This window comes from Corynebacterium sp. LK14, from assembly GCF_008042215.1.
In the GTDB taxonomy this organism is placed as follows: domain Bacteria; phylum Actinomycetota; class Actinomycetes; order Mycobacteriales; family Mycobacteriaceae; genus Corynebacterium; species Corynebacterium striatum.
In genome coordinates, this window is sequence record NZ_NOVQ01000006.1 from 115,343 (window position 1) to 230,685 (window position 115,343).

General features: G+C 61.0%; 100 protein-coding genes (2 of these 100 running past the window's edge). 63 read left to right on the forward strand and 37 right to left on the reverse strand.

All coding sequences use genetic code 11. The annotated features are described in order from the left end of the window. The 3 genes from CHU71_RS01865 to CHU71_RS01875 form a co-directional block, all read right to left on the reverse strand. Positions 1-2,353: the 5' portion of a (Fe-S)-binding protein gene (locus tag CHU71_RS01865; protein WP_147759990.1), read on the reverse strand. 302 nt of this gene lie to the left of the window's left edge; the window shows 2,353 of its 2,655 coding nt (coding positions 1-2,353); the start codon lies at positions 2,351-2,353; its stop codon lies off the left edge, out of view. A 111-nt stretch (positions 2,354-2,464) separates the two neighbouring features. Continuing rightward, positions 2,465-2,716 carry a hypothetical protein gene (locus CHU71_RS12745; protein WP_187272006.1) on the reverse strand — a complete coding sequence of 84 codons (252 nt, stop codon included), beginning with the start codon at positions 2,714-2,716 and terminating at the stop codon, positions 2,465-2,467. A gap of 102 nt (positions 2,717-2,818) precedes the next feature. Next, entirely contained in the window at positions 2,819-3,241 is a 423-nt protein-coding gene (locus CHU71_RS01875; RefSeq protein WP_049151374.1) for a hypothetical protein, read from the reverse strand. Positions 3,242-3,413: 172 nt separating this feature from the next. Between CHU71_RS01875 and CHU71_RS01880 the strand changes: the two genes are divergently transcribed. From CHU71_RS01880 to CHU71_RS01895, 4 genes are read left to right on the forward strand one after another with little or no spacing between them, the layout of a single operon-like run. After that, on the forward strand, positions 3,414-4,199 hold the full coding sequence (locus tag CHU71_RS01880; RefSeq protein WP_147759991.1) for a phosphoadenylyl-sulfate reductase: 786 nt from the start codon (positions 3,414-3,416) through the stop codon (positions 4,197-4,199). Next, the gene (cysD, locus tag CHU71_RS01885; RefSeq protein ID WP_046646119.1) at positions 4,196-5,104 is read left to right on the forward strand and encodes a sulfate adenylyltransferase subunit CysD; all 909 of its coding nucleotides are present in this window, start codon (positions 4,196-4,198) and stop codon (positions 5,102-5,104) included. The genes CHU71_RS01880 and cysD overlap by 4 nt, the downstream gene beginning before the upstream one ends. Beyond that, the gene (locus tag CHU71_RS01890; protein ID WP_147759992.1) at positions 5,104-6,393 is read left to right on the forward strand and encodes a sulfate adenylyltransferase subunit 1; all 1,290 of its coding nucleotides are present in this window, start codon (positions 5,104-5,106) and stop codon (positions 6,391-6,393) included. Before cysD ends, CHU71_RS01890 begins: the two co-directional genes overlap by 1 nt. A gap of 33 nt (positions 6,394-6,426) precedes the next feature. Beyond that, positions 6,427-7,023, forward strand: a complete 597-nt coding sequence (locus CHU71_RS01895; RefSeq protein WP_147759993.1) for a nucleosidase — start codon at positions 6,427-6,429, stop codon at positions 7,021-7,023. A gap of 147 nt (positions 7,024-7,170) precedes the next feature. On the opposite strand, the gene CHU71_RS01900 is transcribed toward CHU71_RS01895, so the two are convergent. The 3 genes from CHU71_RS01900 to CHU71_RS01910 form a co-directional block, all read right to left on the reverse strand. Beyond that, on the reverse strand, positions 7,171-8,562 hold the full coding sequence (locus tag CHU71_RS01900) for an AI-2E family transporter (protein WP_255456372.1): 1,392 nt from the start codon (positions 8,560-8,562) through the stop codon (positions 7,171-7,173). A 149-nt stretch (positions 8,563-8,711) separates the two neighbouring features. Then, the gene (locus tag CHU71_RS01905) at positions 8,712-12,161 is read right to left on the reverse strand and encodes a bifunctional proline dehydrogenase/L-glutamate gamma-semialdehyde dehydrogenase (protein WP_147759995.1); all 3,450 of its coding nucleotides are present in this window, start codon (positions 12,159-12,161) and stop codon (positions 8,712-8,714) included. Between the two features lie 402 nt (positions 12,162-12,563). Then, positions 12,564-13,676 carry an ABC transporter substrate-binding protein gene (locus CHU71_RS01910; protein ID WP_147759996.1) on the reverse strand — a complete coding sequence of 371 codons (1,113 nt, stop codon included), beginning with the start codon at positions 13,674-13,676 and terminating at the stop codon, positions 12,564-12,566. A gap of 103 nt (positions 13,677-13,779) precedes the next feature. On the opposite strand from CHU71_RS01910, the gene CHU71_RS01915 reads away from it, so the two are divergent. The 9 genes from CHU71_RS01915 to CHU71_RS01955 all read left to right on the forward strand — a co-directional run bounded on the left by CHU71_RS01915 (position 13,780) and on the right by CHU71_RS01955 (position 24,336). Then, positions 13,780-14,972, forward strand: a protein-coding gene (locus CHU71_RS01915) for an IS3 family transposase (RefSeq protein WP_370450472.1) whose coding sequence is annotated in 2 segments (ribosomal slippage) — positions 13,780-14,062 and positions 14,062-14,972 — 1,194 coding nt in all. Because the reading frame shifts where the segments join, the coding sequence is not laid out codon by codon here. Positions 14,973-15,047: 75 nt separating this feature from the next. Next, positions 15,048-16,073: an iron ABC transporter permease gene (locus CHU71_RS01920; RefSeq protein ID WP_147759998.1), complete on the forward strand. Its 1,026-nt coding sequence runs from the start codon at positions 15,048-15,050 to the stop codon at positions 16,071-16,073. Between the two features lie 2 nt (positions 16,074-16,075). Continuing rightward, the gene (locus tag CHU71_RS01925) at positions 16,076-17,077 is read left to right on the forward strand and encodes an iron chelate uptake ABC transporter family permease subunit (protein WP_166683730.1); all 1,002 of its coding nucleotides are present in this window, start codon (positions 16,076-16,078) and stop codon (positions 17,075-17,077) included. A 58-nt stretch (positions 17,078-17,135) separates the two neighbouring features. After that, positions 17,136-17,876, forward strand: a complete 741-nt coding sequence (locus CHU71_RS01930) for an ABC transporter ATP-binding protein (RefSeq protein WP_168926451.1) — start codon at positions 17,136-17,138, stop codon at positions 17,874-17,876. Between the two features lie 229 nt (positions 17,877-18,105). After that, positions 18,106-19,950: a molecular chaperone DnaK gene (dnaK, locus tag CHU71_RS01935; protein WP_049147158.1), complete on the forward strand. Its 1,845-nt coding sequence runs from the start codon at positions 18,106-18,108 to the stop codon at positions 19,948-19,950. Further along, positions 19,950-20,708 carry a nucleotide exchange factor GrpE gene (gene grpE, locus CHU71_RS01940; protein WP_147760000.1) on the forward strand — a complete coding sequence of 253 codons (759 nt, stop codon included), beginning with the start codon at positions 19,950-19,952 and terminating at the stop codon, positions 20,706-20,708. The genes dnaK and grpE overlap by 1 nt, the downstream gene beginning before the upstream one ends. A 197-nt stretch (positions 20,709-20,905) precedes the next feature. After that, positions 20,906-22,135: a molecular chaperone DnaJ gene (dnaJ, locus tag CHU71_RS01945; RefSeq protein ID WP_147760001.1), complete on the forward strand. Its 1,230-nt coding sequence runs from the start codon at positions 20,906-20,908 to the stop codon at positions 22,133-22,135. Positions 22,136-22,146: 11 nt separating this feature from the next. Then, on the forward strand, positions 22,147-22,572 hold the full coding sequence (locus CHU71_RS01950; protein ID WP_147760002.1) for a heat shock protein transcriptional repressor HspR: 426 nt from the start codon (positions 22,147-22,149) through the stop codon (positions 22,570-22,572). Between the two features lie 243 nt (positions 22,573-22,815). Further along, the gene (locus tag CHU71_RS01955; RefSeq protein WP_147760003.1) at positions 22,816-24,336 is read left to right on the forward strand and encodes an aldehyde dehydrogenase family protein; all 1,521 of its coding nucleotides are present in this window, start codon (positions 22,816-22,818) and stop codon (positions 24,334-24,336) included. A 30-nt stretch (positions 24,337-24,366) separates the two neighbouring features. Here CHU71_RS01955 and CHU71_RS01960 read toward each other — a convergent pair whose 3' ends face one another. Together CHU71_RS01960 and CHU71_RS01965 are read right to left on the reverse strand one after the other, a co-directional pair. Further along, positions 24,367-25,527: an alpha/beta hydrolase gene (locus CHU71_RS01960; RefSeq protein ID WP_147760004.1), complete on the reverse strand. Its 1,161-nt coding sequence runs from the start codon at positions 25,525-25,527 to the stop codon at positions 24,367-24,369. After that, on the reverse strand, positions 25,524-25,784 hold the full coding sequence (locus tag CHU71_RS01965) for a hypothetical protein (RefSeq protein ID WP_147760005.1): 261 nt from the start codon (positions 25,782-25,784) through the stop codon (positions 25,524-25,526). Before CHU71_RS01965 ends, CHU71_RS01960 begins: the two co-directional genes overlap by 4 nt. 103 nt (positions 25,785-25,887) lie before the next feature. On the opposite strand from CHU71_RS01965, the gene CHU71_RS01970 reads away from it, so the two are divergent. Then, a complete protein-coding gene (locus CHU71_RS01970) occupies positions 25,888-26,697 on the forward strand; it encodes a carbon-nitrogen hydrolase family protein (RefSeq protein ID WP_147760006.1) in 810 nt (269 codons plus the stop codon). 15 nt (positions 26,698-26,712) lie between these two features. On the opposite strand, the gene CHU71_RS01975 is transcribed toward CHU71_RS01970, so the two are convergent. Next, entirely contained in the window at positions 26,713-27,960 is a 1,248-nt protein-coding gene (locus CHU71_RS01975; RefSeq protein WP_147760007.1) for an FAD-binding oxidoreductase, read from the reverse strand. Between the two features lie 76 nt (positions 27,961-28,036). Next, complete coding sequence (locus tag CHU71_RS01980) at positions 28,037-29,104, reverse strand: LLM class flavin-dependent oxidoreductase (protein WP_147760008.1); 1,068 nt, start codon at positions 29,102-29,104, stop codon at positions 28,037-28,039. A gap of 212 nt (positions 29,105-29,316) precedes the next feature. On the opposite strand from CHU71_RS01980, the gene CHU71_RS01985 reads away from it, so the two are divergent. The 12 genes from CHU71_RS01985 (at position 29,317) to CHU71_RS02040 (ending at position 43,279) form a co-directional block, all read left to right on the forward strand. Then, positions 29,317-30,135, forward strand: coding sequence for an ATP-binding cassette domain-containing protein (locus tag CHU71_RS01985; RefSeq protein ID WP_147760009.1), 819 nt, complete (start codon positions 29,317-29,319; stop codon positions 30,133-30,135). Then, positions 30,132-30,776, forward strand: a complete 645-nt coding sequence (locus tag CHU71_RS01990; RefSeq protein WP_147760010.1) for an ABC transporter permease — start codon at positions 30,132-30,134, stop codon at positions 30,774-30,776. Before CHU71_RS01985 ends, CHU71_RS01990 begins: the two co-directional genes overlap by 4 nt. Beyond that, positions 30,773-31,450: an ABC transporter permease gene (locus CHU71_RS01995; RefSeq protein WP_110092316.1), complete on the forward strand. Its 678-nt coding sequence runs from the start codon at positions 30,773-30,775 to the stop codon at positions 31,448-31,450. The genes CHU71_RS01990 and CHU71_RS01995 overlap by 4 nt, the downstream gene beginning before the upstream one ends. Positions 31,451-31,618: 168 nt before the next feature. After that, on the forward strand, positions 31,619-32,596 hold the full coding sequence (locus CHU71_RS02000; RefSeq protein WP_147760011.1) for an ABC transporter substrate-binding protein: 978 nt from the start codon (positions 31,619-31,621) through the stop codon (positions 32,594-32,596). Positions 32,597-33,135: 539 nt separating this feature from the next. Continuing rightward, a complete protein-coding gene (gene clpB, locus CHU71_RS02005) occupies positions 33,136-35,694 on the forward strand; it encodes an ATP-dependent chaperone ClpB (RefSeq protein ID WP_046646108.1) in 2,559 nt (852 codons plus the stop codon). A gap of 178 nt (positions 35,695-35,872) precedes the next feature. Beyond that, positions 35,873-36,721: a sulfurtransferase gene (locus tag CHU71_RS02010; RefSeq protein WP_046646107.1), complete on the forward strand. Its 849-nt coding sequence runs from the start codon at positions 35,873-35,875 to the stop codon at positions 36,719-36,721. A 54-nt stretch (positions 36,722-36,775) separates the two neighbouring features. After that, the gene (locus CHU71_RS02015; RefSeq protein ID WP_147760012.1) at positions 36,776-37,963 is read left to right on the forward strand and encodes a hypothetical protein; all 1,188 of its coding nucleotides are present in this window, start codon (positions 36,776-36,778) and stop codon (positions 37,961-37,963) included. Positions 37,964-38,034: 71 nt separating this feature from the next. After that, positions 38,035-38,580 carry an orotate phosphoribosyltransferase gene (gene pyrE / locus CHU71_RS02020; RefSeq protein WP_005529758.1) on the forward strand — a complete coding sequence of 182 codons (546 nt, stop codon included), beginning with the start codon at positions 38,035-38,037 and terminating at the stop codon, positions 38,578-38,580. Further along, positions 38,567-39,256: a TrmH family RNA methyltransferase gene (locus CHU71_RS02025; RefSeq protein WP_187271993.1), complete on the forward strand. Its 690-nt coding sequence runs from the start codon at positions 38,567-38,569 to the stop codon at positions 39,254-39,256. The genes pyrE and CHU71_RS02025 overlap by 14 nt, the downstream gene beginning before the upstream one ends. A gap of 73 nt (positions 39,257-39,329) precedes the next feature. Continuing rightward, the gene (locus CHU71_RS02030; RefSeq protein WP_049063803.1) at positions 39,330-40,526 is read left to right on the forward strand and encodes a glycoside hydrolase family 76 protein; all 1,197 of its coding nucleotides are present in this window, start codon (positions 39,330-39,332) and stop codon (positions 40,524-40,526) included. Positions 40,527-40,700: 174 nt separating this feature from the next. After that, entirely contained in the window at positions 40,701-41,735 is a 1,035-nt protein-coding gene (fbaA, locus tag CHU71_RS02035) for a class II fructose-bisphosphate aldolase (protein ID WP_147760013.1), read from the forward strand. A 335-nt stretch (positions 41,736-42,070) separates the two neighbouring features. Then, positions 42,071-43,279 (forward strand): aromatic acid exporter family protein, encoded by a 1,209-nt coding sequence (locus CHU71_RS02040; protein WP_147760014.1) that lies wholly within the window; start codon positions 42,071-42,073, stop codon positions 43,277-43,279. A 20-nt stretch (positions 43,280-43,299) separates the two neighbouring features. On the opposite strand, the gene CHU71_RS02045 is transcribed toward CHU71_RS02040, so the two are convergent. After that, a complete protein-coding gene (locus tag CHU71_RS02045) occupies positions 43,300-44,199 on the reverse strand; it encodes a hypothetical protein (protein ID WP_147760015.1) in 900 nt (299 codons plus the stop codon). 217 nt (positions 44,200-44,416) lie between these two features. Between CHU71_RS02045 and gltS the strand changes: the two genes are divergently transcribed. From gltS to purT, 4 genes are all read left to right on the forward strand, one after another. Continuing rightward, positions 44,417-45,637 (forward strand): sodium/glutamate symporter, encoded by a 1,221-nt coding sequence (gene gltS / locus CHU71_RS02050; protein ID WP_255456373.1) that lies wholly within the window; start codon positions 44,417-44,419, stop codon positions 45,635-45,637. A 182-nt stretch (positions 45,638-45,819) separates the two neighbouring features. After that, entirely contained in the window at positions 45,820-47,112 is a 1,293-nt protein-coding gene (locus CHU71_RS02055; protein ID WP_147760017.1) for an adenylosuccinate synthase, read from the forward strand. A gap of 504 nt (positions 47,113-47,616) precedes the next feature. Then, a complete protein-coding gene (locus tag CHU71_RS02060; protein ID WP_147760018.1) occupies positions 47,617-48,708 on the forward strand; it encodes a hypothetical protein in 1,092 nt (363 codons plus the stop codon). Between the two features lie 397 nt (positions 48,709-49,105). Then, positions 49,106-50,455, forward strand: a complete 1,350-nt coding sequence (gene purT, locus CHU71_RS02065) for a formate-dependent phosphoribosylglycinamide formyltransferase (RefSeq protein ID WP_147760019.1) — start codon at positions 49,106-49,108, stop codon at positions 50,453-50,455. Here the strand turns inward: purT and CHU71_RS02070 are convergent. The 3 genes from CHU71_RS02070 to CHU71_RS02080 all read right to left on the reverse strand — a co-directional run bounded on the left by CHU71_RS02070 (position 50,452) and on the right by CHU71_RS02080 (position 53,959). Then, positions 50,452-50,922: a GNAT family N-acetyltransferase gene (locus tag CHU71_RS02070; protein ID WP_147760020.1), complete on the reverse strand. Its 471-nt coding sequence runs from the start codon at positions 50,920-50,922 to the stop codon at positions 50,452-50,454. The genes purT and CHU71_RS02070 overlap by 4 nt on opposite strands. Before the next feature lie 47 nt (positions 50,923-50,969). Next, on the reverse strand, positions 50,970-51,830 hold the full coding sequence (locus tag CHU71_RS02075) for a PRD domain-containing protein (RefSeq protein WP_147760021.1): 861 nt from the start codon (positions 51,828-51,830) through the stop codon (positions 50,970-50,972). A gap of 116 nt (positions 51,831-51,946) precedes the next feature. Beyond that, a complete protein-coding gene (locus tag CHU71_RS02080; RefSeq protein WP_147760022.1) occupies positions 51,947-53,959 on the reverse strand; it encodes a glucose PTS transporter subunit IIA in 2,013 nt (670 codons plus the stop codon). A 387-nt stretch (positions 53,960-54,346) separates the two neighbouring features. Between CHU71_RS02080 and pta the strand changes: the two genes are divergently transcribed. The 3 genes from pta to CHU71_RS02095 all read left to right on the forward strand — a co-directional run bounded on the left by pta (position 54,347) and on the right by CHU71_RS02095 (position 57,905). Then, a complete protein-coding gene (pta, locus tag CHU71_RS02085) occupies positions 54,347-55,705 on the forward strand; it encodes a phosphate acetyltransferase (RefSeq protein WP_147760023.1) in 1,359 nt (452 codons plus the stop codon). Continuing rightward, entirely contained in the window at positions 55,706-56,926 is a 1,221-nt protein-coding gene (locus CHU71_RS02090) for an acetate kinase (RefSeq protein WP_147760024.1), read from the forward strand. A 226-nt stretch (positions 56,927-57,152) separates the two neighbouring features. Beyond that, positions 57,153-57,905 carry a hypothetical protein gene (locus CHU71_RS02095; protein ID WP_147760025.1) on the forward strand — a complete coding sequence of 251 codons (753 nt, stop codon included), beginning with the start codon at positions 57,153-57,155 and terminating at the stop codon, positions 57,903-57,905. 333 nt (positions 57,906-58,238) lie between these two features. Here CHU71_RS02095 and CHU71_RS02100 read toward each other — a convergent pair whose 3' ends face one another. Genes CHU71_RS02100 through CHU71_RS02110 form a run of 3 tightly spaced genes read right to left on the reverse strand, consistent with a single transcriptional unit; the run spans position 58,239 to position 63,288 of the window. Next, positions 58,239-60,743, reverse strand: a complete 2,505-nt coding sequence (locus tag CHU71_RS02100) for a tetratricopeptide repeat protein (protein ID WP_147760026.1) — start codon at positions 60,741-60,743, stop codon at positions 58,239-58,241. Continuing rightward, on the reverse strand, positions 60,740-61,807 hold the full coding sequence (locus CHU71_RS02105) for a glutamate ABC transporter substrate-binding protein (protein WP_147760027.1): 1,068 nt from the start codon (positions 61,805-61,807) through the stop codon (positions 60,740-60,742). The genes CHU71_RS02100 and CHU71_RS02105 overlap by 4 nt, the downstream gene beginning before the upstream one ends. Further along, entirely contained in the window at positions 61,807-63,288 is a 1,482-nt protein-coding gene (locus CHU71_RS02110; RefSeq protein ID WP_239298307.1) for a hypothetical protein, read from the reverse strand. Before CHU71_RS02110 ends, CHU71_RS02105 begins: the two co-directional genes overlap by 1 nt. Before the next feature lie 83 nt (positions 63,289-63,371). Between CHU71_RS02110 and CHU71_RS02115 the strand changes: the two genes are divergently transcribed. Genes CHU71_RS02115 through CHU71_RS02130 form a run of 4 tightly spaced genes read left to right on the forward strand, consistent with a single transcriptional unit; the run spans position 63,372 to position 66,816 of the window. Next, a complete protein-coding gene (locus tag CHU71_RS02115) occupies positions 63,372-63,887 on the forward strand; it encodes an NUDIX domain-containing protein (protein WP_147760028.1) in 516 nt (171 codons plus the stop codon). A gap of 30 nt (positions 63,888-63,917) precedes the next feature. Continuing rightward, positions 63,918-64,883, forward strand: a complete 966-nt coding sequence (locus CHU71_RS02120) for an ABC transporter ATP-binding protein (RefSeq protein WP_049063821.1) — start codon at positions 63,918-63,920, stop codon at positions 64,881-64,883. Next, positions 64,883-65,653 carry an ABC transporter permease gene (locus CHU71_RS02125; RefSeq protein ID WP_005529801.1) on the forward strand — a complete coding sequence of 257 codons (771 nt, stop codon included), beginning with the start codon at positions 64,883-64,885 and terminating at the stop codon, positions 65,651-65,653. Before CHU71_RS02120 ends, CHU71_RS02125 begins: the two co-directional genes overlap by 1 nt. Continuing rightward, positions 65,650-66,816, forward strand: a complete 1,167-nt coding sequence (locus CHU71_RS02130; protein ID WP_147760029.1) for a multidrug effflux MFS transporter — start codon at positions 65,650-65,652, stop codon at positions 66,814-66,816. Before CHU71_RS02125 ends, CHU71_RS02130 begins: the two co-directional genes overlap by 4 nt. A gap of 194 nt (positions 66,817-67,010) precedes the next feature. Here the strand turns inward: CHU71_RS02130 and cls are convergent, their stop codons facing one another. From cls to CHU71_RS02150, 4 genes are read right to left on the reverse strand one after another with little or no spacing between them, the layout of a single operon-like run. Further along, positions 67,011-68,480: a cardiolipin synthase gene (gene cls, locus CHU71_RS02135; protein WP_370450473.1), complete on the reverse strand. Its 1,470-nt coding sequence runs from the start codon at positions 68,478-68,480 to the stop codon at positions 67,011-67,013. Between the two features lie 15 nt (positions 68,481-68,495). Then, positions 68,496-69,305 carry an exodeoxyribonuclease III gene (locus CHU71_RS02140; RefSeq protein ID WP_147760030.1) on the reverse strand — a complete coding sequence of 270 codons (810 nt, stop codon included), beginning with the start codon at positions 69,303-69,305 and terminating at the stop codon, positions 68,496-68,498. 3 nt (positions 69,306-69,308) lie between these two features. Then, positions 69,309-70,319: a GNAT family N-acetyltransferase gene (locus CHU71_RS02145; protein WP_147760031.1), complete on the reverse strand. Its 1,011-nt coding sequence runs from the start codon at positions 70,317-70,319 to the stop codon at positions 69,309-69,311. A gap of 32 nt (positions 70,320-70,351) precedes the next feature. After that, complete coding sequence (locus tag CHU71_RS02150) at positions 70,352-70,972, reverse strand: peptide deformylase (RefSeq protein WP_147760032.1); 621 nt, start codon at positions 70,970-70,972, stop codon at positions 70,352-70,354. On the opposite strand from CHU71_RS02150, the gene CHU71_RS02155 reads away from it, so the two are divergent. The 3 genes from CHU71_RS02155 to CHU71_RS02165 all read left to right on the forward strand — a co-directional run bounded on the left by CHU71_RS02155 (position 70,971) and on the right by CHU71_RS02165 (position 73,237). Then, the gene (locus tag CHU71_RS02155; protein ID WP_172453817.1) at positions 70,971-71,252 is read left to right on the forward strand and encodes a DUF3263 domain-containing protein; all 282 of its coding nucleotides are present in this window, start codon (positions 70,971-70,973) and stop codon (positions 71,250-71,252) included. The genes CHU71_RS02150 and CHU71_RS02155 overlap by 2 nt on opposite strands. Positions 71,253-71,269: 17 nt before the next feature. Beyond that, a complete protein-coding gene (locus CHU71_RS02160) occupies positions 71,270-72,019 on the forward strand; it encodes a LytR C-terminal domain-containing protein (protein ID WP_147760033.1) in 750 nt (249 codons plus the stop codon). Positions 72,020-72,091: 72 nt separating this feature from the next. Then, entirely contained in the window at positions 72,092-73,237 is a 1,146-nt protein-coding gene (locus CHU71_RS02165; protein ID WP_147760034.1) for a glutamate--cysteine ligase, read from the forward strand. A gap of 37 nt (positions 73,238-73,274) precedes the next feature. Here the strand turns inward: CHU71_RS02165 and CHU71_RS02170 are convergent, their stop codons facing one another. From CHU71_RS02170 to CHU71_RS02205, 8 genes are all read right to left on the reverse strand, one after another. Continuing rightward, positions 73,275-74,564: a glycosyltransferase 87 family protein gene (locus tag CHU71_RS02170; protein ID WP_147760035.1), complete on the reverse strand. Its 1,290-nt coding sequence runs from the start codon at positions 74,562-74,564 to the stop codon at positions 73,275-73,277. Positions 74,565-74,570: 6 nt separating this feature from the next. After that, positions 74,571-74,960, reverse strand: coding sequence for a monovalent cation/H(+) antiporter subunit G (locus tag CHU71_RS02175; protein ID WP_005529821.1), 390 nt, complete (start codon positions 74,958-74,960; stop codon positions 74,571-74,573). After that, on the reverse strand, positions 74,957-75,232 hold the full coding sequence (locus CHU71_RS02180; protein WP_005529823.1) for a monovalent cation/H+ antiporter complex subunit F: 276 nt from the start codon (positions 75,230-75,232) through the stop codon (positions 74,957-74,959). Before CHU71_RS02180 ends, CHU71_RS02175 begins: the two co-directional genes overlap by 4 nt. Next, the gene (locus tag CHU71_RS02185; protein ID WP_147760036.1) at positions 75,232-75,750 is read right to left on the reverse strand and encodes a Na+/H+ antiporter subunit E; all 519 of its coding nucleotides are present in this window, start codon (positions 75,748-75,750) and stop codon (positions 75,232-75,234) included. The genes CHU71_RS02180 and CHU71_RS02185 overlap by 1 nt, the downstream gene beginning before the upstream one ends. Next, complete coding sequence (locus CHU71_RS02190) at positions 75,747-77,522, reverse strand: Na+/H+ antiporter subunit D (protein WP_110332875.1); 1,776 nt, start codon at positions 77,520-77,522, stop codon at positions 75,747-75,749. The genes CHU71_RS02185 and CHU71_RS02190 overlap by 4 nt, the downstream gene beginning before the upstream one ends. Then, positions 77,515-78,015: a Na(+)/H(+) antiporter subunit C gene (locus CHU71_RS02195; RefSeq protein WP_005529829.1), complete on the reverse strand. Its 501-nt coding sequence runs from the start codon at positions 78,013-78,015 to the stop codon at positions 77,515-77,517. The genes CHU71_RS02190 and CHU71_RS02195 overlap by 8 nt, the downstream gene beginning before the upstream one ends. Before the next feature lie 2 nt (positions 78,016-78,017). After that, complete coding sequence (locus tag CHU71_RS02200) at positions 78,018-81,023, reverse strand: Na+/H+ antiporter subunit A (protein WP_147760037.1); 3,006 nt, start codon at positions 81,021-81,023, stop codon at positions 78,018-78,020. A 482-nt stretch (positions 81,024-81,505) separates the two neighbouring features. Further along, positions 81,506-82,888, reverse strand: coding sequence for a dipeptidase (locus CHU71_RS02205; RefSeq protein WP_147760038.1), 1,383 nt, complete (start codon positions 82,886-82,888; stop codon positions 81,506-81,508). 123 nt (positions 82,889-83,011) lie between these two features. Here CHU71_RS02205 and CHU71_RS02210 point away from each other — a divergent pair, with 123 nt between their 5' ends. From CHU71_RS02210 to CHU71_RS02230, 6 genes are all read left to right on the forward strand, one after another. Then, positions 83,012-85,006: an OPT family oligopeptide transporter gene (locus CHU71_RS02210; protein ID WP_147760039.1), complete on the forward strand. Its 1,995-nt coding sequence runs from the start codon at positions 83,012-83,014 to the stop codon at positions 85,004-85,006. A 327-nt stretch (positions 85,007-85,333) separates the two neighbouring features. Continuing rightward, positions 85,334-86,980: a chaperonin GroEL gene (gene groL / locus CHU71_RS02215; RefSeq protein WP_147760040.1), complete on the forward strand. Its 1,647-nt coding sequence runs from the start codon at positions 85,334-85,336 to the stop codon at positions 86,978-86,980. A gap of 672 nt (positions 86,981-87,652) precedes the next feature. Further along, the gene (locus tag CHU71_RS02220; RefSeq protein ID WP_147760041.1) at positions 87,653-87,841 is read left to right on the forward strand and encodes a hypothetical protein; all 189 of its coding nucleotides are present in this window, start codon (positions 87,653-87,655) and stop codon (positions 87,839-87,841) included. Between the two features lie 72 nt (positions 87,842-87,913). Further along, positions 87,914-88,045 (forward strand): hypothetical protein, encoded by a 132-nt coding sequence (locus CHU71_RS12965; protein ID WP_255456374.1) that lies wholly within the window; start codon positions 87,914-87,916, stop codon positions 88,043-88,045. 153 nt (positions 88,046-88,198) lie between these two features. Continuing rightward, positions 88,199-89,098 (forward strand): polyphosphate kinase 2, encoded by a 900-nt coding sequence (ppk2, locus tag CHU71_RS02225; protein WP_187271994.1) that lies wholly within the window; start codon positions 88,199-88,201, stop codon positions 89,096-89,098. 5 nt (positions 89,099-89,103) lie between these two features. Then, on the forward strand, positions 89,104-89,811 hold the full coding sequence (locus tag CHU71_RS02230; protein ID WP_147760043.1) for an enoyl-CoA hydratase-related protein: 708 nt from the start codon (positions 89,104-89,106) through the stop codon (positions 89,809-89,811). 196 nt (positions 89,812-90,007) lie between these two features. Here CHU71_RS02230 and CHU71_RS02235 read toward each other — a convergent pair whose 3' ends face one another. The 5 genes from CHU71_RS02235 to CHU71_RS02255 form a co-directional block, all read right to left on the reverse strand. Continuing rightward, positions 90,008-93,958 (reverse strand): Pls/PosA family non-ribosomal peptide synthetase, encoded by a 3,951-nt coding sequence (locus CHU71_RS02235; protein WP_255456375.1) that lies wholly within the window; start codon positions 93,956-93,958, stop codon positions 90,008-90,010. Then, positions 93,959-94,411 carry a MarR family winged helix-turn-helix transcriptional regulator gene (locus CHU71_RS02240; RefSeq protein ID WP_049147090.1) on the reverse strand — a complete coding sequence of 151 codons (453 nt, stop codon included), beginning with the start codon at positions 94,409-94,411 and terminating at the stop codon, positions 93,959-93,961. A 65-nt stretch (positions 94,412-94,476) separates the two neighbouring features. Then, the gene (locus CHU71_RS02245; RefSeq protein ID WP_049191864.1) at positions 94,477-94,779 is read right to left on the reverse strand and encodes a rhodanese-like domain-containing protein; all 303 of its coding nucleotides are present in this window, start codon (positions 94,777-94,779) and stop codon (positions 94,477-94,479) included. 118 nt (positions 94,780-94,897) lie between these two features. Continuing rightward, positions 94,898-95,554, reverse strand: a complete 657-nt coding sequence (locus CHU71_RS02250; RefSeq protein ID WP_147760044.1) for a response regulator transcription factor — start codon at positions 95,552-95,554, stop codon at positions 94,898-94,900. A 9-nt stretch (positions 95,555-95,563) separates the two neighbouring features. After that, on the reverse strand, positions 95,564-96,268 hold the full coding sequence (locus CHU71_RS02255) for a sensor histidine kinase (protein ID WP_236593667.1): 705 nt from the start codon (positions 96,266-96,268) through the stop codon (positions 95,564-95,566). A gap of 110 nt (positions 96,269-96,378) precedes the next feature. Here CHU71_RS02255 and CHU71_RS02260 point away from each other — a divergent pair, with 110 nt between their 5' ends. Genes CHU71_RS02260 through CHU71_RS02270 form a run of 3 tightly spaced genes read left to right on the forward strand, consistent with a single transcriptional unit; the run spans position 96,379 to position 99,391 of the window. Then, positions 96,379-97,065 (forward strand): ABC transporter ATP-binding protein, encoded by a 687-nt coding sequence (locus CHU71_RS02260; RefSeq protein WP_147760045.1) that lies wholly within the window; start codon positions 96,379-96,381, stop codon positions 97,063-97,065. Next, a complete protein-coding gene (locus tag CHU71_RS02265; RefSeq protein ID WP_147760046.1) occupies positions 97,062-98,462 on the forward strand; it encodes an FtsX-like permease family protein in 1,401 nt (466 codons plus the stop codon). Before CHU71_RS02260 ends, CHU71_RS02265 begins: the two co-directional genes overlap by 4 nt. Then, positions 98,459-99,391 (forward strand): S41 family peptidase, encoded by a 933-nt coding sequence (locus tag CHU71_RS02270; RefSeq protein WP_147760047.1) that lies wholly within the window; start codon positions 98,459-98,461, stop codon positions 99,389-99,391. The genes CHU71_RS02265 and CHU71_RS02270 overlap by 4 nt, the downstream gene beginning before the upstream one ends. A gap of 15 nt (positions 99,392-99,406) precedes the next feature. Here CHU71_RS02270 and CHU71_RS02275 read toward each other — a convergent pair whose 3' ends face one another. Further along, positions 99,407-100,240, reverse strand: coding sequence for an endonuclease domain-containing protein (locus CHU71_RS02275; protein ID WP_147760048.1), 834 nt, complete (start codon positions 100,238-100,240; stop codon positions 99,407-99,409). Between the two features lie 195 nt (positions 100,241-100,435). After that, the gene (locus CHU71_RS02285; RefSeq protein ID WP_147760049.1) at positions 100,436-100,909 is read right to left on the reverse strand and encodes an inorganic diphosphatase; all 474 of its coding nucleotides are present in this window, start codon (positions 100,907-100,909) and stop codon (positions 100,436-100,438) included. A gap of 83 nt (positions 100,910-100,992) precedes the next feature. Between CHU71_RS02285 and dacB the strand changes: the two genes are divergently transcribed. From dacB to CHU71_RS02350, 13 genes are read left to right on the forward strand one after another with little or no spacing between them, the layout of a single operon-like run. Continuing rightward, positions 100,993-102,267, forward strand: coding sequence for a D-alanyl-D-alanine carboxypeptidase/D-alanyl-D-alanine-endopeptidase (gene dacB / locus CHU71_RS02290; RefSeq protein WP_147760050.1), 1,275 nt, complete (start codon positions 100,993-100,995; stop codon positions 102,265-102,267). Further along, positions 102,257-103,222: a tRNA lysidine(34) synthetase TilS gene (gene tilS, locus CHU71_RS02295; protein ID WP_049151418.1), complete on the forward strand. Its 966-nt coding sequence runs from the start codon at positions 102,257-102,259 to the stop codon at positions 103,220-103,222. The genes dacB and tilS overlap by 11 nt, the downstream gene beginning before the upstream one ends. Before the next feature lie 12 nt (positions 103,223-103,234). Further along, the gene (gene hpt, locus CHU71_RS02300) at positions 103,235-103,822 is read left to right on the forward strand and encodes a hypoxanthine phosphoribosyltransferase (RefSeq protein WP_005529848.1); all 588 of its coding nucleotides are present in this window, start codon (positions 103,235-103,237) and stop codon (positions 103,820-103,822) included. A 6-nt stretch (positions 103,823-103,828) separates the two neighbouring features. Further along, positions 103,829-106,081, forward strand: a complete 2,253-nt coding sequence (ftsH, locus tag CHU71_RS02305) for an ATP-dependent zinc metalloprotease FtsH (protein WP_147760051.1) — start codon at positions 103,829-103,831, stop codon at positions 106,079-106,081. Beyond that, complete coding sequence (gene folE, locus CHU71_RS02310) at positions 106,071-106,661, forward strand: GTP cyclohydrolase I FolE (protein ID WP_046646070.1); 591 nt, start codon at positions 106,071-106,073, stop codon at positions 106,659-106,661. Before ftsH ends, folE begins: the two co-directional genes overlap by 11 nt. Before the next feature lie 2 nt (positions 106,662-106,663). Further along, entirely contained in the window at positions 106,664-107,560 is an 897-nt protein-coding gene (gene folP / locus CHU71_RS02315) for a dihydropteroate synthase (RefSeq protein WP_147760052.1), read from the forward strand. Continuing rightward, the gene (gene folB / locus CHU71_RS02320) at positions 107,560-107,925 is read left to right on the forward strand and encodes a dihydroneopterin aldolase (RefSeq protein WP_147760053.1); all 366 of its coding nucleotides are present in this window, start codon (positions 107,560-107,562) and stop codon (positions 107,923-107,925) included. The genes folP and folB overlap by 1 nt, the downstream gene beginning before the upstream one ends. Next, positions 107,925-108,392 (forward strand): 2-amino-4-hydroxy-6-hydroxymethyldihydropteridine diphosphokinase, encoded by a 468-nt coding sequence (gene folK / locus CHU71_RS02325; RefSeq protein WP_046646067.1) that lies wholly within the window; start codon positions 107,925-107,927, stop codon positions 108,390-108,392. Before folB ends, folK begins: the two co-directional genes overlap by 1 nt. Further along, positions 108,389-108,853, forward strand: a complete 465-nt coding sequence (locus CHU71_RS02330) for a DUF3180 domain-containing protein (RefSeq protein ID WP_086890703.1) — start codon at positions 108,389-108,391, stop codon at positions 108,851-108,853. The genes folK and CHU71_RS02330 overlap by 4 nt, the downstream gene beginning before the upstream one ends. 37 nt (positions 108,854-108,890) lie before the next feature. Then, positions 108,891-109,808, forward strand: a complete 918-nt coding sequence (locus tag CHU71_RS02335; RefSeq protein ID WP_147760054.1) for a DUF6779 domain-containing protein — start codon at positions 108,891-108,893, stop codon at positions 109,806-109,808. After that, a complete protein-coding gene (locus CHU71_RS02340) occupies positions 109,809-110,489 on the forward strand; it encodes a hypothetical protein (protein WP_147760055.1) in 681 nt (226 codons plus the stop codon). It begins immediately after the preceding gene. Continuing rightward, complete coding sequence (locus CHU71_RS02345; RefSeq protein WP_100622374.1) at positions 110,486-111,253, forward strand: pantoate--beta-alanine ligase; 768 nt, start codon at positions 110,486-110,488, stop codon at positions 111,251-111,253. Before CHU71_RS02340 ends, CHU71_RS02345 begins: the two co-directional genes overlap by 4 nt. Before the next feature lie 10 nt (positions 111,254-111,263). Then, positions 111,264-112,184, forward strand: coding sequence for a 2-dehydropantoate 2-reductase (locus CHU71_RS02350; RefSeq protein ID WP_147760056.1), 921 nt, complete (start codon positions 111,264-111,266; stop codon positions 112,182-112,184). 344 nt (positions 112,185-112,528) lie between these two features. On the opposite strand, the gene CHU71_RS02355 is transcribed toward CHU71_RS02350, so the two are convergent. Then, positions 112,529-114,625 carry a PhoX family phosphatase gene (locus CHU71_RS02355; RefSeq protein ID WP_147760057.1) on the reverse strand — a complete coding sequence of 699 codons (2,097 nt, stop codon included), beginning with the start codon at positions 114,623-114,625 and terminating at the stop codon, positions 112,529-112,531. Positions 114,626-114,821: 196 nt separating this feature from the next. Between CHU71_RS02355 and lysS the strand changes: the two genes are divergently transcribed. Continuing rightward, positions 114,822-115,343, forward strand: the 5' portion of a protein-coding gene (gene lysS, locus CHU71_RS02360; RefSeq protein ID WP_147760058.1) for a lysine--tRNA ligase. It continues 1,056 nt past the right edge of the window; only the first 522 of its 1,578 coding nucleotides appear in the window; the start codon lies at positions 114,822-114,824; the stop codon falls past the right edge of the window.

A 115,343-nucleotide genomic window follows, 5' to 3' on the forward strand; every position in this document is an offset into this window, starting at 1 on the left:
TGGCGCCCGACGCGGCTGGCGGTGCGGGCGGAGTTGGTGCTGGCGCTGCTGGTGCTGCCGGCGGCATTGGTGCTGCTGGCGCGGCGGGAGCTGCAGGAGCCGGGGGTGCGGCCGGAGCGGGAGCGGCCGGAGCAGCAGCCTTGGTGGTAGGTGCGCTGGCGGTTGTTTCGGTCGGCGCAGCGGGGTCGGCGGTCGTTGCAGCTGAAGACGCAGGAGACGCGGGAGACGCAGGAGACACAGGAGAAGCCGGGGAGGCCGGGGCAGCTGGCTTTTCGGGCGCACGCAGGCGGGTAGGCGTGCCCAAGAAGGCCTTCGGTCGCGGCTGCGGCAAGGTGCCGTCGGCGTCGGCAATGGACGAGCGCAGCATGAGGGCGACGTCGGAGACGTTGGGGGAGGGGGCGTCGGAAAGTGCTTTAACGCCGCCGGTGAACATGACGTTGCAGAACGGGCAACCCGTGGCGATCTCCTCCGCGCCGGTGGCGATGGCCTGCTCCGCGCGGAACTCGTTGATGCGGGTGCCGAGCTTTTCCTCCATGAACATGCGCGCGCCGCCAGCGCCACAGCAGAAGGCCTCGTCGCGGTTGCGGTCCATCTCTCGGAGGGAAACGCCAGTGGCTTCCAGCAACTCACGCGGCGGGTCGAAGACCTTGTTGTGGCGGCCTAGGAAGCAAGGGTCGTGATACGTAATAGGCTTGCGGTTCTCCGGCGTACGCGGGATCGGCTTGAGCAGGCCCTCACGCACTAGGCGGTTGAGCAGCTGGGTGTGGTGGAAGACGTCGAAGTGCCCATCGAAGTCTGGGTATTCGTTACGCAGCGTGTTGAAGCAGTGCGGGCAGGTGGTGATGATCTTGCGCTGGCCTTCCGGAACGCCTTCGAAAGCGTTGTTCAGGGTCTCAACGTTTTGCTGCGCCATCATCTGGAACAGGAACTCGTTGCCGGCGCGGCGCGCGGGATCGCCGGTGCAGGTCTCACCAGTAGAAAGCACGCCGAACTTCACGCCCGCCGTGTGCAGCAGGTCCACCACGGCGCGGGTGGTCTTGCGGCCCTGTTCGTCGTAGGCACCGGCGCAGCCGACCCAGAACAGGTATTCCATGTCGGAAAAGTCCGTGGCGTCCTCGCCGATGACAGGCACCTCGATACCGTCGGCACGTGCCTCATCGATCCAGGCGCGGCGCTCAGAGTTATTGCGGCCCCACGGGTTGCCCTTGGTCTCAATGTTCTTGAACAGTCCGGTCAACTCAGAGGGGAAGTCGGATTCCGCCAAGACCTTGAAGCGGCGCAGGTCAGCGATGTGGTCGATGTGCTCGATATCGGTCGGGCACTGGTCCACGCAGGCGCCGCAGTTGGTGCAGGACCAGAGGACGGCGTCGTCAATGGCGTTTGCCAGAGCCAACACGTTGACGCCCTCGTGCGGGTTGTAGTTCTCGACCGCGGCATCGCGCATGTCCATCACGAACTTCTTCGGGCTCAGCGGCTTCTCGGTGTTCCACGCCGGGCAAAGGTCCTGGCAGCGGCCGCACTCGGTGCACGAGGTGGTATCAAGCAGCATCTTCCAGCTGCCGGGGGCGATGTCTTCTTCGAGGTCCGGGGTCGGAAGGGAGCCGAGTGCCTTGTCGCCGCTGACGTTGCGTTGGAAGAAGATGTTGAAAAACGCCATGAAGCGGTGCCACATGACGCCCCAGGTGAAGTGGCGCGAAATCAGGAAGATGAAAATCAGGCCGGTAAGCAGCTTGAACAGCGCGAAGAAGGACACCAGCGCCGGCGAGGCGGGAAGCAGCTTGGCCAGGTGGATGGAAAGGAAATCCGCCCACGGGGAGCCGTGGCCAAACGCCGCGATTTTCGACGCCTTGACCAGTAGCATTCCAAGCCCCTCCAGGAAGACTACGGCCTCGACGATGCGGGCGGGGCCTGCCTGAGAGTTGTAGAAACGGGAGCCGCGCTCGGTGTGTCCATACTTGAGGCGAACACCGATGAGGAAGCTAATGCCCACAACGGTGGCGATGCCGAGGACCTCTTCGATGAAGTGATAGACCGACCAATGCGATAGCAGCGGCCAGCCTCGCGACGGCGCGAAGGTCTGGATATAGGCTTCAAACCAGACGAGGATGCCGAAGAGGAACCCCACCATGACTGCCCAGTGTGCCGCGTTGACGAAGGGGCGGCCCTTGAAGTGCGTGTGACCGAATACTTCCACCACGACCCTCCACAGGCGCTTGCCGAGGTGGTCGAAACGCTGCAGCAGGGTTGGCCCGCCGGAGCGAATGAAAGCGAACATGCCCCATGCCCGGTACGCAAAGTAGCCCCACACGGGGATCGAAACGAGGATGGCTAGCCAACCGAAGACGGCTGTCATTTCACGGACTCCTTATAAAGTTGCGCGCAGATATAAACAGCCTAAACGGTGGGCGCGCAAAGATGGGAGTTGGTATTCATCGCGGTTTTCGAGCCGAGCGCGGCTGAGTTCTTAGCGCGGCGCTTCCATGACTAGGATTTGGTCGGCGTCCATGAGGGAGGACACACGCTGGGCGACGGCCACCATCGTGGCGTCGTCAAGCAGCGGGCTCTCGTGCAGGGCCTGACGTACGTTCGCGGCGGTGACCACGCCGAGGAGAACCGCCACGGAGACCCAGACCAACCAGGACAGTCCGGCATCCTCGCGCACCGTCATGACGATGCCGCCGGTGTGCCAGATGTAGTCAATGTCCACCTTGGCCACGCCGTTGTCGATAATGTCAGCGTTGAGCGAGAGACCAGAATGCGAATATGAAGAACATGACTAGCCGCGTACAGGTGGTATCGGCTGAATCACGTTTGGTCGCTAAAAACAGACTGGCGCAAGTTGCGCGCGGCGGGTGACGGTGGCCCAGTCTTCGGGTTGCTCGGTGGGCCGGTATAGCCCTTCCCAAGAGGTAAAGGCCACGCCGCGGGCAGCCAGTTCTAGGGGGAGAAGGCGGCGGTCGCAGTGTGCGGCCAACTGGCTGAGCTCGCGGGCGGTGATGTCTGCCTCGCGGCCTTCGCCCACGCGCACGTTGCCGAAAAGGCGCAGGCGCGGGGCGGTACCGGCGGGGCAGGGGCTGGCGGCGGCCTCATGGCGGACACCGGCTAAGCCGGCGAAGCGACGGAGCAAACCGAAGGGGGCGGGCTTGGCGCAGACGAGGTCCACACACATGCCGGCGCCGATGAGCCTTTCAGCTGTGGATAGCGCCGCCGGGCCATCGCCGACGATTGCGACACGCTGCATGGAAACCTCCTTGGTTTATTGTTTATAGACTGTTTTGTCTAATAATCTAGTCCGAGCTGTTCAGTTCTGGCAATTTTTATTCTTGCATTGCCCCAAGCTCATCGGCCTATTCGCGTGCTCAGCGCGCAACTTATGCTGCACGAATGCGCCGCCTTGCCTAAAGTGAGTCGGCATGACCCAATCGTTAAACCTGCTGGACGGCGACAAGCCCTACCGCGACCCCAGCATTAGCCCGGAAGGCACGCGCGATACCGCGCCGCTCAACCAAGATATTGCCGCGAAAAACGAGCGCCTTGTCGATGAATGGGCGGACAAGCTCTATGCAGAATCCGCCGAAAACATCATGGCGTGGGCCGCAGAGCACGCGCCGGGCCGGCTGGCAGTAACGATGTCGATGGAAAACACGGTGCTGGCGGAGCTCGCGCACCGCGCACAGCTAGACGCAGACCTGCTCTTCATCGACACTGGCTGGCACTTCCCGGAGACGCTGGCTGTCGCCAACGAGGTTGAGGAGCGCTATGCGGACCTCCCCCTAGTCCGCGTGAAACCGCTGCTGAGCCCGGAGGAACAGGACGACATCTATGGTCCGAGGCTCTACGCACGTGATACCGGTGCATATAACCGTATGCGCAAAGTAGAACCGCTGAACATGGCGATGGACCCATACGTTGGTTGGGTGACCGGTCTGCGCCGCGCGGATTCTGAACATCGCGCCACGGCCCCGGCGCTGAGCCTGGACGAGCACGGAAGGTTAAAGATTTCGCCGATGATTACCTGGGATTTGGCAGATACGGATCGCTATATCGCGGACAATGATCTGATTATCCATCCCTTGACGCTGAAAGGCTATCGCTCTATCGGCTGTGCGCCCTTGACCTTTCCGGTGGGTAAGGGCGAGGACGCTCGTTCCGGCAGGATTTTTGGAGACGGCAAGACAGAATGCGGGTTGCACGAATGACACAGAAAAACACACTTTCGCCTCACTTAAAGGACTTAGAAAATGAGTCCATCCACATCCTGCGCGAGGTAGCGGGCCAGTTCGATAAGGTCGGCCTGCTTTTCTCCGGCGGCAAGGATTCCGTGGTGGTCTTCGAATTGGCGCGCCGTGCCTTCGCACCGGCAGTGGTGCCTTTCGAGCTTTTGCACGTTGATACCGGGCATAACTTCCCGGAGGTCATCGAATTCCGTGACCGCTTGGTTGCTGAGACCGGTGCGCGCCTGCACGTGGCTAAGGTGCAAGATTGGATTGACCGCGGCGAGCTGCAGGAACGCCCTGATGGTACACGCAATCCGCTGCAGTCGGTGCCGCTGGTTGAAACCATCGCGCAGCGCCAGTACGACGCCGTGCTGGGCGGTGCCCGCCGTGACGAGGAGCGGGCACGCGCGAAGGAACGCATCTTCTCCATCCGCGATTCCTTTGGCGGCTGGGATCCGCGCCGCCAGCGCCCAGAGCTGTGGGATCTCTACAACGGCGGCAAGATGGCCGGTGAGAACGTGCGCGTTTTCCCAATCTCCAACTGGACCGAGTCCGATATCTGGGAGTACATCGGCGCACGCGAGCTGCAGCTTCCTTCCATCTATTACTCCCACGAACGCGAGCTGTTCAATCGCAATGGCATGTGGCTGTGCCCAGGCGAGTGGGATGGCCCGCGCGAGGGCGAGGAGCTTAAAAAGAAGACCGTGCGCTATCGCACCGTGGGCGATATGTCCTGCACTGGCGCCGTTGAATCCACGGCCTCGACCCCGGAGGAAATCCTGGCGGAGATTTCCGTTTCCACCCTGTCCGAGCGCGGCGCGACCCGCGCCGATGACAAACTCTCCGAGTCCGCCATGGAAGACCGCAAGAAGGAAGGCTACTTCTGATGACTAATTCTTCACTCGTCGAACGCCTCACCACCCGCGAGACGCTGCGCCTGTGCACGGCGGGTTCTGTGGACGACGGTAAGTCCACCTTCGTTGGCCGCCTTCTTTATGACACCAAGTCTGTGCTGGCGGACCAGGTAGAATCCATGGAACGCTCCTCGGCGGACCGCGGTTTCGACGGCATGGATTTGAGCTTGCTTGTCGACGGCCTGCGTGCCGAGCGCGAGCAGGGCATCACGATCGATGTGGCCTACCGCTACTTTGCGACGGACAAGCGCACCTTCATCTTGGCGGATACCCCGGGCCATGTGCAGTACACGCGCAACACAGTCACCGGCATGTCCACCTCCCAGGCAGTGGTGCTGCTTATCGACGCCCGCCACGGCGTCGTCGAGCAGACGCGTCGCCACCTCAACGTCGCGGCACTCCTGGGCGTGCGCCACGTCATCCTCGCCGTGAACAAGATCGACTTGGTCGACTATGACGAGGCGACCTTCCGCGCCATTGAGGAGGACTTCCACTCCATCGCCAATCGCCTGGGCATCACCGACTCCACTGTCGTACCCATCTCCGCGCTCAAGGGCGATAACGTTGTCGAGCCGTCCACCACTATGGACTGGTACACCGGTCCCACGGTGCTGGAGGTCCTTGAGTCCATCCCCGTCACCGGTGGCCGCGCGGAGGAGCTCGACTTCCGTTTCCCCATTCAGTACGTCATCCGCGAGCACGCCTCGGACTACCGCGGCTACGCGGGACGCATCAAGGCGGGCACGGTTGCGGTCGGTGACGAGGTGACCGCGCCGCATGGTCGGACGACAACGGTCACTCACATCGACACCACCGACGGCGAACTTGGCCCCGAGGAGCGCGCGACCGCCGGTGATTCGGTGGTGCTGCGTTTGGCCGATGAAATTGACCTAACTCGTGGCGACCTGCTGGCGGGCAGCGCCCGCCCGGCCGATGCCCGTGAGTTCGCTGCGACTGCGGTGGTGCTCACGGAAAAGGACATCACGCCGGGGCAGATGCTCAAGCTGCGCTATGGAACCTCGCTGGTCAAGGCCCGCGTGGCATCGGTAGACCGCATCCTGGACTTGGATGGTGTGGCTGACGATGAGGCGCCGGAGAAGGCGAGCCTCAACGACATCGCGTACATCACCGTGCAAACGCAGGCTGAGCTGCCTGTTGAGGACTACGCGGCGCGCGGCGCGGTGGGTAACTTCTTGCTCATCGACCAGGCCAATGGCAACACTCTGGCCGCGGGCTTCGTGGGCAAGCGCCTGCGCGGCTAGGGTTTTACTGGTGTAACGGTAGAGTTCTTTAATGTGATTGATTACAGTGCCCGCATTTTGTTTGTTGCTGCCGTCGATAAAGAAGCAGCCGCTCTTCCGGAAGGTACGCCTTTACTCGTTACGGGGATTGGTACTCTGCCTGCGGCAATTTCGCTCACTGAGTACCTCACCGTCGCGCGTGAGGAGGGTACTTTGCCGGAGCGCGTGGTCAACATCGGCACGGTGGGCGCGCTGCGCGATGACCTGGATGGGGTCTATGAGGTTGACCGCGTGGTCAAACACGATTTCCAGCTCAAAGTGCTAAGCGATATCTCCCGCTACCTGCTGCCTGAGGTAATTGAGCTTCCCACGAGTAGCAAGTTCCCGGTTCAGGGACTGGCCACTGGTGACATGTTTGTTTCCGACACTGCTACTCGTGACCGCTTGGCTGTCGACTCTGGACTTTGTGACATGGAGGGCTACGCCATCGCAGCAGTGTGTCAGCGATTTGGCGTACCAGTCACCCTGTTGAAGCAAGTATCTGACCCAGCCAACGAGTCCTCCGTTGGCGCCTGGGATGATGCGCTTCCCCGAGCTGCACATGAGCTAGCTGATGCTGTGCGGGAATTGGGCTTTCTACCGCGCTCCTAGCTCGGCGAATTTGGGGCTGGTGCTTCGATGGGCCCAAATGGTGAGGAACAAATGGTGAGGTCACGCAACATGCGTCCCAGCAGGTAACTGTAGCCGCAGGAGTTGTGGGGCGACCTCACCATTTGGAGAGCGGGTCCGCGAAGAGGGCTATGCCGAAGGGCGCGGCGCAATCATGTTGTAGAGCTCGCGGACCTTGGCGCGTGGGGAATCCGGGTCGAGTTTCTCCACGGAGCGGGCGGCGTCGAGCTCTAGGCTGTTGCCGGAAGCATCGATGTGGGCCTCGGCGTCTTCCTTCTGCTTCTGCAGGCGGGCCTTACGCTTCGGCTTCGGGGCGCCGGTGACAATCTCCGCCTCGTTCGGGTCAACCTCACCAGCGCGAATGGAGGTAACCAGTGCCTGGTAACGGAAGATGACACCAATGGTCGCCGCCACCGGCACCGCGAGGAATGCGCCGACAATGCCAGCCAGCGCAGAGCCCACCGTGACAGACAGAAGGATGACCGCAGCGTGCAGGCCCATAGCCTTGGACTGCAAGATCGGCTGTAGGACATTGCCCTCAATCTGCTGGACTGCAACGACCACGAGCAGGGCAAGCAGTGCGGTTGTCAGGCCGTGGGAAACCAGGGCCACGATAACGGCGAGGGCGCCGGCGGTAATCGCACCGACCAGCGGAATGAAGCTCGCGAAGAAAGTCACGACACCGATGACGAATGCCAGCGGTACCTGCAGGACCATGAGGCCGAGGCCGATGAGAACGGCGTCGACAAGCGCGACGGTGGCCTGAGCCTGGATGTAGCCCGAGAGCGTCTTCCAAATGCGGTTGCACAGCTCAGTCATGTGCCAACCGGCTGGGAATCCGGTGTACTTGCGCATCCACGGTAGGAACTTCTCGCCTTCCTTAATAAAGAAGAAGGTCAGGAAGAGCATGATGACGACGGTCACCACGATGGAACTGACCGTGGAGAAGCCGCTCATGACGCCGGTGGCGATGTTGGAGGCTTGGCCCTTGGCCGCGTTGGTTACATCATCGATGAGTTGCTGAACCTTGGTCTCGTCAATATCGACAGGGAGCTTCTTGCCGAGCTTGATGAGCTCATCGATGCCGCCTTGGGCCTGTTGGATTAAGTCCTGGCTCTGGCTTTTCACGGTCGGCGCCATTGCGGCGAAGATGCCGGTGACGATGGCGAAGAAGCCCAGCAGAGTCGTGGCTGCGGCCAGCGCGCCGGGGAAGTGCAACTTCGTGCGCATCCAGGCGGTCACAGGGTAGAGGACCGTGGTGACCAAGATGGCCAGGATGACTGGCAGGAGGCCGGTCCACAGGAATTTCAGCAGGTAACCAGCAATGGCCGCAGCCGCGATGATGAGGATAAGGCGGCCAGAGGCCTTTGCCAGCGTGCGGAAATCTTTTGCTAAGACCTCCGTCTTCAGGTCCTCGCGAATCGGCTTCGGCGCATCGGAGCCCACGCCCTCGGCGTCATTGCTGACGATCGGCTGCGGTAGCCGGTGCTCGGCATGTTCCGCGCCCTGTGGGACTGCCACGGGGTCTTTGGCAGATGAGGCAGATGTATCTTTGGATTTCACCTGAACTATCTTGCCATATAAATACATCCGCCCGTCTCCCAAAAGTGCAGGAGACGGGCGATTGCCACGCAGCCACGGTTGGCTGCTGGTAGCGGCTGGGCGCTGGGTTAGCGCTCGATGCCGGCTACGGAGCGGATGATGCCGAAGCGGTGCATGGTCACCGATACGGCCTGCTCCAGGAGGTACGGCAGCAGCTCCCGACGGCCGTCGGCCAGAACTGGCCGGTCAAGAATTACGGAGTTGGACTCCACGGCTGCCTCGCGAGTGGTGTCCGCGACCTCACCGAGCGTGCGTACACGGGCAGACTCGGCGCGGGAGAGCTCGGAGGCGAAGGCGGCATCGGAAAGCTGGCGCACCTCGATGCCCAGCACCGCGAGCTGCTCTGCGACGGCCGGGGTAGCGGAGTACTCCACCGTGGTTCCGGTGACTGCGGCGGCGAGCACCTGGCGGATAACGTCGCGCAGTGCGAAGCCTTCGCCGATGCGCACGTGCAGCTTGTCCAGCAGCGGCACGTAGCGGAAGATGTTCGCCTCCGAAATCAGGCCGGTGCGGTCATGGTCGCGACCAAACTCTTCCATCCAGGCCAGCTGGTCGAGCTCGGCGGCGCGCCAGAGCCATTCGACGTCGGCGTCGGAAAGCGCGGCGCGGCTTGCCAGGTTACGCAGCTCGTTGGCTACCGCCGCTGGGACGTCGACCTCGCGTGGGCGCAGCTCGCCGTCTGCCCAGGTGCCCATCTGCGGGACGTAGTTCGGGCCGCCTGCCTTGGCGCCTGGGCCCATGACGGACTTCTTCCAGCCGCCGAAGGACTGACGCTGGACAATTGCGCCGGTAATCCCGCGGTTGACGTAGACGTTGCCAACCTCGACGTTGTCGATCCAGTACTGGATCTCATCGTCGTCGAGGGAGTGGATGCCGCCGGTCAGACCGTAGCCGGTGGAGTTCTGCCACTCGATGGCTTGCTCGAGGGTCTCGGCGTGCATGATGCCGAGCACTGGGCCGAAGCACTCGTTGACATGGAACCAGGAGCCGGGGCGCACGTTATCGCGGATACCCGGGGACCACAGAGTCCCGTCCTCGTTCAGCTTCTCCGGTTTCACGAGCCACGTCTCGCCCGGCTCTAGCTGGGTCAGGCCGCGCAGAAGCTTCTCGCCTGGCGCCTCGGCCAGACCATTCATCGTGGTCGTGATCTCGTAGCCGGGGCCTGGGATGAGGGTCTTGACGGCGTCGACAAGCTGCGAACGCAGACGCTGTGATTCGCCGGCCGCGCCCACGAAGATGACCAGGGAGGACGCGGAGCACTTCTGGCCGGAGTGGCCGAAAGCGGAGAGGTACAGGTCCTGAATAGCCAGGTCTGGATCCGCGGACGGGGTAATGATGAGCGCGTTCTTGCCGGAGGTCTCCGCCATGATGTTGAGCTCCGGCTTCCAGGAGCGGAAGAGCTTGCCGGTATCGGAAGCACCCGTGAGGATGACGGCGTCGACATCGGCGTGGGAGACCAGCGCGCGGCCGGCATCGCCCTCATCGGTGAAGACAAGCTGGACCAGATCCGGGTCGAGGCCCTGTGCCTCCAAGCCGGCGCGGAAAGCCTTCACGACGAGCTTCGCGCAGTGTACGACCTGCGGCGCGGGCTTGATGATGACGGCGGAACCCGCAGCGAGAGCCGCCGCAATGCCGCCGGTGGGGATGGCCACTGGGAAGTTCCACGGCGGGGTCACCACGGTGACGCGGTAGGGCGTGAACTCGGCGGCGTAGCTATCCAGCAGGCGTGCGGACTGGGCATAGTAGGTGCAGAAGTCGATGGCCTCGGAGATTTCCGGGTCGGTCTGCGTGACGGTCTTGTTGGCCTCGTAGGCGGCGACGGAAATGAACTCGCCGCGGCGGTTCGCCAGCTCATCGGCCACGGCCTCGAGCGCGCGGGCGCGGTCTTCGGCGGGGCGGGCACCCCACTCGGCGCCGAGCTCGGCGGCTCGGGACACGTGCTTATCGACGACCCCCGCATCCGTCACCTCCTCCACCCCGTGTTCACCCGGGTCGGTGGCCAGAGCCTTGAGCGCCCATTCGCGGTTAGCTTCTAGGGCTGGGTCGGTGTCCGGTTCGTTGGCGAAGCGCCCGGTGCGCGGTGCTTGGCGGCCGGCTGCCTGCTCGGCCTCCTCCAGGCGGTTTTGGGTGCGGCGCGGGCCGGCGAAGGTATCCCAGCGCTGTGCGACGGCCTCGCGGAAGACCTCCTCTTGGTCCTTCAGTGCCTGCTCCTCCGGTGCGAAGAGGGCGTAGAGGAAGTTCTGCGGCGCAGAGTTCTCCTCCAAACGGCGCACCAGGTAGGACACAGCGACGTCGAAGTCCTCCATGTGCACCACCGGGGTGTAGAGGATTTGGCGGCCTTCGAAGGCCTTGCGGACCGCGGTCTGCTGGGCCGGGGACATGCCCTGGAGCATCTCGGAATCCATCATGCGCATGACACCGCGCTTGGTGCCCAGCTTGTAGGCAAAGGCCGCAGTGTAGAGGTTGTGCGTGGCTACACCGATGCGCACGCAGTCGGCGAACTCGGGGCGCAGGATGTAATCGAGCAGGCGGTAGTAGTTGGCATCCACCTCATCCTTGGTGGAATAGGGCGCCGCCGGCCAGCCGTGGATCTCACCTTGGACGTGCTCCATGGAAAGGTTCGCGCCCTTGACGATGCGAATCTTGATGTGGGAGCCGCCCTCGGCCACGCGCTGCTTGGCGAATTCGGCGAGGTGGGCCAGGGCGTCGAAGGTATCTGGCAGGTAGGCCTGCAGCACGATGCCGGCCTCGAGGTTGGTGAACTCCGGCTCGCTGAGCAGTTCAGTAAACAGGCGCACCGTGAGGTGGAGGTCGTGGTATTCCTCCATGTCCAGGTTGATGAAGACCCTGTCGGGGCGGCGCGCGGCGGCCTCATAGAGCGGGCGCAGGCGCTCCTTGAGGCGGACCAGGGAACCCTCGATATCCCACGGGTTGAGCTGGGCCACCATGGAGGAGGCCTTGACGGAGACGTAGGTCACGCGCGGGTTCTTGATGAGCTTGAGGGTGCGCTCGGCGCGGGAGCGTGCTTCGTCGTCGCCCAGCACCGCCTCACCGAGGAGGTTGAGGTTGAGCTGCTCGCCGGACTCGGCGGCTTTGTCCAGGGTCTTGTTCAGGGCATCGCTCTCAGCGTCGAGGACCAGGTGGCCCACCATCTGGCGCATACGCATGCGTGCCAGCGGCATGACCAGGTTGGGCAGGATGGGCCCGAAGAAACCGCCCAGACCTACGAGGGAACCGTTGATGAGGCCGAGGAAGGAGGCGTCATAGGTGGTGGTGACGGACTTCAGTGCGTGGGCGGCTACCTTGTCATCTTCGGGGCGCATGACGCGGTCGACGAAGTCCATGGTGAAGGCTACTCCGTCCGGGTTGCGCAATAAGTCGGCGAGCTGTTCTGTGGCCGGGTCCTGCTCGTCGGCGGTGGAGGCGAGCCAGGAGTGGGCCTGGGCCGCGGCGGCGTTGATCAGCGCGGCGTCGATGTCGGTGGATTCGGGCACGGGGGTGTGAGCATCGTTAGTCATGGATTACAACCTTTATGGGTCTTAAGGCGCACTGGTGCAGCCTGGCGGAAAGGTTACAAACTATCGAGTCCAGCACTCGCTCAAGTTCTGTGCGGTGCTGATTAACCTGTTCAGTCTGTGTGAAAAGAGGACCTATTTAACGTTGGCGTGCACAACTGGCGGCCGGTCGGAAGAACGACGCTGTTTAATGAAGTAAGCATTCATATGCGACCACCCTTCTTGCGTGGGGAACGGCCAGGCGGTGGCCTGGCCGGATCAGCGAAAAATAGGTGTCCTTAACATGGTCCGCCACACAGTCCAGGTAGACGTGTAACCCATCTCGCTTACATGAAAGCTAACCCCTTATGTTGGGGTGAGTCAATCCCACAGGTGTTGCTTTGAGGGTGGTCAACTACCCCCGTGTTAGTGGCTGAGATACTGTGCGAGATCAGCGGCGATCGTCTGCGCCCCCAGGGGGCCTAGGCCAAGGCCCCACGCGTCATCACTGACCTCGATGGCATGGCCATTTTTGACGGCGGGAAGCTGCTGGAACGCTTCAGTGGCAATGGCGGTGTCTTGGCCGGTAGCGGCAGGATCGCCGTAGCTGCAGTAGAAGATGTAGTCAGCGTCCGCTTGGTCAATGTTTTCCGGTGAGATTTCTGTAGCAAGCTCTTCGATGTTTTGGTTTGCTGGGCGGGCGAGGCCGGCGTCATCAAGCACGGTTCCAATGAGGGAAAGGCGGCCATACAAGCGCACTTTTCCTGGCAGGAAGCGCAGGATGGAGACGGTGGTGTCTTCGGTGGCAGGTCCTTCCTGAATGACCTTCTTTACTTCTTCGATTTTCTTGTCATAGTCGGCCATGACTTGTTCCGTGCGTTCTTCCTCACCGAGGGCTTCCCCGATCAGTCGGAAGTTTTCTTTCCACGTGTATCCGGGTCGAATCGAGAAAACAGTGGGGGCGATGGAATTGAGTTGGTCGTAGTATTTATCCATGCGCAGCTGCGAGCCAATGATGAGGTCCGGTTGTAGGGAAGCGATCTTTTCCATATTGACTTCGTTGATCGTGCCAACTGTGTCGATGCCGCTTGCTTGGTCGGCCATGTATTCAGGAATGGGGTTCTGCCCCTTAGAGGTGGTCATTCCGACGGGCTTCATGCCAAGGGCTAGGACGGAGTCGAGCTCGCCGCTTTCGAGAACGACTACCCGTTGGGGTTTCTTTTTGAGCTCGGTTGTGCCGCGAGCGTGCGTGACTGTGCGGGGGAACTGGCCGGGGGCGGCGTCGCTGCCGAAGGATCGGGTCTTCTCTCTGGCTCCGGCAAAGCCTTCGCCACCGGTTGCCACGGAGTCATTTCCTGCGGCGGAGTTGGATTTTCCTGTTTTCTTCTCTGACGGTGAGGATGCAGAGTTGGAGGCGTCAGCGTTTGAGTTGGTGTTTTCGAGGCTGGCGCAGCCGGTGAGAGCTATTGCTGCGGTAAGACCAACAGCGGTGAGTCGGAGAAGTGGGGTGCGAGGTACGATTTTCTTTCGAATATACATAAAAGGTAGTCTAACCTAAATTAGGTCGAGCGGACCTGACCCCTGTTTGGTGGACACCTGATATCCAGCCCGGTTGGGTTGGGAAGAAAGGTAATCTACCACCATGCCTAGGTACTCCGAACAGTTTAAACGTGATGCTGTGGCCCTCTACGAAAACAATGAGGACCTTTCACTTCACGCGGCTTCAACAGAGCTTGGAGTCAATCGTTCCTCGCTTTTCTCCTGGCTTCAGCAGTACGGCACCGGCAAACGTGCCCGCACGAAGGCCATGCGCGACAAGGCCCAGGCGACGACTGATTCTGAGCGAATCCGCCAGCTAGAAAAAGAAGTCTCTAAGTTGCGCGAAGAACGCGATATTCTGCGCAAGGCTGCCAAATATTTTGCCGAAGAGACACGCTGGTGATCCGCTTCCAGTTTGTCTATGACCACCGAACCGAGTACTCGGTTAAGCGGATGTGCCAGGTGTTAAAGCTCAATCGCTCCTCGTTTTATAAATGGGTCAATACCCGCGAAAATCGCAGGTTAAAGATATACTCTGATGCTCTTATTGGTGCACGAATCAAGGCCATCTTCGATGATGAGCACGGGCTTTATGGGGCTAAACGCATCGCTGCAAGCCTCAACGACGATACGGATTTCGGCCCGACCAATCATAAGAAGGTTGCACGCATCATGAAATCCATGGGGCTGAAAGGCTTTAGTAAACGGCGTCGATGCATCACCACTAGGCGCAAGCCTGGTCACCGTGTCATGCCAGATTTAGTAGGCCGTACATTCACAGCTGACAGGCCGAACCGCGTCTATGTAGGCGACATCACCTACCTGCCGTGTAAGGGCGGCAAGAACATGTACCTTGCCACGGTCATTGACGCCTATTCACGCAAGCTCGTTGGTCATGCGCTAGCCGATCACATGCGGGTATCTCTGGTTATCGAGGCTTTGTCTCATGCCAGGAAAGTCCGCGGAAGCCTTAACGGGGCAATTTTCCATTCTGATCATGGAAGTGTGTACACTTCACAGGCATTTAGGGACCACTGCACCCAACTTGGTGTACGCCAATCCATGGGCGCGGTGGGAACTAGTGCCGATAATGCCCTGGCAGAGTCATTTAACGCCACCTTAAAACGTGAAGTTCTACGTGATCGGAAAGCCTTTGATAATCCCATTATCTGCCGGCAGGAAGTATTTCGATGGTGCATGCGCTACAACACGCGCAGACGGCACTCCTGGTGCAACCTTCTAGCCCCCGATGACTTCGAAGCACTCACATCAGCTACACTGACCCAAGCAGCATAGCTAACCCCTGACGTGTCTACTTTCCGGGGGTCAGGCCCAGCTAAGGAAACGTGAGCGTGTGAAGGTATTTGGGTGGTGTTGGTGATTGAGCAGGGGGTGTACGCCGGCAAAGGAAGTGCCCGGCGTCTTGGTTGGGTAGTGGTTGCTGGCGTTGCCATTATCGGTATCGGTGTTGCGCTGTCGCTGGCGTTGGGGGCGCGTAGCATTCCTTTCAGTGACGTGTTGGCTGCCCTTCGAGGGCAGCCTGGTATCGCTTCCTCGATCGTGTGGGAGAGGCGGCTTCCCCGTACTCTCGTTGCCGTGTGTGCGGGCAGTGCTTTGGCTCTCGCTGGCGCAGTCCTGCAGATTATGACTCGCAATCCGTTGGCAGATACCGGAGTCTTCGGTATCAACGTTGGCGCTAGCTTGGCCGCGGCCATTGCTCTGGGCTGGTGGGGGTGGCAATCACCTTTTGCTTTTTCGCTCGCAGCCATCATCGGTGCGGCAGTGACCATGTTGGTGGTCACCGCGGTAGGGCGTGGCAGAGCGGGCGATGTTGATCCGCTGAGACTGATTCTTGCAGGTGTAGCCATCGGGGCGGTATGTGAGGGCCTGTCCTCCGCGCTGATCCTGATAGATCCTCACGCCTTTGCGAGAATCCGTGCTTGGGTGACGGGCTCCGTTGACGTTGCTTCGTGGACGCCAGTGGTGATTGCCTCCGGCGGGCTAGTGGTAGGCGTGGTGCTGCTGATTGTCTTTGCTCGCCACTTGCCGCCCCTTGCTCTGGGGGATGACGTTGCGGCGAGTCTCGGCATCAATCTCAAACTGACTCGTTTGGGGCTTGTCGCGGCGGTAACGGTGTTGGCTGCTACCGCTACCGCAGCAGCGGGAGTGATTGTGTTCGTTGGATTAGTCATCCCGCATGTTGTCAGGCTGTGCGGGGTATATGAAGAGCGGGCACAGCTTGTCGCCGCTGCCGTGGTGGGGCCTTTGTTTTTGTTGGGCGCCGATATTGTAGGCCGCTTCCTCACCGCGGCTGAGTTGCCGGCTGGCGTCGCGGTATCGCTCATTGGTGCCCCAGTATTGATCGCGTTGTCCCATCGCGCTGGAAGGAGGTTGTGATTGTGAGCGTGAGAAGTGCTTTGTCCTTTGCAGGCATTGTGATCGTCGCGCTAGCCATTGCTGCCTATTCGCTCTTCTCGCCTGGTGCCGGGCAGGATAGCGCAGCGTTGTGGTCCGTGGCTACGAATCCCAATAGCACTGACTTTGCGGCCACCGTCGTGTGGCAATGGCGTGCTCCGCGGGTGGTTGCCGCGATTGTCGTAGGAATGTGTTTGGGCATAGCGGGCGCCATCTTTCAGATCCTCACCCACAATCCTCTGGGCTCGCCCGACATCATCGGGTTTAATACCGGTGCCTATACCGGTGTCATCGCGGTATCCTTGGCGGGCTTTAGTTCCGCAATCAATATTGTGCTAGGCGCGTTGGTGGGTGGGACTGTCACTGCGTTACTCATCATGGGGCTTTCATTTTCCGGAAGGCTCACGGGAGCAAGGCTGATTGTGGTGGGGATTGGAGTGACGTTCTTTCTTTCAGCAATAAACAAGTGGCTGATTCTAAGCGGCGAGTTGGAGCAATCCTTAGGTGCGGCGACTTGGGCGGCTGGAACATTGAATGCTGTGTCCTGGGGCTACGTTATCCCCTTGGGGGTGCTGGGAGGCGTGGCGTGCGTCGCTGGGTTGCTGCTGCGTGGCTGGTGCGACGCGCTTGCCCTGGGGGATAGCACGGCGAGTTCGTTGGGGTTGAACGTGAATCGTGCACGTGTGGTGATGGTTCTGGTTGGCACAGTTCTTGTCGCTGTATCGACGGCGATAGCGGGCCCAATCTCATTTATCGCCCTCGCGGCCCCGCATATGGCTCGGTTGCTCTCGCGTCCAGACAGGACACCGGTGTTGCTTTCTGGAGTCCTCGGTGCTCTTTTCTTGCTCGCTGCCGACTTGGCAGGGCAGCGGCTGTTTTTCCCAATTACTCTGCCTGCCGGCCTTATTACGGTCTGCGGCGGTGGCATCTACCTGGCGGGTCTGCTGCTGTGGCAATCCCGAGCTGCTGGAATGAAAGGTCAGTAAAGTGAACCAGCTAAAAGTATGTGGCAGTGCGCCGAGCGTGCGGGCTGAGGGGTTGAGCATGTCCTATGGGAGGACTGCCCCGTTAATTCTCGACTCGGTGGATGTGTCTTTTCCAGCCGGGAGATTCTCTGCCATTATTGGTCCCAATGGTTGTGGAAAATCCACCCTGGTGAAGGTGTTGGCGCGGTTGGAAACGCCGAACGCGGGCGCGGTACGCATTGGCGAAGAAGATGCAGCCGCATTTTCGCGGCGGAGTTACGCTCGGCGCGTCGCCGTGATGTCGCAGCAATCCATAGCTCCAGAAGGGATCAATGTCAGGGAACTGGTTGCGCGCGGGCGCTTCGCCCACCAAGGATTTATGGGGTGGAGGAGTGAGGAGGACGAGCGTGCCGTTAGTCGTGCGCTAGCAAAGGTAGGCCTTGAAGAACTGGAGACGGCCGAGGTAGCGGCATTGTCTGGTGGTCAACGCCAGCGTGCTTGGCTGGCTATGGCCCTCGCTCAGGAAACGCCTGTGCTCTTCTTGGATGAGCCAACGAGCGCTCTTGACATCGGATACCAGCATTCCTTCATGCGGCTGATGCGGCAGCTGGCAGGAAGTAAAACTCTCATTGCGGTCATTCATGATTTGGCGCATGTATTGCGCTATGCGGATCACGTTGTGGCGATGAAAGATGGAACGGTGTGGGACGCGGGCGTGCCGCGCGAGGTCATTACCCCTGCCCTTATTGAGGAACTCTATGGGCTGACGGTCCGCGTTGTAGATGTGGACGGTGAGCCGGCAATTGTCCCTGTGGGGTGAGTCTCCACTAAAGCGGGTTTGTTTTCCCAGCGTGCTGGCAATAAATAAAAAAGTTGAGTCGATTGGGAACAACTTTGCGTTTGTCCGCGTTGTGTAGGTTGAGTGACCGGCGCTCAGGTTTGGATGACTTTGGGCGGTGCTTCTGTTAGAGTCACTGACTGGACGCGGCAGAAGTTGAGTCGCGCACTATCAACTTAAAACAAACCCCAACACGCAAGGAGAAATGATTATGGGACGCGCAGTAGGAATTGACCTTGGTACCACCAACTCGGTCGTATCCGTGCTGGAGGGTGGCGAGGCCACCGTTATCGCTAACTCTGAGGGTTCTCGCACCACCCCGTCCGTCGTGGCTTTTGCCAAAAACGGCGAAATCCTCGTCGGTCAGTCCGCCAAGAACCAGGCGGTCACCAACGTTGACCGCACCATCCGCTCCGTCAAGCGCCACATCGGCACTGACTGGACCATCGATATCGATGACAAGAAGTACACCCCGCAGGAGATTTCGGCCCGCACGCTCATGAAGCTGAAGCGCGACGCCGAGGCTTACCTAGGTGAGGATGTTACCGACGCCGTTATTACCGTCCCGGCTTACTTCGAGGACTCCCAGCGTCAGGCCACCAAGGAGGCTGGCCAGATTGCAGGCCTCAACGTCCTGCGTATCGTGAACGAGCCGACTGCCGCTGCGCTGGCCTACGGCCTAGAGAAGGGCGAGCAGGAGCAGACCATCCTGGTCTTCGACCTGGGTGGCGGTACCTTCGACGTCTCCCTGCTGGAGATCGGTGACGGCGTGGTCGAGGTTATGGCAACCGCTGGTGACAACCAGCTCGGCGGCGATGACTGGGATCAGCGCATCGTTGACTGGCTTGTTGAGAAGTTCAAGTCCGCTAATGGCATCGACTTGACCAAGGACAAGATGGCCCTGCAGCGTCTGCGCGAGGCTGCTGAGAAGGCAAAGATTGAGCTGTCTTCCTCCCAGTCCGCAAACATCAACCTGCCGTACATCACCGTTGACTCCGAGAAGAATCCGCTCTTCCTGGATGAGACCCTGTCCCGCACCGAGTTCCAGAAGATCACCCAGGATCTGCTGGACCGCACCAAGGCTCCGTTCAACCAGGTCATCAAGGACGCAGGCCTGTCCCTATCCGAGGTTGACCACGTCGTTCTCGTTGGTGGTTCCACCCGTATGCCGGCTGTTTCCGAGCTGGTCAAGGAAATGACCGGCCGCGAGCCGAACAAGGGTGTTAACCCGGACGAGGTCGTTGCAGTCGGCGCTGCTCTCCAGGCTGGCGTTCTGCGCGGCGAGGTCAAGGACGTGCTGCTTCTCGACGTCACCCCGCTGTCCCTCGGCATCGAGACCAAGGGCGGCGTGATGACCAAGCTCATCGAGCGCAACACCACCATTCCGACCAAGAAGTCCGAGACCTTCACCACCGCGGAAGATAACCAGCCTTCCGTTCAGATCCAGGTCTTCCAGGGCGAGCGCGAGATGGCTTCCGCTAACAAGCTGCTCGGCTCCTTCGAACTCGGCGGCATCGCTCCGGCACCGCGCGGCGTCCCACAGATCGAGGTCACCTTCGACATCGACGCCAACGGCATCGTCTCCGTTTCCGCTAAGGACAAGGGCACCGGCAAGGAAAACACCATCAAGATTCAGGATGGTTCCGGCCTGTCCCAGGAGGAGATCGACCGCATGGTCAAGGACGCTGAGGCACACGCCGAAGAGGATAAGAAGCGCCGCGAGGAGCAGGAGCTGCGCAACCAGGCAGAGTCCACCTCCTACCAGACTCGCAAGTTCCTGGATGAGAATTCCGACAAGGTTTCCGAGGACGTTAAGACCCAGGTCACCGAGGCCGCCGACGCCGTCGATGAGGCGCTGAAGGGCGACGACATCGAGGCAATCAAGTCCGCAGTGGAGAAGCTGGGCACCGTCTCCCAGGAGATGGGCAAGCAGATCTACGAGGCACAGGCTGCTGAGGCCGGTGCTGAGGGCGCCGCAGCTGGCGCCGAGTCCGACCCAAACGTTGTTGACGCAGAGGTAGTCGACGAAGACGAGACCAAGGATGGCGACAAGTAATGACTCAGGACAGCGGAATGCCGCAAAACCCAGGCGACCCGGACAACACCGATCCGGAAGCAACCTCGGCGGACCGCGCTGAGGCAGCTGCCGCAGAGGCTCAGGAGGCCCAGGCTGCGCAAGATGCGCAGGCTGACTCCGCCGAAGAGGCAGTACTCGATCCCACCTTGGACGCTGACCTTGAGGCAGCGCTTGCCGACGTCACTGAAGACGACGCCGCCGCAGAGGCTGAGGCTGATGCCACCGCCGATGCTGCGGAGGAATCCGGCAACGGCCTCGAGGCGCAGCTCGCCGAGCGAACTGAAGATTTGCAGCGTCTGAACGCGGAGTACACCAACTACCGTCGCCGCACCGAGCGCGAACGCCAAGCTGTCATCGAGACTTCCAAGGCCAAGGTCCTGGCAGAATTCCTGCCTATCCTTGATGACCTAGAACTCGCACGTCAGCACGGTGACCTCGAAGCAGGTCCTTTGAAGGCAATCGCGGACAAGCTGGTCGGCGTGCTGGATAAGAACAACCTCGTGGCCTTCGGCGCAGAGGGCGATGCCTTTGACCCAGAGATCCACGAAGCCGTTCAGGATCTGTCTAACGGTGGCGAGCAGGCAGTGGGAACTGTCCTTCGTCGCGGCTACAAGGTCGGCGAGAAGCTGGTGCGCACCGCGATGGTGATCATCGCAGATGCACCTAGCGCGACCGACGCTTCCGCGGACGGTACGGGCGGTAGCGATACCGCGAACTCGGAATCTGATTCCGAATAGGGTGAGGTGGCGTCAGGGTCTTATACCTTGGCGCCATTTCAGTCAGTAGCCCAGAAGCTGGCAGCCCCGGAGCGCGGGGCCGCACTGACTCTTGGCCGCTTTTAGAACACTTAAATAGAATTAGAACAACTTTTTTAGAAGCTCTAGCCCCCTAAAATCCACCGCAGTGGTGGTTTCAAGAAAGGAGGGGATGCCCAGTGAGCGCTAAACCCGAATGGGCAGACAAAGATTATTATGCGGATCTGGGGGTCTCCTCTTCCGCGTCAGCAGAAGAGATCAAGCGCAGCTACCGCAAGCTAGCGCGTGAGAATCACCCGGACACTAACCCCGATAACCCGGCGGCAGCAGAGAAATTTAAGCGTGTTGCCGAAGCCTATGACGTGCTTTCCGACGTCACGACGCGTAAGGAATACGACCAGTTTAAGGCCATGGTCCGCAGCGGCGGTGGGTTTGGACGGATGGGAGGCGCCGGCTTTCCCGGCGGGTTTCGATCTTCGCACATGGGCCAAGGAGCGGCGGAAGAATTCGACCTCTCCGACATCTTCGGAGGACGATCGTCTGGAGGAGCGTCTCAAGGCGGCGGTTTTGGGGATATCTTCGGTGGCGTTTTCAACCGCGGCGGTAGTGCTGGCCACACAGCTCGGCCGTCGCGGGGGGCCGACGTCGAAACGGAAATAACCCTCGAGTTCCGCGAGGCCGCAAAGGGCACCACGATTCCTCTGCAACTCACGGGTGAGGCTCCGTGCACCACCTGTCACGGTTCCGGTTCTAAGTCCGGTAAGACCTCGCAGTGCAAGAACTGCAAGGGCACCGGATTTTCCTCTGAAAACCGCGGGGCCTTCGCCTTCTCCGCGCCATGCACGGAGTGTGGTGGTACGGGCCAGAAGATCGAGGACCCCTGCACTGACTGCAACGGCTCTGGTACGGTCCATCGAACCCGTTCGATTACCGTCCGCATCCCTGCTGGCGTCATTGATGGCCAGAAGGTCCGGTTGGCGGGGCAGGGTGAGGCTGGCCCCAACGGCACACCGGCCGGCGACCTCTTCGTCGCCGTCAAAGTAAAGCCGGACAAGGTCTTCACGCGGGAGGGCGACGACCTGCACGTCACCGTGCCGGTATCCTTCGCCGAACTGGCGTTGGGCGACACCATTACCGTGCCGACCCTCGATTCCCCGGTCCGTGTCAAGGTTCCCGCGGGCACCTCAGACAGACGTACGTTGCGCGTGCGCAACCGCGGCGTCGCCAAGCGTGGCGGCAAGTCCGGTGACCTTCTAGTTACGGTCCAGGTGACCGTGCCAACGAATCTCGACGGCGCAGCAACCAGCGCTTTGCGCACTTACGCGCAGGCTGAACGGGACTCGGGCTTCGATCCGCGCGCTGGCTGGGAGGGCAACGTCTCCCACGGTAGTGCCGCGGGCAGCGCTTAAAGGAGGCAACGATGAGCAAGGAAAACCAGGCAGGCACCAAGGCGGTCTACGTGATTTCCGTTGCTGCCGAGCTCTCCGGCATGCATGCGCAAACCCTGCGCACCTATGACCGCATCGGGCTCGTTTCGCCCGCTCGTACCCAGGGCGGTGGACGCCGTTACTCGGACCGGGACATCGAGTTGCTGCGCAAGATTCAGGTCCTCTCGCATGACGAAGGCGTGAACTTGGCAGGTATCAAGTCGATTATCGAGCTCACCGAGGAGCGCGACCAGCTGGAGGCCGAGCGCGATGCTTTGCTCGCCGAGGTGCAGCAACTGCGCGAGCAGGCAGGCATGCGCCAACCGCGCGGCGAACTTGTGCACGTTCCGCGGTCCACCTCAGTTGTGATGTGGACGCCGCGGCGAAACCGTCGCCGAAGCGAAGCAGGAAACGGTTAGAACTACCCCCGCTATCTGGATTGGATATAAATCCGGGTACCGGGGGATTTTTCTATCTTCAGGAGAACCAGGATGGCGGCTCATTAACCCCGTTGTGAAGGTTTGAGGCAAGGAAACAACAACATTTTGCAAAGCTTGTTATGATGGCAGCCAGAAATTGTGGGATGTCACACATTCTCCAACAAGAGTGACGTCACGCAGTTGTATACAGCAACCCAACTTGTTGAAAAGAAAGGCTTCATCATGACCCACTACGCAAATCCCGGTACCGAAGGCGCTATCGTCAACTTCCGCGAGCGTTATGACAACTACATTGGCGGCGAATGGGTACCTCCGGTCGACGGCGAGTACATGGACAACATCACGCCGGTCACTGGTGAGGTCTTTTGTCAGGTAGCCCGTGGTAAGGAAGCTGACATCAACCTGGCTATCGACGCTGCGGAGAAGGCCTTCGAAACCTTCGGCAAGACCACTCCGGCTGAGCGCGCGCTGCTCCTGCACCGTATTGCGGATCGCATCGAGGAAAACCTCGAGAAGATCGCCGTGGCCGAGACCTGGGAGAACGGCAAGGCGGTGCGCGAGACCCTCGCGGCGGACATCCCACTCGCCGTCGATCACTTCCGCTACTTCGCTGGTGCCATTCGTGCGCAGGAAGGCCGCCTTTCGCAGATCGACCAAGACACCGTGGCTTATCACTTCCACGAGCCGCTTGGCGTCGTGGGGCAGATCATTCCGTGGAACTTCCCGCTGCTCATGGCCGCTTGGAAGATCGCGCCTGCCCTGGCCGCCGGCAATACCATCGTCATGAAGCCAGCCGAGCAGACCCCGGCGTCCATTCTTCTGCTCATCGATATCATCGGTGACCTTCTCCCCAAGGGCGTGCTCAACATTGTCAACGGCATTGGTGAGGAGGCCGGAACGGCCCTGTCCGGCTCCGATCGCATTGCCAAGATTGCGTTCACCGGCTCCACCCCAGTGGGCAAGATCATCAACAAGGCCGCAGCTGACAAGGTCATCCCCGTCACCCTCGAGCTGGGCGGCAAGTCCCCGTCCATCTTCTTCGCGGACATCATGGACGAGGATGACGCCTACCTCGAGAAGTGTGTCGAAGGCTTCGTTATGTTTGCGCTCAACCAGGGCGAGGTGTGTACCTGCCCATCGCGTGCGCTCATCCACGAAGACATCGCGGACAAGTTCCTCGAGCTGGCTGTCGAGCGCGTCAAGAAGATCAAGATCGGCCACCCGCTCGACACCGAGACCATGATGGGCGCGCAGGCCTCCCAGGAACAGATGGAAAAGATTTCCGAGTACCTGGAAATCGGCCCGAAGGAGGGCGCGGAGACCCTCGTCGGCGGCAACGTGAACAAGGTCGAAGGCCTCGAGAACGGCTACTACATCGAGCCAACCGTGTTCAAGGGCACCAACGACATGCGCATCTTCCGTGAAGAAATCTTCGGCCCGGTGCTCTCTGTGGCTACGTTCAAGACCTTCGAGGAAGCCATCCAGATTGCAAATGACACAAACTTCGGCCTCGGCGCCGGTGTCTGGTCGCGCCACCAGAACACCTGCTACCGCGCGGGCCGCGAGATTCAGGCGGGCCGCGTGTGGGTCAACCACTACCACGTCTACCCAGCGCACAGCGCGTTTGGCGGCTACAAGGAGTCCGGCATCGGCCGTGAGAACCACCTCATGATGCTGGCCCACTACCAGGAGACCAAGAACATGCTGGTGTCCTACTCCGAGGAGCACGCTGGTCTCTTCTAAGTCTCTCGTTTCGAGCAGTTGCTGCTTGGGTTAGCGCCGAGCAATCCTTCCTAGGCCCCGCAGGAATGCGGGGTCTTCGAAGTATGAGCTGTGGTCACCGGGCAGACGGTTAGCCCCTGGCAGGGGTGTGGCCCCGAAGGCCGCGGAGCTCGGGTCCGGGCCGTGGATTCCACCGCCTGGGCCTGTGGTGGTGCCGATGGGATCGTGCGCGTTTGTCGACGCCCATGTGCGCGCTCTTAGCTCGCTAGCTGTTGCGGCATCGGTGCCGGGGCTGCCGACGAAGACCACGTCATCCGCAACGTTGTCGGCGCGCACTGCCTTTCCCGCCACCACAGAACCGTAGGAATAGCCCACGATTATTCGCTGCGCGCTAGGAAAGCGCTGGCCCACGGCGCGCTGGAAGCGCTGTAAATCCTGCGCGCCGCGTGTAGCTGGTGCCTCGTGCAGTGCCCCGCTTAGGTTGCGTGGCGCGGAGTATCCCATCCACGCCACGGCTGGACCGCCGGTCGCGTGGGCGATTACCCGCGCGCGTTCGATGCCCCGCTGCCAGCCGCCGGGGTCCGAGGAACCAACGCCGCCGATAAACGTGGTGACGCTAGCGGCCGCGGTTCCCACCTTTGTCGGATCGACAAGCACCGCGACTCGGCCGGGACCTGCTTCGAGAATCTTTACGTCGGGATTGTTGGCGGCAAGGTCGGCTGCCTCCGGTGGGGCGGTGCTCAGTTGCATTTGGTGCAGGCTGTCTAAAGGCATCTCGGAGAAGTCTTCGAAGTAGTTGCCGCCCGGGGCGAGCTCCGGGGTGCATAGTGCATCGATTTGGGCGGCGCAGGCCCAGTCGAGGGCGTCAGCAAGAGCGTCAAGTGCATTCAACATTGTGCCCAGCTGATTGGACCACGGCTGGACCTCATCCATTCGGGTAAGCATGCCGATTGCCTGGGCGCGGAGTTCTTCGACGCGAGTAAGTAAGGGTTGGTAGCTCTCCAACACCAGTGCCGCGGCGCGCATGGCCTCGGCGGGAATCATGAGCTGGCCGGTGGTGGCCGAAAGCTGGCTCCGGGCGGCCTCCGCAAAGTCGCCGAAAATTGGCAGGCGTACCCAATGATCTAGCGAACCCTTAATAAATAAGTCGAGCTCAGCGCCTGAGTTGTGGAGGTGTCGTGCGCTCAGTGTGAGGCTTGCTGCACGATTCATTGCAGGCCCCCGTCCAGTGTCTGCGCCAGGTCTATGTCTAAATGCTGGGCATGGCCCAGGAATTGATCGAGGTTGTTAAGGGCGGCGTCGTGAAGCGCGGCGTTCTTGCTCAGCGTTGAATCCCACTTAGCCTGAATGCGGGCCAGCGCCGTTGCGGTGCGCGGGTACTCAGGCGGTGGGGGAGCCGTTGCGACGTGCCGGCGGGCAAGAAGGGAACTGACGGTGGAACGGGCGGAATCTGCGATAAAGAATTTCATAAACTCAGCCTTGCGGAAGATGTCAAGGGTTTTCCATACCCAAATTCTCTGCGAGGGCAGATCTGTGGATAACTCATCGCGACTTGCGCTATTTTGGGTAGTCATGTTGGTAGCTGCAGTGCAAATTCAGACCGGCGGAGACATCGAGGAGAACCTCGAGTTGGCCGTGGAGAAAATCCGTGAGGCCGCGGAAGGCGGTGCGCAGCTCATCGTGCTGCCGGAGGCTACCTCCCAAGCTTTCGGAGCGGGTCGCCTCGACAAGCAGGCACAGGGACTCGACGGCAACTTCGTGACCACCATTCGTGCGGTGGCGCAGCAGCTCGGTGTCACCGTGGTGCTGGGCATGTTCACCCCAGCGGACACCGTGGAACGCGACGGCAAGACCATCAACCGCGTCACCAACACGGCCTTGATCGCTGGCCCCGATATCTTGGGCGGTTACGAGAAGATTCACACCTACGACGCCTTCAATTACAAGGAATCCGACACGGTGCGCCCGGGTGAGGCGCTTGTGGCTTTCGACGTCGCCGGCATCACCGTGGGCGTGGCAATCTGCTACGACATCCGCTTCCCAGAGCAGTTCAAAGAGCTGGCTCGCCAAGGCGCCCAGGTCATCGTGGTGCCTACGAGCTGGGCTGATGGCCCGGGCAAGCTCGACCAGTGGCGCCTGCTCAGTGCGGCGCGCGCGTTGGATTCCACCTCGTACATCGTCGCGGCGGGTCAAGCCCGCCCGGGTGGCAAGGAAAAGGCCGGTGTGGATTCTGGCCCCACCGGCATTGGTCACTCCGTTGTCGTGGCGCCTGACGGCACCCGCGTAGTTGAAGCCGGCTACGAACCGGAGATCATCTATGCCGAAATTGATGCCGAGCTCGTGGAGAAGACGCGCAAGGCAATCCCTGTGCTCGAGTCTTAAGGCTCGCCCACCACGCTATTGCTTTGTCCACTCGGACTTTTTCCATGCGGCCCATGCGTCCCAGTCCTCCCAGCCGTCGAGATCGGCTGCGGAAGCTGCCCACTCATGTCCGCGCTGCCAGGACGTTTCTTCGATGTGCTCAGCTGGGACCCCGTGGTTGAGCAGCGCTTCGCGGGAAACCTCCACGCGGTCGGCTGGGCCAACCAGGATGAAGCGCTTGCGCTTAGCTGCCGTGCCCTCGTGCAGGAGGACAGCCCCCATAGGGTCTTCGGTGGACTCCACGCTAAAGCCCTCCGCCTGCGGCTGCGCGCCCAGCAACCACGGGTCTTGGGCGCTACGCGCGATGCAGTGCAGCGAAAGTCGCGGTGCAAGGGCTTGGACGTTGGCTTGGAAATGCGTGTCGTAGTGCTCGCCCGGGGAGGGCATCACGCTGTAGATGCTGAGTCCTGCGGGAAGGTCATTGGAGTTCAAGCAATCCAGCAGCGCTGCGCGTGCGGCCGCCCAGCCGGTTCCGAAGCTAATCAAGGCGGTACCTGCTTGGCCTGCTTGCGAAGCAGCTTTGGTACGCAGCTCAAGCGGCTCGCCGGCAGGCGCGCCCAAAGTCCACCAGTCCCCAGGTTTGGCCTTGGCCAGCATGGAGGAGGCGTCGCCAGCTAGCGCCACGTGGAAGGTCAGCTGCCCGGTCGCATCGGCGGGGTGGGCTGGAGTGAGCATGCGCCATGTGCCGGGCAGCAGCTGCGAGGTGACGGGAAAGTGCTGGCCGGTTTGGTAGTCAATGGGAGCGCCGGATTCCACCCGGATGATGGCGGTCTTGCGGTTGGGGTGCTCGACCGCCACGACCTGGGCGCTGTATGCGGGGGCGATGCCGGCGACGTCGTCAGCATGCGCTGCCTCCGCCATGGCTTGGCACACCATGTGGAGGGCGCGAGTGGCCACCTGCTGTTGGTGGCTGGTGAGTGCTAGGGCTTCGAAGCCTTTAATGAGGGAAGCTTCGAACTTGGGATAGATTTCCGGCGGGAAGCCGTGGCGGCGGTGTTCGCGGCCGAGTTGCTTGATGCGCTCGAGGGTTTCCGCAGGCACTGTGCCGTCGTCTTCGGCGGCGTCGAGTACCCAGGCCACGGCCGGGCCGAGCGCAGGGTGCGTATCGCACATGGACAGGGCGAAAATCTGGCGTGACTCCGCCACGGTGGCGAAGAAGTGCTCGTGCACCGCGTCGCGGTAATCGTCGGCGTGTCTGCGTACGTGTTCGCCCAATTCCTTCATGTCAGTCAATCCTACTTGGGACCTTGGAAGAAAGAGGACGAAGAAAGTGGATAGTCCCCCTCGGTTGAGCCTCGCTTCAGGCAATCTCGTAGCCAGTGACTGGGCCTTGGTCGTTCGGGATCCAACCGAGTTCCGGCGCTACGTGCTTGGCAAAGTTTTCCAGGATGCGCACGTTTACGTCCAAGCCCATGGTGGTGGGCACCGTGATGAGGAGCGTATCGGCGGCCATGATTGCCGGGTCAGCCTTGAGCTGTTCAATCAGCTTGTCCGGCTCGGCGGCGTAGGTGCGGCCGAAGGTGGAGGCGCCAACTTCTGGCAGGAAGCCCACCTGGTCGTGCCCGGTGGCCTGCATACCGAAGCGCTGCATATCTGCGCCATCGACGATGGGGAAGATGGAACGCGAGACGGAAACGCGCGGGGTCCAGCCGTGGCCAGCTTCCTTCCATGCGGCGCGGAAGCGGTTGATCTGGTCCACCTGAATCTCGCCGAGGGTCTCAGCGGAGGTTTCCGAAACGAGGGTGGAGGACATAAGGTTTACGCCATCCTTGGCGGCCTGCTCCGCGGTGCGGTGCGTGCCAGAACCCCAGAAGATGTTCTTGCGCAGCTCAGGGGAGTGCGGGAAGACCGGCAGCTGGGAACCCGGCTGATACATGTTGGGGTACTGGTTCTCCAGCGGGGCGGCGGTGGCCATGCCATAGCCGTCGATGGCGGCCATGAACTTTTCGAAGTTGGCGCGGGCCAAGTCCGCACCGTTGGGGGCCTCGGAATTGTAGCCGAAGGATTTCCAGCCGCGGTCGGCTACCTCGGGGGCGCCGCGGGAGACACCCAAGGCCACGCGGCCGCGTGCGATTTGGTTCAGGGAGGCTGCTTCCTCTGCCAGGTACAGCGGGTTTTCGTAGCGCATATCGATAACGCCGGTGCCCACCTCGATGTGCTTGGTGGAACCCGCCACTGCGCCCAGTAGCGGCATCGGCGCGGAGGCTTGCGGCACGAAGTGGTGGACGCGGAAGGAGGCGTTGTTGACGCCGATTTCGTCCGCGGCTTGTGCAAGGTCGAGGTGGATCTTGGCCATGTCCTCGGCTGAGGGGCCGCGCTGTCCACCGAAGGCGTAATGGCCAAAGCTCAGAAAGCCGAATGCTTTCATATCTAACTCCCTAATTTTATTGACGTAACAACAAAAGGTTAACACTTTTAGCTTGAAGCGTCGAGTGTGTGGAGAGCTTACACGGCAGCCCGCGCCGGGAGCCCGGCCTGACCGGCGCCGATGACGGCGAGGTGAAAGTGGGGCTGTGGGATACCGGCGTTCGAATTTACTCTCGCCACTGTGATACCTAGGAGGGGTAAGCTTGTTGGGCAATGATTGAATTCGACAACGTCTCGGTCCAGTATCCGGGAACCCCGACCCCCGCGGTGGAGAGCTTTTCCTACGCCCTGCAGCCGCGCAAGACCACCATTCTGGTAGGCCCTTCAGGCTGTGGGAAGACCACCCTTTTAAGGTTGGTTAACCGGATGGTGGAGCCATCCCAAGGTCGAGTGCTTATCGATGGCATTCCTGTGGCCGAACGCGATGCTGTGCATCTGCGCAGGTCAATTGGTTATGTAATGCAGAACTCCGGGCTTCTGCCGCACTTTACGGCGCTAGACAACGTGGCCGCGGTGGCCAGGCTGAATGGGGCCACTAAAAAGCAAGCGCGGGAACAGGCGGCCCAGTGGCTGGAGCGAGTCCACGTCGCCTCCGAATTCTTCGACCGCTACCCAGGTGAGCTCTCCGGTGGCCAGGCGCAACGCGTGGGCGTGGCCCGTGGCCTCGTGGCCGACCCCGACATCGTGCTCATGGACGAGCCTTTTGGCGCTGTTGATCCAGTGGTGCGCCGCGAGTTGCAGCGTGAGGTCCTGCAGCTGCAGGAGGACATAGGCAAGACCATCCTCATGGTCACCCATGACGTTGATGAGGCATTTTTGCTTGGCGACGACGTGGTGCTCCTCGGAGAGCGCGCCCACATTCGTCAGCACGGCAAAGCGGAGGAATTCATTACGAGCCCCGCCAGCACCGAGGTTGAGCACTTCGTGGGGTTGGAAGCCAAGCGCCTCCATGTTGAGACCTGCGACGGGCGCAAGGTGTTGGTGGGCGAAGACGGAACGGTGGCCGGAATATTGGCGGATGGTCCCGCATGAAGTGGGACTGGTTAAGCAGCAACTTTTCGCGCTTAGTGGAGCTGGGCATCGCGCACGCTAACTTGGCGTGGCCGCCTATCCTGCTTGCTTTGTTGGTGGCGCTGCCAATTGGCTGGGTGGCGCACCGCTACCGGCGAATTCGCGAGATCGTCGTGGGCGTGAGCAGCGCGCTCTACATCATTCCTTCGTTGGCGCTGTTTATCTTGCTGCCTTTGGCTATTGGAACTTCGGTGTTGTCGTCACTCAACGTGATCATCGCGATGACACTGTACGGGCTGGCCTTGCAAGTGCGCTCCACGGCGGATTCCTTCGACACCGTCCCAGCGGCGGTGGCTTCTGCGGCGACCGCGATGGGATACTCGCCGCTGCAGCGAGTGTTCCAGGTGGAGCTACCCCTTGTAGGACCTGGCATTATCGCCGGCCTGCGCGTGGTCTCTGCCTCGACGATTTCGCTCATCTCAGTGGGTGCACTGGTGGGCGTGCACTCTTTGGGCACGCTTTTTACCGAAGGGTTCCAGCGCAACTTTCCCACGCAGATCATCGCGGGTTTTGTAGGTACCGTGTTGCTCGCTGTGCTCTTTGACCTGCTGCTTGTCCTTATCGGGCGTGTGCTGCTGCCCTGGGCTAGGAAAGCGTCATGAACTTTCTTCTAGAGGCCTTTTCATTCATCGCTGATGGCGCGAATTGGAGCGGTGCAAACGGGTTGGGGCAGCGCCTGTTGGCACACTTGGGCTATACCCTCGCGGCAGTGACAATCGCAGCCGTCGTCGCTTTGCCCTTGGGTGTCCTGATGGGGCACATGCGTCGCGGCGTGAACGGCGTCGTTGCTGTGTCGGGCGCATTGCGCGCGTTGCCTTCTTTGGGTCTGCTGACCTGGCTGACCCTGGAGTTTAGTTTCGGGGTGCGCATGCCCGTAATTCCGGCGATTGTAACGCTCGTCATTTTGGCTATCCCGCCGATGCTGGCGGGTACGGTTACCGGCGTGACGGCCATTCCGCGCGGGGTGGTGGACTCGGCCCGAGCTGCGGGATTTAGCGAATCTGACATTGTGCGGCAGGTGGAGCTGCCGCTTGCCGCGCCTTCCATCGTGGGCGGCATACGCTCTGCGGCGGTCCAGGTGCTGGCCACCACGACCATCGTGGCTTATATCGGGTTGTCTGGGCTGGGTCGCTACCTCATTGATGGCTTGGCGCTGCGTGACTACCCGCAGATGCTTGTCGGCGCACTCATGGTGGCTCTTTTGGCATTTGCTGTCGACGGTGTCTTGGCGCTGTGCCAGCGATTGCTACGCCCGAATACGGGCATGCGGAACTAAGTCTGTGGCTGGAGGTAGCTACAAGAATTGGACTCTGAGGAGGCATATAAAGCAGTCATGACGGAATGAATCTGGGTACCGTGGAGTTAGTGCAGTTAAAACCTCAACAGTTTTGTCACTACGTCTAGATACAACGCTCCTTACTCCCTAGCCCGGAAGGTATGTCTCATGCGCTCATTTTCACTTCTTCACTCTGGCCTGCAGCGCGGTACCTTGCCTCGCGGCGTGGCCGCGGTTTGTGCAGCTGTCACCAGCGCGGCCCTTCTGGCGTCGTGCAGCTCCGCGGATCCTACGGCGGAGCCGGGGGCGTCGGAAAGCGCCGGCGATAGCAAGACCATCGTCATCGGTACCGCAAACTTCCCAGAGTCCGAGATCTTGGGCCAACTGTGGGCCGCGACCTTGGAGGATGCAGGCTTCGATGTCGAAGTGAAGTCCGGGATTGGTTCCCGCGAGATTTATATGAAGGCCCTGGAAGAGGGAACTGTGGACATTGTGCCGGAATACACCGGCAACTTGGCGCAGTTCTACAAGGCGAAACTTCCTAGCGGGGCTGATGAACAGAAGGTTTATGAGGCGCTCGAAGGCGTGCTGCCCGAAGCGCTTGCCGCTGGCGCATTCGCCCCCGCGGAATCGAAAGACGCCTATCATGTGACGCCTGAGGTAGCGAAGAAATACAAGCTGGCTTCCCTCGCTGACCTGAAGAACTTGGACGAGATTAAACTGGCGGGAAACCCGGAGCTTGCGGAGCGTCCGTATGGCCCACGCGGGCTCAGTCAAACCTATGGCGTGGACGAGGACAAGTTCACCATGCACGCAATTTCCGATGGTGGCGGCCCGCTGACTATAGCGGCGCTTTTGGAGGGTGAGGCCAACGTGGCAGATATTTACACCACCTCGCCCATCCTGGATCGTGATGGCAAAGAGGTAAAACTTGTGCGCCTGGAAGATCCCCAGAACCTGGTGGCCCCGCAGAACGTTGTACCTGTCTACCGCAGTGCGGATGTTCCGCAAAAGGCGGTGGAGGCACTCGATATGTTTGATGGAAACTTAAAGACTGAAGACCTTGTAGCGATGAACTTAAGAAATTCCGGTAATGAGAAGGCGGAGCCGGCTGCTATCGCCCGCGATTTTATTGACGCGTCTTAAAAATTCTCCCTTATTTGGAGCCGATTTTTCAATTCCTTCCTGACTTCCTGATTACCTGCACCGGCGCAAACTGGAATACCTACGCGGACTTGACCTCCGGGAGCGCGCTGAACATATTTATGATTCGCTTCCTGAGGATGCTTCCCTAATCTCGCGTACATTGGCAATGCCTGTGGCGTGTATCGACATGGCTGTTTCGCGCCCAGTGCTTCTGCCGATGTTTGTGTTTAACCTGGGAAAGGGCGGGCAGCGTGCTCGTAGTACGGCGACCTAGCTCTACTTTTGCGGTTTTCTCCTAATTTTCGGGGAAGGCCGCATTTCTTATGCATTGTGGTTGTGTAGGGTGGCTCTGCGCCCGGCATTCAAAACTTGAGTCTGCTACGCTCAGGCGGGAAAGATGGAAAAATTTGAAGTTGAGTGGAACAAACTCAACTTTATGTGCGTTGAGATAAGTAGCAGCGAAGGAAAAGTCCTTCGAGCTGTGGAAACATAACAAATCTAACTTCACAAACTCCGACTTAACTTCCAAGGAGGAAGCCATGAGTGCTTTCAACCCCACCACCAAAACCCAAGAGGCCCTGCAGCAAGCGCTGCAGACTGCCTCGTCCAATGGCAACCCGGACATCCGCCCGGCCCACCTGCTCGCTGCAATCCTTAGCCAAGAAGAGGGCATTGCGGCCCCGGTCCTGAAGGCCACTGGCGTGGATCCGGAGACCGTGCTCAAGGAAGCGCGCGGCCTTGTTGATTCCTACCCCAAGGCTGAGGGTTCCGGGATGGCGAATCCCAACTTTAACCGCGACGGGCTCAACGTCCTGACCCGCGCGCAGGAGCTCGCCGGCGAGCTCGGTGATGAGTACGTCTCCACCGAGGTGCTGCTGGCAGCTATCGCAGGGTCCAAGACGGATGCTGCTGAGCTGCTTACCTCACGCGGAGCCACTTTCGACGCCCTCAAGGGCGCTTTCCCCTCCGTGCGCGGTGCGGCCAAGGTGACCTCTGAAAATCCCGAAGAACAGTTCCAGGCACTTGAGAAGTACGCCACCGACCTGACCGCTCGTGCGCGTGAAGGCAAGATCGACCCGGTCATCGGCCGTGACCAGGAAATCCGCCGCGTGGTTCAGGTCTTGAGCCGCCGCACCAAGAACAACCCGGTCCTCATCGGTGAGCCCGGTGTTGGTAAGACCGCCATCGTTGAAGGCCTGGCCCGTCGCATTGTGGCTGGTGACGTACCTGAGTCCCTCAAGGGCAAGACCTTGCTGAGCCTGGATTTGGGCTCGATGGTCGCCGGTGCGAAGTACCGCGGTGAATTCGAGGAGCGCCTCAAGGCTGTCCTCGATGAGATTAAGGCTTCCGACGGCCAGATCATCACCTTCATCGACGAGTTGCACACTATCGTCGGCGCAGGCGCCACGGGTGAAGGCTCGATGGATGCCGGCAACATGATTAAGCCGATGCTGGCTCGTGGCGAGCTGCGCCTCGTGGGCGCAACCACCCTCGACGAGTACCGCAAGTACATCGAGAAGGATGCTGCGCTTGAGCGCCGCTTCCAGCAGGTTTATGCCGCTGAGCCTTCCGTCGAGGACACCGTTGGTATCTTGCGTGGCCTGAAGGAGCGCTACGAGGTGCACCACGGTGTGCGCATCATGGACTCCGCGCTGGTTGCTGCGGCCGAGCTGTCGAACCGCTACATCACCAACCGTTTCCTGCCAGATAAGGCAATTGACCTCGTGGACGAGGCTGGGTCCCGCCTGCGCATGGAAATTGACTCCTCCCCGCAGGAGATCGACGAACTCGAGCGCGTGGTCCGCCGTATGGAAATCGAGGAGCTGGCGCTCAAGAAGGAGACCGATGCTGCCTCCCAGGATCGACTTTCCAAGCTGCAACAGGAGCTGGCTGACGAGCGCGAGAAGCTCGGTGAGCTCAAGGCTCGCTGGGTCAACGAGAAGAAGGCTATCGATGAGGTCCAGCAAGCGAAGGAAGAGCTCGAGGACCTGAAGCGCCAAGCTGAGATCGCAGAGCGCGACGGTGACTACGAGTTGACTTCCGAGCTGCGTTACGGCCGCATTCCGGAGCTGGAGAAGCAGGTTGCCGACGCTGAGATTCGCGCCAACGCACAGGCCAACACCATGCTGACCGAGGAAGTCACCCCGGACACCATCGCTGAGGTCGTCTCCGCATGGACCGGCATCCCGGCTGGCAAGATGCTGCAGGGCGAGACCCAGAAGCTGCTCAACATGGAGGCCGAGCTGGGCCGCCGCGTGGTGGGTCAGAAAGAAGCGGTCAAGGCCGTCTCCGATGCCGTGCGCCGCGCTCGCGCGGGCGTTGCTGACCCGAACCGCCCGACCGGTTCCTTCCTCTTCTTGGGCCCGACGGGCGTTGGTAAGACAGAGCTGGCCAAGGCTCTGGCTGACTTCCTCTTCGACGATGAATCCGCCATGGTCCGCATCGATATGTCTGAGTACGGCGAGAAGCACTCCGTTGCGCGTCTTGTCGGTGCCCCTCCGGGATACGTTGGCTACGATGCCGGCGGCCAGCTCACGGAGGCCGTGCGTCGCCGCCCGTACACGCTCGTGCTTTTCGACGAAGTGGAAAAGGCGCACCAAGACGTCTTCGACGTTCTTCTGCAGGTCCTCGATGAGGGCCGCCTGACCGACGGCCAGGGCCGCACCGTGGACTTCCGCAATACGGTCATCATCCTGACCTCGAACCTCGGTGCTGGTGGCACCAAGGAGGAGGTCATGGAGGCCGTCAAGCGCAACTTCAAGCCGGAGTTCATTAACCGTCTCGATGATGTCGTGATGTTCGAGTCCCTGTCCTCCGAGCTGCTGGCCGGCATCGTCGACATCCAGCTCGATGCTCTGGCATCGAGGTTGCAAGGCCGTCGCCTCAACCTGCAGGTTTCCGACGCCGCCAAGCTGTGGCTCGCGGAGCGCGGCTATGACCCGGCTTATGGTGCCCGCCCGCTGCGCCGCCTAGTACAGCAGGCCATCGGCGACCAGCTGGCTCGCCAGTTGCTGGCTGGCGACGTCCTCGACGGCGACACCGTCCACGTCGATGTCGCTGAAGGCGGCGAGAGCCTCGAGCTCAAGGCACTCGGCTAAACGAAGTCGCGCGCACAACGCGCCTAAGTAGTAGCTAAACCAGGCACTGGAAGCCGCTGCAGCGGGGAAGACTCCATATAAGGAGCCTTCCCCGTGACGAGGAAATCTCGCGTGGTTGAGAGTTCCCGCATGGGCGGCCCCTCGGCAGGAAACTCCGCGTGCCCTTAGAATCAGGGACATGAGCAATTTGGTTTCTCCGAGCGAACTCCAACAATCCATCTATCGCGGCGACCGCGTCGCAGTTCTGGCATCCCTATGGGCTCCCGGTGAAGGGGAGGCCTACAACCAGTTCACGTCCCTCCACATTCCTACGGCTCAGTTTGCCGAAGCCGCACACTCCTTCGTTGGCCTTCCAGGTTCCAAGGTGGGTCGTAACCCGCTTGTTAACCCGGAGCGTCTTCAGGAAAGCTGCGAGGAATGGGGCCTGCGCCCTGATTGGCAGATCGTGGTCTACGACGAGGGCCGTGGTCTCTTCTCTGCCCGCGCATGGTGGACCCTGCGCTGGGCAGGCTTTAAGAACGTTCGCATGCTCGACGGTGGCCTAGCCAACTGGCGTCGCCAGGGCTTTAATACATTGACCGGCCCGGGCAACCTGGGCCTAGCCACCGAAGTTGAGATCGTCCCAGGCTCGATGCCTACCGCGACTATCGAGGATGTCAAGGCACACGACGGCCTTCTCATCGACTCCCGCACAGCTAACCGCTTCGCTGGCCGCCGCGAGCACCTTGACCTCAAGGCTGGCCACATCCCAGGCGCTGTGAACCTCCCTGAGCGCTTGTTCCACAACCCGGATCGGACCATCAAGAGCGACGAGGAAATCCTCGACATCCTCGATGCTGCCGGAATCACGCAGGACAACGTCCAGGACGCAATCATCTACTCGGGCTCCGGCAACCACTCCGCACTGACAATCGGCATCCTGGAGAACCTCGGTTTCACTGGCCTGCGCCACTTCGTCGGCGGTTGGTCCCAGTGGTCAGCTAATCCGGACAACCCAATCGAGCGCGGCGACCGCACCCACGTCTAAAAGCCAGCGCGCCAGCTCACGCACCCCAAGACTTCCTACTAAAGTCTTGGGGTGATGCCTTATCTAATCATTCTCCTCGCTCTTGCCTGCGGCGTCGCGGGCGTTGCCATCCTGCTTATAGAAAAGCGTCAACGTTCCGCTCAGCTTGGCGGCGTACCTACCCCTAATATCCCTGCCATCGAGACTGCCGAACCGGAAGCGCCGGAAAACCACCAGACCGCAACTCCAGCCCCGGTGGCGGCTCCGCATCCAGAACCTGAACCAGCCCCTGCCGCCAATATCGAGCCAGAACTGGCCGCCGAGCCGGTTGCCGAATCGGCACCAGAACCCACGCCAGAGTCGGGCGGTGGCCGCTCCCATGCCACACGAGCTCGCAGCTTCGTGCCGGGCTCCATGCGCCGCGGCCGCAGGGCGTGGGGCGAAGAGCATGGTTTTGAGTACACCAAGCAGGACGATTACCTTGCCGATGAATGGATGCGCGGAGCCGCCGCTTTGGGCGCGGCGCCGAAGGACATCGTCGCAGGCTTCGTGCACGGCCACGAGATGCTGATGATGGACCTGGGCGGCATCAGTGTCATGGCCATGCGCACTGGCGCTACCTCCGACATCGTGGTGGATTTCCGCCGCGTTGGGATTGAGGAGGAGTCAGCCTCGGAAGACCTATTCATGGTCGATGTAATCGAAGGCTTTGAAGTCTTCGCCACCGACGTGGGCGTCGGCAAGCGGCTCATCGATGAGCGCCTCGAAGTGGCGCTCCACCTCCTGCCCGCCGAAGTCACCGCTGTGTGGATGGAGTCCGAGTGGGTACTCGCGCAGACCACCAAACACGCACGTGCCGCGGAGTGGGACGCCATGCTCGCCCCCATGGCCAAGCTTGCCGACGTCGCGCGTGTCCTCCCGCCGCGTTCTTCCGCGGCGCAAGTCCTCCGCGTCGAGGAGCTCGACCCTAGCCGTGAGATCCCCGCCCCTCCGCAGGCAGAGCCGACCGGCCCCACCCTGGTCCCAGACCACGAGGAGATCCAGCGCCCGCACATCCAGCGGCCTGAGGAGCCTGTGGAGCTGCCCAGCCGCACGCGCAGCGAAGTCCGCGGCGTAGTTGACCACAGCGCACTTGGCGCTGATGAAGTCGACGCCATTGCTGATGGTCGCGAGCGCCCGCTGCCCGATAAAGCGCAGGCCCGTATGCGCCGCAACCTCAACCGCCGCTCGACCATCTTCGGTGACGAAGACTCGAACGAGTAGTCTTTAAATCGTCTAAACCTTAAAACCCCGCAAACAATCTAAAGCACTCAGCATTAACGCGAAGGAGCGCCATGAGCTTGGATTCACAGAAGAAGGCCCGTCTGGCAGAGCTGGTCAAGGAGCTCGCCGTTGTTCACGGCAAGGTCACCTTGTCCTCCGGTAAGGAAGCCGACTACTACGTCGACCTGCGCCGCGCGACCCTGCAGCATGAGGCTTCCCGCCTCATCGGCTCGCTGCTGCGTGAGCTCACCGCCGACTGGGATTACGTTGCCGTCGGTGGTCTGACCCTAGGCGCAGACCCGGTTGCTACCTCCGTGATGCACGCTGATGGTCGCGACATCGATGCCTTCGTCGTGCGCAAGGAAGCCAAGAAGCACGGCATGCAGCGCCGCATCGAGGGCTTCGACGTTGCAAGCCAGAAGGTGCTCGTTGTCGAAGACACCACCACCACGGGCAACTCCCCGCTGACCGCGGTGGCAGCACTGCGCGAGGCTGGCGCGGAGGTCGTCGGCGTGGCTACCGTCGTGGACCGCGCTACAGGTGCTGACAAGGTCATCGCTGAAGAGGGCTTGGAGTACCGCTACCTGCTGAGCTTGGAAGATCTTGACCTCGCCTAAGGAAGAACCCCGCGAGCGCTTGCAGGAGGAGACTTCTGCTAAGGGCCCTACCGAATGGAACGAAGGACGGCACGGAGTCGGCCCATGGGAAGGCCCGCTGCCGGAAGGCCCGCAGTACGATCCCGAGCTGCTTCGCGACGGCGATCACCGCAACGTGGTGGACGCCTACCGCTACTGGAGCAGGGAAGCTATTACCGCGGACATCGATAAGCGCAGGCATGCGCTCCACATCGCCATCGAGAACTTTGAGAATGACTCGAACATCGGCACCGTGGTCCGTACCGCCAACGCCTTTGCCGTGGATACCGTTCACATCGTGGGGCGTCGCCGGTGGAATCGCCGCGGCGCCATGGTGACTGACCGCTACCAACACCTGATGCACCATGCCACCGTCGCTGAGCTTCTGGAATGGGCGAGTGATAAGGGGCTTACTGTTGTAGCGATCGACAACACTCCCGGCTGCGTTCCCCTTGAGGCTGCGGAGCTTCCCGAGCGCTGCTTGTTACTGTTTGGCCAGGAAGGCCCTGGTGTCACCCCGGAGGCCCAGGACGCTGCGATGATGACGTGTTCCATCGCCCAATTTGGTTCGACGCGCTCGATTAATGCGGGCGTTGCAGCGGGCATTGCGATGCATGCCTGGATCCGTCAGCATGCTGACCTCGAGCAAGCTTGGTAAAAGCGTGGTAAATCACTGCCTGGAATGGATAGGATGAAGTAACAAGAACATAATCGGGAGTGATTAACCAACTGTGGAAGAGACATGGGCTCACCGCGCTGACCTCGCGGAAACTGCCATCAATGATCGCCATGCGCAAGCCGTATGGTCAATCCCGCGTACCAATCTCGCGGTTGTTAGCTGGCCGCCGACGAGCAAGGAAAAGCTCTTCGTGCACTGGCACTATTGGTGGCAAGCTCACTATCTCGATTGCCTAGTCGATGCCGCGCTGCGTAACAACACCAAGGTACGTCGAGCCCGCATCGCGGACACCATGCGCGGTATCCGCCTGCGTAACCTTTCTCAGCTGACCAAAAATCGCTACTACGATGACAAGGCTTGGCTCGCACTCGCCATGGGGAGGGCGGAAAACCTCAAGAAGGTCAAGGTACACAAGCGCCTTGGCAGCTTGCAGCGCAATATTCGCGAAGGCGTTGACCCAACCATTGGTGTGCTGCCGTGGCGCGAAGGGGAGACCTTCCTCAACGTGCCGTCGAATGGCCCGGGCGCAATCATGTTGGCTCGCATGGGCCGCATCAACGAGGCCCGCCACATCGTGGACTGGATTTATGATCACCTCGTTGATGATGACGGATTCATCATGGACGGCATCCGCATGCGCATGGATGGTCCAGAGATTGTGAAGGCAATCCACCCGTACTGCCAGGGCGTCGTGCTGGGCGCGTGCTTGGAGATCGCGCTTGCACTGCGGGAAAAGGCTGGTCTGACCTCCCTCGAGCGCATCGATACCGTGCAAGAGGCCGAGCTGGCTGCGGACATGATGCACTACATCACCAGCATTCGTGGCTTGGTCCAAGCGGTGGCGACGGGCATGGCGACTCCTTCCGGAGTCATCAACTGGAAGACGGGCGATGGTGATGGTGGCCTGTTCAAGGGCATCCTCGTGCGCTACCTTGCCGACGTCGCGGTGCGCTTGCCCGGCGATTCCCCGGCCAACCGGGCAACCAAGAAGCTGGCGGCGCGCATGGTGGTGGCTTCTGCGGAGTCGGTGTGGGAGCATCGCTTGGAAGTTGATGGTCTGCCGATCTTCGGATCCGACTGGACTGCCGATGCCCGCCTGCCGCACAACTATGGATTCGGGCCTAATACCCTCGGCGAAAAGGTCGGAATCATCCGCGTCGCTGAGCGCGATTTGTCGGTCCAATTGTCCGGTTGGATGCTCTTGGAGGCCTGCGCGAGGGTCACAAAGTACCAATCTGAAGAAGGATAAAAACGCATTACAAGCGTACTATTTTGTGGTTTTGCCTGCTTATTGCATGAGGCTTGGAACGCGCTAGCCTGCGTTAACTAACCTCACAAAATTTGTCGCGGCGAAAACGGACAAAAACAGGCATACTTGGGAACTGGAACGTGATTCTCCGAAACACACAAAGGATGGAACTTCATGCCAATCGCAACTCCTGAGGTCTATGACCAGATGCTGGACACCGCCAAGAAGGGCGGCTTCGCATTCCCGGCTATCAACTGCACCTCCTCCGAGACCATCAACGCCGCACTCCGTGGCTTTGCCGAGGCAGAGTCCGACGGCATCATCCAGTTCTCCACCGGCGGCGCTGAGTTCGGCTCCGGTCTGTCCGTGAAGAACAAGGTTGCAGGCGCTCAAGCTCTGGCTGCTTTCGCTTACGAGGCAGCAAAGCACTATGGCATCAACGTTGCACTGCACACGGACCACTGCCAGAAGGAAGTTCTGGACGAGTACGTCCGCCCGCTCATCGCCATCTCCCAGGAGCGCGTTGACCGCGGCGAGCTGCCTCTCTTCCAGTCCCACATGTGGGACGGCTCCGCTATTCCAATCGACGAGAACCTCGTCATCGCACAGGAGCTGTTGGAGAAGGCACACAACGCAAACATCATCCTTGAGGTTGAGATTGGCGTCGTCGGCGGCGAAGAGGACGGCGTTCAGGCTAAGGCTGGCGCAAACCTCTACACCTCCACCGAGGACTTTGAGAAGACCGTCGACGCACTGGGCACCGGTGAGAAAGGTCGCTACCTGCTGGCTGCTACCTTCGGCAACGTTCATGGCGTCTACAAGCCAGGCAACGTGAAGCTGCGCCCAGAGGTTCTTGATGAGGGCCAGAAGGCTGCCATCAAGAAGCTTGGCCTGGATGAGAACGCTCAGCCGTTCGACTTCGTCTTCCACGGTGGCTCTGGCTCTGAGAAGGAGAAGATTGAGCAGGCTCTGTCCTACGGCGTTGTGAAGATGAACGTTGACACTGACACCCAGTACGCGTTCACCAACCCAGTTGCTCGCCACATGTTCGAGAACTACGACGGAGTCTTCAAGATCGACGGCGAGGTCGGCAACAAGAAGGTTTATGACCCACGCTCCTACATGAAGAAGGCTGAGCAGTCCATGGCTGACCGTGTTGTCGAGGCCTGCACCGACCTGCACTCCGTGGGCAAGACCGTTTCCAAGTAAGGCTGACCACCAAACCCACACCACACAGAGCCGTTCCTCCACACCCCGCAGCCGCAGGGAGGGAGGAGCGGCTTTGCTGCGTTTAGCGTCAAAGAATGCCCCGGCAAAGTTCCTGGCAAAGTCCCTGGTCAAAATCCTCGCCCGAATCAAGACCGGTATCAAAACCCAAATGGTGAGGTCACCGTGCAACAAAAGGGACTAGTGTAAGCCAATGGGGCAAATGGGAACCGCAAATGGTGAGATCAGCTCACCATCTAGAGCGAACCCAGCCACGACCCAGGCCGACCCCAACCAGAGCCAAGCAATCCACACGGGCGAACTAAGATAGGGAAACTATGGCGGATGACAAAAACACAAGCACAACTCGGCGGGTGAAACTTAGCACTCGCGAACAGCTGCGCAGCGTCGACCGCTCGGTGAAGTCGCGGTTCGCACGCGTGAAGTCGCGCTTCATGTTTATCCTGCAGTCAACGCTGGGAGCGGGCTTGGCATTCTTCGTCGCCCACGTGGTCTTTGGCCACTCACAGCCGTTCTTCGCACCGATGTCGGTCATCATCATCCTCGGTCTTTCCGGCAGTGACCGTCTCAAACGTGCAGTGGACCTGTCTATCGGCGGCATTGTTGGCGTCATCGTGGGCACTCTGCTCGTCGACGGCGTGGGTACCGGCCCCGTCCACATGACCATCATCATCGGTTGCTCGCTGCTGATTGCCTCCTTTGTCACGAGTTCGCAGCTGGTCAGTAACCAGATCGCCATCGGCGCCATTCTGATTGCCACCATCATGCCGCCTGAAGAAATGGGTGGTCTCTCCCGCGCGATCGACGCCATCATCGGTGCGGTCATCGGTATCAGCATGGTTGCACTCATTCCTACATCCCCATTGCGTGCGGTACGCAAGGAAATCTCCAAGGTGTTGGGAGTGGCCTCATCAGTGCTTTCCGACGTCGCAGAAGGCTTGCGCGCCAACGACCCCCGGACGATTTTGGAAGCTCGTGATGCGGTACGTGGCACCCAGGGGGACATCAACAGCATGCTGAATGCCGCCAAAGGCGGGGCCGAAACCGTTAAGGTCTCGCCGTTTCTATGGAGCCGGCAGCGTAACGTGAAGTCGCTTGAACGCATTCTTACCCCAGTGGACAACGCGGTGCGCGGTGTGCGCGTGCTGTCCCGCCGTGCGTTGGTCCTTGCCGAGGACGGGGACCACGTGACCGACGAACAGATCGAGCTAATCGACGAGCTTTCCGACGTCACGATGGAACTCTCCGAGCTGTATGCCCATGAATCCTCCAATGAGAGCCGTGCCAACGAGGCTGTGGTGATTCCAGAGATAGTGCGGAAGCTGCGCATTCTTGGCGCGCGATCGACCATGGAAGTGATCGGCAAGGACGGGGTGCTTTCTGCCTATTCACTGCTGGCGCAAACGCGCTCTATCATCGTGGATCTGCTCATGGTGTGCGGCATGTCGCGTGAATCTGCGGTGGCGCAACTGGCGCCGACCTCCGACCATCCGGCGTATCCACCGGAAGTGTGGGACGGCGAATAGAGACGAGAAAGGGTCCGCTGCTACGGACGAACCACCTGCAGATCGCGCAGGTGACGGTAGAACGTTACACGGTTGACCGGGCGCTTGGCGCTGACGCCATCGACCACGACGCGCAGCTCAGGGCCACCCGCCTGAACTGCGCGGCCGGTGCATACGGTATCTTCATCAAGCTGTCCTGGTGCGGCCGGTGAGGAGAACTTCGAACGCAGCCAGGCGCCGAAACCGGATGGCTTAGCCGTGTCCGCAGCAAGGCCGAACGACGCCGACGCGGCAACGGGGGAGACGGCTTTTGCCGCGAGAATTCCCGGTGCATCGACCATGGGGACCAAGCGCGCACCGTACGTTCCGATCCCAGTGGTGTTGGTGGCTTCGTGGCGAACCACCACGTGGTCATCGACGATGATCTCCCCCGTGATCTCCCCGTTGCTCCACTCCGAGATGGAAGCGGAACCGGCGATGGCTAGGCCGGCGTCGTTACGGATGAGTGGTACCGGGCGCACTGGCGCGCTCAGCGCGACGCTCAATGCAGACTCGAAATCGGTGGGCAGGCCCCAGTTGCGGGCAACCGTCGACTCCTGCACGGGCACGAAACCCAGCTCGGCCCACAGGTAGTCGCTACGCATCATGCGAGTAAGCACGACGGATAAAGCGGCGTCGGTCCCCACCACGACGACGCGTAGCGGATCCTTAAGGTGCGGTGCTTGCGGCGCGAGCTCGGGGGTGCCGAGGTGGCGCACGTCTGGCTGGGCCGCGATCTCGTCGAGCGTAGGCGTGGGATCGTGGGGGAGTGCGATGGCAGCGGCGTCGTCAAGCGCGCGTAGCTCTTTACGGGTGGGAACCGCGCTGACGTCGAGAAGTGTGGCCTCAGGGGGCAGTTCTAAGGAGACGTCGCTGCCGCATCGAATAACAATGAGAGCCACCGTGTGAAACCTTGCCTTTCCAGGGACGTTGCCCGGCAGTGCGCGGGCCGTAACCCCTTCACCCTACAACGCGTAGTACCCCCATGAATAACGGCCGATTGGGGTGTACAGGGTCACATATGGCTATATTCTTATTCCGCATAACTTTCTATTTGGTGTCCAGGCACATGCTTGGGCGCAAAAGCTATTTTCCAAACAATTTCGCGGAGGCTCCATCGTGGCTATTGAATTCACCATGATCCAGTCCATCGGCATCGCTGTTGTGTTGCTTATGCTGGGTCTCTGGCTTAAGCAGCGCATCTACTTCTTTGAACGTTTTGCCATCCCCGCCCCTGTTATCGGCGGGTTCCTTTTTGCCATCATCAACCTGGTCCTACACCAGACCGGCATTTTGGACATCACCTTTGATACCACGCTGCAAAGCTTCTTCATGGTCATCTTCTTCACCACGGTGGGCTACGGCGCATCGCTGAAGGTGCTGCGCGCTGCTGGGCCAAAGGTCATGCTCTTCCTGGTTGTGGCTACGGTTCTGACGATTCTGCAGAACGTCGTGGCAGTGGGACTGGCGCCCCTCGTGGGCGTTGACGCGCAGCTCGCGCTCATGACGGGCTCCGTTTCGATGACTGGTGGCCACGGAGTTTCCGGCGGTATTGCTCCTCTCGTGGAAGAGGGCGGCGTGGCTGGTGCTGAGACCGTGGCCTACACTGCAGCGACGTTCGGCCTGGTTATTGGCTCGCTCATGGGTGGACCGTTGGCGAACCGCTTGATCCTGAAGAACAAGTTGATGGACAAGGAATCCGCTGAGGTTGACATTGACGAGTCCATCCTGCAGCACGTATCTCGCAAACTGCGTGGCGACGCCGTGCTGCACGCCTTTGTGATGATCCTCGTGGCGATGCTGCTGGGCAGCTTCCTGACCGACGCAATGAACTACCTCGTGGGTCTGCTCACCGACAAGGCTGCGTTCCCGCTCTACTTCGGCTCCATGATCGTGGCCATCATCCTGCGTTATATCAATGACAGCCGTGAACAGAAGATGTACAAGGAATTGGTTCCGACCCAAGAGGTGGAGATCATCGGTGTCATTGGCCTGAACTTCTTCTTGGCTATGGCTCTCATGAACATCAAGCTGTGGGAGCTGGCTGAGCTGGCTATCCCGATGCTTATTCTGCTGCTCGCGCAGACCATCCTCATGTGGCTCTTCGCCAACTTTGTCACCTTCCGCGTCATGGGCCGCGATTACGATGCCGCCGTGCTCACCGCTGGTCACTGTGGTTTCGGCATGGGTGCAACCCCGAACGGTATGGCCAACATGGACTCGGTGGTCACCAAGTTCAAGGAGTCCAAACTGGCGTTCTTCATTCTGCCGATTATCGGCGGCATGTTTATTGACTTTGCCAACATCGTGAACATCCTGGTGTTCCTCAACTTGGCATAAGCCAATCCATTAGGCCATCTCCCCGTCAATTTAGCCCAGCGTATTCAAGCTGGCAGGAGGCGTACTCGCTGAAGAATTGTCGGGATTTGGCACAAGCATGTCACATTAGCCACCGCTACCCATGGTCTAGGGGTAAAGTAGTTGCGTATTTGGCTTCAATCATTAGGAAGTGACTCCCAGAAATGGCAGCAATCGTCATCGTTGGCGCTCAGTGGGGCGACGAAGGTAAAGGTAAGGCCACCGATATCCTCGGTGGCAAGGTTGACTACGTAGTCAAGCCGAATGGCGGCAACAACGCTGGCCATACTGTTGTAGTTGGCGGCGAGAAGTATGAGCTCAAGCTCCTTCCCGCCGGCATTCTCTCTGAGAACGCAACTCCGGTATTGGGCAACGGCGTTGTTATTAATCTTGAAGCTCTCTTTGATGAGATCGACGGCCTTGAGGCACGCGGCGCGAATGCCTCGCGCCTGCGTATCTCCGCGAACGCTCATCTTGTGGCGCCGTACCACCAGACTTTGGACCGCGTGCAGGAGCGTTTCTTGGGCAAGCGCGCCATTGGCACCACGGGCCGCGGCATCGGTCCGGCTTACTCTGACAAGGTCGCCCGTATTGGCATCCGCGTGCAGGACATCTTCGATGAGTCCATCCTGCGCCAGAAGGTTGAGTCTGCGTTGGACATCAAGAACCAGATGCTGGTGAAGATGTACAACCGCAAGGCAATTGACCCAGAGCAAATCGTGGAGTACTTCCTGAGCTACCGCGACCGTTTGGCTCCCATGGTTATTGATGCTGAGCTGGAACTCAACAAGGCTCTTGAGGCTGGTAAGCACGTCCTCATGGAGGGCGGCCAGGCAACGATGCTGGACGTTGACCACGGAACTTACCCGTTCGTGACCTCCTCCAACCCATCTGCCGGCGGTGCTTCGGTGGGCTCGGGTATTGGCCCGACCCGCATTAAGACCTCGCTGGGCATCATCAAGGCCTACACCACCCGCGTGGGTGCCGGTCCGTTCCCGACCGAGCTCTTCGACAAGTGGGGTGAGTACTTGCAGACCACCGGCGGCGAAGTCGGCGTTAATACCGGCCGCAAGCGTCGCTGTGGTTGGTACGATTCCGTGGTGGCTCGTTATGCCACCCGTGTTAATGGTTTCACGGACTACTTCCTGACCAAGCTGGACGTGCTCACCGGTATTGGGGAGATTCCGATCTGTGTGGCTTACGACGTCGATGGCAAGCGCTACGACGAGATGCCCCTGACTCAGTCTGAGTTCCACCACGCCACGCCAATCTTTGAGACCATGCCGGCCTGGGATGAGGACATTACAGGCTGCAAGACCTTTGAGGAACTCCCACAAAAGGCTCAGGACTACGTCCTGCGCCTTGAGGAACTCTCTGGTTGCCGCATGTCCTACATTGGCGTTGGTCCTGGCCGCGACCAGACCATCATCCGCCACGACGTAATGAGTGATCACTAATCCGAATATCCAATTCGAGATACTTAACTTAGTTTGAGGCAGGGTTCCCTAACGGGGTCCTGCCTTTTTGCGTAGTTACCACCGTTTACGAGATACATTCCTATGTCGAAAGTTCCATAAACTATTCCTTAAATGGAAAATCCGAGATTAACCAAGTAGCCGAGTATTTGCATTTTCACCGTGGCAGCAATCACAATATTGTTTCCTAACACTAAATTAGAAGGATGTTCCTGGTAGGGGCGTGTATAGGAGTGCTTAATGGCCAAATTTAAGGGAGGATTGGGGGTTTATGGCATCAGCATCACTGGCGCACTTAAGTTGGTTTAATTTAAGCTGTCTCACGAGTTCAGAGTGAGGCCTCGCCCAATACTCTTACCTTGCTTGGCGGACCACGCTGGGCTGGCTCCCAGCCGTTTTCCTTAAATGGCTGGCTTCTTCTATGGACCATGCCATCCCTGAAACCCATAGTTAATTTCTCAGGGACTATTAGAAAGGACTTCTTGTATGATCAAGAAGGGCATTCGGTCGGCTGTTAAAGCGCGTCGTCGCGGCACCTCTATTGCCGCTGCTGTACTCTCAGTCGCACTTGTCTCCCCATTCATTCACGCAGTTTCTGCGCCGGTTGCTTACGCGCAGACCACAACTGGCACCACTGCACCGGATACCACCGCTGGCCCAAACGACCTTGATACCGACGGCGACGGTCTGACCGACGACCAGGAAGTCAACGTTCACAAGACTGACCCAATCGAGCCTGACACCGATGGCGATGGCCTGACCGACGGCCAGGAAATCCTCGACGGCACCGATCCGAACAACTCGGACACCGATTACGATGGCTTGATTGACGGTGACGAGAAGGCTAAGGGCACCGATCCGAAGAAGGCTGATACCGATGGGGACGGCATCAAAGATGGTGACGAGGTCAGCGGCAACAACGGCAACAAGGATTGGGACAGCGATGGAGAGCTGGATCCGACGAATCCTACCAAGCGTGACTCCGACAATGATGGCGTTGACGACAAGACTGAGATCGAGAAAGGAACCAATCCCAACGATCCGAACTCCAAGCCTAACGATCCGGACACCACCAAGGCTCCTGATTGGGACGACAAAGCCACCACCACCCCGGGCAAGAAAGTAGAGCTTCCTAACAACGGTGGCGCTGTTCAGGACGGCACCACCGTTGAGGTTAAAGGTCCGGGCAAGGCCGAAATCGGCGAGAGGGGCCAACTCGTTGTTACCCCGAGTGATGACGCTAAGCCGGGCGATACGATCACCGTTACTGTCAAGGCCAAGGACGGCAAGGTCGTCGACGCCGTTACCGTGACCGTCGTGAAGGAGAAGGGGGATTCTTCCAACGGCGGTTCTTCCAACGGTGACCTGGGTCGTTTTATCCTAGCTGGCCTGGCTGTAGGCCTGCCGCTGCTGTTCCTGATTCCGGGTGGCTTGGCTTCCCAGATCAAGGTTCCGGGTCTGTCCCCGTTCATCGAGCAGATTTCCAGCCAGCTTGGCAAGGCCAACATCGAACTGCTGAAGCAATTGGGCATCTACAACCCGGCTATTGCTAAGCAGCTTGCTGGCATCAACGCTTAGTTCAGTAAGTACGGCGAGTCAGCTGGTAAGGTTGCTGGCGGTGTCGCTCTGGTTGCCGCTGGTGCACTGGCTATCGGCCTGCTGGCAGATGCTTGCTCCCCGCAGAACTCCTTTTCCTCTAACGGTTCTTCCAACGGTGGATCCAGCAAGTAATCTCTCGCTGAGAAATGTCCCTACGAGCAGCTGAAGCTCCTGCTTAAGGCAGCCGGTTAATCCCGGTTGCCACTAGCTTTACCACCAAGCGAAACGCCTGTCTTCTACATCTTTCCAAGTAGAAGGCGGGCGTTTGGAGATCTCGCGGCCTTCGCTGTTGCCTGCGGCCTGCGGCGGCGTTAAATATCTTGCATCCTGGCTTTTCAGTAATAAGACTGTGAAGAACATGTGCAATAATTCAAGGATGGATATTTCAGGCGACATCGCAGGTTATATAGGTACCCCCCTTACCGGTAACGCCACCAAAGTGCTGTTGCTTGGCGCAGGCGAGCTGGGCAAGCAACTAGTTATTGCCTTCCAGAACTTGGGCCTTGAGGTACACGCCGTCGACCGCTACGCCGGAGCACCTGCACAACAGCTCGCGCACTTTAGCTACATCGCGGACATCACCGATGAAGCCAAGGTGCTCGAAATCGCCCAGCGCATCCGGCCAGACTATATCGTCCCCGAAGTCGAGATTGTGGCCGTCGAGGCGCTGTCGCGGCTTGAGTCGGAAACCCCCGCCGTCGTCGTCCCTAGCGCCCGGGCGTGCGAACTGACCCAGTCCCGCCAGACCATTCGTGAAACGGCCGAAAACATTGGCCTGCCCGTAACCGCATACCGCTTTGCCAGCTCCGCGGAGGAGCTTGCCGAAGCCGTCCATGAGCTGGGCATGCCGTGCATCGTAAAGCCGGATGTGGCAACCTCTGGCAAGGGCCACATGCTGGTCAAAGACGAGGAAGATCTCAAGGACGCATGGAACCTCGTGCGCCGCGTGTCCTCCGATGAAAAGCGCGTCATCGCTGAGCGCTTCGTGGACTTCGACTACGAAGTCACTCTTCTTGCAGTGCGCTCCATCGATCCTGTCTCCGGCAAGCTGTGCACGTGGTTTAGCGAGCCCATCGGCCACCGCCACGAGCGCGGTGACCTCATCGAATCCTGGCAGCCGCTGGCCATGAGCGAGATCGCACTTGAGAACGCACGCTCCGTTGCCGCGCGCATCTCCAACGAGCTAGGCGGACGCGGCGTCTACGGCGTCGAGCTCTTTGTCGCCGACGAGGACGTGTACTTCTCTTCCGTCTCCCCGCGCCCTTCCGATACCGCTATGCTCACGGGTTACACGCAGCGCTTCTCTGAGTTCGAGCTGCACGCCCGCGCCATCCTGGGCTACCCAATCGACGTCACCCTAACCTCACCAGGTGCCAGCGTGGTGCTGCATGCCGACGCCGCGACAGACGACGTCGCCTATAGCGGCGTTGCAGAGGCCATGGCCTTCGAAGAGACCGACGTCCGTCTCTTTGGCAAGCCCGGTGCCTACGTTGGTCGCCGCATGGGCATGGTGGCTACCACCGCAGAAGACGTCGAGACTGCGCGCGATCGTGCCGCGCTTGCCGCCGCCAAGATCAGCATCAGCCAGACCCCGAACGCGCCGGTTGTCGCCAACGCACAGGCCGTGGACCCAGTAGCTAACGATGCCGTCGACATCGATTTCATCGAGGTCGCTGAGCCCGTCGTCGAGGTCGACCCAGCTCTCAACCGTTCCGCAGACGATTAGCCCTCGCGGCGCAGGATCATCGGCTGGTGGGGGATACCCTCGTCGTCGAAAAGCTCGCCGCACACCTCAAAGCCGTAGGCACTGTAGTAATCCACCAGCGGTGCCTGTGCCTCCAAGTAGACCGGCTGGTCGCTCAGGGCCACTGCGGCATACTGCAACGCTGCTTCCATGACCTGCTTGCCCAGCCCCGTGCCGCGAGCCTGTTTATCCAGAGCAAAGCGGCCAAATTGGGCCACCTCCTCGCCATCTAGCGTGGAGGGGAAGACGCGCGCGGTGCCAACAATACCGCGGGTGTCGTCGTCGAAAGCCAAGATATGCACCGTGGAATCGAGCGCATCGGTGTCATCGATTTCGGCATACGGGCACTGCTGCTCATGCACGAAGACGTCCACACGCAGTTTGTAGAGCGCGTGGACGTCAAGCGGATTCATGTGGGTAATGGGCGCAGCAGTGAGCGTGTAAGTCATGCCCGCGATCTTAGCGGTGGTAGTTCGACTTGGTATCTACTCGGTGCTTACTTGGTCGCTTGGCTTAGGCGCGCAATGTGCAGGGCTAGATACGTGATTTCATCCGCGGTGAGACTCTCATTCATGCGCAGCTCGATGACGCCGGCGACCGTACGGGCGCACTGTGCGGCATCCGGGTATTGGTCGTTGATGACGTTGGATACAGGAGACCCCGGCGAATCCAGCTGCGAGTGCTCAGCCATGCGCACGAACAAGTAACGCAAGTGCGTGATAAAGCGGGCAACAGAAAGATCTTCGCTTTCAAGTTCCACGCCGTTGTGGCTGCCGATGATGTCCAGCAGCTGCTGGATAAGTCCTGTCATGCGGTAGGTGCCGGATAGGTCGCCCACCGTGAAACCGGCATTGACCAGGTGCAAGGTCAGCGCCACTGCCTCAGACTCAGGCAGTGGGGAATGCAGCCCTGTATTGATCTCCTGGAGCAGAGTGCTGGCCAGCGCGAAATCCTCAGCGTAGAGATGGCGGACCTCAGCCTCGAGCGGATACTCGATGCTTATTCCGCGGTTGACCGCCGAATGCACGTGGTCTGCTAGAGCCACCACTAGGGTGAGTTTGCCGCGCAGCGTATCCGGCACGTGAGCACGGTCCATGGCTTCCAGCACTAGCTGGATGAACTCACCCGGGACCGCGGCGAGCATGGCGGCAGAGTGATCGGGGTCCCGGCCTGAGGCCGGTACGAATACCTTGACCACTTTGGCTGGATCGACGGCGTCGCCAGCCTTTGCCTGAAAGCCGATTCCGCGGCCGGTCACGATGACGTCTTCTGTGTCCTCGCCTGCGGGAGTGCCAGCGTTGCTGCCGGTACGGCGCGCCAAGACGACGTTGTTGTTAAAGACGCGCAGGATCTGCATTGCTGAATCAATTCCTTCTTCAGGCGGTGGGCACGGATAAGGCCCGATAGTAGTTAAGACTATCGGGCCTATAGGGCACGCGCGCCGAGGCGCGGAGCCCTAATTCAGGGTTGTTACTAGCGGGTAGCGGTGATGATGGTATCGCCAGCCGTAGCCTTCTTAATTCCGGCCGGAGTTACCTCGGCCAGTGCCTTGGTGTTGGTCACGGCCACCACGATGGTGGTGTCGTAGCCTGCGGCGCGTACGGCACCGAAATCGACGGTGGCCAGGAGCTCGCCGGCCTTGATGGTATCGCCCTTCTTGACGGCTGGGGCGAATCCCTCGCCCTTCATCTTCACGGTGTTGATGCCGATGTGGACGAGGACCTCGACGCCGGACTCGGTCTTGATGCCATAAGCGTGGCCGGTCTTCATCGCGCTGACGATTACGCCGGATACCGGGGCGTAGACCTCGTCGGAAGCGGGGATGACACCCACGCCGTCGCCCAGCGTTCCTGCGGAGAACACGGGGTCATTGATTTCGGCCATCGGAACAACTTCGCCCTCAGCGGGGGAAGTGATGACGGTCTCGGTTTCAGCGGGGGCCTCGGCAGCGGTGTCGGGGGCGGCGGCCTCGGCTGGGGCGTCGTCAAGCGCAGCAGCGCTTGCACCAGCGGCAGCGGCCTTCTGGGCGGCGCGCTCCTCTGGGGTGCGGTAGCCGGAGATGAAGACCGCGATGAAAGCAACCACGAATGCCACGGCGATGGCGATGACGTACTTGAGCATCGGGTTGAAGACGGAGATGGTCAGCAGCGAGGTAAAGACGAAGGCGTCGGTGGTGATGCCGTTGGAGCCCAGCGTCAGCAGTGCAACGGTGAGGCCGCCAGCGAAGCAGCCCACCAGCATGCGCGGGTAAATCCTCTTGTAGCGCAAGTGAATACCGTACAGGGAAGGCTCGGAGACGCCACCCAGCAGACCGGCGGCGAGAGCGGAACCAGAGGTCTGGCGCATCACGGTGTCCTTGTCGCGGATGGACAGTGCCAGCACAGCGGCGGTTGCGCCGAAGCAGGCGAAGTTCCATGCGCCCATTGGGCCCTGGATGAAGTCGTAGCCCAAGGTCTGGATGTTAACCAGCATCAGGGCGTTCAGTGGCCAGTGCAGACCCAGCGGAACCAGGAATGGGTAGAGCATCGGGATAGCGAGAGCGAAGACGAATGGCACGTTGTCGTTCATCCAGGACAGGCCAGCGCCAATGCCGTTACCAGCCCACACACCGAACGGACCGATGAGGAAGGCCGTCAGTGGGATAACGATGAGCATGGTGAAGAAAGGAACGAAGACCATGTGGATGGAAGTAGGAATGATCTTCTGGAAGAAGCGGTAGACCAACGCTGCTACATAAGCCATCATCAAAGGCACGAAGACGTTGCCGCCGTAATCAGGCAGCTGCATGGTCATGCCAAAGATTGGGATGGTGCACTGTTCGGTGCCCAGGGTGTCATTGACAACGCATTGAACGGCCGGGTTCTCAGTGAGGTTGAGGAACTCCGGGGTGAGCAGCGCTGCCATGATGGCGGCCGGGACCCAAGGGTCGATGCGCAGCTTCTTGCCAGCGTTGTAAGCCACCATCAAAGGCAGGAAGTAGAAGACGGAACGCCACATGGCGTCGACGAAGAACCACGAGGCCGGCTTGTCAGGTGCGCGGAAGTCGACGATTCCGAATGCGTCGAGGATCGACGCGAACGCGATGATGAGCGAGGCACCCAGCAGGACACCCAGAATTGGACGGAAGGAATCGGACAGATACTCAAAGAACTCGTCCATGAAAGGGACCTTGCCCTTGGCCTTGGCGCGAGCGGCAGCCTTGATGTCCGCATCGCTTGCGCCGCCGTCCTTCATGGCGGGCAAGGCGTTGATCTCGTCGTAGACGGTGGCAACGTCGCCACCGATAACGACCTGGTAGCTCGAGCCGCCCTGGGGGACTGCGCCCAGCACCTTAGGGATGGCCTCGAGGGCCTCCTTGTTGACCTTCGAGGAGTCATTGAGCTGGAAGCGCAAGCGAGTGGCACAGTGAGTAAACGATGCAATGTTGTCTGCTCCGCCAATGCCATCGAGGATGGCCTCAGCTGCGGAGCGCGTTTGCGTCGACATGTGAGTTCCTTTCGAAATCCTGGGGCGGGTTTGTAGCTCCTGAGGCAGCGAATGTGCCATAAAACCACAAAAGACCCAGGGCGCTGGGGCGATGCCGCGTATGCTTACGCGACGCTCGTAGCGTCCTAGGTCTTGCCCGAAGTAACAATCCTTAACTCGGAGCTTACTCTGGGGGGCTCACTGTTCCAAGTGTATGTGTCTGAACGCACAATTTTTGGGTGGCGGTGGGTGGGATTGACTCATGCAGTGTGTTTTACGTTTCACAATCGCTATTAGAAACGGCTTTATTCGGACATCTCCAGTAAAGTGAAGGCGTCACTGTGTGCCGCGTTTAGTGACTTGCGGCACACTATTCGTCTACTCTTTGAAAGAGAAAGGCTACTGAGAATGTCTGCACAGAACTCCGCACTCGTGAGTGTCATCGGCCGTGGCTTCGACGGTCTTGATGTCCCCTCGCTGGCACAAGATCTAGGCGCAACCTTCGCGCAGCTCAACGATCTGGGCACCACCCTGGATCAGATTCTGGTCACTGTTCCTGAAGGTGACGTGGTGCTCCAAGGCACGGGTGTAATGGACTTTGATGCCAAGGCCGCAGCGGCGCTCGGTATCCCGTTCGTTCTGATTACCAAGGCTCCAGCACGTACTTCCGACCTTGCCCTTGCCCATGCACGCTCCGTGGGAGCTGAGGTTTTGGGCGCGTTTACCGACGTCGCTTCTGTCCCAGGTGCGCTCTCATCAGTCGGGGAGATTGCCCCGGTTATGAGCGCCGAACTTTTCCAGAAGCAGCTGCTTGACCAGGCTCGCGCAGTCGGTGCACACATCGTGCTCCCAGAGGGCGACGATGACCGCATCATTGAAGCGGCCGGCGCACTCATCGAGGGCAAGGTCGCTAAGCTGACCATCCTCGGTGATGAGGCGGACGTCGCCAAGCGGGCGGAGCGCCTCGGCGTGGATCTCGCCGGCGTAGACGTCATTGATCACCTGAACTCCCCGCTGGCGGAGGAATTCGCCGCTGACTTCGCGGAGCTGCGTAAGAAGAAGGGCGTCACCCTGGAGCAGGCGCGCGAGACTATGCAGGACGTTTCCTACTTCGCCACGATGATGGTGCACAAGGGCCTGGCAGATGGAATGGTTTCCGGCGCTGCGCACACCACGGCGCACACCATCAAGCCTTCCTTCCAGATCATCAAGACCGTGCCGGGCGCTTCCGTGGTTTCCTCCATCTTCCTGATGGTCATGCGCGGACGCCTGTGGGCATTCGGTGACTGTGCGGTCAACCCGAACCCAACTGCAGAGCAGCTGGGTGAAATCGCCGTGGTTTCCGCAAAGACCGCAGCGCAGTTCGGCATCGACCCACGCGTGGCCATGTTGTCTTACTCCACCGGTACTTCGGGCTCCGGCCCGGACGTTGACCGCGCGGTGGCTGCTGTTGAGGCCGCTCGTGCGCTGGATTCCTCCGTCAAGGTGGATGGTCCGCTGCAGTTCGACGCCGCGTGCGACCCAGGCGTGGCTGCCAAGAAGGCACCAGAGTCTCAAGTTGCTGGCCAGGCAAACGTCTTCATCTTCCCGGATCTCGAGGCGGGCAACATCGGTTACAAGACCGCCCAGCGTACCGGCGGCGCGCTGGCTGTCGGCCCGATTCTGCAGGGCCTGAACAAGCCGGTCAACGACCTTTCCCGCGGCGCTACCGTTCCGGACATCATCAACACTGTCGCCATCACGGCAATCCAGGCTGGAGTTAAGTAAATGGCATACGTACTCGTTCTCAACTCAGGTTCCTCATCGGTTAAGTTTCAGCTGGTTGACCCAGAGGGCACGGCTACCGACGCCCCGCTGGTCTCCGGCTTGGTCGAGCAGGTCGGCGAGCCGATGGGTGCCGTCACCGTCAAGACTGGTGGCGAGGAATACAAGGAAGAGCTGGAGATTCCTACCCACTCCTTCGGCCTGGAGCGGGCATTCGACATTATGCACCAGCACAACGTGGGCCCAATGGAGGTGGAGGTCGTTGCCGTGGGACACCGCGTTGTCCACGGCGGACGCCTCTTCTCCGACCCGCAGCTGATCACGGACCAGATTGAGTCCATGATTGAGGACCTCATCCCGCTGGCCCCGCTGCACAACCCAGCCAACCTGGACGGCATTCGCGTGGCTCGCAAGATGCTGCCGAACATCCCGCACGTGGCCGTGTTCGACACGGCTTTCTTCAACCATATGCCGCCGGCTGCTGCGCTTTACGCCATCAACAACGACGTGGCCTCCAAGTACGACATCCGTCGCTACGGCTTCCACGGCACCTCCCACGAGTTTGTGTCGCAGCAGGTCCCGCGCTTGCTGGATAAGGACCCGAAGCGCGTCAACCAGATCACGCTGCACCTGGGTAACGGTGCTTCGGCAGCCGCAATCCGCCACGGCCGCCCGATTGACACCTCGATGGGTCTGACCCCGTTGGCTGGTTTGGCGATGGGCACCCGTTCCGGCGATATCGACCCGGGCATCATCTTCCATCTGTCCCGCCAGGCGGGCATGTCTATCGATGAGATTGACAACCTGCTCAACAAGCAGTCTGGTGTGAAGGGCATTTCCGGCGTCAACGACTTCCGTGTGCTGCGTGAGCGCATCGAGGCCGAGGACCAGGACGCATGGCTGGCGTACAACATCTATATCCACCAGCTGCGCCGCTTCATCGGCTCGTACATGATTGCGCTGGGCCGCGTGGACGCCATCACCTTCACTGCAGGCGTGGGCGAAAATGACACTGAGGTACGTCAGGATTCGCTGTTCAACCTGGGTATGTACGGCATTCACTTCGACAAGCAGGCTAACCTAGTCCGCTCGAAGGAGCCGCGCATGATTTCTGAGGCGGACTCTCCGGTCAAGGTCTTCGTGGTTCCGACCAACGAGGAGCTGGCTATCGCACAGAAGTCCGCTGAAATTGCCGATATGGCGCGGGAGGCGGGGCTGTACTAAGCCCAAAAACTCCCGCTTTACCAGTCTGTGGATAGCTCATCGCGATGAGTTATCCACAGATTTGGCCTGTTGCGCCAATTCCCTCTTGCGCCAATACTGGCCCGGCTAGTGGACTATCTCTATGGAACAATTCGGGGGAGTAGTAGAAGGGCAGTCGCTGCCTTGGCATGAAAAGCAGCTGGCGCGGTGTTTGCGGGCGGGCCATAGTGCTAGGCGGGCGGTACTCGTGGGAGTTTCGGCGGCGCGGGTGCATGGGCTGTGGGTCCTCCCGCCGCGGTGCGGCGAGGAGCCGGTGACGCTCGCTCTGCGCTCTGGCGTTATGCCACCGCGGAGAGACTGGGGCCACGGCCGAAGTTACAAGAAGATGCGTCTGCCAGATTCTATGGTCGAGAAGGTGCAGGGCGTTCGCGTCACGTCTGCTTTGCGCGCCGCGTTGGATGTCGCGCGCTTCGAAGGCTGGATTCGCGGCTTCGTGGCACTCGAATCATGGTTTCGGATGCATCCTGAACTCGATGTCGAGGCTGCCAAGGCTATGGCTATGGATTGCCTCGCAACTATGGGGCGGGTCAAAGATATCGCTGAAGCGCGACGAGCTATATCGCTTCTTTCTGGTCAATGCGAGTCGCCCTACGAGGCATTATGCATCGCGTTATTGGCACACGCAAAGATGGGTCATTCCATCCAACAGCAAGTCTGGGTGATTCCCAGTGTTCGCGTTGATGTTCTGATTGATGGTTGGCTGGTATTGGAAATTGATGGAGCCGTGAAGTATGACGGCGCAACCTATGACTCGGATACCCGGCGGGTAATCGTGGAAGAGCGTCGCCGCGAGGTGAGATTGCAGAATGCCGGTTACACGGTATTCCGTGTGACTTCGACTGAGCTGTTTCATCAGCCGCAGAAGTTCCTCGCAGAGCTGCGGGCAACTTGGGTGTCTGGCCGTGAGCGGGTACTGCAGCAAGTGGTGCGCCAGGCGTAGGCGCTTTTTCTCGCCAGGGCTCCTCACCATTTGTAGGTAGCTGGTCTAGATGGTGAGGTCGAGCTGTAACTACTGTGACTGGCGTTGTCTGCTGGGGCTGGAGATTGCTCACCTCACCATGTGGTCCTCACCATTTGGGCTGAGGCACGACGCGAATAGCCAAATGGTGAGGTCGCGATGTGGCTAGTGGGGCCAGCGTTAGTTGTTGGGGCTGGTGCTGGCTGTTGAGGTGACGTTTGTAGCGGTTGACCTCACCATTTGGAAAGGCATCCATGGCGGAAGGCAGGGCCGCCTGGCGGGCCGCGGCGAGAGGCCGGGCGAATGGCGCGCGGCCTAGAACATCGTCACCGGGCGCACCTGGTTCGCCAGGTCCACCAGCGCATAGCGGTGCCGCGCGAAGGGGGCTTGCCGGGCCAGGGCACGCAGAGTATCGGCCAAGCCGTAGCGCAGGCCGCGCTGCGTGAAGGCGAACTCGAAGAGGTCGTTGGGGGAGGCCGCTGCATCGAGGTTGGAATCGCGCAGGAAGTTGAGGCCGGCCGAGATAACTGCCGCCTTGACCTGCAAGAAGCGTGGTTCGTTCTGCGGGATCTCCTCCAGGCGGTGGGCCGCGCGGCGGATGCGGGACTCCGTGAGATCATGGAGCACCAGCTGCAGAATTGTGGTCAGTCGCGCCATGCGATGGTGGCGCGATGCGTTGGGTACGCGGTCCAAAGTGGCCACGGCCAGTTCAATCTGCTGCTCAGCGCGCAGCTGGCGCGCCAGCCCAAACGCGGAGGACACCGTAGTCGGATTGGTGGCCCACACGATGCCGTACAAGCGCATCGAGTTGAAACGCAGGTGCGCCGGGTCATCCGTCACGTGGTCCCAGATTCCAGGCTGGTCAGCGAAAGCTTCCGCGGGGAGGTCCGCTAGCGACGTCGTGAGGTTGGCACATGCGCGAGCCACAGCGGCGTCGATAAGCGATGCTTCCTCATAACCGAGCTCCTGCAGAATCAGCTCGTTGATGGCGGCGATGGCCAGCTTCGGCGCGGGCTCGCCAGGCAGCAGGTTGAGCACGTTGGAGAAGTGCACCTGGGCGGCGCGGAAGTCGTCGAGAAGCAGCACTGCGACGCCCGAATACCACTGGAAGCGCCAGTCTTTACCGAGCTTGTCCTCAATGGAGGCCAGCCACTCGCAGGCCTGGCCGGTATAACCCAGGTCGATCATCGAGCGCACCACGCCGAGCGGAATCTCCGCGGACTTCTCGTATTCTGGGGCCTGCATTGCCTGGCGCAGCGTCTCCAACGCTTCCTGCGGCTCGGTGTAGGAAGCACCTTGGAGGAGCGCGGCGCCGACGTCGGAGCGGTCAACCAGCGGGGTAGGCAAGGCGGAGACTACCTCGGGCGCGGTGATGCGCACCGTGCGCTCAATACCGTCGATGAGCTGGTCAGTGCGGAAAACCAAGTGCTTGGTGCCAAAAGTCGTACGTTGCGGCGAAAACAGCGAGTGCTGTGCAGGATGCTGGATTCCGTCGCGCAGGGCGATGACCTCGCGGAGCACGCCGTAAAGCTGGTCGCGCAGCTGCGCAACGCTCTGGAAGCGCTTGGCCGGGTCAGGGTCGGTGGCGCGCTGCAGCAGGCGATAGAAGGAAAGATAGCGGCGCAGCAAAGGCTCATCGGTAGGGGAGGGAAGCCCCGGCAAGTAGACGCCGTCTTCCTGCGGAAGCGTAATGGTCAGGCAGGCCAGCGTGCGGCCGATGGTGTAAATATCCGAGGCCACCGACGGGCCAGACTTGACGATCTCGGGGGCTTGGAAACCCTTAGTTCCGTAGATATGCCCGAAAGCTCCAATACCCGAGACCGCGCCCAGGTCAATGAGCTTGACTTGGTCCTCGGTGACGATGATGTTGGAAGGCTTCAAGTCGTTGTAGACCACGCCGCGGGCGTGCAGGTAGTCCAACGCCGGCAGCAGTTCCAGAATGTAGGCGATGGCCGTGTCTACTGGGAAAAGTCGGTCCTTCTGGTCGTTGCGGCGTTGCTGGAGAGAAGGGCCGCCGACGTACTCCATGACGATAAAGCCACCGTCGACGCGCTCGTCATCGACGAAGTTGAAAATCTTCACGATTCCCGGGTGTGTGATGTCCGCTAGGAACTCGCGCTCGACTTCGGCGGTGGCGGTTTCGTCGGCCGACTTCTCCGACTGCATGCCTTTTAGGACGACGATGCGCCCAGAGACGAAGTGGTCGTTGGCCAGGTAAATCCAGCCCAGACCGCCGTGTGCAATAACGCCCAAAATCTCGTATTGCCCGGCTACGATATCGCCCGGGGAAAGCTGCGGTGGAGCGACGTTTTCTTTGGTTGGGTCGATGAGCGCGGCAGTGGGGTTGCCCGGCACGATGAAGGGCAGGGTGGCCATTCCGTCGGCCACCTCGCGGTCGGTGCGCTTGGCGGCGCGGCGCTGGCGGAACGTATCCAAGGCTTGGCGCCGCGAGCGTTGCGAAGCATCTTCTTGTTGCTCCTGCTTGCGACGATCGCGTAGTTGTCCCAGCTCCGCGATGAGAGCCGCAATGTTGTCGGGGTCGGTGTAGGTTCCTGCAACATCGGCGCCCTCGTCAGATTCGTCGTCCTCGTCAGCGACAGGATCGAAGGCAACTGCCGAGGTTCCTACCTCGTCTTCGTCCGCAAAGGGGTCGTATGGCACCGCTTGCGTGGCAGGCTCTGCGTTATCGGCATTTAAAGCCGTGCCGGGGTTTGCCGCGTCAGTGTCAACCGCCGCACCTGTTGCGGGATCTTCTAGCGTCTCCGGCTCGAGGTGATCGAGCTCGTCCTCGCTGAAGCTATGGCCATGCGTAGGACTCATCGCTGCGCCTCCTTTGTAGCGTCGGCGTCGTTGGAGCTTTCTTCCTCCGGCAAGTAATTCGGTGCGGGCAGCGTTGGCCTTTCTAGATAGTCACCCAGCCACGTGGCAAAGAGTTTATCCCAGGTGCCGTCCTGGCGGATGCGCTCCAGCGTGGAGTTAACCTGACGTAGCAACGGCTTGGAATCGTAGAAGCTATCGGGCTTGCGCACTGCCACGCCGTAATCCTCGCTAGTGAGTGGCGCCCCCACGATGGAGGTATAGGAGTCCTGCGCCAGCATTCCAGACAATAGGGCGTCATCAGCCACCACGCCGTCGATCTGGTTGAGTTGTAGGGCCATCAAGCAATCGCCCCACGAGCGGGTCTGCAGGATGTTCGACGTGCTTGCCTCGCGACGCACCGTGTCCACGATGGTGGAGCCCTGCACCGCGCACAGCGTCTTGCCTGCGGTGTCGTCGATGGAGCGAATGCCCGAACTGCTGAGCACCAAAAGCTTGGTCTTGGTGGTCATATACGGCGTGGAGAAGGCCACCTCGCGCTGGCGCTCGGCGCTAATGGACATCGTGCGAATTACAATATCCACGCTGCGCTCGTTCAGCGCTGAGGTGCGCTCCGAGGACTCCACGAAACGGAAATCCACCTTATTTGGATCGTCAAAGATGTCGCGGGCGATTTCCCGCGCGATGTCCACCTCAAAGCCGCGGACCTCGCCGGAAGCTGTGTCGCGGTAGCTCATCAGATTGTTGGAGCGGTCTACGCCTACGATGATGCGTCCGCGCTTGTAAATATCGGGAATGCGCTCACGCGGAGTCTTGTCATCCGGCCGGTAGGTGCCAGTCACCGGCACCTTCGTGCGTGGGTGCGGCTCTATGCTGCCAGCGCCTTCCCAGATCGAGTTGTCGGGCAAAGGCGGCCCTGCCTCTGAGTCCAAGGAGGCCTGCGGGATCGCCTTCTCATCCTGTTGTGGGGTCAAGCGATGGGGCATGCTACACGACGTCGCCCCCACCAACGCCACCGTGCACGCCGCGGTAGTAGCCAGTAGTAGTCGCCGAAACTTCGAAGTCATTAGAGGTACTCCTGGAGTCGAGGGCGGATACCCAGCCACACTGCGATGATGGCGCCGCTGGTCAGCAAGAACACCATAGTGGAAACCATGGTCATAGCGTTGAGCCCCTGCTCCAAATAGGACCGCATGGACACGCGGGCCTCACTGATCAGACCCGCCAAAGAATTATCCACGTCGTCGAAAGCGCTAGCGGCCGTTGGCGATCCATTGGGCGTGCTCACAGTGGCTTCGTAGATCGCCTTGTCATAGTCGCCGTCGGCAAGCGCATTCATGAACTCCTCGTGCGAGTCCTCCCACTCCTGCGCGGCCTGCTTGGCGGCGGGCAGAAGCGCAGGATCGTTGATGGGGATATCGTCGTCGGCAAGCGCGGCTTCGTAGTCCTCGAGGGCGTTAGAAATGGAATACAACGTCGAACTAAAACGCACCGACATGTCAGACTCCGAGGAACGCAGGACCAGCGCCAGCGTCTCAGAAGTGCGAGTCTGCTGCGCTTCAATTCGGGAAGCAGTGAGCGAATCCCACGGGCGCGAGACTGTCTCAAAGCCGTGGTAGCCAGAACTCCACGTGGCAAAGTTGGCGGCCGAAGCCCACGTGAGCGCCAGGAAGAGCAGCACGCTGGCGGTGAGGAAGCCGCGGTTGAAGCGGCGGCGCGTTAGCCGCCACAACCACCATTGCGCGATGAGGAGGAAGGAGAGTGCTGCCACCAGGCCAGAAAGCGGCACCCATTGAGGGCTGGTCAGGCGCTGCTGCTGTTCCTTGACCTTGGCGGAGGTAAGCGAAAATAGTTCGGAGGCCGCCGGCAGGATTTTGTCGCGCATCAGGGAAGACGCATTGGACATATAGGAGTTCGCCACCGCGTTGCCAGCCCTGTGGTTGGTGCGGGCCTTCTCCACGAGCGCGGTATATACGGGCAGCTCGCGCTGGATGTAGGTCACCAGCTCGCGGATGCGGGCGTCATCGCTATTGGTACCGAGGACTGACTGAGTGGCGGCCACGGAGGCCGCGTCGATGGCTTCGTTATAGCGCTCGCGGTTAGCCTCTGACTCCACGCCAGCTTGCACGAAGCCCGTGGTGGCCACGGTGTCAGCCAGCGAGAGGTTGGTATAGAGATGGTGCGCCGCATTCGACATTGGCTCTGTGGAGTTGAGCAGATCGTCTAAGGCCGCGTGGCGATTGGCGGAAGTATTCGACATCGACAAGCCTGCGGCGGCCAACGCCACGGTGAGGATCAGCGTCACGGTAAAGAGCTTGCCTGGCGTGGTGACGGCGAAGTGATACAGGCGGCGTACCAAGCGCGCCGGGCCGACAAAAGAGCTCATGGCCAGTTGGGTAGCGTTGCTGAAAGCAGGAGCGGCTGGCTCGGTTACTTCATCCAGCCAGTGGTCAGCAGGATGATCGTGATGATCCCTCGCCGCATCATCCGGATGCGTGGCGGCACGCTCGCCCGGACGTGCGACGCCCTCCAACCCTGTGCCAGTCATTCCCTTAGAATAGCGCAGAATAAAGACGCTTTGGTGATGCACGCCACCACATTTGGAGGCGGTGCAGGGCGCTGCCCCGTAGGATGGGCGGCATGACGGCGAGAGAAGAAACACACATCAGCGGGGATGGCTGGGCCGCAGGCCCAGGAGGAAGCAAGCTGTGGGGTAAGTTCGGTGCGGCTGGGCTGTTTCTTCTAGCCGGCGATAAAGTCCTTCTTCAACACCGCGCCGAGTGGACCAACCACGGCGGAACTTGGGGAATCCCAGGCGGAGCGCGCGATTTACACGAGACCCCCGAGGAAGCCGCCTTGCGTGAGACCTTCGAGGAATGCGCCATCGCGCCTGCCGACGTCGAGGTGCTTTGCTCCTGCGTGACCTCTGGGCCTTTCCCTCCCGCGGGTGGGCTGCCGGGCAACTGGACCTACACCACGGTCATTGGACGGACCCGCAGCGGCCAGCCGCTTGCCGTGGAAGCAAACGAGGAATCCAATGAGCTGCGCTGGGTGCCGCTAGGAGAGGTGGAAAAATTACCTCTGTTGGGGGCATTTCGGCAGGCTTTTCCGGCTCTGCTAAAACAAATCGAGGGGCTACGCAGGTAACTGCCAGAAAACTATGGCACCCTTGACAGCATGATTGAAGTTGAGGGACTGACAAAACAATATAAGTCTGTCCGTGCAGTAGATGACCTCACCTTTAAGGTGGAGCCAGGCATTGTGACCGGCTTTCTAGGTCCGAACGGTGCGGGTAAGTCGACGACCATGCGCATGATTCTAGGCCTGGATAGCCCCACGGCGGGCCAGGCCCGTATTAACGGCAAGACCTACCGCGAGCTGAAGAACCCGCTGCGGGAGGTCGGTGCGCTGCTCGACGCCAAGGCAGTGCACCCCAACCGCACCGCCGCCAACCACCTGAAGTGGATGGCACAGTCCAATGGAATCCCTACCAAGCGCGTGGAGGAAGTCCTAGGGCTGGTCGGGCTTTCCGACGTCGCCGGTAAAAAGGCCGGCGGCTTCTCCCTCGGTATGGGCCAGCGCCTCGGCTTGGCAGGTGCCCTGTTGGGTGACCCGGGAATCCTCATCCTCGACGAGCCGGTTAACGGCCTCGACCCAGAAGGCATTCGCTGGGTGCGCTCCTTGGTGCGCGCACTCGCAGCTGAGGGCCGTACCGTGCTGATTTCCTCCCATCTTCTTTCCGAGATGTCTCTGACGGCTGACCACCTCGTGGTCATTGGCCGCGGCCGCTTGGTGGCAAACCAGTCCACGTATGACTTCGTGAAGGAGCACTCACAGTCTTCCGTCATCGTGCGTTCCGACCACCTCGAGGAATTCGGCGGCGCTCTGCGCGAGGCAAACGTTTCCTTCCGCACCAGCACCGACGAAGAAGGCCGCAATACGTTCATCATCGAGGACCAAAGCACTGACTTCATCGGCCAGTTGGCGTACTCCACGGGCGTCCCGCTTAATGAGCTCAGCCTGAAACGTGCTTCCCTGGAGGATGCATTTATGCAGATGACCGGCGAAGACGTGCAGTACCATGCCAGCACCCCAGGTGCTCCGGCAACCAACCAAAACATCGCACAGGAGGAGCAGAACTAATGTTTGTTAACACCCTGCGCGCCGAGTGGACCAAGCTTTGCACTACGAAGTCCTTCTACTGGACCACCGGCCTCATTTTCATCCTGTCGATCGGTTGGGCGCTGCTTAACTCCCTCAATGCGCCCGAAGTAGATCCGGCCTTCCCCGTCAGCCCGCTCACGGCGCAGGGAATGAACTCCATCCTCTTGGCGCTGGTTATCCCGATCATCATGATTCAAGCCATCATGGTGGTTACTACTGAGTATCGCTTCGGCCTGCAATCCACCGTGTACATGTCAAACCCTAACCGCAGCATCGTGGCTTTAGTGAAGGTGCTCTTGTACGGCGTTATTGCGGCCGTAATCATGTTCTTGGCTCTGGTGCTGATCTACTTCCTCTCGGAGATGCTAGCGCCGGACTCTGTGAAGGAACTTTACGAGCCTTTCAAAGAGGATGCTGGTAAGCGTTCCCTGTGGATGTTCCCGCTGCTCAGCTTCTTGGTTACCATCTTTGTCCAAGGCCTAGGCTGGCTGCTGCGTCAGACTGCCGGCACTGTTGCTTTGTCCCTCATCCTGTACCTGGGTATTGAGAACGTTGTTCGCGTCTTGCCCAAGATCGGCGACGACATCATCCACTTCATGCCTTTCTCGGCCTTCAACAGCTGGGCATCCGACTCAGTTGCTGAAAATGCGCCGTGGGATTCCTCCACGGGCAGCGCGATCGTCTTCATTGCGTGGGCTGCGATCCTGTGGATACTGGGTGTCTTCGTGCTTGAAAAACGCGACGCATGATCCCACTGCCTCTCCTGGCTACCTTGGCGCTGTTGTCTGCAACAGCGCCTTTTGCTACTGATATGTACTTGCCGGTCATGCCGGCAATTGTTTCTGACCTGGAAACTACGCGCGCAGCGGTGCAGTTAACCCTCACTGGCTTCTTCATCGGAATGGGCGTGGGGCAGCTGGTGATCGGCCCGCTTTCCGACGCCGTCGGCCGCAAGCGCCTCCTCATCCTCGGCGCGGGCGTGGCTTTGGCGGCGTCGGCAGTGGCGGCACTCGCCCCGAGCATCGCCGTCTTGATTGCCGCGCGTGTCTTCCAAGGTTTGGGTGGCGGTGCCTGCGTGGTGCTCTCGCGTGCCGTGGTGCCGGACCTGCTGACTGGCGCGGCGGCTGCGAAGGCCTATTCGCTGCTCATGGCGCTGCAGGGTATCGCGCCTGCGTTGGCGCCGGTCATGGGCGGCTTCCTGGCCGAACCGATTGGCTGGCGCGGCATCTTCTGGGTGCTTACAGGCCTGCATGCACTGCAGTTCGTGCTGGCGATTCTGGTCGTCCCGGAGACCGCCGGCGGCCGCCCGCATGACCATTTGCTTCGCACGGTCATCGGCAATTACCTGACCGTGATGCGCAATGGGCGTTTCTGGGGATTCTTGGTCACGGTGGCCTTTGGATTCTGTGCTTTGTTCTCGTACATATCGGCCTCCTCGTTCGTCTTGCAGCAGCAGTGGGGCTTTAGTGCGACGAGCTACTCGCTCATCTTCGCGATGAACTCCATGGGCATGTTTGCCCTGACCATCGTGAATGCGAAGGCACTTAATAAACGTGCTCCGAAGACGATGCTCAGCATCGGCGTCGGGGCAGCTTTGTTCTGCAACTTCTTGCTTTTCCTAGCTATTTTCCTCGGTGCGCCGGTGGGGCTTATGGTGTTGATTCTCTTCTGCTGCATCGCGCCGACAGGCTTCATCATGGGCAACGCTACGGCGCTGGCTACGGGGCTCATGCGCGAAAAGGCCGGTTCGGTTTCCGCGATTATCGGCTTTGTGCAGTCGATTTTGGCGGGCATGGTTAGCCCGTTGATGGGTCTGGGCAATAATCCGGCCCTCACGATGGGCATCGGCATGGTGGTCTGCTCGGCCATTGCTGTGTGCGGTGCTTTCGCGGCCCTGCGCAAGCACGCTTAGCGGCTCGCCTGCTGCCACTTTTGCAAGCACCCAGCCCCGGATACCCAGACCTGCAGGTGGCGATCGTGGTGCCGCCGAGTTGACGGATCCGCGACCTCAGGGTCTGGGTAGCTAGGGCTGGGTATTTGCGGGAACGAGAGGGAGCGGGAGGGAGGGAGCGAGAGCGGGGAGGGAAAGCGAGCCTCGTCGCGCGGCTACTGCAGCGCCGAAGTCAAGCGCATCACGTTATCAACATAGCGGCGGATAAAGCCGCGCTCGTTCCATTCCGCCAAAGTCAGCTCGTGGCTCACAGCGCGATAGTTCGACGCCAACTGGTTGAAATCCTCGAGCAAGTTGCCCTTGGCCACGAGCATGGTGGACTCGTAATTCAGGCCGAAGGAGCGCATGTCCATGTTTGAGGAGCCGAACATACATAGCGGGTCGCGGCCGGGCTGGTCAGGGTCCGCAATGATGAACTTCGAGTGCAGCACGAAAGGCTCTGGGAACTGGAAGATGCGCACGCCCGCCTCCAAAAGTGTCTGGTAATAGGAGGACTGCGCGTGGTTGACCATAAACTGGTCCGCTTTCGCCGAGACATAAAGCTCCACGTCAACGTCGCGATAGCACGCGGTGGTGACCGCCTCGAGCAAGGACTCGTCCGGTACGAAGTAAGGCGAGACCATCACCAAACGGTCTTTAGCGTGGTGCACCAAAGAGTTGAACATTCGCAGGTTCGGCTCCGTGGTGTAACCAGGACCAGACGGGATGAGCTGGAGGAAGTTGGAGTCGTCGGTGAGTGCGTCGTCGTAAGGCAACGGCTCCAGCGAGAGCGCCTCCTCCGATTCCAGGTACCAGTCCACCGCAAAGACCGCGGACAATGAAGTCACCACCGGCCCCGTGAGTTCCACCATGTAGTCCACCCAATAGCGATTTTTGGTTTTATAGCTGCGCTTGATCATGTTCATCGATCCGATGAAGCCAGTGTGGCCATCGACCACCACTAGCTTGCGGTGATTGCGCAGGTCGGGGCGGCGGAAGCGGAACTTGTGCAGCTGCAGCGGCAGCATCAAGTGCCACTCGACGCCGATTTCTGTCAGCTTTTTGCCAAAACCCCAGTAGCCCTTGTACTTGAAGCTGCCAATTTGGTCTAGGAGCAGCTTGACCTCCACGCCGCGGGCGCGGGCGCGCTTGAGCGCCTGGTAGAACACGTCGGTGACCTCGTCCCAAGACTGGATGTAGATCTCGATGTAGACGTACTTTTCCGCCTTATCCACCGCCCTAGAAATAGCCGCGATGGCTTCTGCATAGTCGCTGTAAATGCCCTTGTTGTGTCCAATGAGCGCCGGGAAACCCGTCAGGTTGCGGTTGAGAGTAATCAGAGACTCGACCTCTGGGGAGAGCCGGCCGCGCGGATGGTTAGGAGTATTCGCGGTGACGTCTTCCAGCAGGTCATTGGCTTCTTGCTGGATGCGGTGCCGGCGCCTGTTGATATAAGGCGAGCCCATGAGCAGGAACAGCGGAAGGCCTACGAGCGGCAGCAACAAAATAGCCAGCAGCCACGCCGTGGAGCTGGAAGGGCGGCGGCCTTCAGGGACGAAACCGATGGCGACGATCTTGATGCCGTAATCGAGGATCAAGAAAAACAGCTGCCAGAATGACAGATCGATGTTTAGCGCCAAGTTCATGCCTGAGGAGTGCTCCTAACGCACGGAGTCGAAGTCGGGGAGGTCGTAGTCGGCCAAGAGCAAGCAGTGGTCCGAGGTCTTATCCCCGGCTCGCTCAACCATGTCTACCTGTGCGGACTGCACCGTGGCCGCCAAGGACCGCGACGCCAGTTGGAAGTCGATGCGCATGCCCTCGTTCTTTTGGAAGCGCAGCGACTTGTAATCGAAGTAGGTCCAGCGCTGCTCCTCAGTAAAGCGTCGTGTCACTTCCTCCAGGCCGGCCTCCTCGAGCATCTGGAATGCCGCGCGCTCCGGCTCGGTGACGTGAGTCTTACCGCGGAAGGCCTCGATGTCCCACACGTCTTCGTCGCGTGGGGCGATGTTGAAGTCGCCCGTAAGCAGCAGCTTCGGCTGTGCGCGGGACTCCGCGTAGCGAGCCAGCGCGTAGAGGAATTGCAGCTTGTAGGCGTAGTGGCGGTCGGTGATTTCGCGGCCATTGGGCACATACAGTGACCAGATTTCCACCCCGCGAATGCGCGCACCCACCGCACGCGCCTCGAGATTCTGTGGTTTTTCTGGGTCCTTGGTAAAGCCCGGCTGGCCGGGGAAGGAGATAAAGACCTCCTCCGGCTCCGACTTGGACACGATGGCCACGCCGTTCCATTGGTTCAGGCCATGGTGAGTTACGTGATAGCCCGCGGCCTCGAAGTCCATGACTGGGAATTTGTCGTCGGCAACCTTGGTTTCTTGCAGGCAGAGCACGTCAATGTCGTGTTTCGCCAGCAGGTCCACCGCGCGCTGGACGCGGGTGCGGACCGAGTTGATGTTCCAAGTGGCTATGCGCATGGACTACAGGTTACCGCCTTTGCGCATGGCGTACCTATGTCGATGCTGTTCAATGAATCCGAGCTTGCCGTACATGGCCACGCCCGCGCTATTCGACGCCACCACCTGCAGGTATGCCTTTTCCGCGCCGTTGTCTTTGCCCCAGCCCAACATGTGGGAACCGAGGACGGTGCCGAGGCCGCGGCGTCGCCAAGCAGCAGCGACTTCGACGGCAGAGAATCCTAACCACACCGTACCGTCGCCAGACTCGGTGAGGGTGCCGCGGGTGATCGCGATGGTCTCGCCGCTCGGGGCGAGCAGGCGGCCAAATCCCATGGTGCCGTCGATGCGGCTGCGCAGATACTCTAGCGCCTCAGGCGGCAGTGCCTGGCCGCGGAAGTGGTAGAGGTCGAGCCACTCTTGGTCTGGCTGCGCGTCCACGCGGAAGGTGATGCCCTCTGGAAGTGGCGCGCCAGCTACGTCTCCCTCGAGTAGTCGCACCATGACGACGCCCTCGGGCTCTAGTTCCCAGTTCTCGGGATACGCTGCGATGAGGCGCTCGGCAGGCTTGCCGATTCGCTCGGGAATAGCCAGGCGAGTGGGGAGATCGTGGCGGGCGTAGAACTCATCGATCTCGTCCATCGGAACCGGGGTGAAGCCCGCCGAGGGACCCAGTGGAACCGCGGAATTGGAGCGGCCAGTCACGCCGTCACCCGCGCGCATGAGCCACTGCCCATCCTTGGTCCACGTGTGTTCTTTTCCGGGGAACGCTGCGGCGGTGGCCACCTCGACGGCCCGGATGTCGGAGTTGCGGACCATGCGCGGGGACAGGCGTTTGATGATCTTCAGTTCCTCCGCCGGGATCTCCACCGCTTCCAGCGAGGAGGGATAGCCGCCCACTTCTTGGGGGCGGATGACCAGTGGATCGAGGGAGAGGAAGTGGCCGATGACGTCGGTGTGCATGCCGTCGATTTCGCGCCGGGCGACGACGCGCTCGCCGACCTCGACGGCGTCAGAACGGAAGATGTAGCTCATGTCGATTAAGGGCGATTAGGGGCGCAGTCTATTTACGCGTCGTGGCCGAAGGGATCTTCGTCCTCGCCCGGCATCCAGGTCCAGCCGGCCTCGGTCCACCCGTTGCGCTTGATGATCTTCTTGGCCTGGCGCTTGAAACGGCCGGTGAGCACGTCGGTGTAGACGAAACCGTCGAGGTGGCCGGTCTCGTGCTGGAGCATACGGGCGAAGAAGCCGTAGCCCTCGATGGAGATGTCATTTCCATGTTCATCCTTGCCGGTGACGCGTGCCCAGTCGGCGCGGCCGGTGGGGAAACCCTCGCCCGGCACGGAGAGGCAGCCCTCGTCCTCGGAGCCGTCGTCGGCAGGCATGCCCTCAGGAATCTCGGAGGTTTCCAAAACCGGGTTGATAACGCAGCCCTTGCGCATGCCGGCCTTGTCGGCCGGCAGCTCGGTACCTTCGGGGCCGTCGGTGTCAGGGCAGTGGTAGACGAAGAGGCGCTTGTTGATGCCTACCTGGTTGGCAGCGAGGCCGACGCCGTGGGCGACGTCCATGGTCTCGTACATGTCCGCGATGAGCTCCTGGAGCTCCGGGGAATCGATGGGCTCAGTGACCGGTTCGGTGGGATTGTGGAGAACCGGGTCGCCGTGGATAACGATGGGGCGAATAGTCATGCCCTACAGTTTAGGCATGCACTCCTTGTCAGACCTAGACGCCGCCATCTTGGAGTTCGAATCCCACGCGCCGCGCGGTATCGGACCCAAGGAGGAGGCCATTCGCACCCAGCTGGATATCTCACCGGTGCGCTATCACCAGCGCTTGAACGTGCTTCTCGACGCCCCCGCAGCCGCCGAGGCCTATCCGGTGCTGGTGGCGCGCTTGCGGCGGGTGCGTGACCAGCGCGAAGAGGTGCGGCGCGCCGCAAGGGGGAATGCCCCAGATTTCGACAGCTAGACGCTAGAGTTACTGTTGTGACTAATGTGAATTCAGATAACTCGGCAGAATCCACCCCTACCGATGCCCCAACCGATGCATCTTCTGGTGCATCGACCGGCGCTGCTGCCGGCGGAGCAAGCGGCCTGCCACTACGCGGCCTTGCGATGGTGCTCATCGCCGTTGCAGTCATGCTCGGCATGTGGGGTCTGTACAAGTTGACCTCCGAGGACGCTAGCGATACCGCGTCTCAAACTGGTGCCTCTGAGACCGCCACGCTCCCAGCTCCAGCAGAAGGCGAGCCGGGCGCACAGGGCGGAAAACCTGGATCCGCGGCTCAGCAGGCTCCGGGCGAGTCTGCGCAGGCTTCCGACCCAGCCGCCGCAGGTGCGGCGGGCGAGGGTGAAAATGCAGCAGATCGAGATGGTCAAGATGGAGCCCAGGGCGAGGCTGCCAAGCGCGCGCCCAAAGATATTCCGGTCAACGTCTTTAACAACTCGGGCCGCGCGGGCTATGCCGATGAGGAATCCACCAAGCTCAAGGACCGCGGCTTCAAGGTGGGCGAGGTGGGCAACCTGCCTGGCGACGTCCTCACCGTCCCGCAGACCATGGTCTTCTACCCAGCCGGTGACAAAGACGCAGAGGCACTGGCTCGCCAGACTGCAGCCGAGTTTTATGGCGCTACTGCCGTCCCAGAAGGCGCTGTTGCAGAATACCCAGCTGAGCTAGGTGAAAACTACACTAAGGGCAACGCGGTTGTGGCTGTGCTGGCAATTCCGCAGGCCTAGTGCAGCAGGAATAAGTGCAGCAATATAAATTTAAATGCCCAGTATGGTGACTGTGAAAGTTAGACTGAACGGGTGAATACTCCGGAAGAGTCCTTCGCCCGTTCTGCTGAACCCACACTGGGCGTCGAGTGGGAAGTCGCTCTCGTCGACCCCACCACGTGGGATCTCGTGCCACGTGGCGCTGAACTGATTGATCGCGTCCGCGCCGCTGCGCCTGAGATTCACTTGGAGAAGGAATTCCTCCAAAACACCGTTGAGCTCGTCACCGGCATCTGCCACACGGTTCCAGAAGCCGTGGCTGACCTTGCTCACAAGCTTTCCCACGTCCGAGCCGCCGCCGACGAGATGGGCGTTAAGTTATGGGCTTCGGGTGGGCACCCCTTCACTGATTTTCGTGAAAACCCCGTCTCCGCTAAGGAGAGCTATTCCGAAATCATCAACCGCACCCAGTACTGGGGCAAGCAGATGCTGTTGTGGGGCACCCATGTCCACGTAGGAATTCGCCACGAGGATCGCGTCTGGCCCATCATCAACGCATTGATGACCAAGTACCCGCACCTGCTGGCAATTTCGGCCTGCTCCCCGGCTTGGGAGGGCCTTGACACCGGATACGCCTCCAACCGCACGATGCTTTATCAGCAGCTGCCCACCGCTGGCATGCCGTACCAGTTCCAAAGCTGGGAAGAATGGCAGTCCTACATGCGGGACCAGGCCATCTCGGGAGTGATTAACCACACCGGCTCGATGCATTTCGACATCCGCCCGGCTTCCAAGTGGGGCACCGTCGAGGTGCGCATTTCCGACGCCTCCTCCAACCTGCGCGAGCTCTCCGCCGTGGTGGCACTGACTCACTGCTTGGTTGTTCACTACGACCGCATGATTGATCGCGGCGAGGAGCTGCCGACTCTGCAGCCGTGGCACGTGGCGGAGAATAAATGGCGCGGCGCGCGCTATGGCATGGATGCCTTGGTGGTTACGTCGCGCGAGACGGATGAGCGCTGGATTAAGGATGAACTGGCAGACCTCGTGGAGGAGCTAACTCCGCTGGCCCGCGAGTTGGGCTGCGCTGAGGAGCTGGCCCTTATCCACGAAATTATCGATGATGGCGCAGGCTATGAGCGTCAGCGTGCCTTGTACGAAGAGACCGGCAGCTGGCAAAAGGTAGTCGAGGCGACCTGCCAGGAGATGCTGGACCGCCAGCCGTTGGAGCGCAATTAGCGCCCTTCAACGCGGGGGCGGCGCTTCGGCGCGCAAGCTACTTGACGCGAACGGTAGGGATCCTGGTCGTAGGCGCAGCGTCTAGTTCGGTGGTGTGCTTTTGTGGCATGAAACCCCAAATTGCGTACACCGCGATGTAGAGGAAGCAAGCTAGTGGCCACACCAGGGAGGCCAATGGCTGGAAGGTTTCCAATGCGTCGAGGGTGCGCGAGGAGCCCCCTAGCCAGACCGGTGCGGCCACGAAAGGCAGTTCCACGATAAGCAGAACCAGGAAGGACGCTACCGCGGCCAGTTGCGCGCCCCAGACTGTGCGCAGACGCGTTCCGATGGCCTCGTTGACCGCCAGCATTACCCAAATGCCGAAAGGCACAACCCACACGAAGTGGTGGTACCAGGAGAAAGGCGAAACCAAGCAAGCGCTCAAGCCAGTTAGAGCAAAGGCTGCGGTGCTGTTCTTTCGAATCCACGCCGTACGCAGTGCCAACATGGTCACCATGACAATGATGGCCACGCCCAGCAACCACAGCGCGGTATCGTCTTCGCCAGTGAGACGGGCGAGGACAGAACGCAGGGACTTAGCGCCTGGGGCATCGACTTCCCCGATACGGTTGGAGTTGAAAATCTTGTCCGTCCAGAAATCCATTGCGTCGGGGACGAAAGCAACACCGATGCCGATAGTGACTGCGAAAGCGGCAATGGAGCCAATGGCCGCCCACCAGCGCTTCTGGAAGAGCAACGCGAGGCCCATGTAAGCCGGGGTGAGCTTCATGCCAGCGGCAATACCAATGCCGATTCCGGGCAGGCGGAGCTTGGTGGGGAGGAGGAAATCCAGGGACACCAAGAACATCAGCAGGATATTGATCTGTCCGTAGTAAAAGGTGCCGTTGATTGGTTCGGCAGCAAGACTGCTAACCAGCAACGCAATTCCCACCAGCCAGGTCAGCGGCCCGAGCCGATAGCCACGCTCGCGAATGACAAGCATGATGACAATGAAGAGGGCGATTCCCGTGACCCATTGCCAAATCACCATGAGATCGTGGTCACTGAAATCAGCCATCCATTCGAAAAACCAGCCAGCAAACGGCGGGTAGGTGAAGGGAAACTCGTGGATATAGGGGGCGTCGTAAAGCTGGCCTCCCGCTTTCAAATCCTTGCCCGCCATTTGGTAGATCTTCAAGTCGAACGGGATCTTGCCAAAGAAAGCGCGGTCGCGGCCGGGATAAATGCTGAAGCGGTAAATCACCAAAGCCGTAAATGCCAGTAAAAGAGTCAACAGTGTGGGCATACCGTAGAGCTTCTTGCCCTGTTTTCTCTTCATTCTGTGCATTAGCTTCTATGAATCCTTTTTCCGACGCATTGAACGAGTCGCTGGCTTGTCGTTGCGAGACATATTTTCAGCGGTACCGTACAGGCCTTCACGTCGTGCAATTCGTGAGGTGCGCTGTGCAGTCACCGGGCTGGTGATCATTGCAAAGAGTACCAGTAACAATAAAATCCCTAAATCGCCACGCTCAGTCACGCTGAAGGAATCGGAGCCTGTGACGCGGAAAAACGCACCGAGAATAGTGAGAATCAAGCCGGTGGTTTGGGGCTTCGAAATGGCGTGCACGCGTGACATTGTGTCCGGGAAACGCGCCACGCCGATCGCTGCGGCGAGGACGAGCAAGGAGCCGATGAGAATCAAGACAATCGAGATGACGTCAGCGAAAAGGTGATAGCTCATTGCGGGTCCCTCTTTCTAAACCTGGTGACCGAAACAGTGGAGATGAAGCCCAGCAGAGCCACCACTAGCATCGCTGAGACCACCGTTGTGTTGAGCGTCCAGCAAATATAAGTGGCCAGCGCGCACTGGAACATGGCCACGAGGCCATCCATACCCACCAGGCGATCCAGCGAGTTGGGGCCCACGATGATGCGCCAGACAGTGATCAAGAACGCCACCACCAAAAGCCCTGCCGCGATGGTGAGCAAAATGCCATAAAGCTGCGGATCCATCAGGGGTGGCTCCTTTCAAAAATCTCAATCATGGATGCTTCGAGCTGTGCCACGTTGGCAATCTCCTTTTCGATCTCGGCTTCCGACTCCGCGTCCAGAATGTGGATAGTCAGCATGCGGTTCGCGATATCGATGTCGGTGACGGTTCCACCCGGCTGCAGGTTGTACAGGCTCACCGCGAGGGAGAGGATGAACTCGCTGTCGAGGCGCATAGGCAATTCCAGAATCGCCGTCTTGGGCGGTTCCTGGGGGCGCACCGCCAACCAGCCCACCTTCAGGGAAGCGTGGAAAAGGTCCCACGTCCAATGCAGCATGAAAAGGACGAGCTTGCCCCACGAGACTTTCACCCCGGAAATCGGCATCTTTGGAAGTGGTAGCGCTAAGACCACGAAGAGGCCTACCAACAAGCCACCCACGATGTTGGCCACGGTGACCTCGCCCATGAGCAGGCACCACATGGCGGTGATCCAAGCTATGAACCACGGGCGGAAGCGGTGGCGAATGCCAGAAAATTTCATCGCTGCCCCTCCTTCTTCTCTGGTGCGCCGGTGGGTGCGGCGGGAGCCACGGAATCGACGCCGGGCTGCGGCTGCTCAATGGGGGAGCGGCGCTGCTCGAAGGAGTCAGCGTCGTTTTTGTATCGATCCTTCTGGTCCAGCGTTCGGGAAGGATTATCAGCGTTGTCGCCCAGCACCGCATAGCGGTAGATGGTGTCATCCTGCGCAGACTCGGCCGCGCGGCTGGTCACACCGGAAATAGGGCCGGCTAGGAAGGTAATTGATACTGACGCCAGCACCAACAGGGAGGTGGAAGCCAGCATGCCGAAAGGCACCTTGCCCACGTCCTGGCGCTCTTCGAGCTCGATGACATCCGTGACGTCGGAAAGCGGCGAAGGGTGCGCCAATGCCATGTTGCCTTCTGGGGCATCGGCGCGGTCGCGCAAGAATCCCTTAGCCCACACCAGAACCATGACGTAGAGCGTGAGCAGCGAGGTCAGGACCGCGCCGCCAATCAGGACCCAGGCCTGCCATGAGCCCTCGTTCGCGCCGGCCTGCAGCAAGATGACCTTGCCGAGGAAGCCGGAAAATGGCGGGATGCCGCCCAGGTTCATGGCCGGGATGAAGTACAAAATTGCGATGAGCGGGGCGCTGTAAATCAGCGAGCCCAAGCGGCGCAGGGAGGAGGTACCCGCCTGGCGCTCGATGAGGCCCACCACCAGGAAGAGCGCGGTCTGGACCAGAATGTGGTGTACCGCGTAGAAGATGGCGCCGGACAGACCCTGTGCGGTGCCGAGGGACACCCCAAAGATCATGTAGCCGATGTGGCTCACCAGCGTAAATGACAAAAGTCGTTTGATGTCAGACTGCGCCATCGCACCTAAGATACCCACGAGCATCGTGGCCAGCGCTACCCACATGAGCAACTGATCCAGGCCGCCGCCGGTAAAGATGGAGGTGCGCGCACGAATGATGGCGTAGACTCCGACCTTGGTGAGCAAGCCCGCAAAGACTGCCGTGACCAGGGAAGGCGCGGTGGGATAGGAGTCCGGCAGCCAGGCATCCAGCGGGAAGATAGCGGCCTTGATGCCGAAGGCGATGAGCAGCACCGAGAAGATCGCCGTACGGGTGCCCTCCGGGATGGTCTCCATGCGCATGCCGATTTGCGCCATGTTCATGGTGCCCACTGCCGCGTAGACATATGCGAGGGCGAGCACGAAGATGAGAGAGGAGGCCATCGAGACCATAACGTAGCCCACGCCAGCACGCACGCGGGCGGGCGAGGCGCCCAGTGTGAGCAGCACATAGGAGGCCACGAGGAAGATCTCGAATCCCACATACAGGTTGAACAGATCACCGGCCAAGAAGGAGACATTCACGCCCATAGTCAGCAGCATGTACGTCGGCAGGAAGACGGCGACGGGCTCGTCCTTGGAACCGTCGCGAATACCCTGCGAGATGGCGTACCACATCACTGAGAACAAGACCACGGACGAGGTAAAGAGCATCACCGTGGAGAGGCGATCGGCCACCAGCGTGATGCCTACGGGTGCGTCCCAGCCGCCGACTTGCAGGGTCTGAATGCCCGCGGTGTCGGCGATCAAGATCAGCAGCGCATTGACCGCTGCCAGCAAAAGCAAAGAGAAGAATGCGATCTGGCGCTGGACGCCGGGGAAGCGGGCGCACAGCATCGACAAGGCCGCGGCGAGCGCCGGGATGACCACGGGCATGGGGATGAGGAAGCCCGTATAAGGAAGCAGGAAGCTAACCAGCGGAAGCAGGGTCTCAGTCATCGTTTGCCTCCTTTACGGGTTCCTCGAAGAAGGCTGGGCCAAAGGCGTCGCCTTCCTTAGTGGCGCGGCCGGTGGCTGGATCGTTGGATGCGTCATGATCAGGGGCCGCGGCGGCGTTGCCCGGGCGGGCGGCCAGGGCCGCGATTGCGGTATCTTCCGCGTCGTCCTCAATGACGTCGGCGGTGCGGTAGCGGTACTGGCGGTAGGCCAGAGTCAGGATAAATCCTGTCAGCGCCATGGAGATGACGATGGCTGTCAGGATCATGCCCTGGGCCAGTGGGTCCGCGATGTTCTCACCGTATTGGGCGGTCTCGCGGCCGTCGATAGGCGGCGATCCAGCCTGCCCGCCGGCCTGCAGGAGCAGCAGGTTGGCGCCATTGCCCAGCAGCAGAATGCCAAGCAGCATCTTGGTCATGGCGCGGTCAAGCATGAGGTACACGCCAGAGCCGCACAGCACGCCTGCGGCGAGGAGAAGGAACAGATTGGCTTCCATTCTTAGCTCTCCTTTCCGGTAGTGTGGGCTTGCGTTGTGCTTGGGGTATCGGGTTGCGCTGCGCTTGACGACGCCCGCGTGGCGCCCACCGCGTTCTTCTCACGGGAGGAGGCTCGTTCTTTCTGGCGGCGCGCGAGCGAGCGGGCACGGTCACGGGCACGCTGCTTACGCATCTCCTCTTCCTCGTCAAGCTTGCCGCCGAGCGAGTTGAGGATGTACAAGGTCAGGCCCACCACGATGAGGTAGACGCCCGCGTCGAAGACCAACGCGGAGGGCAGCGAGACATCGCCAATGAGCGGCACCGCCACCTTGGTGTAGCCGGTGGTCAACGGCGGGTGGTTGAAGGCCAGCGGCACAACCACCGAGCCCACCGAGATGAGCAATCCGGTGCCCATGGTGCGCCCACCGTCGATGGGTAGCGCCTCGTCGAGCTCAGCACGGCCACCTGCCAGGTAGCGCAGGATAAGAGCCAGCGCCGCGACCAAGCCGCCGGCGAAGCCGCCGCCGGGTGCATTGTGGCCGGAGAAGTAGAAGTACAGCGAGAGCGCGATCATCGAGGGGAAGAGCAGGCGCGTGGCGACATCCACCATGAGGGAGCGGTTGAGGGCCTGTTCCGATTCCACGCCTGCCGCCAGCCAGCGGCGCCCAGTGACCTGCAGGGTGGGGCGGCGCGAGTCGCGGGTGAAGGACTGGGTGCGATAAATCAGCGATGCGATACCCGTGGCGGCGATAACCAACACGGTGATCTCGCCGAAGGTATCCCAGGCGCGCAGGTCCACCAACAGTACGTTCACGGCGTTGGCGCCGTGGCCGATTTCTTTGGCCAGTTCCGGCATGAACTCGGAAATGGGGTTGGAGCGGCGGGCATTGATAGCAAACATTCCCACGAGCGTCACGGTAAGGCCCACGCCAACCGCGAGCCAGGCGCGCAGGCGACCCATCTTGGGGTCCTGCTTCCACTCGGTATTAGCCGGCATGCGGCGCAGAACCAGCATGAACAAAACCATGATGATGGTCTCCACGAGCAACTGGGTCAGGGCTAGGTCAGGTGCGCCATGCAGCGCAAAGAGGAAGGACAGTGCGTAGCCGGTGACGCCAACGATGATGACGCCAGACAGCCTATTGTCCGTCACGGTGGCAGCGACAGCACAGACGATGATGATGAGCGCAGCAACGATCTGCCACGGGTTTTCCGCCACGATCATGCGTACGTTGGTGAGGTCGCCGCGGATGAGCATGATGACCGGCAGCACCATGAGGGTGGCGAAGATGATCGACATGTTCATCTGCAGGGAGCCGCGCTGCGTGGAAGCGGTGGTGTGCAGCGAGAGCTGACGCAGGCTGTTGATGACGGTGTCGTAGGCCTGGTCTGCTGAGCCCAAAGCCGGGTACTGGAACTGCCACTTGGCCAGTTCTGCGCGCTGCCAGTGGAGGATGATACCGGCCACGACGATGACTACGGAGATGCCCAGCGGTACTGTCCAGCCGTGCCACAGAGCGAGGTAGGTGTGCTCGTCAGCGCCGAAGATGTTGTTGAGGTGCTGGTTGATGCCGAGGGAAAGCGGCTGTGGATTGACGCCGAAGAAGATGGTCAGGGCCGTGAGGCCCGCAGGCGGAATCCACAACAGCGGGGAGAGCGCATGCATGTCGGCCACGGCGTCGGAAGTGCCGCGGCTTTGGCCCGCAGCGTCTTTCTTCGTGGCGAAGGCGCCCCACAGGAAGCGCAGCGCGTAGGCCATGGTCAGCATGGAGCCCACGACGACGCCCACCAAGAGCATGTTGCGTGGCATGCCAACGAGCAGCTCCTCGTGAAGGATGGTTTCAAGCGTGGCTTCCTTGGCCACAAAGCCCAGCAGGGGAGGGATGCCCGCCATGGACAGTGCCGGGATGATGGCAAGCAGGTATAGGCCGGGCTTTGCCTTGCCGAGGCCAGAGAGCTTGTCGATGTCGCGCGTTCCCGACGCATGGTCGATGGCACCAACGATCATAAACAGCGCAGCCTTGAACAGGGAATGCGCAAAGGTCAGCGCGAGGCCTGCCTGCAATGCCTCGCGTGAGCCAATGGCCACGATGGCGGTGATGAAGCCCAACTGCGAGACGGTGCCATAAGCCAAGATGAGCTTGAGGTCGCGCTGCTTGAGGGCCATCCAACCGCCCAACAGCATCGTTAAGGTGCCAAGCGGCAGCACGACGAGATGCCAGGTGGCCACCTCGTGGAACTCCGGTGCCAAGCGCGCAACCAGGTAGATACCGGCCTTCACCATCGCAGCGGAGTGCAGGTAGGCAGAGACCGGCGTCGGCGCGGCCATGGCGCCGGGCAGCCAGAAGTGCGCGGGGGCGATGGCGGATTTACTCAGTGCGCCGGCCAAGATGAACACGATGGCAATCGTGATGTACGGGGTCTGGGCGAGGCGGTCGAAAGTCTCGATCTCACTAAACGTCCACGTGCCCGTTTGGCGGCCGAGCAGGATGATGCCCATGAGCATGGCGAGGCCGCCCAGGGTGGTGACCATGAGCGCCTGCTGCGCGGCGTGACGCGAGGAGGCGCGTTCGCCGTAGTAGCTCACCAGGAGGTAGGACAGCAGGGAGGTCACTTCCCAGAACACGTACATCATCAGGAAGCTATCGGAGATGACCAGTCCATACATCGCGGTGGCAAAGCAGACCATCTGGGAGCCAAACATGGCCAGACGCCGGGGAGTCTGGTCGAAGTAACCCCAGCAATAGAGCAGAACCAAAGCGCCGACGCCCAAAATGATGAGGCTAAAGAGGGCAGAGAGCGCGTCCATGCGCAGATCGACGTTGAGGTTCGCGTCCGGCATCCACTCCATGGTGTAGCGCAGCGTGGCACCGTCACGGAAGGCGCCGGTGGTGAGTTGTTTGAGGACCCAGAAAAAGCCCGCGCCGGGGACAATAGCGAGTGCGCCAAAAGCAGGACGGCCAACAAAAAATATGAGGAAGGGCGCGATGATGGTGGCCAGCACCAAGGCACTCAAGACAGCTATCACAGCTAGGCTCAGGTCTCCTTCTCGTTCGGAGCCGCACGAACACAGTGGCGCACGTGTGACATGTATTCAAATTCAAGCATGCGCCGATGAACTCATCGCGGGCCGAAGCAGAGGCATCTGGCCGGTTAATGAACCACTTTGAAAGGAACCTAGGAAGGTGCCACTGGCAGCGTCAACGCCCCCTTTTCTCACCGCATTGACGCCGAGGGTGCAAGGGTGGATGTATGGAAGTCATGCTCCAAGCATTCACCGCAAGCGTTGAAAATTGGAGAAAACAGGTTTGGGGGACGCATCACGAATGGCGCAGCCAATACTGGCGACTATACCTGCCGATTTTCTAAAAGTCACAGATTTTTAAGGAGGCAGTTATATATGGGGCTAGTTTGGCAGCACACAGGGGCACGCCGTCATGGCGTACCCCTTAAATAAAAGTACCTTTTGCTCTCTTAACTTGCTCTCTTAACTGATCTGGCAGGTTGGTTTTAAGCGAAGCGCTGGAGGAAGTAAGCCTCGGCAGTAGCAATCTTTTCGATCTCCGTTGGATCCACAGACTCGTTGGCGGAGTGGATGGTGGCCTTCGGATCCTCAACGCCGAAGAGTGCGATCTCGGCATTCGGGTGCTTCTCCTGCAGCTCCACGGTCAGTGGGATGGAACCGCCCATGCCCTGGGAGATGGTTTCTGTGCCGTAGGCTTCGGCGAGGCACTCGCCGAGCAGCGTTGCGGCTGGCTTTTCCGGATCAGTTTCAAAGCCGCGGTTAGCCTCGAGGATCTCGACCTTGATGTGCGCGCCCCACGGCACGTGCTTCTTCAGGTGCTCGGCCACGGCCTCCGCGGTAGAGCGGGGGTCCATGGTGGCTGGGGTGCGCAGGTTGAGGTTTGCAGCAGCGGTGGCCGGAACTGCGTTGACAGCCTCGGCAACCGGGGTGGAGGTGAAGCCGGTAACGGTAATTGCCGGGCGAGCCCAGATCATGTCGGCGATCTCGGTGGCGCCTGCCGGATCCTGGGAACCCATGATCTCGGTGCCGTCGAGCATCTGTGCATCGGAACGGAAGTCCTCCGGAGCGTAGGCACTGGTCTGGCCTTCCGCCAGCGGCCAGGAGCCTGCGCAGTCGACACCATCGATAACCGTGCGACCATGCTCGTCGCTGAGAGAATCGAGTGCGCGCATGAGTGCCTTGACGGCGTCGGGAGCTGCGCCGCCAAACTGACCGGAGTGCACGCCCGCCTCGAGGGTGTCAACCTGCACGTAGATCTGCGCGCCGCCGCGCAGGGAGGTGGTCAGGGTAGGCAGGCCGGCCTTGGCATTGCCGGCGTCGGCGATGAGGATGGCGTCGGCAGCAAACAGCTCCGGGCGCTCCTCGATGAGGGCGGACAGGCCCTCGCCGCCGCGCTCCTCGGAGCCTTCGATGAGGAAGGTGAGGTTGAGGTCGGTGCCACCGTTGGCGTCGATCGCGCGCAGGGCAGCCAAGTGCATTGCGATGTTGCCCTTGCAGTCCGCTGCGCCGCGGCCGTACCAACGCACCTCGCCGGAGGCGGACGGGCGCTCGGTTAGGGTCAGTGGATCGGACTCCCACGGTTCACGCGGGCCGACGGGGACAACATCGTAGTGGGAGTAGAGCAGCACAGTCTTGGCGCCCTCTTTGCCCGCGCGCTTGCCGACGAGCGCGGTGGAGCCGTCAGCAGTAGGAATGGCCTCGACGTCGACGCCTGCTTCGGTCAATGCGGATCGGACCCATTCGGCGGCCTTGACGGACTCTTCTTCCAGACCTGGCTCATTGTGAACGGAGTTGAAGGAGACGAGCTCCTTGAGCTGAGCGAAGATGCGCTCGCGGTCGGCGGTGATGAATTCAGAAATAGCAGTCATGCTCACTAACATACGCTGCCGCGTAGGGATGCCTGAACGATGGAGTTTCTGCCCGTGTGGACTAGGGTTTATGAGTACTTAATTACAGAATCTAAATAGATTTCTCACTAGAAAGAATTCGGTATGGCACACAACGCCGCCCCCGCTTCGTCCTCGCCAGCTTCTGCTGGTCCAGCACTGCGCGAGCTCACACTGCGTGGCATTCTCATCGGTGGACTGATCACACTGGTATTCACCGCCGCCAACGTCTACCTCGGCCTTAAAGTCGGCCTGACTTTTGCTACCTCGATTCCGGCAGCCGTCATCTCCATGGCCGTGCTGCGCAGGTTCGCTGGTCACAACGTCAAAGAGAACAACATCGTGCAGACCATCGCGTCTGCCGCTGGCACCCTCTCTGCCATCATCTTCGTCCTGCCGGGCTTGGTCATGGTGGGTTACTGGAAGGGCTTTAGCTTCTGGGAGACTGCCGCGGTCTGCGCCATCGGTGGCGTGCTCGGCGTGATGTACTCCATCCCGCTGCGCCGTGCCTTGGTGACGGGCTCCGACCTGCCTTACCCGGAGGGCGTCGCCGCCGCGGAGGTGCTCAAGGTCGGCGCCGACAACGGCGCTTCCGCAGCCGCCCATGAAGAAAACGCCAAGGGGCTGCGCGTCATCCTCGTTGGTGGCATCATCTCCGCAGCGATGGCTCTGCTTGCCGCGATGAAGGCCGTGGCCTCGTCAGTGTCTACCTACTTCAAGCTGGGCTCCGGTGCCACCACCCTGGGTACCTCGCTGTCCATGGCGCTCATCGGCGTGGGTCACCTGGTTGGCATGTCCGTGGGTATCGCAATGCTCGTGGGCGTTGTCATCTCCTTCTTCATCCTGTTGCCGATGCACACCGCCGGCGACATTGGCGGACTCGACGCCACCGCGCTTGCCGATACCGTCGACTCCGTATTCTCTGGTGAGATTCGCTTCATCGGCGTGGGCGCCATGGCTATCGCCGCCATCTGGACGCTCCTCAAGATCACCGGCCCAATCGTCAAGGGCATCTCCGAGTCCCTGGCCTCTTCCCGCCAGCGCAAAGCCGGCCAAAACGTGGACGTGGCTGAGCGCGACATCCCATTCCCCTATGTCCTAGGAACCATCGTCATTTTGATGGTCCCGATTGCGCTGCTGCTGTGGGACTTCATCTCGGGCACTGATATCCATGAGCACATGGGCGTGCTCATTACGGTCTCCGTCCTGTTCACCCTGTTGGTGGGCCTCATCGTGGCATCTGTGTGTGGCTACATGGCGGGCCTTATCGGTGCGTCGAACTCGCCGATTTCCTCCGTGGGCATCATTGCTGTGCTCGCGGCCTCGCTGCTTATCGCCGCTGTTACCCGCGGTACCTCTGCGGATCCGCTTTCGCTCGTGGCCTACACCTTGTTCACCGCGGCGATTGTCTTTGGCATCGCCACGATTTCCAACGACAACTTGCAGGATCTCAAGACCGGCCAGCTCGTCGGGGCGACCCCGTGGAAGCAGCAGGTGGCACTCATTATCGGTGTGCTGTTTGGCTCTGTGGTCATCCCGCCGATTCTGCAGGTCATGCTCACCGGCTTTGGCTTCCAGGGCATGGAAGGCGCTGGCGAGGATGCCCTCGCTGCACCGCAGGCTGCGCTTATGTCGTCGGTGGCTTCTGGCATCTTTGATAGCTCGCTGGATTGGAACCTTATCTTTACTGGTGCGGCTATCGGCGCTGTGCTCATCGTCATCGACGAGGTCTTGCGCAAGACCACCAGCAAGTACTCGCTGTCTCCGCTGGCTGTTGGCATGGGCATGTACCTGCCGGCCTCGCTGACCATCATCATCCCGATCGGCGCCATCTTGGGCTACTTCTATGACAAGTGGGCCGCCAAGCAATCCAACCCTGACTTCTCTAAGCGCATGGGCACCCTGCTGGCAACCGGCCTTATTGTTGGTGAGTCCCTGTTCGGCGTGGTCAACGCCGCTATCATCGCGGCCGCCGGCGGGGAGTCCCCACTGGAGATTTTCGAAGGTGGCACCGTGTCCAACGTCCTGGGCATCATCTTGTTCGTGGTGGGCGTCGGCTTTGCTTACCGCTGGACCAAGTCAAAGGTCACCAAGAGCTAGCGCTTTCCGGCGCTGCCTACGCCCGCGCCTTTTCACACCCGCGCCGTCCTTTTCACGCCCGCGCCTCTTCACACCCGCGTCTTTTTACACCCGCGCCGTTTACCGGCGCGGGTGTTCGCTTATAGCGTGCCGGGCAGCTCGTGTCCTACCTTGCACTCGTAGTAGGGGAGTGCCAGAATGGTCGCTAGCACTCCCAAAGGGCAAGTGCCAGAAAACCTCATCTATGTGGTTGAGGCTGGTCCACACTCACCAGCCGTGCCGTCGCGGGCGTCCGTATAGATACAGACGTGAGTGTCGTCCTAAACAAAACTAAGGAGCACAAACACAATGGCAAAGATTATTGCCTTCGATGAAGAGGCACGTCGCGGCCTTGAGCGTGGTCTGAACACGCTGGCCGACGCAGTTAAGGTCACCCTCGGCCCTAAGGGCCGCAACGTCGTCCTGGAGAAGTCCTGGGGCGCCCCGACCATTACTAACGATGGTGTCTCCATCGCTCGCGAGATCGAGCTGGAAGATCCTTACGAGAAGATCGGCGCTGAGCTGGTTAAGGAAGTCGCCAAGAAGACTGATGACGTTGCCGGTGACGGCACTACCACCGCTACCGTTCTCGCACAGGCACTGGTTCGTGAGGGTCTGCGCAACGTAGCCGCTGGTTCTAACCCTATGGGTATCAAGCGCGGTATCGAGTCCGCAACCAAGGCTGTTGTTGACTCCCTGCTCTCCTCCGCGAAGGAGATTGAGACCCAGGAAGAAATCGCAACCACCGCGGGCATCTCCGCGGCTGACCCGGCAATCGGTGCCAAGATCGCTGAGGCTATGTACACCGTGGGCAACGGATCCGTAAACAAGGATTCCGTTATCACCGTTGAAGAGTCCAACACCTTCGGTGTGGACCTCGAGGTTACTGAGGGTATGCGCTTCGACAAGGGCTACATCTCCGGTTACTTCGCAACCGACATGGAGCGTCAGGAGGCAGTCCTCGAGGATCCGTACATCCTGCTGGTTTCTTCCAAGATCTCTAACATCAAGGATCTCGTTCCGCTGCTGGAGAAGGTTATGCAGACCGGCAAGCCGCTGCTGATCATCGCTGAGGATGTTGAGGGCGAAGCACTATCCACCCTCGTCGTGAACAAGATCCGTGGCACCTTCAAATCCGTTGCTGTTAAGGCTCCGGGATTCGGCGACCGCCGCAAGGCTACCCTGCAGGATATGGCTATCCTGACCGGCGGCCAGGTCATCTCCGAAGAGGTTGGCCTTTCCCTCGAGACCGCTGAGATTGAGTACCTCGGCCAGGCACGCAAGGTTGTTGTCACCAAGGATGACACCACCATCGTCCAGGGTGCTGGCAACCAGGAGCAGATCGACGGCCGCATCAAGCAGATCCGCGCTGAGATTGAGAACTCCGATTCTGATTACGACCGTGAGAAGCTGCAGGAGCGCCTGGCCAAGCTGGCTGGCGGCGTTGCTGTCCTGAAGGTCGGCGCTGCAACTGAGGTTGAGCTCAAGGAGCGCAAGCACCGCATTGAGGACGCAGTCCGCAACGCAAAGGCTGCCGTTGAAGAGGGCATCGTTGCCGGCGGTGGCGTTGCGCTGCTGCAGGCTGCTTCTGCTCTGGATGCACTGGATAACCTCACTGGCGACGAAGCAACCGGTGTCAAGATCGTTCGTGAGGCTCTGTCTGCTCCGCTGAAGCAGATTGCTCACAACGCTGGCCTGGAGCCAGGCGTTGTTGCTGACAAGGTTGCTTCCCTGCCTGCTGGCCAGGGTCTGAATGCTGCAACCGGCGAGTACGTTGACCTGATGGCTGCTGGCATCAATGACCCGGTCAAGGTCACCCGCTCCGCACTGCAGAACGCTGCTTCCATCGCTGCGCTGTTCCTGACCACTGAGGCTGTTGTCGCTGACAAGCCGCAGCCTGCTGGTGCAGGCGCCGGCATGCCTGACGCTGACGCTATGGGCGGCATGGGCTTCTAATAGAGCCAAACCTCGAAAGGCGCCCATATAGCTCCGTGCGAGCTAGGCGCCGCCGATTTAAAGCGCCCTACGTGAGATAAAGAACGTCTCTCGTAGGGCGTTTTCGCGTGTCGCTACACGGAAAAGATGAAAAGTGCGTTTCCTGACCTCAACTTTCACATTGAATAACAATTTTCACAGCCAGTGGCCCATTTTTGAGGCTGAATGGTGGTTGATTGGTTGCGTATTCGACTCTGTTTGACTGTCTGGAACTCCGGGCGGAAGCGAAAGTGGCCAATCTGAGACCTTTGGTGCACCCCCACATTAGGGCAATTTTGAAACTGATTTCCCCGCTGAATTAATGAGTTTTGGACCTTGTCCATCGGAGCGCTCCTGATGTTTGTTACACACTTTTTTCAAATAGTTCGATTATTTCTGTTCATCGTCAGAAAAGTCGCTGGTAAAAGGCATATCAATTAACTTTTGGGTAAGAAATGACTTGGAGGATGCCGTGTATAAAGTGACGGCCGGGAACTATGGAGGGGCTTTCCCGAGAATTGAAAACTCAAGAGTTTCGGATTGATCTTTGAGCGCTGTGTGACAAAATGGTTACTTGTGACGCCCACAGAGGGTGTCTGCAAATCCGCAATACCCTCGGGTGTAAATACCCGAAACCTATCCAAGGAGTTCATTATGGACCTCTCCATGATTCAGACCCACCTCGACAACTTCGTAGACACCTGGGAAGGCTGGGGCAAGATCCTGGGCAACGTTGGTGGCTTCTTCCAGAACACCATCTTGGCCTTCGACTTCCTGTCCTCCGAGCCTGAGGCAGCTGATTTCTTCCCAGGCACCTCTTCCCTGATTGCTGAGAACAAGTAATTCATTTACTTCTCATCGGGGCCTTTTAGGTTCTGATCTTCAATCTTCAAATACTAGTCCTAAGGAGATAAAATGGACGGCTTCATTAACTTCGCAATCGGTTCTTCCGAGTTCGCAAACGACCTGAACATCTACGCAACCCTGATCAATCCGCTCGTTCAGATTGCTAAGGGTGCTTCCCAGCTGATCGGTATGTTCGTCTAAGAACATCCCTATCGCGTAAGCGATTTCTAGAGCCTCACCTTTTGGTGGGGCTCTTTTGCTATGTCTGGGTGGGGGAGGACTTAGGGGTAAATCGGTGGAGTTGCAGTGTAATTTAGCGCGCCGAATGGTTGGGTGACCGGTAAACTTTTAAGTATGGCTGACATTAAAGACGACGAACTTCCTGAGATTGACCTTGCTAAGACCGACGGCTACGTCGTCGATGATTCTGACGAGGACGACCCGGCCCTCATCATGCCGGATGGTTCGCCAATTGAAACCTGGCGAGAGAACTACCCGTACGAAGAGCGCATGTCGCGCGATGAGTATGAGGCCACCAAGCGTGCGCTCCAAATCGAGCTGCTGAAGTGGCAGAACTGGACCAAAGAAACCGGCCAGCGTCACATCATCTTGTTTGAGGGCCGTGACGCAGCAGGCAAGGGTGGCACCATCAAGCGCTTTAATGAGCACCTCAACCCACGTGGTGCGCGCACCGTCGCATTGGAGAAGCCGTCCCCACGTGAGTCGACCTCTTGGTACTTCCAGCGCTATATTCAGCACTTCCCAGCCGGCGGCGAAATCGTTTTCTTCGACCGCTCCTGGTACAACCGTTCTGGCGTCGAACGCGTCATGGGTTTTTGCACCGAGTCCCAGCACGCAGAGTTCCTGCGCGAAGTCCCGATGCTTGAGAACATGATTCTTGGCTCTGGTATTTCCCTGACCAAGCTGTGGTTCTCCGTCACTCGTAAGGAACAGCGCACCCGCTTCGCTATCCGTCAGATTGACCCAGTGCGCCAGTGGAAGCTTTCCCCGATGGACCTGGCTTCCCTCGACAAGTGGGATGATTACACCCGCGCCAAGGAAGAGCAGTTCCGCTACACGGATACCGAAGAGTCCCCGTGGATCACCATCAAGTCCAACGACAAGAAGCGCGCTCGCATCAACGCTATGCGCTACGTGCTCTCTAAGTTTGAGTACACGAACAAAGACCACGAGATAGTTGGCGAGCCTGACCCGCAAATCGTTATGCGTGGTCGCGATCAAATTGGTGATTAAATTCGATGTCTAGCCTCGTCGCCGCCGTCGAACTCGAGAGTGGCATGTGGAGCGTACGCCTCACGCGTGCAGAAAAACGCAACGCGTTAAGCGTGGCGCTCTGCAAGGACTTGGCAATGGCATTAGACGCTGCGGTTGAAGCAGGCGCGTCGACAGTACTAATTGAAGCAGACGGCCCCGTGTTCAGCGCGGGCGCCGATCTGACTTCCCAAGATTTTCAAGGCGAGCTGTATCCAACCCTTGAGGCACTCTTCGCAAAGATTGCCCGATTACCGGTCCCTGTCATCGCTTGGATCGAAGGCCCCGCTATCGGTGCCGGAATGATGCTCGCCATGGCCTGCGATATCCGCTTTGTAGCCCCGGCGGCATCCGCCGCCCAAGCCATCAGCTTTAGCTTGCCGGTAGCCAAAATGGGCATCGGCGTTGATCCTGCTACTGTTCGCAATCTTCAGCTGCTTGTCGGTGGCTCATGGGCCCGCCGGATGCTGATTGCCGGGGAGATTCTTAGCCTAGAAGACGCACTGTCTACTGGATTCGCGATCAGCGCAGGTAGTCGCGAGGAAGTTATGGCAGCGGCAGCGCAAATCGGCAAAGGCTCCCCACATACCTTGCTTAATCTCAAGATGGAGTTTGCAACGTCATCGTCAAGGCCCTTCTCTGAAGAAGAGCGTAACGCTGCCCGTGTAGAAGCATGGCGGGCGCGTCAGCAGTAAACCGTCTGATGCCCCTAGATGCTAGAGCGCGGGGTGTCCTGCCGGAATTCCGAGACTATGTGGCAGTTAGGGGCGGTCGTAGTTCTAAGAGGCATGCAAGAGAAAGCCGCCCTGATTGCCAAATCGTGGCGCAAAAGTGAAAGAAATCGGCGCCAATTTGGCAATCAGGGAGGCTACGGGGTGAAGCAGCAGTGGCCTAAGCCCAGGGCTCAATCGGGTTACCCTGCCACACCGAGTTGGCAGGCACGCGGTCACCGCGCATAACCAGCGAGCCTGGGCCCACGGCGGCGGCCTTGCCCACCAGCGACGCCGGCAGCGCCACGGAGTGGGACGCCAGCGTGGAGCCGGCCTCGATGGTGACCGTGTCGAGGCTCATCACGCGGTCCTGGAAGAGGTGCGTCTGCACCACGGTGCCTGGACCCACGGAGGCGCCGGCGCCCACAACACACAGGTCGGTTTCCGGGAACCAGTAGGAATCAATCCACGCGCCGCCGCCAATCTTGACGCCAAGAGCACGCAGGCCGAGGTTAATCTCACCGGTGCCCAGCGTGTGCTGGAAGTACCACGGCGCAGCGACTGCCTCCACGAAGGCGTCTTGGAGCTCGTTGAGCCACACGAAGGCGGACCACAGCGGGTGGTCACCCGAGCAGTGTTGGCCCACGCAGATCCACTTCACGGCCACGGTGATCGCCATGCCGACGCCCCCGACAGCCATCAAGATGAGACCGGAAAGCAGCCAGGCAACAGCGATGCCAAAGGAATCGACAAGGGCGTAAAGGCTGGCCAGAACACCGGCCAAGAGCATCGCAGAAGTCATTGGCGCGAGCAAGCGCATCGTCTCCACGACGCCGCGCGCTGCCTTGACCCCGAAGCCCGGGTTGTAGGTCAAAGACTCGCCCTGCACACCGTCCACGTGTGCTTCGACGCGACGCATGCGCTCCGGCGGGGAGCCCCACCAGTTAGAACCGGACTTGGACTTCTTAGGCGTCGACGAGAGCACTGCAACCAGTGAGTTCTTCGACAGCTTGCGGCCTGGGCCCGTGATTCCGGAGTTGCCCACGAAGGAGCGCTTGCCCACCTTGGCCTCGCCAGTGAGCATCCAGCCGCCGCCGAGTTCGTAGCCGCCGATCATGGTGTCGTCGGCGAGGAACGCACCGTCCTTGATGTCCGTGAGCTTGGGGATCATCACCGCGGTGGAAATCTCCGCGTCCTTGCCGATCTTGGCACCGAGCGTGCGGAACCACAGGGGAGTCAGCTGCGAGGCGTAGAGCGGGAACAAGGTGGTGCGGGCATCGTCCATGAGGCGCTCGATGGACCACAAGCGCCAGCCTGCGGCAGAACGCACCGGAACGACGCCCGGCTTGACCCCGATGGACAGAATCCGCACGCCCAGCCAGGTCTGCGCCATGTAGAAGGCGAAGGCCACCAGCGCGCCGAAAGGGGCGAAAAAGAGGGAGCCGATGAAGTCGTTGCCTTCGGTTACGTGGAGACCCCACGCGACCAAAGCCGCGCCGAGACCCAGCGCCACGATGGGCTGGATTGCGAGCAGAATCGAGGTCAGGCCGTAGAAAGCCACCCACCATGGGCGGCGCTTTGGCAGCTCGGAAGGGAATCGGTGTTTGGAGCGGCCCACCTTCTTGGCCGGCGAGCCGGACCAGCGCTGGCCGTCCTTGATTTTCTTCTTGCCGGTAACCGTGGAACCGGCCTCCACGTGGGAGTACTTGCCCACGTTGGTGCCCGGCAGCAGCGTCGAGCGCGCACCGACGCGCGCGCCTTCGGCCACGTTGATGGCGCCGACGTGGAGGATATCGCCGTCGAGCCAGTAGCCGGAGAGGTCCACCTCCGGCTCGATGGCGGCGTGGTCGCCGAGGGCCAGCAGGCCCGTGACCGGCGGCAGGGAGTGCAAGTCGACGCCGCGGCCAATCTTCACGCCCAAGGTGCGGGCATAGTTGTTGACCCAGGTGGCGCCGGCAATAGACCGTGATCCGGAGGCATCGGCCCAGCGCTCAGCGGCCCAGATGCGCAGGTGCGTCGAGCCGCCGCGCGGGTAGTCACCGGGCTCAATTCCACTGGTGAGAAGGCGTGCTCCGTAGCCGCCGATAGGGATGCGGCCAATTGGGGTGGCGAAGACGATGACCATGACAGCCACCAGCCACCACGGGGTGGTCAGCGCCCAGTCCGCGCCGACGGCGTGGGCGAGGTTGGAGCCCAGCAGCAGCCAGGCCAGCCAGGAGGTGGCAGCCAGGGTCATCACCGGGACCTGGATGAGGGTCTGCAGCGCGCGGGTGCGGCCGCTGACCTTGCGCACGGAGCGCGGGGCGACGGTGGCGGGGCGCTCCTCAGCGCCTCCGATGTGTTCGGCGAGGGAGCCGAGACGCGGGTGGTCGTAGAGATCCCGCACAGCCACGGTGGGGTAGCGCTCGCGGATGCGGCCCACGAGCGTCGCGGCGGCCAGGGAGGTGCCGCCCAAGGAGAAGAAGTCCGCGTTCTCGTCGGAGACGGAAACACCGAGGGTCTCGACCCACAATTGGGCAAGCCACTGTTCGGTTTGGGTAAGCCCCGCGGCTTCCACACCAACGCCCGGCAGTGGCCACGGCAGGGCCTTCTTGTCCACCTTGCCGGAGGTGCGGATGGGCAGCTCCTCCATCACACAGATGCGAGGGACCAAGGCCGCAGGCATGGTCTCAGCGAGACGATCGTGCGCGGCTTGCTGGTCGAAGCCCTTTGCTTCGTCCTCGAGGGACACATAGCCCACCAGCACGGATTCGCCGCCGGGGGTCTTCTGCACGGCCACGGCCGAGTTATAGACATTGGGCAACGCGGCGACGTTGGCCTCGACCTCACCGAGCTCGATGCGGCGGCCGCCAATCTTGACTTGGTCGTCCACGCGGCCCACGAAGTAAAGACCGTCTTCCTCCAAGCGCACGTGGTCGCCCGTGCGGTAGGCACGCTGCCACGCCATCGACTCCAGCGGCGCGTACTTTTCCGCGTCCTTGGCTGGGTCCAGGTAGCGGGCGAGTCCCACGCCACCGATGACGAGTTCGCCGACCTCGCCGAGGCCCACGGGGAAGCCTTGCTTGTCGACGACCACCAAGTCCCAGCCGTTCAAAGGCAAACCGATGGACACGGGGCGGCCTGGCAGCATGCGCTGCGCGCAGGCCACGACGGTGGCCTCGGTTGGGCCGTAGGTATTCCACATCTCACGGTCATCGGTTGCCAGACGGTCCACCAGTTCCTGGGAGCAGGCTTCGCCGCCGACGATGAGCAGGCGAATGTTGTCGAGCGCCTCGGCTGGCCACAGGCCCGCCAAAGTAGGGACGGTGGACACGACGGTGATGTCGCGGCGGATGAGCCAGGGCCCTAAGTCCATGCCGGAGCGGACCAGGGAACGTGGCGCGGGCACCAGACAGGCGCCGTGGCCCCAGGCTAGCCACATCTCTTCGCAGGAGGCATCAAAGGCTACGGAGAGGCCTGCGAGGACGCGGTCATCGGGGCCCAGCGGGCCTTGTGGATGATCCACGAGGAAAAGGGCCGCCTCGGCATCCACGAAAGCGGCCGCGGAGCGGTGGGTGACGGCCACGCCCTTGGGCTTGCCGGTGGAGCCGGAGGTAAAGATGATCCAGGCGGTATCGTCCGGGGTCGGCGCGCCGGCCTCGTCGCCTCTTGCTGCGGGGCGCTGCGGACGCAGGGAGCGGAAGCCTTCGTCGCTGAACACGCCGTCGATGTCGGCCTCGCCGAAGACCATCTCGGCGCGCTCGTCGGGGTCGTCGGCATCGACAGGCACGTAGGCCGCGCCCGCAGCCAAGGTGGCCAGAATCGCCAGGTAAAGTTCTCGCTTGCCGGAGGTCATCCGGATGCCAATGCGGTCGCCGCGGCGCACGCCGTTGGCGCGCAGCTCGCTGGCCCACGCCTCGACATCGGTGATCAGCTCGGAATAGGTGAGCACTTCGCCGTCGTCAAGCGCGGCGGCGTCGGGATGCAGCTCAGCAGTAGTGCAAATGATGTCCCAGAGCGTGCGTTCGCGTGGGGCATGCTCGCCCAGCAGGTACTGCTCGGGGACGTGAATGATTCCGGCGCCAGGCTGGTGCGCGTCTAAGGGGTCCTCGGGCAGCGCGTGGCGCCCGGTACTCTTTTCATCTTCCGCCATTTAAGCATCATCCTCGTTAGGGCCGATGATGGCGGTGGCGAGCTTACGCAGGTGCTTGAGCTGCTTGGAGGTGGATTCGTCGAGGGCAGCGTCCTCGGCGGCCGCGACGAGATCGGCAAGCTCCTTGTGCGCCTTGACGCCCTTCTTGGTCGACGCCACGATTTGGCGGCGGCGATCCTTGGGGTCGCGCTCGCGCTTGGCCCAGCTGCGCTCCTCGAGAGAGTCTATGAGGCGAACCATGTCGGAGGCGTCGATGGCTAGGGTCTCCGAAAGGGCCGACTGGGAGGCGACGTCGCCGTCGACGAGGCAGGTCAATACCCAGTACTCGCGGATGGTGGTCTGGCGGGTGCTGAGCGCTTGCTCGACGCCGTCGCGGGTGCGGCGGCGGAGGCGCTCGAGCTGGAAGGAGGGAGATTCGAGGAGAGCGTTGGGGATTGAAATAGTCGTAGCCATATAGATAAGGCTAGACGCCCCAACGTAAGAATCCTAAATTATGGGTAAGTCCCCATTGTTTATTTTCATTTGTCGTCGTAGACGGTGGGCATGCCCTGCGCAATCCAGGCGTCGGTGCCGCCGAGCACGTTGATGACGTCCCAGCCGCGAGCCTGCTCGAGGTACTGGCCCACTTGGACGCTGCGGCCGCCGGCGTGGCAGATCAAATAGATGTCGCGGTCCAGATCGATTTCGTCGAGGCGACCCACGATTTCACTCATCGGAATATGAGTCGCGCCTTTCGCGTGCTCTACCTCCCACTCGTGCTGCTCGCGGACGTCGATGAGCTGTGCGCCTTCTGGTACCTGGTTTGGTTCAACGTTTTCCATAGGCCCCAGCCTACCGGTGCGGCGAGATGGGGGACTCCCATGCACAATTTGCCAAATAGTGCCCTTGAAACTGCAGTTTTCGAGGGCTTAGTTGGCAAAATGTGCCTTGAAGGGAGAGCTAGCGGTTTGCGGAGAGATACTCCAGAATGGCCTTCACGCGGCGGTTGTCCTCGCTGGGATCCAAACGCAGCTTCAAAAAGATGTTGGACACGTGCTTGGCCACGGCGGCCGCCGAAAGCACGAGCTCGGCGGCAATCTCCTTATTAGATTGCCCACGCGACATCAGCTCCAGGACCTCGCGCTCGCGGGGGCTGAGCTCGCCCAAGCCGCTGCGGCCTGACTGCATCAATGCGCGCGCCACGGTGGGGTCGATGACGGTGCCGCCCTGCGCAACCACATCCAGGCTGGACAGGAAGTCCGCCACCTCAGAGACGCGATCTTTGAGCAGGTAGCCCGTGCCCGCGGTGGTGTTTTCAAAAAGCTCCACCGCATACGCCGGCGCCACGTACTGGGAAAGCACCATCACCGCCAGCTCTGGGTAGCGGCGCCGCAAGGCCACGCCCGCCTTTAGCCCGTCATCGGACATCCCGGGCGGCATGCGCACATCCGTGATGACGATGTCGGGAAGCTCATCTAGCGCGTCCACCAGAGCGGTTAATTCCGGCGTATCCGCCGCCTGGCCCACCACGTGGTGGCCGCGCCGCTCCAAAAGTCCGGCCACGCCTTCTCGCAACAGCGCGGAATCATCCGCGACGACAATCTTTAGCCCGCTCATGCCTGCCACCTACTCCGCCAGCCCGCTGCTGCCGCGTTCAAGCAGCAGGGGAATTTCGCAATTGATCTTCGTCGGCCCGCCTTCTGGCGAGTGGACCTGCATCCTGCCGCCGAATGCCGCTAGCCTTTCTGCCATTCCCGCTAGTCCGTGACCTGGTATTACCCGTGCCCCACCGGGGCCCTCGTCCACGACGGAGATATGCAGCGAGGCGTCCGAAGTAATAAGCACGCTCACCGGTGCGCCGGGTGCGTGCTTTGCGGCGTTGGTCAGTGCTTCGGTGCCGAAGAAATATCCCGCGGCGAGCACGCTGGGGGATAGGTGCGGCAGTGGGTGCGGGGCGAAGATGGAGATGTGAGAGCCGTAGGAAGAAGCGACGTCGGAAAGCGCGGCGACCAAGCCGTGGTCCTGCAGCACCTGGGGGTGAATGCCATGGACGGTAGCGCGCAAGCTGTTAAGGCCGGCATCCAGATCGCGCTTGGCCTCCCGAATCAGCGCCAGGACCGGGCCCTCAGTGTCTAACTCGGCCTCGCCCAACTTGATGCTGGCGGCCACCAAGTATTGCTGCGCGCCATCGTGTAAATCGCGTTCGATGCGGGCGCGCTCAACCTCGTAAGCATCGGCGATGGCGCGCCGGGAAGCGGTCAGCTCAGCGATGATCGCAGCCTGGCGCTGCTCATTGCTGGGCTGGGACTTAGCTTTGTGATTCCGAAACACGATTTCCAGCTTAGCTAGGGTGGTACCTAGCGAGGGTAGTGCCAGCACTACCTGAAAAAGCAGTGCCTAGGCCATGGCCTGCAGGTGCCGGAAAAGGTGAAATGAGGACTATGACACAGACACTCTCATTGCATGACATCACCAAGGATTACGGCGGGGCGCCCGTGCTCGCTGGAATCTCTCTTGACATTCAACCCGGCGAACTCGTCGCCGTCATGGGCCCTTCCGGTTCCGGCAAGTCCACCTTGTTGCACTGCATGTCTGGCGTTCTGCGCCCGAGCGACGGCACGGTTTCCTTCGGCGATACGCAGCTTTCCGCGCTAGGCGATTCCGGCCGTTCGCGGCTGCGCCTTGAAAACTTTGGCTTTGTCTTCCAAGACGGGCAGCTGCTGCCAGAACTGAGCAACATGGACAACGTGGCGCTGCCGGCCTTGCTGTGCGGCGTGCGGCGCTCGGTGGCGCGTAAGAAGGCGATGCGCCTGCTGGACCAGCTTGGGTTGGGTGAGCTCGCTGAACGACGCCCCGCCGAAGTCTCCGGCGGCCAAGCCCAGCGCGTGGCCATCGCGCGTGCGCTGGCGGCAAACCCGGCCATCGTGTTCGCGGATGAACCGACCGGCGCCCTCGACCAGTCCACCGGGCACGAGGTCATGCAGCTGCTGACCACCGTGGTGCGCCAATCTGGAGCCAGCATGGTCATGGTCACCCACGACCCAAAGGTCGCGGATTGGATGGACCGCCGCGTAGAGATTCGCGATGGCATCATCCACGATGACCGCCGCCTCGAGGTGATTCGATGAACACCGCGACTTTGGTCTTTGACCTGCAACGCGAATCCATTCGTGCGCGCTCCGGAACAGGAATTGTTTCCTTACTGGCCATTGTGAGCCTGACCATTGGTTCCGCCATCGCCTTCCTGGTTGCGGGTGGCACGTGGATGTTCTGGCAACGCGCCCAGCACGTCGAGGACGCCGCCCCGGCTCTCAAGGAGGCCTTCGGCAACGAGATGGAGGCCTTCCTTTACCCGTGGTTTGCCTTGGCCCTGTTGGCCTGCGCGTTCATCCTCCCCGCGCTGTTTAACCTGACCGCGCAGGCAGCCGTCCTCGGTGCTTCAGGCCGAGAGCAGCGCCTGGCCACCCTGCGTCTGTTGGGATTGAGCTCCCGCCAGGTGGAGCGCATGGCCATCGTGGAGACGGGCCTCCAGGCGGTGATCGGCATCGTGCTCGGCGGGCTGATCAGCTTGCTCATCGCGCCGGTCTTCACCCAGCTGGACTTCCAGATGCACTCCATTTCTTTGCCTGAGATTCTGCTGCCCTGGTGGGGTTATCTGGCCGTGACCGGTGTGCTTTTTCTGCTGGCCATCGGCGCAGCACTCGTCGGCATGCGCCGGGTGCGGGTAAGCCCGCTGGGCGTGGCTAAGCGCCAGATGCCCGCAGCTTACCGCTGGTGGCGCGCCATCGTCTTTCTTGTCATCGTGGCGGTCGGCGGGGCTTTCCTCTCCGGCAAGGCGGGCCCACCCACTGCTATGGTCATCGTGGTTATGTTCGGCATGCTGATGAGCATCAACCTCATCGCTCCCTTCATCCTTCAGCTCGGCGCGCACATCTTGTCCCTCTTCCCGGGTACCGCGCACTTCGTGGCCTGCCAGCGCGTGGCGGGTAATGCGCGCCCCGCGTGGCGGCGGAGTGCTGCCATCGGCTTCTTCGGTTACTTGGCGGGATTCCTCGTTGCCGCGCCCCTAGGCGCAGACGCTTTGGCCCTAGTTTTGAAGGAAGACCCGGGGATGAACGTGGTGTTCAAGGACATCTCCACTGGTGTTCTATTAACCCTCATTTTCGGATTCACGCTGACCACCATGTCCATCATCCTGGGACAGGTCTCCGGCATTTTTGAGGACAAGGAGCTCATCCGCTCCCTGGATCTCATGGGCGTGCCGCGCGGCTTCCAGTTCCGCTCCGGCGCCCTGACGATCATGGGGCCGGTGGTGGGCTTGAGTTTCTTCGGCTTCCTCTTCGGTGGCGGCATCGCCTCGCTGATGTTCTTCTCCAGCGTCGATTCAAGCGACGTCGACGTCGTCGCGCGTCTGCTCATGGCCTTCAGCTTCCTCGCAGTGGGCTGGCTCGTCACACTCCTCGCCGTTGTCCTTGTCGAACCGTTGCGCGGCTACGTGCTGCGCACGGGAGGGAGGAAAGAATGAAAACTATACTGAAAATTTTCGGTGGACTCTTTCTTGTTGCACTTGTTGCTGTGGCCGCGGCCGTGTATTTCTTCGGCCCCTCCTATGGCGGGGCGTTGTTGGGCAAGCCCTACTTCCTCTTCAACGCCAGCGAGAAGCGCATCAACACCGCGATGGTGGACACCGCAGCGATCTCCGGAATCTATGGCGAGAGCAAAGAATTCCAGCGCGCCCGCGAGGCTTTCAAAAAGGACCCCACGAACGCCGAGCTCCTCGATGCCGCCATCGATGCCGCCGGCGGCAAGCACTCCAAGGTCTTTAACACCGAGAAGGAAAAGGCCATCGACAACGCCGAGCCCTCGGTTTCCTTCGAGGACGGCATCCTGCGCGCCACCGTCCCGTCTATCGGCCGCCACGATGATGGCCAGGTTTATGCCGACACACTCGCTCAAGGTCTGACCGCGCACCCGGAGGCCTGCGCTGCCGTGGTGGATCTGCGGGGCAACGGCGGTGGCGACATGGGCCCGATGTACGCGGGCTTAAGCCCCCTGCTGCCGGATGCCACCGCGCTCTCCTTCGTCAGCCGCATGGGCACATCTGACGTGGTCATCGACGGCAATTCCGTCACCGGCGGCGGCACGCCCACCACCACGTCGGGCGGCAAACTTGAGGTTCCCGTCGCCGTGCTTACCGACGACGAAACCGCCTCCTCCGCCGAAGCCACCCTCCTGGCCTTCCGCGGGCTGGACAACGTGCGCACCTTCGGCGAGCCGACCGCCGGCTACGCCTCCGCGAACGTGGTTCTGGATTACCCGGACGGCCGCTCGCTCATGCTCACCACGGCCAAGGACAAAGCGCGCACGGGCGAGGAATTCGCCGAGGACCCCATCGCCCCCGATGCCCCGGAATCGGAGCTCGACGGCTGGCTCGCTTCCCGCTGTGGCTCCTAAGCATGTTGCGGCGGTCTAGCCGCAACGCTCGCCTTCCCACCGCCAGTAGTGATGCCACTTCCACGGCGGAGGAACGAACTCGCCCCGCCCTTTGATGACCGCGAGGACCTGGTGCACAGCGACGTCAAGGTGGTGCTCAATTGTGGCGGCGGTGAAGTGGAGGGGCAGGTAGCCGCGCTGGATGGCGTCGTTAAGCTTCTGGCGGTCGATCTCGAAGCGCTGCCGGTTCTCGCCTTTGTGATACGCATAGCCGTCCACCTCGATGGCAACCTTGTGTTCCTCTAGCACCAAGTCCCAACGGTAGGGTCCAATCCGCGCGTTGTTGCGGACCTTAACGTGGGGCTCGAGGCCCCGGGTGAGGTCGCGTTCCGGCTTGCTATCCGCCCCGACGATGGCCTTCTCCAGCACCTCACGCGTGTGCTTGGGCAGGCGGCGAAAGTCCAGCTGCTCGGTCTCGATGCGCGAGCGCCCGTGCGGCCCAGCGAAGAAGGCCTCGATGAAGGCCACGCCATCCTCCTGCGCCATGGCCTCAACGCATTGGAGTGGACTACACACGTTCACCCCATTCATGCTTCCCAGCGCCTTGGGCCGCGCCCGCCGGCTGCGGAAATACGTGCTTGATGCCATCGTTCCTGCACGCAGGAAGTGAAGCGGAAAAGTCAGTTCTTGGCCAAGATACTGCTGAGCGGCGGAATAGCCGTCTAAAGCTGAGTCCGGCCAGCGCCGCGAGACGATTCCAGCGAGCTCGCGCGGCGTTGGCACCGCAGATAAATACAGACCGCGGCAAATCTTGATTGCCTGCCCCTTAGCGGCGCGGCGAGTGCCCGCGCGTCCCTCGAAAACTTCCATGTGCCCCCGACGAGTACGTTTCTAACAAATAAGCCCCCAGAAACCGCTGCTTTCGGCCCCCTATTTGATCGAATCGTACGTCACGAACGAGGAGTTGTCGCGGTGACAAAGAAAAAGGACGTTTCGATCAACTAAGGCCTCTCAAACCCCCGGATTTTGAGCCCTATTTGATCGAAACGTCCCTAGAAACGTGAATTACTTGTGGCGAGCGATAGCCTCTTCGAGGATCTTCTCCGCCTCAGCCTTGTCGCCCCAGCCAGAGCCGGTAACTTCCTTGTTCGGCTCCAGGTCCTTGTAGTGGACGAAGAAGTGCTCGATCTCGTCCTTGATGGAGTCCTCAACATCGTTGATGTCCTGGTAGCGCTCCCAGCGCGGATCATCGATGACGCAAAGCAGCTTGTCGTCGCCGCCGGCCTCGTCGGTCATCTTGAAGACGCCGAGGACGCGAGCCTCAACAACAACGCCCGGGAAAACTGGCTCCGGCAGGATGACCAGTGCATCGAGCGGGTCGCCGTCCTCACCGAGGGTGTGGTCGATGAAACCGTAGTCAGCCGGGTAGGCCATCGGGGTGAACAGGTAACGGTCAAGGAAGACCTTGCCGGTCTCGTGGTCAACCTCGTACTTGTTGCGGGAGCCCTTTGGGATCTCGATGGTAACTTGCAAGCTCACTGCGAATTCCTCCATTGGGAAGTTGTCTGTCAATTGCTCCCAATAGTCTACCGTGCCGCGCAATCGCGCTAGGGTGAAAGGCGATGAAAGCGAAGCACATGTGGTGGACAGGCACGGCCGTGGTGATGGCCGCTGCCATTGCAGGCACGGCTGTCCTAGGCGTAAACATCCAGCGCACCTACAACGATCTGGACCACGGCACGCCCTACTCGCAGGAGGCGCCGGTGACTCCTTTGCAGGTCGCGGAGCCAGGCGAGGTGGATTTGATGGCGTTGAAGGGCAGGCTCAATGAGTTGGGCAAGGACCCGGCCTTGGCCACCTTTGGCGGGCAGGTCATCGACACCACCACTGGCGAGGTCGTGTGGGACCGCGATGCCGCGCGCCCCTTGACGCCCGCTTCCTCCACGAAGGTCCTCACGCTGGCTGCCGCGACATTGGCGCTCGACGAGGACGAGCGGATAATCACCCAGGTCATGCAGGGGGAGAAGGAAGGCACCGTGGTGCTGCGCGCGGCTGGCGACGTCTGGATGACCTCCGAACAGCTCGACGATTTGGCCTCGCAGGTGGGTAAGGCTGACGAGGTCATTCTCGACACCAGCGCCTGGGCGGGCGCCCCGCAGGCACCGGGCTGGGACCCGGAGAATGTCGATGAGGGATTCGTCGCACCGATGGAGCCCATCATGCTCTACGGCGGTCGTCTGGGCGAGACCACTGGCGACGTCCCGCGCAGCCACACCCCTGCCCAGGACCTAGCGAAGGCGCTAGCCAAGCGCCTGGGGACCGACAAGGTCAGCCAGGGCACTGCGCCGCAGGCCGGCGTGGTGTTGGGCGAGGTGCAGTCCGCGCCGCTGTCTGAGCGCGCGCAGGACGCCGCGAAGGATTCGGACAACGTCATGGCTGAGGCCATCGGACGCGAGCTGGCGATTGCGCGCGGCAAGGAGCCGAGCTTCGCCGGTGCTGCCGAGGTCACCCTCGAGGTGCTGAAGGTTAACAAGATTGACGTCACGGGAGTGACGATCAAGGACAACTCTGGCCTGTCCACCGAAAACCGCATTTCGGCCGCGGTGCTCACGCAAATCATGAACATGGCCACAGAGACCGACGAGCTGCGCCCATTGCTGGGCTACCTGCCGCTGGCTGGTGGCGACGGAACGCTGTATACCCGCTATGGCGATTCCGGAGCACGCGGCTTCGTGCGCGCCAAGACCGGCACGCTGACTGGCGTCTCCGCCTTGGCCGGCACTGCGCAGGGCAACTCCGGCCGCGTGTACGCCTTCGCTTTCCTGGTCAACGACGGAGACATCCTTGCCGCCCGCAAGGCGCAAGACGCCCTGGCTAGCGCGCTCCATGACTTCTAAGTTCACGGGCACGCCATTTTGGCCGCGGGTCTCGCCAAACTTTCTGGCCTGCCGCCGCGCGGTCGCTGACTTCGCCGCGTGCCGGGAAATCGCTGTGGGACTTTCGGGAGGCGCCGACTCGCTGGCGCTGACTGCCGCGCTGGTAGCCGAGGGCTTCGACGTCGAGGCGTTGTGCATCGACCATGGTCTGCAGGACGGATCGGCCGAGCAGGCGGCGAAGGCCGCGGCGCAGGCTGAGACCTTGGGGGCGCGTGCGCGGGTGCTGAAGGTGGACGTCGCGAAGCAAGGCTCCATGGAGGCCGCCGCGCGAGTGGCTCGCTACCGCGCGTTCGCGGCTGCTACCGACGCCCCCGTTGCCGTGGCACACACCGCCGACGACCAAGCAGAAACCCTGTTGCTGGGCGCGCTGCGCGGCAAGGTCGCCGGCATGCTGCCCACGGCCGAGATTGAGGGCGTGCAGGTGGTACGCCCGCTGCTCACCGTGCGCCGCGCGCAGACCCTCGGCGCCTGCGAGGAACTGGGGCTTGAGCCCTGGCACGACCCGCAGAATTCCGACACCAACTTCCGCCGGGTGGCTCTGCGCCACGACATCATTCCGCGGCTCACGGATCTGGTCGGTGGGGACGTGGTGCCAGCACTCGCGCAGGCGGCTGCCGACGCCGCCCGCGACGACGAGTTCCTCAGCGTCAGTATGGATATCGCTACGCCCGAAATGGATGCAGTCGAGCTCGCTGCCCTTGCTGAGCCGGTGCGCCGTCGCACCATCGCCGCGTGGCTGAACGCGCAGGGCGTGGAGGTGACGCGGGAGGCTGTGCGCGGAGTCGACAAGCTGTGCGTGGACTGGCACGGGCAAGGGGGAGTAGCTGTGAGTTACCCGCAAACAATCAAAACTATGGGGCAAAGGTTGGAAGTGTCACGCGTTGGTGGCAAACTGGCACTATTGTCCGGTCACTAAAGGAGCGCACGCGTGCACGACAAGAAAGATTTCAACGTCCCAGCAAACCCCTACGGCGAAGACGTCGAAGCAATCCTCATCGGCGAGGATGAACTGCAAGCCAGGATTCAAGAGATGGCGGACAGCGTTTCCGCTAAATATAAGGACGCAGAGGATGAGCTGATTCTCGTTTGCGTGCTCAAGGGAGCCGTCTTCTTCATGACGGACTTTGCCCGCAAGCTGTCGATTCCGTCCCAGTTGGAATTCATGGCTGTGTCCTCCTACGGCAATGCCACATCCTCCTCCGGCGTGGTCCGCATTCTCAAGGACTTGGACCGCGACATCGAGGATTGCGACGTTCTCATCGTTGAGGACATCATCGACTCCGGTCTGACCTTGTCGTGGCTCATCCGCAACCTGAAGGGCCGCAACCCGCGTTCCCTCGAGGTTGTCACCTTGCTGCGTAAGCCTGAAGTTATCCGCGCAGAGATCGATCTGCTCGACGTCGGATTCGATATCCCTAACGAGTTCGTCATCGGTTACGGCCTCGATTACGCGGAGCGTTACCGCGACCTGCCCTACGTCGGCACTTTGCACCCTGACGTGTACACCAACAAATAGGTACTGATGAAAAACAAGAATGTCCTCCGCTACGGCGGAATCGCAGCGCTCGTTTTGGTTGCGCTGTATGCATTTACCTTCTTCACTAATGACTCCCGCAGCTACATGCGGGTGGATACTTCTGTGGCGATGAAGCAGCTCAGCGATAAGAACGTCGCTGAGGCGCAAATCGACGACCGCGAACAACAGGTACGCCTCAAGCTCAAGAAACCGGTCACGGTGGAGGAACGCGAGGGCGTTGAAGAGGTCATCGCCAAGTATCCGGCACGTGCCTCCGAGCAGATTTTCAACTCGGTAAAGGACTCCGGGGCGGAGAAGTACCAGACCAAGGTCACCCAGGAATCCTTCTTGGGCTCCATGGTCAGCTTCTTGCTGCCGATGATCATCTTGTTCGCGTTCCTCTTCTGGTTTATGTCCCGCATGCAGCAAAACGGCGGCGGCATGTTCGGCATCGGAGGTAACAAGGCCAAGCAACTGACCAAGGACATGCCCACCAACACGTTTGCGGACGTCGCTGGCGCGGACGAGGCAGTTGACGAGCTGCAGGAAATCAAGGACTTCTTGGATGACCCAGAGCGCTACCATGCACTCGGTGCGAAGATTCCGCGCGGCGTGCTGCTTTATGGCCCTCCGGGAACCGGTAAGACGCTGCTGGCGCGCGCCGTCGCGGGTGAGGCGGGCGTTCCTTTCTTCTCCATCTCGGGTTCCGACTTCGTGGAGATGTTCGTTGGCGTGGGCGCCTCCCGCGTGCGCGATCTGTTCAAGCAGGCGAAGGAAAACAGCCCCTGCATCATCTTCGTCGATGAGATCGACGCCGTGGGTCGCCAGCGCGGCTCCGGCACCGGCGGTGGGCACGATGAGCGCGAGCAGACCCTGAACCAGCTGCTCGTGGAGATGGACGGCTTCGGCGACCGTGAGGGTGTCATCCTCATTGCCGCGACCAACCGTCCGGACATTCTGGACCCGGCGTTGCTGCGCCCGGGCCGCTTCGACCGCCAGATTCCGGTCACTAACCCAGACCTGGCTGGCCGCGAGGAGATTCTGCGCGTCCACGCTAAGGACAAGCCTTTGGCCAAGGAAGTCGATGTGGCGCAGCTGGCCAAGCGCACTGCTGGTATGTCCGGCGCTGACTTGGCTAACGTTCTTAACGAGGCAGCACTGTTGACCGCGCGTATCGGCGGCAACGTCATTACTTATGACGCCCTCGAAGAGGCTACCGACCGCGTGGTGGGCGGCCCGCGCCGCCAGGGCAAGATCATCTCCGAGCACGAGAAGAAGGTCACGGCCTACCACGAGGGCGGCCATACCTTGGCCGCTTGGGCGCTCAAGGACATTGAGCGCGTTTACAAGGTCACCATCTTGGCCCGTGGCCGCACCGGTGGCCACGCGATGACCTCGCAGGAAGACGACAAGGGCATGTACACCCGCGACGAGCTCTTCTCCCGCTTGGTCTTCGCCATGGGCGGACGTGCCGCTGAGGAACTCGTATTCGGTGCGCCGACCACGGGTGCTTCTTCCGATATTGAGAACGCCACCAAGATTGCACGCTCCATGCTCACCGAGTACGGCTTCTCGCCGGACCTGGGCACCGTAAAGTACGGCAAGGAGCAGGGCGACCCATTCGGCTACGGCATGGGTGGCGGCTCCATTGAGTACTCCGACGATGTGGCCGCACGCATCGACGAGCAGATGCGCTACCTGCTCGACCGTGCGCATCAGCAGGCCTATGACATCCTGGCGGAAAACCGTGACTACCTGGATAAGCTCGCGGCAATGCTGCTGGACAAGGAGACCCTGCGTCGTCCGGACCTGGAGGGCATCTTCGAAGGCATCGAGCCGCGCGCGGCTTTCGACGTCTTCCCGAACGAAGATGATCGCTTCCCGCGCCAGGCTGGCCGCGAGCCGGTTAAGACCCCGGCCGAGTTGGCCAAAGAACGCGGGGAGGAGCTTCCGAAGCGCATGACGCTGGTGGAGGCTTCCCGCGCGGCCCGCGAGCGCCGCCTTGCCGGTGGAAGCCAGGCCGAGGGTGAGATTGGCTTCAGCTTTGGCCAGCACGCCGGCGACAAGGTGGAGGGTAAAAACACCTTTTTCGCGCCGGAAGAGGCCGCGCCGAGCGATCGCCCCACCTCCGAGATCCCACGCGTCGGTGGCCGCCACTCCAAGCCGCAGGAACCAAGCGATCAGTGGTCCAGCTACGGCGAGGAACAGCGCGCGAATAACCCCTACAACGGCACTAAGAAGGACGACAATGAGCGATAACATCCCAGCTAAGGGAGAATTCGACCAAGCCCGCGCCGAAGCGGCCGTGCGGGAACTGCTCATTGCGGTGGGCGAGGACCCCGACCGCGAAGGCCTCCAAGAGACCCCGGCCCGCGTCGCCCGCGCCTACAAGGAAGTCTTCGCCGGGCTGCACGCCGACCCCACCGAGGTCCTCCACAAGACCTTCGCGGAAGAGCACCAGGAGCTGGTCCTCGTGCGTGATATCCCGATTTACTCCACCTGCGAGCACCACCTCGTGCCTTTCTACGGCGTGGCACACATCGGCTACATCCCCGGCCCCGACGGTCAGGTCACCGGCCTGTCCAAGTTGGCTCGCCTGGCGGACTTGTACGCCAAGCGCCCGCAGGTCCAGGAGCGCCTGACCTCCCAAATCGCTAATGCGCTTGTCGACGTCCTCCATGCCCAATCCGTGATCGTGGTCATCGAATGCGAGCACCTGTGCATGGCGATGCGCGGCATCCGCAAGCCAGGCGCTACCACCACAACCTCGGCTGTGCGCGGCGGTTTCAAGAGCAATGCCGCATCCCGCGCCGAGGTTATGAGCCTCATTAGGAGCTAGCAATGGCAGTTAGTGACTTGTCCGTCCCCGGCCGCACCTTGGTCATGGGAATCGTGAACGTCACCGAAGATTCTTTTTCCGACGGTGGGCGCTGGATCGACGTCGATGCCGCGCTCGCGCATGCTCGCGAGCTGGTCGCCGCGGGCGCTGACATGATCGACGTCGGCGGCGAATCCACCAGGCCGGGAGCGGTACGTGTGGAGGCGGAAGTCGAGAAGCAGCGCGTGGTTCCGGTGATCCGTGCGCTCCACGAAGAGGGAATCAAGACCTCCGTCGACACCATGCGCGCTTCCGTGGCCAGTGCCGCGGCCGAGGCCGGCGTAGACCTCATCAATGATGTCTCTGGCGGCCTCGCGGATAAAGAGATGTACGCCGCGATGGCCGATTCCGGGCTGCCCGTGTGCCTGATGCATTGGCGCACCGTGCAGTTCGGTTCCGCGGCTGGTAGCGCCGACCACGGCGGTGACGTGGTGCGCGACGTGCACGAACGCCTGGCGCAGCTTTCCAGCGCCGCCCTTAAAGCAGGAGTTTCCGCAGACAACATCGTCCTCGACCCGGGCCTGGGCTTTGCCAAGACCCCGCAGGACAACTGGGCGCTGCTCAAGGCACTCCCGAGCTTCCTCGAGGGCGAGTTCCCCATCCTGGTGGGGGCGTCGCGCAAGCGCTTCCTTGCTGCTATCCGCGAGGACCGCGGCGTGGAGTCCTCGCCGCTTCTCGCGGACCCGGCCACTGCTGCGGTGACCGCAATCTCTGCGCAGATGGGCGCGTGGGGCGTGCGCGTTCACGAGGTCGGCGTCTCCCGCGACGCCGTGGACGTGGCCGCCGCCTGGAACGCCGGTCTGGAGTATTCTGGCGGGCTAAACGCCACGGGCAGTTACACCAATGGAAAGGGCAACTGATGGCAGATCGCATTGAACTCACCGGCCTCGAATGCTTTGGCTACCACGGGGTCTTCCCGGAGGAAAAGCGTGAGGGCCAGCCCTTCATCGTGGACGTGACCTGTTGGACGGAATTCCCCACCACCGATGACTTGGCGGGCACGGTTAATTACGCAGAGCTTGCCGACGTCGCGGCCACCATCGTGGAGGGCCCGTCCCGGGACCTCATCGAGACCGTGGCCAACGAGGTAGCGGAGACCATCATGCAGCGATTCGACCTGCTGCACGCGGTAGAGGTGACCATCCATAAACCGAAGGCGCCGATTCCGCGCACCTTCGCTGACGTGGCTGTTGTGGCACGGCGTTCCCGAAAGAAGATGGGCTGATGCGCGCGGTATTATCGATTGGCTCCAACATGGATGACCGCCGCGCACTGTTGCAGACGGTCTTTGACGAGTTCGCGGAAGAGACCGTCGCGGCCTCGCCCGTGTACTCCACACCGCCGTGGGGAGTGGAGGACCAAGACGAGTTTCTCAATGCAGTGCTCATCGTGGAGGTGGATTCCACACCTATGGAGTTGCTGCGCCGCGGGCAGGGCCTGGAACAGGCTGCGGAGCGCGTGCGCGTGCGGCACTGGGGTCCGCGCACGCTCGACGTTGATATCGTGCAGGTAGACGGCATTACTTCCGAAGACCCGGAACTGACCCTCCCGCATCCTTTTGCCCACGAGCGCGCTTTCGTTCTGGTGCCGTGGTTGGCCGCGGACCCTAAGGCCCGCTTGGGCGATACTGCCGTGGCTGATCTCATCGCAGGGCTCGACCCGCATGAGGTGGAGCAGGTGAAACCGCTATGAAGCGGACGTCGATTGGCTGGCTCGTGGGCACTGGTCTGTTTGTTGCCGCAGCGGCAGCTATCCTGACCACCCGCTTTTACGGTTCCATGTTGGCCATTCCGGCCACGGTGTCTATTTCGTTGTGGGCTATGGCGTTGGTGTGCGCGTTCCTGACGTGGAAAGTGCGAAGCGCCAAGGAAGACGAGCATGGGATTGGACTGGACAAATCGCAGCTCAACCCGCTGACCATCGCGCAGTTCCTGCTGGTGGGTAAGGCCTCGGCGTGGACGGGTGCCATCGTCGGCGGTGCTTATGCGGGCATGCTGGTTTATGTGCTCCCGCGCGCGGGCGAACTGGTGGCCGCGTCGAGTGACTTGGCTGGGGTTCTCACCTCGGCGCTGGGCGGCGTGGCGTTGTCCGTGGCAGGAGTGGTTTTGGAACGCCATTGTGAGGTCCCGCCCGACGCGCTGGGGAATACTTAGTAAGTCTTTTTCAGCTACGGAATGTAGATTAGTGGGCATGACTGCTCCGAACCCTAATGCTATAAATTCCGCGCCGAAGAAGGCAGATGCTGGTTCTATCGGACTCATTGTCCTAGTGATTCTGGCCGTCATCGCTAGCATGGTCATGCTGATTTCGGGTTCTGCGAGCGCATTGAAGCTGGCGCTTATCGCGGCGTTGTGGGCCGCGGTCTTGGGCTTCTTCTTGGTGGTTCGTTACCGCCGCGAGGCAGCCGAGTCTGCGGCGTTGCTGGAGGCGGAGCGCTCACGTCAGCCTGCGCCGGTGCAGCAGGACTCCGACATCATGGAGGAGATCCGCCGCGAGCTGGCCTCCATTCGCGCCCAGATCGAGGAGCTGTCGGGCCGCGAGTTCACGTATGAGCCGGCCGCGCTGCACGCAGAGGCCCGCCGCATCATGGAGCTGGAGGAAAAGACCCGCGAGCCGGAGGTCAACTTCACCCAGGCTTCCAAGGGAGCACCTACTGCCGACGCCGTCGCTGGTCGCCTTGGCTCGCAGCCATCCGCGCCGCGCACGCCGCAGCACAATCCGCTTGACGACATCATCGCGCAGCGAGTCCAGCAGCGAAATGAACAAAAGGCGCCCGCCCAGCAGCCGGTGCCACCTCAGAGCGCGCCGAAGCAGCACTTCCCGGCGGGCCAGTCTGCGCAGGTCTCGCCGCAGTCCACATTCGATACTGCTTCCTTCCAAACCGTCCGCTGGGACGGCCAGCAGTCCACCCACGCTAAGCCGGAAGCGCCCGCGCCGCAGCACAGTTGGCAGCAAGCGACGTCGGAAAGCCAGCAGCCTAAGCCAGCGAGCCATAAGCACCGCGCCCCAGAGCAGACCGAGTCCCGTGGACGCCGCCGCAGCGACGAGGCGCGCGAGGGCGCTGTCTCCGTGGCGGAGCTCATGGCGGCGATGAAAAAGAAGAAGTAGATGCGCGCCCCGCGGATGCGCGTAGCGGTCTTCGGCACGTCTAATGCCGGCCGTTTGCTCGCCGGCGAAATGCGAACGGCGGGCCACACCGTCGAGGCGCTCAGCGACCTTAGCGAACTGAGCAACTACCAGGCCCTCATCGTCGCCGTCGGGGACGCGCGCCTTGCACAGGCAGTGGACCTTCTCGAAGGCTACGTGCACAAAGGTCTCATCGTCTTCCACACTTGCCTCTCCCGCGGCGTGCAGGTGCTTGACCCGCTAGAGACCAAGGGCTGCGTCGTGGCCGCAGTCGCCCCATACTCGGCGGAGCGCTGGGCAGTGACCACTGTCGACGAGCTAGGGGAGACCGTCGCCGAGCTGGTCTTGGGGGAGGCGCAGTTCACGGCGGCGTCGTTTAGCGATATAGAAAGGCCTGCCCTCGCCGCCCGCGTGTACTATGCCCAAATGCTGACTCTTCTCGCGGTTGACGCCAACGCGGACGTCTTTGGCGACGGGGCCGATGTCACGGCCGCCCACGGCGACGCACTGACGGCACTCGAAAGCTCCGAGGTCATCGCCGCGTTCCGCAGCCTCGAGGAGCCCGGCATGCGCCGCGCCTACCTCGAAGCCACCCGCCGCATGGGCGAGGTCTATCACCGCGAAGAACTAGAAATGTGGGCACTACAGGAGGAAACCAGATGAACGTCGTCGAGGACATCGACCGCATCCGCATGGTGGGCAGCGCCTACCGCAAGACCGGCCGCCGCGTCGTTCTCGTGCCGCTGGGCAAGGGCGTGCACGCGGGCCACCTCGCCCTCATTCAGGCCGCCCGTCGCATCCGCGGCGCCGTTGTGGTCGTCGCGCTCAGCGACCTTACCGATGTGGATGTGCTGGGGGAAGTGGACGTCGTCTGGCATGCCCCCGCTACGCCCGAGCGCACACGCGTCGTCCCGCAATTTCACGGCATGGAGGACGTGAGCGCAGAACTGACCCGCATCGTGGGGCTCATCGGTGCACTTGCGCCAAGCGACGTCGTCATGGGCGAGAAGGACTACGAGCTCCTCGTGGCCACGCAGCAGGCGTGTACGGACCTGCACCTTGGCGTGCGCGTGCAGGGCGTGCCGGCCGTGCGCATGGCGGACGGCGTGGTGATGAGCCTGCGCAATGCCGACGTGGCGCCGGGAGCCCGCGAGCAGGCGAGCGCCCTGTCCGCCGCCCTGACCGCCGGTGCTTATGCCGCGGAGGCGGGCGCCGAGAAGGTGCTGGAGGTCGCCAGCGAGGTGCTGAGCGCCGCGGGCGTGGAGCCGGAGTACCTGGAGCTGCGTGGACGCGACCTCGGCGAGCCGCCCGCGGAGGGGGACGCGCGCCTTTTCGTCGCCGCCACCCTGGGTGGAGTGCGCTTGATCGACAGCGTGGGCCTGCCGCTGGGTATCGGTTTCCGCAATTTGGACAATCAAGACAGCTAGTCTGGAATCCATGAAGATTGGATTCCTTGGCGCGGGAGCCATCGGTGGATATTTTGGCGGCATCCTCGCGCAGGCAGGCCATGAGGTGGGCTTTGTGGCCCGGGGCGAGACGCTGCAGACGCTGCGCACCACGGGTCTGACGCTTATCGACGCCGACGACAAAGAAACTATCCTCCCCGGCCTGCTGGTGGCGGAGACCTTCGCGGAACTCAAGGATCTGCTTGGCGGGCTCGACGTGGCGATTATCGCCTCGAAGGCGCTACCGGGTAACGCGACTTTCGGCCCGGACCCGGAGTCATTGGCGGGGATTCCCGTGGTGACGACCCACAACTCCGTGGAGATTCCCTACCTTGCCGCGGATCTGTTCGGCGAGGAGAATGTTCTGGCCGGCGTCGCCCGCGTGTACGCCACCCGCTTGGGTGCGGCGAAGGTCAAGCGCAATCCCGGTCCGCTGTCGCTGGCGTTTGGGCCGATGGTGCCGGGTACGCTGCCGCAGGGCCAAGCGCTTGCCAGCGCCCTCAACGACGCCGGCGCCCGCGGCAAGTTCCACCCCACGCCGTTGGTGGATGTGTGGGCCAAGGCAATGTTTGTGACCACCACAGGAACGCTGGGCGCGCTGGTGGATAAGCCGATCGGCTATCTCTGCAAAGAGATTCCCGAGCAGCTGGAGGCGTTTATGCGCGAGGTGGAGACCGTGGGCCGCGCCATGGGCGTGGAGCTGCCAGAGAAGGTGGTCGAAGAAACCATGGGCTTTGCCCGCCAGCAATCCCCGGAGGCCACCTCTTCCATGCAGCGCGACATCAAGGATCGCCTGCCTAACGAACTCGACGCGCAGGTGGGCGCCATTCGCCGCATGGGCGACCGAGCGGGTGTGGAAACCCCGCTATTTGATTTCGCGCAAGGCGTGCTCGAAGCACAGCTTCGCAACTAGCGCGCCCGCCCTCAGTAAGCAAATACCCAGGCCTGGAATTGCACCCCTGGAAACCCAGACCTCCTGTTCGCGGTGCGCTGTTACTATTCGCGGTCGGGCCGCGACCTTGAGGTCTTGGTAACCAGGCCTGGGTAAATGGAAAGTGGTGGAGTAGCGGCGAGGTAGTGCGCGCCACAAATGCAAATGGTGAGGTCACCCCGTAACCACTGAGACCTGTGTTGGCCAGTGTGATTATTGTTGGGTGACCTCACCATTGTGTCCTCACCATTTAGGTTCGCGGTGTCCAAATGGTGAGGACGCTGCGCAAGTGGTGAGGACGCGGTGCGAAGCCGGGCTAGCAGCTCCTAGTTAACGCCGATTTTGCCGTCCTTCTTCCACACCACAACCACTGCCGGGCGTGGGGTGGACTTGCCACCGTCAGGCCAGTGCGAGGTGGCGGCCTCGAAGGTGGCGTCGTCAGCTTCGCCTGGGTGCTGGACGTTGACCATCACTCGGTCGTCGTCCACGATGGGGCCGCAGGTCTCCGCGCCAGCCGGCACGGTGAGGAAGCACTTGAGTTCGCCGCGGGTCTCGCCCTCGGTGGTCACGGCGTAGAGGCCGTCGTTGGAGTCCAGCGCGTTGCCGTCGGTGGAAATCCACAGGTTGCCGTGGTTGTCGAAGGCCAGGTTATCCGGGCAGGAGATTGGGGAAACCTTGGACTTGTCGAAGCCGCCGAAGTAGGTGTTAGCCACCTTCGGATCGCCGCAGACCAGGAAGAGGTTCCAGGTGAATTCCTCGCCCGCGTGGTCGTCCTCGATTTCCATGACCATGCCGTTCTTGTTCTCCTTCACGGGAGCCCATTCCTTGGCATCTTCCTTGTTCTTCTTGGCGTTCTCGCCGGTGGCCCCGCGGTAGGAGTTGTTAGTCAGGGCAACGTAGACCTTGTGGCTATCCGGGTGGACCTGGACATCCTCGGGGCGGTCCATCTTGGTGGCGCCCACCTTGTCGGCAGCCTCGCGGGTAAATACGGCGACCTCTTCGGCGCTGAAGCCGTCAACGTGGGAGGTAAACTTGTTGTTCTCGGTGTCGGAAGTCAGCAGCTTGACCCACTTGCCCTTACCGTCGAACTTGCCGTCCTCCGGCAGGACGCCGGAGCCGTCGATTTCCTCGGCAGGCGAGTTGCCCTCGAGGACCGCCACGTACAGGGTGCCGTGGTCCAGTATGGAAAGGTTGTGCTCGAGGTTGCCCTCCTCAAACTTCTTGGTGGAGATGAACTTGTAGATGTACTCGAAGCGGGAGTCGTCGCCGGAGTAGCACACGACGGTGCCGTCCTCAGCGATGTGAATGTTGCCGGCCTCGTGCTTGAAGCGGCCGAGGGCGGTGTGCTTGATCGGCGTGGATTTCGGGTCCAGCGGGTTGATCTCAACGACCCAGCCGAAGCGGTTCGGCTCGTTCGGCTCCTTGGAGCAGTCGAAGCGGTCGTCGAAGCGCTCCCACTTGCGGTCGGTCTCTTTGTCTTTGATGCCGAAGCGCTCGAGGGACTTCTTGGCTTTCTCATCTTTGATGTCGCCAGCAGCGAAGTACTGGTCAAAGTTCTCCTCGCCGGAGAGCATGGTGTTCCACGGGGTCACGCCACCGGAGCAGTTGTTCAGGGTGCCCAGGACGGTCTCGCCCTTGGGATCGGCCTTGGTCTTGACCAGGCTGCTGCCCTTCGCCGGGCCGACGAGCTTAAACGGGGTCGTGGCGGTGATGCGGCGGTTGAGTGGGCCGAACTCGCGTTTGAGCTCGCCGGTGCCCTCGACCTTGGAGACCTCCAGAATGGTGTGGCCGTGGCCAGCCCAGCCGATCTTGACCTGCTCCTCGGTAGGGTTGTCCGCGTCGTAGTTCGGGAACATCATCGGCTCGGTGGTGTACTCGTGGGAGCACATGTAGACCATGCGGGAGTCGTCGGAAGGGTGCTCGATGAGGCCCGCGAAGTCGTTGTTGAAGCCGAACTGCTTCTCGGCATCGGCTGCGGTCTGCTTGTTGACGTCGAACTTTGGAGCACCCTCGATGACTGGGTCGCCCCATGCGATGAGCACGGACTGCTCGTAGCCGGCAGGGATGACGACCTCGTCCTTGGTGTTGGGCTGGACGGCGTCGAAAAGCATGCCCTGTGCGGAGGTCAACTCCACCTTGGCGTCGGAAGTCTTGCCGCCGCCCGCAGCGGTGGAGGAGCCAGCAGCAGAATCGGTGGAGGAAGGCGAGCACGCTGCAAGCGCCGCGGAGCCGCCGACGGCGACCACGGTCAGGCCGCCGGCGCGCAGGGCGGTGCGGCGGGAGATTTGGTCGCCGAAGTATTCGTTATCAGAGGTGTTTTCGCATTCACCCAAGCAGGCGTTGCCGCACTTATAGGTGCAGGTAAGGCTTGAACGGGAGGAAGCAAAAAGGGAAGGAAGTAGATTCTTACCGAGTAGTGCCATGCTGAGTGCTCCTAGGTCATGGGGGGATTTTGCCAAGGAGCTATGTAAGTCCATGAATATGACAAGGCTATGTAATCAGAATGTCATTTGAATGAACTATTCGTTAAGGGGTGTGCGCCGCGCGCTTGACGACGCCCCACTGAAAGCCATCTCCTCAACATAGGACCTCACCTTGCTATGGGCTATTCTTGTCAGCGTGAGTGAGCAGAAGAATTCCCCCGAAGTAAACGACGTACCCGAGCAGCTGCGCATCCGCCGCGAAAAGCGCGAGCGCCTGCTGGACTCCGGCGTTGAGGCCTATCCAGTAACCGTCGACCGTACGATCTCCATGCGCGACCTGCGCCGCGAGTTCCAGGTCGTTGCTGAAGGCGAGGAGCCTGGAACCGAGGAAGGCGTTACCTACCTCACCGCGGGCGAGGAGACTGATACTGAGCACGCCATCGCCGGCCGCCTCATCTTCATGCGCAACACCGGCAAGCTGTGCTTTGCCACCCTGCAGGACGGCGACGGCACCCAGGTGCAGGCAATGCTTTCCTTGGCTGAGGTCGGCGAGGAGCAGCTCGCTGCCTGGAAGTCCGACGTGGACCTGGGTGACTTTATCTCCGTGCGCGGCCGCGTCATCGCTTCTCGCCGCGGCGAGCTGTCCATCATGGCTACCAAGTGGACCATGGCCGCAAAGTCGCTGCGCCCGTTGCCGGTTGCCTTCGCGGACATGAAT

Coding starts and splice junctions, on each gene's coding strand:
- purT (WP_147760019.1), top strand. CDS start 49,106: ATGGATATTTCAGGCGACATCGCAGGTTATATAGGTACCCCCCTTACC.
- CHU71_RS02260 (WP_147760045.1), top strand. CDS start 96,379: ATGACACAGACACTCTCATTGCATGACATCACCAAGGATTACGGCGGG.
- groL (WP_147760040.1), top strand. CDS start 85,334: ATGGCAAAGATTATTGCCTTCGATGAAGAGGCACGTCGCGGCCTTGAG.
- CHU71_RS02230 (WP_147760043.1), top strand. CDS start 89,104: ATGTCTAGCCTCGTCGCCGCCGTCGAACTCGAGAGTGGCATGTGGAGC.
- CHU71_RS02330 (WP_086890703.1), top strand. CDS start 108,389: ATGAAGCGGACGTCGATTGGCTGGCTCGTGGGCACTGGTCTGTTTGTT.
- pyrE (WP_005529758.1), top strand. CDS start 38,035: ATGAGCTTGGATTCACAGAAGAAGGCCCGTCTGGCAGAGCTGGTCAAG.
- CHU71_RS02040 (WP_147760014.1), top strand. CDS start 42,071: ATGGCGGATGACAAAAACACAAGCACAACTCGGCGGGTGAAACTTAGC.
- CHU71_RS02245 (WP_049191864.1), bottom strand. CDS start 94,779: ATGGAAAACGTTGAACCAAACCAGGTACCAGAAGGCGCACAGCTCATC.
- CHU71_RS02205 (WP_147760038.1), bottom strand. CDS start 82,888: ATGACTGCTATTTCTGAATTCATCACCGCCGACCGCGAGCGCATCTTC.
- ppk2 (WP_187271994.1), top strand. CDS start 88,199: ATGGCTGACATTAAAGACGACGAACTTCCTGAGATTGACCTTGCTAAG.
- CHU71_RS02350 (WP_147760056.1), top strand. CDS start 111,264: ATGAAGATTGGATTCCTTGGCGCGGGAGCCATCGGTGGATATTTTGGC.
- clpB (WP_046646108.1), top strand. CDS start 33,136: ATGAGTGCTTTCAACCCCACCACCAAAACCCAAGAGGCCCTGCAGCAA.
- CHU71_RS02250 (WP_147760044.1), bottom strand. CDS start 95,554: ATGAGCGGGCTAAAGATTGTCGTCGCGGATGATTCCGCGCTGTTGCGA.
- CHU71_RS01910 (WP_147759996.1), bottom strand. CDS start 13,676: ATGTATATTCGAAAGAAAATCGTACCTCGCACCCCACTTCTCCGACTC.
- cysD (WP_046646119.1), top strand. CDS start 4,196: ATGACACAGAAAAACACACTTTCGCCTCACTTAAAGGACTTAGAAAAT.
- CHU71_RS02115 (WP_147760028.1), top strand. CDS start 63,372: ATGGGCGGCATGACGGCGAGAGAAGAAACACACATCAGCGGGGATGGC.
- grpE (WP_147760000.1), top strand. CDS start 19,950: ATGACTCAGGACAGCGGAATGCCGCAAAACCCAGGCGACCCGGACAAC.
- CHU71_RS02180 (WP_005529823.1), bottom strand. CDS start 75,232: ATGGATCCGCAGCTTTATGGCATTTTGCTCACCATCGCGGCAGGGCTT.
- CHU71_RS02175 (WP_005529821.1), bottom strand. CDS start 74,960: ATGAGCTATCACCTTTTCGCTGACGTCATCTCGATTGTCTTGATTCTC.
- CHU71_RS02275 (WP_147760048.1), bottom strand. CDS start 100,240: ATGGAAGTTTTCGAGGGACGCGCGGGCACTCGCCGCGCCGCTAAGGGG.
- CHU71_RS02090 (WP_147760024.1), top strand. CDS start 55,706: ATGGCATACGTACTCGTTCTCAACTCAGGTTCCTCATCGGTTAAGTTT.
- CHU71_RS02140 (WP_147760030.1), bottom strand. CDS start 69,305: ATGCGCATAGCCACTTGGAACATCAACTCGGTCCGCACCCGCGTCCAG.
- CHU71_RS02270 (WP_147760047.1), top strand. CDS start 98,459: ATGAAAACTATACTGAAAATTTTCGGTGGACTCTTTCTTGTTGCACTT.
- CHU71_RS02155 (WP_172453817.1), top strand. CDS start 70,971: ATGCCCTACAGTTTAGGCATGCACTCCTTGTCAGACCTAGACGCCGCC.
- CHU71_RS02120 (WP_049063821.1), top strand. CDS start 63,918: ATGATTGAAGTTGAGGGACTGACAAAACAATATAAGTCTGTCCGTGCA.
- CHU71_RS01875 (WP_049151374.1), bottom strand. CDS start 3,241: ATGCAGCGTGTCGCAATCGTCGGCGATGGCCCGGCGGCGCTATCCACA.
- CHU71_RS02220 (WP_147760041.1), top strand. CDS start 87,653: ATGGACCTCTCCATGATTCAGACCCACCTCGACAACTTCGTAGACACC.
- CHU71_RS02130 (WP_147760029.1), top strand. CDS start 65,650: ATGATCCCACTGCCTCTCCTGGCTACCTTGGCGCTGTTGTCTGCAACA.
- CHU71_RS02210 (WP_147760039.1), top strand. CDS start 83,012: ATGGCACACAACGCCGCCCCCGCTTCGTCCTCGCCAGCTTCTGCTGGT.
- CHU71_RS01890 (WP_147759992.1), top strand. CDS start 5,104: ATGACTAATTCTTCACTCGTCGAACGCCTCACCACCCGCGAGACGCTG.
- CHU71_RS02000 (WP_147760011.1), top strand. CDS start 31,619: ATGCGCTCATTTTCACTTCTTCACTCTGGCCTGCAGCGCGGTACCTTG.
- CHU71_RS02105 (WP_147760027.1), bottom strand. CDS start 61,807: ATGACTTCGAAGTTTCGGCGACTACTACTGGCTACTACCGCGGCGTGC.
- CHU71_RS02010 (WP_046646107.1), top strand. CDS start 35,873: ATGAGCAATTTGGTTTCTCCGAGCGAACTCCAACAATCCATCTATCGC.
- CHU71_RS02335 (WP_147760054.1), top strand. CDS start 108,891: ATGACTGCTCCGAACCCTAATGCTATAAATTCCGCGCCGAAGAAGGCA.
- CHU71_RS02340 (WP_147760055.1), top strand. CDS start 109,809: ATGCGCGCCCCGCGGATGCGCGTAGCGGTCTTCGGCACGTCTAATGCC.
- CHU71_RS02150 (WP_147760032.1), bottom strand. CDS start 70,972: ATGACTATTCGCCCCATCGTTATCCACGGCGACCCGGTTCTCCACAAT.
- pta (WP_147760023.1), top strand. CDS start 54,347: ATGTCTGCACAGAACTCCGCACTCGTGAGTGTCATCGGCCGTGGCTTC.
- CHU71_RS01980 (WP_147760008.1), bottom strand. CDS start 29,104: ATGAAAGCATTCGGCTTTCTGAGCTTTGGCCATTACGCCTTCGGTGGA.
- ftsH (WP_147760051.1), top strand. CDS start 103,829: ATGAAAAACAAGAATGTCCTCCGCTACGGCGGAATCGCAGCGCTCGTT.
- CHU71_RS02240 (WP_049147090.1), bottom strand. CDS start 94,411: ATGGCTACGACTATTTCAATCCCCAACGCTCTCCTCGAATCTCCCTCC.
- CHU71_RS01905 (WP_147759995.1), bottom strand. CDS start 12,161: ATGACTAACGATGCTCACACCCCCGTGCCCGAATCCACCGACATCGAC.
- CHU71_RS01880 (WP_147759991.1), top strand. CDS start 3,414: ATGACCCAATCGTTAAACCTGCTGGACGGCGACAAGCCCTACCGCGAC.
- CHU71_RS01995 (WP_110092316.1), top strand. CDS start 30,773: ATGAACTTTCTTCTAGAGGCCTTTTCATTCATCGCTGATGGCGCGAAT.
- CHU71_RS01975 (WP_147760007.1), bottom strand. CDS start 27,960: ATGAAGGAATTGGGCGAACACGTACGCAGACACGCCGACGATTACCGC.
- CHU71_RS01985 (WP_147760009.1), top strand. CDS start 29,317: ATGATTGAATTCGACAACGTCTCGGTCCAGTATCCGGGAACCCCGACC.
- CHU71_RS01990 (WP_147760010.1), top strand. CDS start 30,132: ATGAAGTGGGACTGGTTAAGCAGCAACTTTTCGCGCTTAGTGGAGCTG.
- folK (WP_046646067.1), top strand. CDS start 107,925: ATGCGCGCGGTATTATCGATTGGCTCCAACATGGATGACCGCCGCGCA.
- dnaK (WP_049147158.1), top strand. CDS start 18,106: ATGGGACGCGCAGTAGGAATTGACCTTGGTACCACCAACTCGGTCGTA.
- CHU71_RS02345 (WP_100622374.1), top strand. CDS start 110,486: ATGAACGTCGTCGAGGACATCGACCGCATCCGCATGGTGGGCAGCGCC.
- CHU71_RS02265 (WP_147760046.1), top strand. CDS start 97,062: ATGAACACCGCGACTTTGGTCTTTGACCTGCAACGCGAATCCATTCGT.
- CHU71_RS01965 (WP_147760005.1), bottom strand. CDS start 25,784: ATGAAATTCTTTATCGCAGATTCCGCCCGTTCCACCGTCAGTTCCCTT.
- CHU71_RS02145 (WP_147760031.1), bottom strand. CDS start 70,319: ATGAGCTACATCTTCCGTTCTGACGCCGTCGAGGTCGGCGAGCGCGTC.
- CHU71_RS12965 (WP_255456374.1), top strand. CDS start 87,914: ATGGACGGCTTCATTAACTTCGCAATCGGTTCTTCCGAGTTCGCAAAC.
- CHU71_RS01960 (WP_147760004.1), bottom strand. CDS start 25,527: ATGAATCGTGCAGCAAGCCTCACACTGAGCGCACGACACCTCCACAAC.
- CHU71_RS02055 (WP_147760017.1), top strand. CDS start 45,820: ATGGCAGCAATCGTCATCGTTGGCGCTCAGTGGGGCGACGAAGGTAAA.
- CHU71_RS02125 (WP_005529801.1), top strand. CDS start 64,883: ATGTTTGTTAACACCCTGCGCGCCGAGTGGACCAAGCTTTGCACTACG.
- CHU71_RS01930 (WP_168926451.1), top strand. CDS start 17,136: ATGTCCTATGGGAGGACTGCCCCGTTAATTCTCGACTCGGTGGATGTG.
- dacB (WP_147760050.1), top strand. CDS start 100,993: ATGAAAGCGAAGCACATGTGGTGGACAGGCACGGCCGTGGTGATGGCC.
- CHU71_RS02015 (WP_147760012.1), top strand. CDS start 36,776: ATGCCTTATCTAATCATTCTCCTCGCTCTTGCCTGCGGCGTCGCGGGC.
- CHU71_RS02100 (WP_147760026.1), bottom strand. CDS start 60,743: ATGAGTCCTACGCATGGCCATAGCTTCAGCGAGGACGAGCTCGATCAC.
- CHU71_RS02355 (WP_147760057.1), bottom strand. CDS start 114,625: ATGGCACTACTCGGTAAGAATCTACTTCCTTCCCTTTTTGCTTCCTCC.
- folE (WP_046646070.1), top strand. CDS start 106,071: ATGAGCGATAACATCCCAGCTAAGGGAGAATTCGACCAAGCCCGCGCC.
- CHU71_RS02080 (WP_147760022.1), bottom strand. CDS start 53,959: ATGTCGACGCAAACGCGCTCCGCAGCTGAGGCCATCCTCGATGGCATT.
- CHU71_RS02110 (WP_239298307.1), bottom strand. CDS start 63,288: ATGACTGGCACAGGGTTGGAGGGCGTCGCACGTCCGGGCGAGCGTGCC.
- CHU71_RS02075 (WP_147760021.1), bottom strand. CDS start 51,830: ATGCAGATCCTGCGCGTCTTTAACAACAACGTCGTCTTGGCGCGCCGT.
- CHU71_RS01955 (WP_147760003.1), top strand. CDS start 22,816: ATGACCCACTACGCAAATCCCGGTACCGAAGGCGCTATCGTCAACTTC.
- CHU71_RS02190 (WP_110332875.1), bottom strand. CDS start 77,522: ATGACTGAGACCCTGCTTCCGCTGGTTAGCTTCCTGCTTCCTTATACG.
- tilS (WP_049151418.1), top strand. CDS start 102,257: ATGACTTCTAAGTTCACGGGCACGCCATTTTGGCCGCGGGTCTCGCCA.
- cls (WP_370450473.1), bottom strand. CDS start 68,480: ATGAACTTGGCGCTAAACATCGATCTGTCATTCTGGCAGCTGTTTTTC.
- CHU71_RS02170 (WP_147760035.1), bottom strand. CDS start 74,564: ATGCACAGAATGAAGAGAAAACAGGGCAAGAAGCTCTACGGTATGCCC.
- CHU71_RS02235 (WP_255456375.1), bottom strand. CDS start 93,958: ATGGCGGAAGATGAAAAGAGTACCGGGCGCCACGCGCTGCCCGAGGAC.
- folB (WP_147760053.1), top strand. CDS start 107,560: ATGGCAGATCGCATTGAACTCACCGGCCTCGAATGCTTTGGCTACCAC.
- fbaA (WP_147760013.1), top strand. CDS start 40,701: ATGCCAATCGCAACTCCTGAGGTCTATGACCAGATGCTGGACACCGCC.
- CHU71_RS02070 (WP_147760020.1), bottom strand. CDS start 50,922: ATGACTTACACGCTCACTGCTGCGCCCATTACCCACATGAATCCGCTT.
- CHU71_RS01970 (WP_147760006.1), top strand. CDS start 25,888: ATGTTGGTAGCTGCAGTGCAAATTCAGACCGGCGGAGACATCGAGGAG.
- CHU71_RS02185 (WP_147760036.1), bottom strand. CDS start 75,750: ATGAAATTTTCTGGCATTCGCCACCGCTTCCGCCCGTGGTTCATAGCT.
- CHU71_RS02060 (WP_147760018.1), top strand. CDS start 47,617: ATGATCAAGAAGGGCATTCGGTCGGCTGTTAAAGCGCGTCGTCGCGGC.
- CHU71_RS02195 (WP_005529829.1), bottom strand. CDS start 78,015: ATGGAAGCCAATCTGTTCCTTCTCCTCGCCGCAGGCGTGCTGTGCGGC.
- folP (WP_147760052.1), top strand. CDS start 106,664: ATGGCAGTTAGTGACTTGTCCGTCCCCGGCCGCACCTTGGTCATGGGA.
- CHU71_RS01950 (WP_147760002.1), top strand. CDS start 22,147: ATGAGCAAGGAAAACCAGGCAGGCACCAAGGCGGTCTACGTGATTTCC.